General features: G+C 72.4%; 103 protein-coding genes, 1 tRNA gene and 1 pseudogene (1 of these 105 cut by a window edge). 47 read left to right on the top strand and 58 right to left on the bottom strand.

All coding sequences use genetic code 11. The features are described 5' to 3' along the window. Nucleotides 1-211, bottom strand: partial view of an AlpA family transcriptional regulator gene (locus HUN58_RS14455; RefSeq protein ID WP_217488535.1) — the 5' portion only. 17 nt of this gene lie to the left of the window's left edge; the window shows 211 of its 228 coding nt (coding positions 1-211); it begins with the start codon at nucleotides 209-211; its stop codon lies beyond the left edge, outside the window. Next, the gene (locus tag HUN58_RS14450) at nucleotides 208-468 is read right to left on the bottom strand and encodes a helix-turn-helix transcriptional regulator (RefSeq protein WP_180225032.1); all 261 of its coding nucleotides are present in this window, start codon (nucleotides 466-468) and stop codon (nucleotides 208-210) included. The genes HUN58_RS14455 and HUN58_RS14450 overlap by 4 nt, the downstream gene beginning before the upstream one ends. A gap of 78 nt (nucleotides 469-546) precedes the next feature. Here HUN58_RS14450 and HUN58_RS14445 point away from each other — a divergent pair, with 78 nt between their 5' ends. From HUN58_RS14445 to HUN58_RS14435, 3 genes are read left to right on the top strand one after another with little or no spacing between them, the layout of a single operon-like run. Next, nucleotides 547-1,011 (top strand): helix-turn-helix transcriptional regulator, encoded by a 465-nt coding sequence (locus HUN58_RS14445; RefSeq protein WP_208745543.1) that lies wholly within the window; start codon nucleotides 547-549, stop codon nucleotides 1,009-1,011. 32 nt (nucleotides 1,012-1,043) lie between these two features. Further along, nucleotides 1,044-1,445, top strand: a complete 402-nt coding sequence (locus tag HUN58_RS14440) for an ImmA/IrrE family metallo-endopeptidase (RefSeq protein WP_180225030.1) — start codon at nucleotides 1,044-1,046, stop codon at nucleotides 1,443-1,445. Further along, nucleotides 1,445-2,593, top strand: coding sequence for a site-specific integrase (locus HUN58_RS14435; protein ID WP_180225029.1), 1,149 nt, complete (start codon nucleotides 1,445-1,447; stop codon nucleotides 2,591-2,593). The genes HUN58_RS14440 and HUN58_RS14435 overlap by 1 nt, the downstream gene beginning before the upstream one ends. Before the next feature lie 80 nt (nucleotides 2,594-2,673). Here the strand turns inward: HUN58_RS14435 and HUN58_RS14430 are convergent. Then, nucleotides 2,674-2,749: transfer RNA gene (locus HUN58_RS14430), tRNA-Lys, on the bottom strand. Nucleotides 2,750-2,862: 113 nt separating this feature from the next. Between HUN58_RS14430 and bcp the strand changes: the two genes are divergently transcribed. Beyond that, on the top strand, nucleotides 2,863-3,333 hold the full coding sequence (gene bcp, locus HUN58_RS14425; protein WP_114849571.1) for a thioredoxin-dependent thiol peroxidase: 471 nt from the start codon (nucleotides 2,863-2,865) through the stop codon (nucleotides 3,331-3,333). A 146-nt stretch (nucleotides 3,334-3,479) separates the two neighbouring features. Here the strand turns inward: bcp and HUN58_RS14420 are convergent, their stop codons facing one another. Continuing rightward, nucleotides 3,480-3,911 (bottom strand): hypothetical protein, encoded by a 432-nt coding sequence (locus HUN58_RS14420; RefSeq protein WP_180225028.1) that lies wholly within the window; start codon nucleotides 3,909-3,911, stop codon nucleotides 3,480-3,482. Nucleotides 3,912-4,169: 258 nt separating this feature from the next. Between HUN58_RS14420 and HUN58_RS14415 the strand changes: the two genes are divergently transcribed. Next, nucleotides 4,170-4,418, top strand: a complete 249-nt coding sequence (locus HUN58_RS14415; protein WP_022904217.1) for a WhiB family transcriptional regulator — start codon at nucleotides 4,170-4,172, stop codon at nucleotides 4,416-4,418. A 97-nt stretch (nucleotides 4,419-4,515) separates the two neighbouring features. On the opposite strand, the gene HUN58_RS14410 is transcribed toward HUN58_RS14415, so the two are convergent. Continuing rightward, nucleotides 4,516-6,021, bottom strand: coding sequence for a sensor histidine kinase (locus tag HUN58_RS14410; protein ID WP_114849855.1), 1,506 nt, complete (start codon nucleotides 6,019-6,021; stop codon nucleotides 4,516-4,518). 99 nt (nucleotides 6,022-6,120) lie between these two features. On the opposite strand from HUN58_RS14410, the gene HUN58_RS20965 reads away from it, so the two are divergent. Continuing rightward, nucleotides 6,121-6,621: an Rv3235 family protein gene (locus HUN58_RS20965; protein ID WP_258554782.1), complete on the top strand. Its 501-nt coding sequence runs from the start codon at nucleotides 6,121-6,123 to the stop codon at nucleotides 6,619-6,621. Nucleotides 6,622-6,711: 90 nt separating this feature from the next. Here the strand turns inward: HUN58_RS20965 and secA are convergent, their stop codons facing one another. The 6 genes from secA to mtrA form a co-directional block, all read right to left on the bottom strand. After that, on the bottom strand, nucleotides 6,712-9,492 hold the full coding sequence (secA, locus tag HUN58_RS14400) for a preprotein translocase subunit SecA (RefSeq protein ID WP_058742171.1): 2,781 nt from the start codon (nucleotides 9,490-9,492) through the stop codon (nucleotides 6,712-6,714). Between the two features lie 147 nt (nucleotides 9,493-9,639). Continuing rightward, a complete protein-coding gene (gene raiA, locus HUN58_RS14395; RefSeq protein WP_180225027.1) occupies nucleotides 9,640-10,335 on the bottom strand; it encodes a ribosome-associated translation inhibitor RaiA in 696 nt (231 codons plus the stop codon). Between the two features lie 140 nt (nucleotides 10,336-10,475). Next, complete coding sequence (locus HUN58_RS14390) at nucleotides 10,476-11,165, bottom strand: ComF family protein (protein ID WP_180225026.1); 690 nt, start codon at nucleotides 11,163-11,165, stop codon at nucleotides 10,476-10,478. 109 nt (nucleotides 11,166-11,274) lie between these two features. After that, nucleotides 11,275-12,954, bottom strand: coding sequence for an LpqB family beta-propeller domain-containing protein (locus HUN58_RS14385; protein WP_180225025.1), 1,680 nt, complete (start codon nucleotides 12,952-12,954; stop codon nucleotides 11,275-11,277). Continuing rightward, the gene (gene mtrB / locus HUN58_RS14380) at nucleotides 12,951-14,630 is read right to left on the bottom strand and encodes an MtrAB system histidine kinase MtrB (protein ID WP_254631506.1); all 1,680 of its coding nucleotides are present in this window, start codon (nucleotides 14,628-14,630) and stop codon (nucleotides 12,951-12,953) included. The genes HUN58_RS14385 and mtrB overlap by 4 nt, the downstream gene beginning before the upstream one ends. A gap of 5 nt (nucleotides 14,631-14,635) precedes the next feature. Further along, nucleotides 14,636-15,310 (bottom strand): MtrAB system response regulator MtrA, encoded by a 675-nt coding sequence (mtrA, locus tag HUN58_RS14375; protein ID WP_058742167.1) that lies wholly within the window; start codon nucleotides 15,308-15,310, stop codon nucleotides 14,636-14,638. Nucleotides 15,311-15,458: 148 nt separating this feature from the next. On the opposite strand from mtrA, the gene HUN58_RS14370 reads away from it, so the two are divergent. The 5 genes from HUN58_RS14370 to HUN58_RS14350 all read left to right on the top strand — a co-directional run bounded on the left by HUN58_RS14370 (nucleotide 15,459) and on the right by HUN58_RS14350 (nucleotide 21,265). Further along, nucleotides 15,459-16,841, top strand: a complete 1,383-nt coding sequence (locus HUN58_RS14370) for a glycerophosphoryl diester phosphodiesterase membrane domain-containing protein (RefSeq protein ID WP_180225024.1) — start codon at nucleotides 15,459-15,461, stop codon at nucleotides 16,839-16,841. Then, entirely contained in the window at nucleotides 16,838-17,476 is a 639-nt protein-coding gene (locus tag HUN58_RS14365; protein ID WP_180225023.1) for a DUF4129 domain-containing protein, read from the top strand. The genes HUN58_RS14370 and HUN58_RS14365 overlap by 4 nt, the downstream gene beginning before the upstream one ends. Beyond that, complete coding sequence (locus HUN58_RS14360) at nucleotides 17,473-18,867, top strand: DUF4350 domain-containing protein (protein ID WP_180225022.1); 1,395 nt, start codon at nucleotides 17,473-17,475, stop codon at nucleotides 18,865-18,867. Before HUN58_RS14365 ends, HUN58_RS14360 begins: the two co-directional genes overlap by 4 nt. A gap of 65 nt (nucleotides 18,868-18,932) precedes the next feature. Then, nucleotides 18,933-19,889, top strand: a complete 957-nt coding sequence (locus tag HUN58_RS14355; protein ID WP_174779421.1) for a MoxR family ATPase — start codon at nucleotides 18,933-18,935, stop codon at nucleotides 19,887-19,889. Continuing rightward, nucleotides 19,889-21,265, top strand: a complete 1,377-nt coding sequence (locus HUN58_RS14350; RefSeq protein ID WP_180225021.1) for a DUF58 domain-containing protein — start codon at nucleotides 19,889-19,891, stop codon at nucleotides 21,263-21,265. Before HUN58_RS14355 ends, HUN58_RS14350 begins: the two co-directional genes overlap by 1 nt. Before the next feature lie 31 nt (nucleotides 21,266-21,296). Here HUN58_RS14350 and HUN58_RS14345 read toward each other — a convergent pair whose 3' ends face one another. Continuing rightward, nucleotides 21,297-22,292 (bottom strand): stage II sporulation protein M, encoded by a 996-nt coding sequence (locus HUN58_RS14345; protein ID WP_180225020.1) that lies wholly within the window; start codon nucleotides 22,290-22,292, stop codon nucleotides 21,297-21,299. Nucleotides 22,293-22,360: 68 nt separating this feature from the next. Here HUN58_RS14345 and HUN58_RS14340 point away from each other — a divergent pair, with 68 nt between their 5' ends. Next, a complete protein-coding gene (locus HUN58_RS14340) occupies nucleotides 22,361-23,230 on the top strand; it encodes an RDD family protein (protein WP_180225019.1) in 870 nt (289 codons plus the stop codon). Between the two features lie 178 nt (nucleotides 23,231-23,408). Here HUN58_RS14340 and ahcY read toward each other — a convergent pair whose 3' ends face one another. Then, nucleotides 23,409-24,887: an adenosylhomocysteinase gene (ahcY, locus tag HUN58_RS14335; protein WP_180225018.1), complete on the bottom strand. Its 1,479-nt coding sequence runs from the start codon at nucleotides 24,885-24,887 to the stop codon at nucleotides 23,409-23,411. Nucleotides 24,888-24,956: 69 nt separating this feature from the next. Then, nucleotides 24,957-25,172, bottom strand: coding sequence for a DUF3499 family protein (locus tag HUN58_RS14330; RefSeq protein WP_058742158.1), 216 nt, complete (start codon nucleotides 25,170-25,172; stop codon nucleotides 24,957-24,959). Between the two features lie 82 nt (nucleotides 25,173-25,254). Between HUN58_RS14330 and HUN58_RS14325 the strand changes: the two genes are divergently transcribed. Further along, nucleotides 25,255-25,695 carry a metallopeptidase family protein gene (locus tag HUN58_RS14325; RefSeq protein WP_058742157.1) on the top strand — a complete coding sequence of 147 codons (441 nt, stop codon included), beginning with the start codon at nucleotides 25,255-25,257 and terminating at the stop codon, nucleotides 25,693-25,695. A gap of 73 nt (nucleotides 25,696-25,768) precedes the next feature. Here the strand turns inward: HUN58_RS14325 and HUN58_RS14320 are convergent, their stop codons facing one another. From HUN58_RS14320 to manA, 5 genes are all read right to left on the bottom strand, one after another. After that, entirely contained in the window at nucleotides 25,769-27,172 is a 1,404-nt protein-coding gene (locus HUN58_RS14320) for a DUF5719 family protein (RefSeq protein WP_180225017.1), read from the bottom strand. Further along, nucleotides 27,169-30,120 (bottom strand): glycosyltransferase family 2 protein, encoded by a 2,952-nt coding sequence (locus tag HUN58_RS14315; RefSeq protein WP_180225016.1) that lies wholly within the window; start codon nucleotides 30,118-30,120, stop codon nucleotides 27,169-27,171. The genes HUN58_RS14320 and HUN58_RS14315 overlap by 4 nt, the downstream gene beginning before the upstream one ends. A gap of 143 nt (nucleotides 30,121-30,263) precedes the next feature. After that, the gene (locus tag HUN58_RS14310; protein ID WP_114849587.1) at nucleotides 30,264-30,584 is read right to left on the bottom strand and encodes a WhiB family transcriptional regulator; all 321 of its coding nucleotides are present in this window, start codon (nucleotides 30,582-30,584) and stop codon (nucleotides 30,264-30,266) included. A 196-nt stretch (nucleotides 30,585-30,780) separates the two neighbouring features. Continuing rightward, on the bottom strand, nucleotides 30,781-31,743 hold the full coding sequence (gene galE, locus HUN58_RS14305) for a UDP-glucose 4-epimerase GalE (RefSeq protein ID WP_141862094.1): 963 nt from the start codon (nucleotides 31,741-31,743) through the stop codon (nucleotides 30,781-30,783). Nucleotides 31,744-31,874: 131 nt separating this feature from the next. Beyond that, on the bottom strand, nucleotides 31,875-33,083 hold the full coding sequence (gene manA / locus HUN58_RS14300; RefSeq protein WP_180225015.1) for a mannose-6-phosphate isomerase, class I: 1,209 nt from the start codon (nucleotides 33,081-33,083) through the stop codon (nucleotides 31,875-31,877). A gap of 34 nt (nucleotides 33,084-33,117) precedes the next feature. Here manA and HUN58_RS14295 point away from each other — a divergent pair, with 34 nt between their 5' ends. Next, nucleotides 33,118-34,512, top strand: a complete 1,395-nt coding sequence (locus tag HUN58_RS14295; protein WP_180225014.1) for an O-antigen ligase — start codon at nucleotides 33,118-33,120, stop codon at nucleotides 34,510-34,512. Here HUN58_RS14295 and HUN58_RS14290 read toward each other — a convergent pair. After that, the gene (locus HUN58_RS14290) at nucleotides 34,509-35,948 is read right to left on the bottom strand and encodes a hypothetical protein (RefSeq protein WP_180225013.1); all 1,440 of its coding nucleotides are present in this window, start codon (nucleotides 35,946-35,948) and stop codon (nucleotides 34,509-34,511) included. The two genes, HUN58_RS14295 and HUN58_RS14290, sit on opposite strands and share 4 nt — an antisense overlap. Before the next feature lie 96 nt (nucleotides 35,949-36,044). On the opposite strand from HUN58_RS14290, the gene HUN58_RS14285 reads away from it, so the two are divergent. From HUN58_RS14285 to HUN58_RS14275, 3 genes are all read left to right on the top strand, one after another. Continuing rightward, a complete protein-coding gene (locus HUN58_RS14285) occupies nucleotides 36,045-37,352 on the top strand; it encodes an exopolysaccharide production protein (RefSeq protein WP_114849591.1) in 1,308 nt (435 codons plus the stop codon). A 149-nt stretch (nucleotides 37,353-37,501) separates the two neighbouring features. Next, entirely contained in the window at nucleotides 37,502-39,391 is a 1,890-nt protein-coding gene (locus HUN58_RS14280; RefSeq protein ID WP_180225010.1) for a hypothetical protein, read from the top strand. 38 nt (nucleotides 39,392-39,429) lie between these two features. Further along, nucleotides 39,430-40,836, top strand: coding sequence for a hypothetical protein (locus HUN58_RS14275; protein WP_180225009.1), 1,407 nt, complete (start codon nucleotides 39,430-39,432; stop codon nucleotides 40,834-40,836). A gap of 20 nt (nucleotides 40,837-40,856) precedes the next feature. Here HUN58_RS14275 and HUN58_RS14270 read toward each other — a convergent pair whose 3' ends face one another. Then, complete coding sequence (locus HUN58_RS14270; RefSeq protein WP_180225008.1) at nucleotides 40,857-41,876, bottom strand: glycosyltransferase; 1,020 nt, start codon at nucleotides 41,874-41,876, stop codon at nucleotides 40,857-40,859. 123 nt (nucleotides 41,877-41,999) lie between these two features. Between HUN58_RS14270 and HUN58_RS14265 the strand changes: the two genes are divergently transcribed. After that, nucleotides 42,000-42,476 (top strand): GtrA family protein, encoded by a 477-nt coding sequence (locus tag HUN58_RS14265; RefSeq protein WP_254631505.1) that lies wholly within the window; start codon nucleotides 42,000-42,002, stop codon nucleotides 42,474-42,476. 84 nt (nucleotides 42,477-42,560) lie between these two features. On the opposite strand, the gene HUN58_RS14260 is transcribed toward HUN58_RS14265, so the two are convergent. The 3 genes from HUN58_RS14260 to HUN58_RS14250 all read right to left on the bottom strand — a co-directional run bounded on the left by HUN58_RS14260 (nucleotide 42,561) and on the right by HUN58_RS14250 (nucleotide 48,096). Further along, complete coding sequence (locus tag HUN58_RS14260; RefSeq protein ID WP_180225007.1) at nucleotides 42,561-44,663, bottom strand: hypothetical protein; 2,103 nt, start codon at nucleotides 44,661-44,663, stop codon at nucleotides 42,561-42,563. A gap of 92 nt (nucleotides 44,664-44,755) precedes the next feature. After that, nucleotides 44,756-46,852, bottom strand: a complete 2,097-nt coding sequence (locus HUN58_RS14255) for a hypothetical protein (protein ID WP_180225006.1) — start codon at nucleotides 46,850-46,852, stop codon at nucleotides 44,756-44,758. A 212-nt stretch (nucleotides 46,853-47,064) separates the two neighbouring features. Beyond that, nucleotides 47,065-48,096, bottom strand: a complete 1,032-nt coding sequence (locus HUN58_RS14250; protein ID WP_180225005.1) for a glycosyltransferase family 2 protein — start codon at nucleotides 48,094-48,096, stop codon at nucleotides 47,065-47,067. A gap of 134 nt (nucleotides 48,097-48,230) precedes the next feature. Here HUN58_RS14250 and HUN58_RS14245 point away from each other — a divergent pair, with 134 nt between their 5' ends. The 6 genes from HUN58_RS14245 to HUN58_RS14220 all read left to right on the top strand — a co-directional run bounded on the left by HUN58_RS14245 (nucleotide 48,231) and on the right by HUN58_RS14220 (nucleotide 56,270). Then, a complete protein-coding gene (locus HUN58_RS14245) occupies nucleotides 48,231-50,798 on the top strand; it encodes a glycosyltransferase (protein ID WP_114849599.1) in 2,568 nt (855 codons plus the stop codon). A 69-nt stretch (nucleotides 50,799-50,867) separates the two neighbouring features. Further along, the gene (locus HUN58_RS14240) at nucleotides 50,868-51,764 is read left to right on the top strand and encodes an ABC transporter permease (RefSeq protein ID WP_254631504.1); all 897 of its coding nucleotides are present in this window, start codon (nucleotides 50,868-50,870) and stop codon (nucleotides 51,762-51,764) included. Nucleotides 51,765-51,768: 4 nt separating this feature from the next. After that, nucleotides 51,769-53,010 (top strand): ABC transporter ATP-binding protein, encoded by a 1,242-nt coding sequence (locus HUN58_RS14235; RefSeq protein WP_180225004.1) that lies wholly within the window; start codon nucleotides 51,769-51,771, stop codon nucleotides 53,008-53,010. Nucleotides 53,011-53,012: 2 nt separating this feature from the next. Continuing rightward, entirely contained in the window at nucleotides 53,013-54,152 is a 1,140-nt protein-coding gene (locus tag HUN58_RS14230; RefSeq protein ID WP_217488534.1) for a glycosyltransferase family 1 protein, read from the top strand. Next, a complete protein-coding gene (locus HUN58_RS14225; protein ID WP_180225003.1) occupies nucleotides 54,149-55,051 on the top strand; it encodes a glycosyltransferase family 2 protein in 903 nt (300 codons plus the stop codon). The genes HUN58_RS14230 and HUN58_RS14225 overlap by 4 nt, the downstream gene beginning before the upstream one ends. A gap of 49 nt (nucleotides 55,052-55,100) precedes the next feature. Continuing rightward, nucleotides 55,101-56,270, top strand: a complete 1,170-nt coding sequence (locus tag HUN58_RS14220) for a glycosyltransferase family 2 protein (RefSeq protein ID WP_180225002.1) — start codon at nucleotides 55,101-55,103, stop codon at nucleotides 56,268-56,270. A 42-nt stretch (nucleotides 56,271-56,312) separates the two neighbouring features. On the opposite strand, the gene HUN58_RS14215 is transcribed toward HUN58_RS14220, so the two are convergent. Genes HUN58_RS14215 through HUN58_RS14205 form a run of 3 tightly spaced genes read right to left on the bottom strand, consistent with a single transcriptional unit; the run spans nucleotide 56,313 to nucleotide 59,726 of the window. Beyond that, nucleotides 56,313-58,241 carry a glycosyltransferase gene (locus HUN58_RS14215; RefSeq protein ID WP_180225001.1) on the bottom strand — a complete coding sequence of 643 codons (1,929 nt, stop codon included), beginning with the start codon at nucleotides 58,239-58,241 and terminating at the stop codon, nucleotides 56,313-56,315. After that, complete coding sequence (gene rfbA, locus HUN58_RS14210; protein WP_114849602.1) at nucleotides 58,241-59,104, bottom strand: glucose-1-phosphate thymidylyltransferase RfbA; 864 nt, start codon at nucleotides 59,102-59,104, stop codon at nucleotides 58,241-58,243. The genes HUN58_RS14215 and rfbA overlap by 1 nt, the downstream gene beginning before the upstream one ends. 13 nt (nucleotides 59,105-59,117) lie before the next feature. Continuing rightward, nucleotides 59,118-59,726 (bottom strand): dTDP-4-dehydrorhamnose 3,5-epimerase family protein, encoded by a 609-nt coding sequence (locus HUN58_RS14205; protein WP_114849603.1) that lies wholly within the window; start codon nucleotides 59,724-59,726, stop codon nucleotides 59,118-59,120. Between the two features lie 122 nt (nucleotides 59,727-59,848). Between HUN58_RS14205 and HUN58_RS14200 the strand changes: the two genes are divergently transcribed. Both HUN58_RS14200 and HUN58_RS14195 read left to right on the top strand, forming a co-directional pair. Further along, entirely contained in the window at nucleotides 59,849-61,309 is a 1,461-nt protein-coding gene (locus HUN58_RS14200) for a DUF2142 domain-containing protein (RefSeq protein ID WP_180225000.1), read from the top strand. Further along, entirely contained in the window at nucleotides 61,306-62,805 is a 1,500-nt protein-coding gene (locus HUN58_RS14195) for a DUF2142 domain-containing protein (RefSeq protein WP_180224999.1), read from the top strand. The genes HUN58_RS14200 and HUN58_RS14195 overlap by 4 nt, the downstream gene beginning before the upstream one ends. A gap of 3 nt (nucleotides 62,806-62,808) precedes the next feature. Here HUN58_RS14195 and HUN58_RS14190 read toward each other — a convergent pair whose 3' ends face one another. Continuing rightward, nucleotides 62,809-63,456 carry a glycosyltransferase gene (locus tag HUN58_RS14190; protein WP_180224998.1) on the bottom strand — a complete coding sequence of 216 codons (648 nt, stop codon included), beginning with the start codon at nucleotides 63,454-63,456 and terminating at the stop codon, nucleotides 62,809-62,811. Between the two features lie 670 nt (nucleotides 63,457-64,126). On the opposite strand from HUN58_RS14190, the gene HUN58_RS14185 reads away from it, so the two are divergent. The 7 genes from HUN58_RS14185 (at nucleotide 64,127) to HUN58_RS14160 (ending at nucleotide 69,944) form a co-directional block, all read left to right on the top strand. Then, nucleotides 64,127-64,957 (top strand): glycosyltransferase family 2 protein, encoded by an 831-nt coding sequence (locus HUN58_RS14185; protein WP_254631503.1) that lies wholly within the window; start codon nucleotides 64,127-64,129, stop codon nucleotides 64,955-64,957. Next, nucleotides 64,948-65,070 (top strand): hypothetical protein, encoded by a 123-nt coding sequence (locus HUN58_RS20960; RefSeq protein ID WP_257222079.1) that lies wholly within the window; start codon nucleotides 64,948-64,950, stop codon nucleotides 65,068-65,070. Before HUN58_RS14185 ends, HUN58_RS20960 begins: the two co-directional genes overlap by 10 nt. A gap of 81 nt (nucleotides 65,071-65,151) precedes the next feature. Next, nucleotides 65,152-66,138, top strand: coding sequence for a dTDP-glucose 4,6-dehydratase (rfbB, locus tag HUN58_RS14180; RefSeq protein ID WP_114849608.1), 987 nt, complete (start codon nucleotides 65,152-65,154; stop codon nucleotides 66,136-66,138). Nucleotides 66,139-66,152: 14 nt separating this feature from the next. Then, entirely contained in the window at nucleotides 66,153-67,004 is an 852-nt protein-coding gene (rfbD, locus tag HUN58_RS14175) for a dTDP-4-dehydrorhamnose reductase (RefSeq protein WP_114849609.1), read from the top strand. Nucleotides 67,005-67,053: 49 nt separating this feature from the next. Further along, nucleotides 67,054-67,950, top strand: a complete 897-nt coding sequence (locus tag HUN58_RS14170; RefSeq protein WP_180224997.1) for a lysylphosphatidylglycerol synthase domain-containing protein — start codon at nucleotides 67,054-67,056, stop codon at nucleotides 67,948-67,950. A gap of 76 nt (nucleotides 67,951-68,026) precedes the next feature. After that, nucleotides 68,027-69,169: a glycosyltransferase family 1 protein gene (locus tag HUN58_RS14165; protein WP_114849861.1), complete on the top strand. Its 1,143-nt coding sequence runs from the start codon at nucleotides 68,027-68,029 to the stop codon at nucleotides 69,167-69,169. 91 nt (nucleotides 69,170-69,260) lie between these two features. Then, on the top strand, nucleotides 69,261-69,944 hold the full coding sequence (locus HUN58_RS14160) for a hypothetical protein (protein ID WP_180224996.1): 684 nt from the start codon (nucleotides 69,261-69,263) through the stop codon (nucleotides 69,942-69,944). Nucleotides 69,945-69,985: 41 nt separating this feature from the next. Here the strand turns inward: HUN58_RS14160 and purE are convergent, their stop codons facing one another. Further along, the gene (gene purE, locus HUN58_RS14155; protein WP_254631502.1) at nucleotides 69,986-70,495 is read right to left on the bottom strand and encodes a 5-(carboxyamino)imidazole ribonucleotide mutase; all 510 of its coding nucleotides are present in this window, start codon (nucleotides 70,493-70,495) and stop codon (nucleotides 69,986-69,988) included. Nucleotides 70,496-70,520: 25 nt separating this feature from the next. Then, on the bottom strand, nucleotides 70,521-71,657 hold the full coding sequence (locus HUN58_RS14150; protein ID WP_114849612.1) for a 5-(carboxyamino)imidazole ribonucleotide synthase: 1,137 nt from the start codon (nucleotides 71,655-71,657) through the stop codon (nucleotides 70,521-70,523). Nucleotides 71,658-71,790: 133 nt separating this feature from the next. Here HUN58_RS14150 and HUN58_RS14145 point away from each other — a divergent pair, with 133 nt between their 5' ends. From HUN58_RS14145 to HUN58_RS20605, 4 genes and pseudogenes are all read left to right on the top strand, one after another. Beyond that, on the top strand, nucleotides 71,791-72,276 hold the full coding sequence (locus HUN58_RS14145; RefSeq protein ID WP_114849613.1) for a GtrA family protein: 486 nt from the start codon (nucleotides 71,791-71,793) through the stop codon (nucleotides 72,274-72,276). Nucleotides 72,277-72,414: 138 nt separating this feature from the next. Next, complete coding sequence (locus tag HUN58_RS14140) at nucleotides 72,415-73,818, top strand: glycosyltransferase family 39 protein (RefSeq protein ID WP_180224994.1); 1,404 nt, start codon at nucleotides 72,415-72,417, stop codon at nucleotides 73,816-73,818. 3 nt (nucleotides 73,819-73,821) lie between these two features. Next, nucleotides 73,822-73,947, top strand: a complete 126-nt coding sequence (locus HUN58_RS20955) for a hypothetical protein (protein ID WP_257222078.1) — start codon at nucleotides 73,822-73,824, stop codon at nucleotides 73,945-73,947. Continuing rightward, a pseudogene (locus HUN58_RS20605) lies at nucleotides 73,944-74,948 on the top strand (glycosyltransferase); the annotation flags it as partial. The gene HUN58_RS20955 and the pseudogene HUN58_RS20605, both read left to right, overlap by 4 nt. A gap of 258 nt (nucleotides 74,949-75,206) precedes the next feature. Here the strand turns inward: HUN58_RS20605 and HUN58_RS20600 are convergent. The 3 genes from HUN58_RS20600 to HUN58_RS14125 all read right to left on the bottom strand — a co-directional run bounded on the left by HUN58_RS20600 (nucleotide 75,207) and on the right by HUN58_RS14125 (nucleotide 77,965). Further along, nucleotides 75,207-76,514 carry a UDP-glucose/GDP-mannose dehydrogenase family protein gene (locus HUN58_RS20600; protein WP_114849616.1) on the bottom strand — a complete coding sequence of 436 codons (1,308 nt, stop codon included), beginning with the start codon at nucleotides 76,512-76,514 and terminating at the stop codon, nucleotides 75,207-75,209. Nucleotides 76,515-76,587: 73 nt separating this feature from the next. Beyond that, nucleotides 76,588-77,106: a PH domain-containing protein gene (locus HUN58_RS14130; RefSeq protein ID WP_180224992.1), complete on the bottom strand. Its 519-nt coding sequence runs from the start codon at nucleotides 77,104-77,106 to the stop codon at nucleotides 76,588-76,590. 4 nt (nucleotides 77,107-77,110) lie between these two features. After that, on the bottom strand, nucleotides 77,111-77,965 hold the full coding sequence (locus HUN58_RS14125; RefSeq protein WP_180224991.1) for a biotin--[acetyl-CoA-carboxylase] ligase: 855 nt from the start codon (nucleotides 77,963-77,965) through the stop codon (nucleotides 77,111-77,113). A 74-nt stretch (nucleotides 77,966-78,039) separates the two neighbouring features. Between HUN58_RS14125 and HUN58_RS14120 the strand changes: the two genes are divergently transcribed. Next, nucleotides 78,040-79,635, top strand: coding sequence for an acyl-CoA carboxylase subunit beta (locus HUN58_RS14120; protein WP_058742365.1), 1,596 nt, complete (start codon nucleotides 78,040-78,042; stop codon nucleotides 79,633-79,635). Beyond that, complete coding sequence (locus HUN58_RS14115) at nucleotides 79,632-79,889, top strand: acyl-CoA carboxylase subunit epsilon (protein WP_058742366.1); 258 nt, start codon at nucleotides 79,632-79,634, stop codon at nucleotides 79,887-79,889. Before HUN58_RS14120 ends, HUN58_RS14115 begins: the two co-directional genes overlap by 4 nt. Before the next feature lie 455 nt (nucleotides 79,890-80,344). Here the strand turns inward: HUN58_RS14115 and HUN58_RS14110 are convergent, their stop codons facing one another. The 4 genes from HUN58_RS14110 to HUN58_RS14095 all read right to left on the bottom strand — a co-directional run bounded on the left by HUN58_RS14110 (nucleotide 80,345) and on the right by HUN58_RS14095 (nucleotide 84,758). Further along, entirely contained in the window at nucleotides 80,345-81,409 is a 1,065-nt protein-coding gene (locus HUN58_RS14110) for a hypothetical protein (RefSeq protein WP_058742381.1), read from the bottom strand. Beyond that, entirely contained in the window at nucleotides 81,406-82,650 is a 1,245-nt protein-coding gene (locus HUN58_RS14105; RefSeq protein ID WP_180224990.1) for a sensor histidine kinase, read from the bottom strand. Before HUN58_RS14105 ends, HUN58_RS14110 begins: the two co-directional genes overlap by 4 nt. Before the next feature lie 3 nt (nucleotides 82,651-82,653). Continuing rightward, on the bottom strand, nucleotides 82,654-83,370 hold the full coding sequence (locus HUN58_RS14100; protein ID WP_058742367.1) for a response regulator transcription factor: 717 nt from the start codon (nucleotides 83,368-83,370) through the stop codon (nucleotides 82,654-82,656). 128 nt (nucleotides 83,371-83,498) lie between these two features. Next, entirely contained in the window at nucleotides 83,499-84,758 is a 1,260-nt protein-coding gene (locus tag HUN58_RS14095; protein ID WP_180224989.1) for a class I SAM-dependent RNA methyltransferase, read from the bottom strand. Between the two features lie 14 nt (nucleotides 84,759-84,772). Between HUN58_RS14095 and HUN58_RS14090 the strand changes: the two genes are divergently transcribed. Together HUN58_RS14090 and HUN58_RS14085 are read left to right on the top strand one after the other, a co-directional pair. Further along, on the top strand, nucleotides 84,773-85,570 hold the full coding sequence (locus tag HUN58_RS14090; protein WP_180224988.1) for a nucleoside triphosphate pyrophosphatase: 798 nt from the start codon (nucleotides 84,773-84,775) through the stop codon (nucleotides 85,568-85,570). A gap of 79 nt (nucleotides 85,571-85,649) precedes the next feature. Next, nucleotides 85,650-87,428 (top strand): biotin carboxylase N-terminal domain-containing protein, encoded by a 1,779-nt coding sequence (locus HUN58_RS14085; protein ID WP_180224987.1) that lies wholly within the window; start codon nucleotides 85,650-85,652, stop codon nucleotides 87,426-87,428. Nucleotides 87,429-87,526: 98 nt separating this feature from the next. Here HUN58_RS14085 and HUN58_RS14080 read toward each other — a convergent pair whose 3' ends face one another. From HUN58_RS14080 to HUN58_RS14005, 16 genes are all read right to left on the bottom strand, one after another. Further along, nucleotides 87,527-88,477: a hypothetical protein gene (locus HUN58_RS14080; protein ID WP_180224986.1), complete on the bottom strand. Its 951-nt coding sequence runs from the start codon at nucleotides 88,475-88,477 to the stop codon at nucleotides 87,527-87,529. A 255-nt stretch (nucleotides 88,478-88,732) separates the two neighbouring features. Then, a complete protein-coding gene (locus tag HUN58_RS14075; protein ID WP_180224985.1) occupies nucleotides 88,733-90,364 on the bottom strand; it encodes a phospho-sugar mutase in 1,632 nt (543 codons plus the stop codon). Further along, nucleotides 90,361-91,188, bottom strand: a complete 828-nt coding sequence (locus tag HUN58_RS14070; RefSeq protein ID WP_180224984.1) for a purine-nucleoside phosphorylase — start codon at nucleotides 91,186-91,188, stop codon at nucleotides 90,361-90,363. The genes HUN58_RS14075 and HUN58_RS14070 overlap by 4 nt, the downstream gene beginning before the upstream one ends. 32 nt (nucleotides 91,189-91,220) lie before the next feature. Next, nucleotides 91,221-91,499 (bottom strand): PTS sugar transporter subunit IIB, encoded by a 279-nt coding sequence (locus HUN58_RS14065; RefSeq protein ID WP_058742375.1) that lies wholly within the window; start codon nucleotides 91,497-91,499, stop codon nucleotides 91,221-91,223. Beyond that, nucleotides 91,496-91,942 (bottom strand): PTS sugar transporter subunit IIA, encoded by a 447-nt coding sequence (locus HUN58_RS14060; RefSeq protein ID WP_058742376.1) that lies wholly within the window; start codon nucleotides 91,940-91,942, stop codon nucleotides 91,496-91,498. The genes HUN58_RS14065 and HUN58_RS14060 overlap by 4 nt, the downstream gene beginning before the upstream one ends. A 3-nt stretch (nucleotides 91,943-91,945) precedes the next feature. Continuing rightward, nucleotides 91,946-93,058, bottom strand: a complete 1,113-nt coding sequence (locus tag HUN58_RS14055; protein ID WP_174777992.1) for an adenosine deaminase — start codon at nucleotides 93,056-93,058, stop codon at nucleotides 91,946-91,948. Between the two features lie 38 nt (nucleotides 93,059-93,096). Next, nucleotides 93,097-94,386 (bottom strand): thymidine phosphorylase, encoded by a 1,290-nt coding sequence (locus tag HUN58_RS14050; protein WP_180224983.1) that lies wholly within the window; start codon nucleotides 94,384-94,386, stop codon nucleotides 93,097-93,099. Nucleotide 94,387: 1 nt separating this feature from the next. Further along, nucleotides 94,388-94,900: a cytidine deaminase gene (locus HUN58_RS14045; protein ID WP_114849630.1), complete on the bottom strand. Its 513-nt coding sequence runs from the start codon at nucleotides 94,898-94,900 to the stop codon at nucleotides 94,388-94,390. A 19-nt stretch (nucleotides 94,901-94,919) separates the two neighbouring features. Continuing rightward, nucleotides 94,920-96,197, bottom strand: a complete 1,278-nt coding sequence (locus tag HUN58_RS14040) for an ABC transporter permease (RefSeq protein WP_231050787.1) — start codon at nucleotides 96,195-96,197, stop codon at nucleotides 94,920-94,922. A 5-nt stretch (nucleotides 96,198-96,202) separates the two neighbouring features. Next, entirely contained in the window at nucleotides 96,203-97,582 is a 1,380-nt protein-coding gene (locus HUN58_RS14035) for an ABC transporter permease (RefSeq protein ID WP_217488533.1), read from the bottom strand. A gap of 49 nt (nucleotides 97,583-97,631) precedes the next feature. Continuing rightward, the gene (locus HUN58_RS14030; protein ID WP_144804266.1) at nucleotides 97,632-99,152 is read right to left on the bottom strand and encodes an ABC transporter ATP-binding protein; all 1,521 of its coding nucleotides are present in this window, start codon (nucleotides 99,150-99,152) and stop codon (nucleotides 97,632-97,634) included. Between the two features lie 82 nt (nucleotides 99,153-99,234). Then, nucleotides 99,235-100,308 (bottom strand): BMP family protein, encoded by a 1,074-nt coding sequence (locus tag HUN58_RS14025; RefSeq protein ID WP_180224981.1) that lies wholly within the window; start codon nucleotides 100,306-100,308, stop codon nucleotides 99,235-99,237. 265 nt (nucleotides 100,309-100,573) lie between these two features. Continuing rightward, on the bottom strand, nucleotides 100,574-100,972 hold the full coding sequence (locus HUN58_RS14020) for a hypothetical protein (protein ID WP_180224980.1): 399 nt from the start codon (nucleotides 100,970-100,972) through the stop codon (nucleotides 100,574-100,576). 131 nt (nucleotides 100,973-101,103) lie between these two features. Beyond that, the gene (locus HUN58_RS14015; RefSeq protein ID WP_180224979.1) at nucleotides 101,104-101,976 is read right to left on the bottom strand and encodes an alpha/beta hydrolase; all 873 of its coding nucleotides are present in this window, start codon (nucleotides 101,974-101,976) and stop codon (nucleotides 101,104-101,106) included. After that, a complete protein-coding gene (locus tag HUN58_RS14010; RefSeq protein WP_180224978.1) occupies nucleotides 101,973-103,109 on the bottom strand; it encodes a hypothetical protein in 1,137 nt (378 codons plus the stop codon). The genes HUN58_RS14015 and HUN58_RS14010 overlap by 4 nt, the downstream gene beginning before the upstream one ends. A 31-nt stretch (nucleotides 103,110-103,140) precedes the next feature. Next, on the bottom strand, nucleotides 103,141-104,256 hold the full coding sequence (locus tag HUN58_RS14005; RefSeq protein ID WP_174777985.1) for a mannose-1-phosphate guanylyltransferase: 1,116 nt from the start codon (nucleotides 104,254-104,256) through the stop codon (nucleotides 103,141-103,143). 187 nt (nucleotides 104,257-104,443) lie between these two features. On the opposite strand from HUN58_RS14005, the gene HUN58_RS14000 reads away from it, so the two are divergent. The 6 genes from HUN58_RS14000 (at nucleotide 104,444) to HUN58_RS13975 (ending at nucleotide 110,015) form a co-directional block, all read left to right on the top strand. Next, nucleotides 104,444-105,682, top strand: a complete 1,239-nt coding sequence (locus HUN58_RS14000; RefSeq protein ID WP_241490218.1) for a glycosyltransferase family 1 protein — start codon at nucleotides 104,444-104,446, stop codon at nucleotides 105,680-105,682. A gap of 77 nt (nucleotides 105,683-105,759) precedes the next feature. Further along, nucleotides 105,760-106,209: a succinate dehydrogenase, cytochrome b556 subunit gene (gene sdhC, locus HUN58_RS13995; protein ID WP_114849864.1), complete on the top strand. Its 450-nt coding sequence runs from the start codon at nucleotides 105,760-105,762 to the stop codon at nucleotides 106,207-106,209. A 21-nt stretch (nucleotides 106,210-106,230) separates the two neighbouring features. Further along, entirely contained in the window at nucleotides 106,231-106,677 is a 447-nt protein-coding gene (gene sdhD, locus HUN58_RS13990) for a succinate dehydrogenase, hydrophobic membrane anchor protein (protein ID WP_058742732.1), read from the top strand. A 41-nt stretch (nucleotides 106,678-106,718) separates the two neighbouring features. After that, nucleotides 106,719-108,527, top strand: a complete 1,809-nt coding sequence (gene sdhA, locus HUN58_RS13985) for a succinate dehydrogenase flavoprotein subunit (RefSeq protein ID WP_058742733.1) — start codon at nucleotides 106,719-106,721, stop codon at nucleotides 108,525-108,527. Then, the gene (locus HUN58_RS13980) at nucleotides 108,527-109,300 is read left to right on the top strand and encodes a succinate dehydrogenase iron-sulfur subunit (RefSeq protein WP_058742734.1); all 774 of its coding nucleotides are present in this window, start codon (nucleotides 108,527-108,529) and stop codon (nucleotides 109,298-109,300) included. Before sdhA ends, HUN58_RS13980 begins: the two co-directional genes overlap by 1 nt. A 70-nt stretch (nucleotides 109,301-109,370) precedes the next feature. Further along, on the top strand, nucleotides 109,371-110,015 hold the full coding sequence (locus tag HUN58_RS13975) for a TNT domain-containing protein (RefSeq protein WP_180224977.1): 645 nt from the start codon (nucleotides 109,371-109,373) through the stop codon (nucleotides 110,013-110,015). A 92-nt stretch (nucleotides 110,016-110,107) separates the two neighbouring features. Here the strand turns inward: HUN58_RS13975 and HUN58_RS13970 are convergent, their stop codons facing one another. From HUN58_RS13970 to HUN58_RS13950, 5 genes are all read right to left on the bottom strand, one after another. Beyond that, nucleotides 110,108-110,386 (bottom strand): DUF4190 domain-containing protein, encoded by a 279-nt coding sequence (locus tag HUN58_RS13970; protein ID WP_180224976.1) that lies wholly within the window; start codon nucleotides 110,384-110,386, stop codon nucleotides 110,108-110,110. A gap of 94 nt (nucleotides 110,387-110,480) precedes the next feature. Further along, the gene (locus HUN58_RS13965) at nucleotides 110,481-111,218 is read right to left on the bottom strand and encodes a DUF805 domain-containing protein (RefSeq protein WP_180224975.1); all 738 of its coding nucleotides are present in this window, start codon (nucleotides 111,216-111,218) and stop codon (nucleotides 110,481-110,483) included. Continuing rightward, entirely contained in the window at nucleotides 111,215-111,745 is a 531-nt protein-coding gene (locus HUN58_RS13960; RefSeq protein WP_180224974.1) for a DUF805 domain-containing protein, read from the bottom strand. Before HUN58_RS13960 ends, HUN58_RS13965 begins: the two co-directional genes overlap by 4 nt. 63 nt (nucleotides 111,746-111,808) lie before the next feature. Next, nucleotides 111,809-112,471, bottom strand: coding sequence for a DUF805 domain-containing protein (locus tag HUN58_RS13955; RefSeq protein ID WP_180224973.1), 663 nt, complete (start codon nucleotides 112,469-112,471; stop codon nucleotides 111,809-111,811). Between the two features lie 94 nt (nucleotides 112,472-112,565). Continuing rightward, nucleotides 112,566-113,498 carry an NADP-dependent oxidoreductase gene (locus HUN58_RS13950; protein WP_180224972.1) on the bottom strand — a complete coding sequence of 311 codons (933 nt, stop codon included), beginning with the start codon at nucleotides 113,496-113,498 and terminating at the stop codon, nucleotides 112,566-112,568. Nucleotides 113,499-113,724 lie beyond the last annotated feature (226 nt).

Here is a 113,724-nt window from a genome sequence, read left to right as displayed (position 1 = left end):
GGGCGGGCGCCGTGTCGCGCTGGGAGGCGACGTACGCGCGAAGGTCGCCGAGGCGGTACTTCACGAGCCGGCCGACCTTCGTGGCGACGGGCCCCTTGCGAAGGCGCCGCCACTCGTAGAGGGTCTTCACCTTCAGACCGAGGTACTCGGCCGCTGCGGTGATGTCGACGAGCTGCTCGTCGTCGGGGCGGGTCTGCTCGATGCCGGTCACGATGCGACCGCCTCGAGGTGGGTCTGCTGCGCAGCCGGTCGAGTCCGAGGCATCAGCTCGAAGACGACGAGTCCGAGCGCGTCAGCGATGAGGCTGAGCTCGTCGACGTCGAACGCGACCTTGCCGGAGAGCTTGCGGGACATCGTGGCCCCCTTGATCCCCGTCGTTGCGCAGACCGCGCTCTGGGTGAGATTGGCGCGGGCGATGGCCGCTCGGACCTCTCCCGCCACTTGCTCGCTGTAGCTCTGCGTTTCCATGTGGACCAGTATGCGCCCATGTAGGTCCTCCGCAAGGGGGACTTGTGCCTGTTTCCAGAAATGGCTAAGTTTTTCAACATGGGAACGAACAGCCGCGAATTGGGTCCGATGAGCCAGGCAGTGAGCGCCGAGCTTCGCGCCGAGGCGGGACGCCGAAACATCGGCGTCCGCGAGCTCGCCGCGCGCAGCCGGCTGCCGTACTCGACTGTCTCGAAGACCCTCCGAGCGCAGCGCGTGGTCGACGTCGAGGAACTCGCCCGGCTCGCACACGGCATGGACATCGAACCCGCAGAGATCGTGCGCAACGCCGAGATCGCGATCCGCCGCCACGGCGCCGCCTACTTCGAGGCGCTCGCAGCAGCAGACGCCGCCGACCTCGCACGCTGGGGGCTCAAGCCGCGACGCCTCAGTGTCGTACCCGCCACGCAAGATGAGGACACCTCCGAGGACTTCGACGTCATCCCCGATGCGTCGCACCTGCAGGACCTCCCAAAGGCAGCCCGCCGCGGCCGCCGCAAGGCAGACGAACCAGCTGCCGACTGACCGATCAGACAAGGGGCAACGTGCGAGACCTGATGGACATCGCCAGGGACTACGGAGTCCGCGTCGTGCTAGGCCACCTCCCCGAGGACCTGCTCGGCGCGTACTCCCCGCTCGAGGAGCGGATCTACCTCGACATCCGGCTCACCCCAAGCGAGCGCCGATCCGTCCTCGCCCACGAACTCGGCCACGTGCACCACGGACACACCTGCGACAGCGGCCTCGACAGCGCGCTCGAGCGCCAGGCCGACATGTACGCAGCCACACTGCTCGTCCACCCCGAGGACTACGCCGCGCTCGAACGCGTCAGCCCAGACGCCCACTACATCGCCGAGGAGCTCAACGTGACCACCGCCGTCGTCGACGACTTCCGTCGATACGTCCTGAAGAAGTTCGGGCCCCGCACCTACGCCGGCCACCGGCTCGTGAGCGCCTGATGCCCCGACCACCACTCGTTCTAGGCACCTGGGGCAAGATCACCCGCACGAAGCGAGCGGGCTCGTGGGTGGCCTTCGCGCGCTTCCGAGACTTCGACGGGATTACCCGTCAGGTCGAACGCACGGGCGCCACGGGCCGCCAGGCCGAGGACGCGCTCGTAGAGCACCTCCGAGACCGCACCCGTCTCCACGGCGGCGACATGACCGCTGAGAGCCACGTGCGGGTGCTTGCCGACCGCTGGTACGACACCCTGCTCAAGCAGAACAAGGCAGCCGGCACCCTCGAGGCGTACCGGCGCAACCTCCGCGTCCACGTCGAGCCGGCGCTCGGCGGCCTCCGGATCCGCGAGGTCACCGTCCCGATCATCGACCGCTACCTGGGCGCTCTCGAGAAGAAGTCCCCCGCGGCCGCGAAGACCTCCCGCGTGATCCTCAAGGGCATGTTCTCCCTCGCCGTCCGCCACGGGGCCGCACCGAGCAACCCCGTACCCGACGCCAGGACCGTCACCCTGACGCGCGCCGAGGTCCGCACGATCGCTTTGGACGACGTCGTGGTACTACGCCGACGCCTCACCGAGTGGGATGGCGGAACGGACGGTGCTGGGCGTCAGCGCGTCGCCGAGCTCGGGGATCTCGTTGACATGCTCATGGCGACCGCCATCCGCACCGGAGAGCTCCTCGCGATCCGATGGGAGGACGTGGACCTCGGCGCCGACGATCCGACCGTCCTGATCTGCGGGACTGTCGTGCAGGTCCGAGGCGAGGGGCTGCAGCGCCAGCCTCACCCGAAGAACGCCTCGCACTTCCGTCGACTGAAGCTCGCGCCGTTCGCCGTCGCGATGCTGCTCCGACGCAGGTCCGAGGCCCGCACTGAGTGGGTGTTCCCGTCCTCGACCGGCACGCTCCGATCGCCGAACAACATGCGACGGCAGTGGCGCGACTTCCGGGACCACTACGGCTACGAGGACTGGGTCACACCGAAGACGTTCCGGAAGACCGTCGGCAAGCTGATCCGTGACGAGGTCGACCTCGAGACCGCTTCAGCAGCGCTCGGACACTCGAACACGAAAATCACCGAAGATCACTACACCGGGCGTGTCGTGGACGGACCCGACATCCGAGCCCACGTCGAGGCTCTCGGACGCTGACGAAACCGCTGGGTTTCCGCTGGGCCAACAGAAAAAGGGCCTGGGACCGCTGATGCGATCCCAGGCCCTGTCTCGTCTGGTGGTGCGCCCCCTCGGACTTGAACCGAGAACCCACTGATTAAGAGTCAGTTGCTCTGCCAATTGAGCTAGAGGCGCATGGTATTGAGTTGTCTGCTGCTCTCGCACTTGCGTGCTGCAACGGGAAACAACAATAGCATGGGTTCTGGGTGCTCACGACCACTCGGGCACCGGACACGAACAGGAGCACCATGACGGACCGTCTCGCGGTCGGCGACACCGCCCCCGACTTCACCCTCCCGGACCAAGACGGCACGGAGCACGCGCTCGCCGACCTGCGCGGTCGGAAGGTCATCGTGTACTTCTACCCGGCGGCCTCGACCCCCGGGTGCACCACCGAGGCGTGCGACTTCCGCGACAACATGACGTCGCTCCAGGCGGCCGGCTACGAGGTCCTCGGCGTCTCGAAGGACGAGCAGGCGAAGCTCAAGGAGTTCCAGCACGAGCAGGCCCTGACCTTCCCGCTGCTGAGCGACCCCGACCTCGCCGTGCACCGCGCCTACGGCGCCTGGGGCGAGAAGAACAACTACGGCAAGATCGTCACCGGCACGATCCGCTCGACGATCGTCGTCGACGAGGACGGCCGCGTGCAGCTGCCCCTCTACAACGTGAAGGCGACCGGTCACGTGGCCAGCCTCCGGAAGAAGCTCGGCCTGGTCTGAACCCAGCCACGGACGGACGGGAGGCGCGGAGCCAGCTGGCACACCTCCCTCGCAGGCTCGGTCGGCGCGCCCCGCGTGACGCTGGCGCGTCACCGCTGAGCGGGGCGCGCTCCCGTCCGTTCGCGCTCACGTCCCGAGACGCGACGTCAGTCGTCCCGCTGGCCGCGCGGGACGAGCGCGGTTGTGATCGGCCGCGAGAGCACGAGGGTGAGGCCGACCAGTGCCGGGATGAGGAGCACCCAGCCCACCCAGGCGACGCGGAAGACGCCCTGGAACGCGCCGATCGCGAGCGCGCCCTGGAGCACCTGCCAGACGATGATCCCGGAGCGGACCCACGAGCGGTGGTTCCGAAGCCCGAGGAACATCGCGACGAGCCAGGTCGCGGCGATCGCGGCGAGGACCACGAGCGCGATCGCGGAAGCGATGCTCGACGCCGGCGCGACGAGGAGTTCCACGAGGAGCGCGACCGTCACGACGACGAGCGCGAGCGCCTCGAGGCCGACGACCACGAGCAGCGTCGTGAACGCCGGGGATCGACCGGCGACGGGGCCGGGGCCGTTCGGGGTGGTCTCGGACACAGCGATCCTCCAGATGGAACCCTTGATTTGGTACCACCAGTATGGAACGATATTCGAGGTCGTTTGGACGGCACGATGTGGTGTGCGTCTCCCGCGGTTCGACGCTCCTCCCCCGAGCGTTCAGCGGGCGTCAGACTCGCTCCCAGCGGATTCCTCCCCCACAGGTCTCCCCTCGTGCCCTGTGCATGCCCAGCGTTCCGATCCCCGAGCCGCGGCCCCGGCCTGCCGTTCGAGCATCGACATCAAGGAGCACCACACATGGACTGGCGTGACCAGGCAGCTTGCCTCACCGCGGACCCCGAGCTCTTCTTCCCGGTGGGCAACACCGGACCCGCCGTCGACCAGATCGAGAAGGCCAAGTCGGTCTGCGCTCGGTGCACGGTGACGGAGATGTGCCTGCAGTACGCCCTCGAGAACAACCAGGACTCGGGCGTCTGGGGCGGCCTCAGCGAGGACGAGCGTCGTGCGCTGAAGCGCCGCGCGGCCCGCGCCCGCCGCGCCTCCTGACGCAGCAGCACCAACGACACGACGACGCCCGTCGCTCCCCTGGGAGCGACGGGCGTCGTCGTGTGTCCAGCCTGGGGCGGGCCCACGGCGCCGAGCGCTACGCGGCGCCGGCGGCGGTGAGCCAGCGGAACGGGATCGTGATGGTGACCTCGGTGCCGCTGCCGGTGAGCGTGTGCCAGTCGATCGTCCCGCCGAGCTCGCCCTGGATGAGCGTGCGGACGATCTGCGTGCCGAGCCCCGAGCCGACCTTGCCCTCCGGCAGGCCTCGGCCGTTGTCGCGGACCTCGATGTCGAGGTGGTCGTCGGAGCGGTTCGCCACGATCTCGACCTCGCCGTCGCGGCCGTCCAGCCCGTGCTCGACGGCGTTCGTGACGAGCTCGGTGAGGCCGAGCGCGAGCGGGGTCGCCGCCTCCGAGGGCAGCACGCCGAACTCGCCGGTCTTCTTCGGGCGGACCGTCGTGTTGTGGGACGCCGCGACCTCGGTCACGAGCTTCAGCACGGAGTCGAACACCTCGTCGAAGTCGACGTTCTGGCTGAGGCCGGTCGACAGGGTGTCGTGCACGACGGCGATCGCCGCCACGCGACGCATGGCGTTCTGCAGTGACGTCCGGGCCTCGTCCGAGTGGGTCCGGCGTGCCTGGATGCGGAGCAGGGACGCGACCGTCTGCAGGTTGTTCTTGACGCGGTGGTGGATCTCGCGGATCGTCGCGTCCTTGGTGATGAGCTCGCGCTCCTGGTGCCGGAGCTCGGTGACGTCGCGGCAGAGCACGATCGCGCCGATGCGGTCGCCCTGGTCGCGGAGCGGGATGGAGCGCAACGAGACCGTCACGCCCTTCGCCTCGACGTCGGCGCGCCACGGAGCCCGCCCGGTCACGACGAGCGGCAGGGACTCGTCCACGTCGAGCTGCGAGCCGATCAGCTCGGTCGTGACCTCGGCGAGGGACTTCCGCTCGAGCTCACCCTCGAAGCCCATGCGGTTGAAGGCGCTCAGGCCGTTCGGGCTCGCGAAGGTGACGACGCCGTTCGTGTCGAGGCGGAGCAGCCCGTCACTCGCGCGGGGCGCACCGCGGCGGGGGCCGGCCGGGGCACCGAGGTCCGGGAAGTCACCCGTGGCGATCATCCCGAACAGGTCGTTCGCGCTCGCGGTGAAGTTGAGCTCCTGGCGGCTCGGGGTCCGCATCTCGTCCTGGTTCGAGTGCCGCGTGACGACGGCGATCGGACGCTCGGTCGTCTCGGCGCTGTTCGGGTTCAGTCGGCGGAGCACCGGGATCGCCCGGACGCGCGTCGGGGTGTCCTCGTACCAGTCCGGCTCGGCGGAGTCGACGACCCGGGCGGCGGCGAAGCACTCGGTGACCTGCTCGCGCCATTCCTCGCGGATCTCCTGCCCGACGATGTCGCGGTAGAAGAGCGTCGCGGCGGAGCTCGGCCGGGCGTGCGCGACGGCCACGAACGAGCCGTCCTCGGCGGTCGGTACCCAGAGCACCATGTCGGCGAAGGACAGGTCGGCGAGGAGCTGCCAGTCCCCCACGAGCAGGTGGAGCCACTCCACGTCCGCTTCGGAGGATCGGCCTTGCGCGAGGACGAGGTCACTGAGGGTCGACACCACGTCAGTCTAGGTGCGGCCCGTTGTGGACAACGGCACGCCTCCACAGCCACGCTGCTTTCGTATTTCTCATGTCGTACACATTCGTACGTTCGCCACATGGGAGGGACCGGGGTGTCAGGACACGCGCATCGACTCGACGACGAGGACGACGACGACCGATCGGAGACGAGAGTCCGAGCGGTCGCCGCGGTCCCGGCTCCGCGGCCCGCCGGGACACCGGCTCCGCCACCGGAACCCGGGACGCCGGACGCCGACGCCCCGCCGGACCCGGCCGAGGTCGCCGCTGCCCTCGCCCGTTGTGTCGTGGAGGTCCTCGCCGGTGCCCGCGACGTCGACAGCATCGCGCGGTGGGTCACCGAGGACGTGCACCGGCACCTGCTGCACCGCGCGGCCGTCGCCGCGCGCGCCCGGGCGCTCCGGCGTCGCGCCCGATCACGGCCGCTCGTCCAGGTCGGCACGGTCCGGCTCTGCCCGGTCGCGCCCGGAGTGGTCGAGGCGGCCGTCGTCGTGCACACCCGCGCTCATGCGCGCGCCGTCGCGCTCCGCCTCGAGCTCCGGCAGGGCCGCTGGCGGGCCGTCGTCGTCGGCGTCCTCTGAACGACGCGCCCAGCAGGAGGACGGGAGGCGCGGTGCCCGCCGGCACCGCGCCTCCCGTCCGTCGCGTACGCGCTCGTGGGCCGCTGCGGATCAGCCCTTCTTGGCTGCCTGCCGGCGCTCGGCACGGTTGTTGGCCGAGGCCTGACCGGAGGCCGTGGCTGCGTTCCCGAAGGCGGAGCCCTGCTCGGGACCCGCGGCGGCCTCGGCCTCGGCCTGCGCCTTCTGGGCGCGGGCCGTCGCCGCCTGCTCGAGGCGACCCTGCTCGTCGCGGACCTCGACCTCGCCGTCGATCGACGGCGCCGAGTACTCGAGCCCGGTGGCCTCGCCCTCGCCGAGGCCCTTCGCCTCGATCACGGCGTTGTCGCCGTCGGACTGGACCTGCACCTCGAGGTTGAAGAGGTAGCCGACCGACTCTTCGCGGATCTGGCCCATCATGCTCTGGAAGAGCGCGTAGCCCTCGCGCTGGTACTCGACCAGCGGGTCGCGCTGGGCCATGGCGCGGAGGCCGATGCCGTCCTTGAGGTAGTCCATCTCGTACAGGTGGTCACGCCAGCGGCGGTCGATCACCGAGAGGACGACGCGGCGCTCGAGCTCGCGCATGGCCTCTTCGCCGAGGAGTTCCTCGCGCTTCTGGTAGGCGAGCTTGGCGTCGGACAGGATCTCCCGCCCGAGGAAGTCGCGCGTCGCCTTGCCCTTCGAGCCGGCCTCCGTGATGACCTCGTCGATGGAGATCGAGATCGGGTACAGCGTCCCGAGCTCGGTCCACATCGCGTCGAGGTCCCAGTCGTCCGCGTTGCCCTCGGCGGTGTGGGTGTCGATCACGTCGTCGACGACGCTCTTCAGGAACGTCTGCGCACGCTCGTGGATGTCGTCGCCCTCGAGGATGTGACGACGGTCGCTGTAGATCGCCTCGCGCTGGCGGTTCAGGACGTCGTCGTACTTCAGGACGTTCTTGCGGATCTCGGCGTTGCGACCCTCGACCTGCGCCTGGGCGGAGCGGATCGCGCGGCTGACGAGCTTGTTCTCGATCGCCATGTCGTCCGGCACGTTCGAGCGGCCCATGAGGCTCTCGGCGGCACCGGAGTTGAACAGGCGCATCAGGTCGTCGGTGAGCGACAGGTAGAAGCGGCTCTCGCCCGGGTCACCCTGGCGGCCGGAACGACCGCGGAGCTGGTTGTCGATGCGGCGCGACTCGTGGCGCTCGGTGCCGAGCACGTAGAGCCCGCCGGCGTCGCGGACCTTGTCGCCCTCGGACTCGACGGTCTTCTTGACCTCGGCGAAGACCTCGTCCCAGGCGGCCTCGTACTCCTCCGGCGTCTCCGTCGGGGACAGCCCCTTGGCGTGCATCTCCTGCACGGCGAGGAACTCGGAGTTGCCGCCGAGCATGATGTCCGTACCGCGGCCGGCCATGTTCGTGGCGACGGTCACGGCGCCGAGTCGACCGGCCTGGGCCACGATCGCGGCTTCACGTGCGTGGTTCTTGGCGTTGAGGACCTCGTGCTTCACGCCCTTCTTGGCGAGGAGCTTCGACAGGTACTCGGACTTCTCGACGCTCGTCGTGCCCACCAGGACCGGCTGGCCCTTCTCGTGGCGCTCGGCGATGTCCTCGGCGACCTGCTCGAACTTCGCCTTCTCGTTCTTGTAGACGAGGTCGGTCTGGTCGATGCGCTGCATCGGCTTGTTCGTCGGGATCGGGACGACGCCGAGCTTGTAGGTCGACATGAACTCGGCCGCCTCGGTCTCGGCGGTACCCGTCATGCCGGAGAGCTTCTGGTACAGGCGGAAGTAGTTCTGCAGCGTGACGGTCGCGAGGGTCTGGTTCTCGGCCTTGACCTCGACGCCCTCCTTCGCCTCGATCGCCTGGTGGATGCCCTCGTTGTAGCGGCGGCCCATCAGGATGCGACCGGTGTGCTCGTCGACGATCAGGACCTCGCCGTTCATCACGACGTAGTCCTTGTCGCGCTTGAACAGGGCGACGGCCTTGATCGAGTTGTTCAGGAACGAGATGAGCGGGGTGTTCGCCGACTCGTACAGGTTGTCGATGCCGAGGTAGTCCTCGACCTTCTCGATGCCGGGCTCGAGCACGCCGACGGTGCGCTTCTTCTCGTCGACCTCGTAGTCCTCGCCCGGGATGAGCCGCGTGGCGATGGAGGCGAACTCGGTGAACCACCGGTTGGCCTCGCCCGAGGACGGACCGGAGATGATGAGCGGCGTGCGGGCCTCGTCGATGAGGATCGAGTCGACCTCGTCCACGATCGCGAAGAAGTGCCCGCGCTGCACCATGTCCGAGGCCTGCCACGCCATGTTGTCGCGCAGGTAGTCGAAGCCGAACTCGTTGTTCGTGCCGTACGTGATGTCCGCGGCGTACTGCTCGCGGCGCTCGGCGGGGGTCTGGTTCGCGATGATGCAGCCCGTGGTCATGCCGAGCGCGCGGAAGACGCGGCCCATGATCTCGGACTGGTACGACGCGAGGAAGTCGTTGACCGTGATGACGTGCACGCCGCGCGACGGGATCGCGTTGAGGTAGGCGGCGGTCGTCGCGACGAGGGTCTTGCCCTCACCGGTCTTCATCTCGGCGATGTTGCCGAGGTGCAGGGCCGCGCCGCCCATGAGCTGCACGTCGAAGTGCCGCATGCCGAGCGTGCGCTTCGCTGCCTCGCGCACCGCGGCGAAGGCCTCGGGGAGCAGGTCGTCGAGGGTCTCGCCGTTGGCGTAGCGCTCGCGGAGCTCCTTCGTCTCGTCCTGGAGCTCCTCGTCCGTGAGGCTCGCGAAGTCGTCCTCGAGGTCGTTGATGGCCGAGGCGTACGCCTTCAGCCGACGGAGGGTGCGCCCTTCGCCGATGCGGAGGACCTTCTCCAGCACGTTTGCCACGTGAGCTCCTTACGGGGTCGTCGCGCGCGACCTGCGCGATCCGAACAGCCAGTCATGCTAGCAACCCGCCAGGTCCCTGCGCTGGGAGGGACGCGGGTGTGCGCGGCCCGGTCGCGGGCCGCGCACACCGTCGGTCGTCGGTGCGACTCAGACCGTGGCGGCCGTGCGGTCCGGTTCGGCGACCTGGTCGGCGGGTTCGCTGCCGTCGATGCCGATCACGCCGTAGTCCCAGCCCTTCCGGCGGTAGACGACGCTCGGTCGGTGGGTCTCGGCGTCGACGAACAGGTAGAAGTCGTGCCCGACGAGCTCCATCCGGTAGAGCGCGTCGTCGACGGTCATCGGCGACTCCTGGAAGACCTTGTGCCGGATCACCACGGGCGAGTAGACCTCGGCGTCGTCCTCGTGTGCCTCCTCGACCACGGGGACGGCCCCGGTCGCGACGGTCTCGATGAGCTTGCCGTCGGCGGGCGTCACGCCCATGTGCTCGAACGCGGTGCCGGACGCCTCGGCCACGGAGGTCGGGCGGTGGCGTCCGCGGTGCACCTTCTTGCGGTCACGCGCCCGGCGGAGCCGCTCGGTGATACGCGCGAACGCCAGGTCGAACGCGGCGTACTTGTCCGACGCCGCGGACTCCGCGCGGACCAGCGGGCCGGGGCCGATTAGGGTCAGTTCGACGCGGTCCTCGCCTCCGCTGCCGCCGGACTTCTCGTTGTGGCGGCTGAGGCGCACCTCGAAGGCGAGGGCGCGGTCGGCGAGCACGTCGATCTTCTCGGACTTCTGTTCGACGTAGGTGCGGAATCGATCGGTGACCCCGACGTTCCGTCCTGTGATCGTCACGTCCATGTGGCGGCTCCCATCCGTACTTCGGCGCGTCGCCTCCATCCGGCGATCCCGGACGCCTTGCCGCGAGGCTAGACCCCCGACCGAGCCGCCGTCACCACCCCTCGGCGGGTCGGTGCGGACACCCACCGGACACCCAGGCGTCACCGGGCGTCCACCTCGGCGAGCGCCACGCACCGCGCGACCCGGCCGCCGGCGACGCGGACCGCCCGGATCGCCTCGGCCATCGTGACCCCGGTCGTCACGACGTCGTCGACGAGCACGACGTCCCGACCGGTCACGCCGGTGGCGCGCAGGGTGCCGACCGTCGCGACGACCCGTTCGACGGCCGTCCGCTCCTTCTGCCCGTGCCCCGCGGCGACCCGCTGCCCCGGGCCACCGACGCGGACGCGCACGAGCGCCCGCGGTCGTCGCAGCCGCGCGCGCCCCAGCAGGAGGACCACCGGGTCGAACCCGCGACGTCGAGCTCCGCGGCGTGACGGCGGGACGCGCAGGAGCACCGCCTCGGGGTGGTCGGCGAGCGCGCGCCGGACGAGCACGCCGAACCGTCCGGCGAGCGGCCCGGCGAGGTCGACGCGGCTCCGGAGCTTGCACTCGAGCACCAGGGTCCGGACGAGGCCCTCGTAGGACCACGCGGCGTCGAGCCGGACGCCGGCCACCAGGCGGCGGCACGTGGGGAGCGCGTCGAGTTCGGCGCGACAGGACCGGCAGAGCGCCCGGTCCGGGGCGCCGCACCCGACGCATGCGACCGGCAGGACCAGACCGAGCACCGCGAGGGCGGCGTCCGCCCAGCGGTCGCGAGGCGGGGGTGGGTCGGGCTGCGCTCGGGTCACGTCCCCATGCTCGGGGTGACCGTCCTGCGGACGCGCGCCGACGGGACGGACGGTGGACGGGCCTCCTGTCCGGCCGGCCTGGGGAGGAGGAACGGGGTGGGCCGCCCGATCAGCGCTGGACGCCGAGGACGTCCGCGGTGACCCCGGTGGTGTCCCAGACACCGCCGGTGGACCGGAGCACGGACCCGTCCGACATCCGCAGGAGCATCGATCCGCCGTCGCCCCCGACGACCGCGGTCGCCACGCCCTCGGCCTTCGGCAGGGTGCTCGACTGCCCACCGACCGTGGAGCGGACGACCTCGGGACCGGCGTCGGTCTGGGCGACGGACACGACGTCGCTGTCGTTCACCCAGGCCGCGCCGACGGCGTCGCCGCTCGCGGCCTGCACGCGCACCGGCGAGCCGAGGCTCGTCGGCGTCCGGTCGGCGCCGCGCACGACGGCCATCACGTACAGGGCCGGACCGTCCGCGGTCTCGATGAGTGCGAGTGCGCGCGTGGAGTCGCGGGACAGCTGGAACGACACGAGCTTGCCCTGCGGCAGCGTCGTCTTCACGGCGTGCGGGTCGCCGCCGAGGCCGTACGCCGTGACCTGGCCGGTGTCGTCGGACCGGCCGACCCACACGAAGTCGAGATCGTCGATCGACGGCGGGACGAGTCCCGGCGTCGCGTCGACGCGGAGGGCGTCCTTGCCGCGGGCGACCACGACGCCGCTGGCGTTGCCGACCGCGGCGACCGTGCCGGACGCGGACAGGGCGAGGGACCGCGGGTCGAGCCCGGCGACGGTGTCGGCGAGCCCGCCGCCGAGCGGTGCGACCTTGCCCCCGGCCGTCGCGAAGCCGACCTGGTCGTCCCGGACGACCAGGGGCCGCGGGTCGACGTCGGGGTTGACCTGCGCCGGGGTGCCGTCCTGCTCCGCGCCGGAGAAGGTGGCGCCCTCGAAGGTGATCGAGACCGAGGACACCGACGCGACCGAGGCGAGGGAGCGCGTGAGCTGCTCGCGCATCCGGGCCTTGTCGTCGTTGCTCGAGCTGAGGGCGTCGCTCGACAGGTCGACCAGCGCGGTGCCGTTGTCGATCGTGACCGCGTTCAAGGAGAGCTGCGTGCCCTCCGGGAACGCCGAGACGACGGCGCCCTTCAGCCAGTCAGCGGGTCCGGCGAGCAGGGCGCTCGCGATCCGGGTGCTGGTCGACGAGCGCGCGAGGAACCACCGCTCGTCCGGCACGAGGAACTGGTAGGTGGGGTCGAAGAAGTACAGCGCGTGCTCCTGGAACACGGACTCGAAGCTGACCGGCGTCAGGATGATGCCGTCGGGCGCGTAGGCGATGCGCCACTGGCCGTCCTGCCGGACGAACTGGAACGTCAGGGTGGACGTGGTCGGGCGCACGGCCTGGGTGTACTCGCCGTCCTGGTCGACGGTCGCACTCGCGGTGAGCGTGTAGGTCAGCTCGCGGTCGGCGACCCGCTCGACGGTGCCGCTGCCCTGCAGGATCGTCACGCCGCGGCGCGGGTTCCACTTCTTCGCGAAGCCGTCCGCGAGGAACTCCCGAGCGATCGCGTAGTCGTCCTGGGCGCCCGTGCCCGCGGCGACGAAGCCGCGCAGGATCGCGGTCTGGTCGGATCCGTCGACGGGCTTGTCCGGGCGGAAGTCCACCCCGGAGATCGACTCGTCCTTGACCGACTGGCCGGCGCGCACGGGGCCGTCGGTGGGGATGGCCGCGCAGGCGGTGACCGCGACGACGGTCAGGGCCGCGAGCGCGGTCGCCACCGCGGCACGGAGGGTGTTCCTCATCGTTCCTCCCGGACGGCCCGGGGGCCGTCGTACGCTTCGTCGAGTTCGGGCAGCGGGATCGCGGACGTCGCCGTGCCGACCTGCTCGCCGCGCGGCAGCACGAGCACGAAGGTCGACCCCTCGCCCGGGCGGGACCACACGTCGATGCGTCCGCCGTGCAGCCGCGCGTCGCCGAGGGAGATCGCGAGGCCGAGCCCGGTCCCCCCGATCGTGCGTTTCCGGCTCGGATCGGCCCGCCAGAACCGGTCGAACACGCGGGCGGTGTCCTCCGGCGGCATGCCGACGCCCTGGTCGCGGACGGCGATCGCGACGCTGCGCGAGTCGCTGTCGACCACGACCTGCACGGGCTTCGCATCACCGTGCTCGATCGCGTTGCCGACGAGGTTCCGCAGGATCCGCCGGACCCGCTTCGCGTCGAGCTGCATCGTGGTGTGGCCGCCGGGGGTGGCCAGCTGCAGGTCGACGCCGGCGCGCTCGGCGAGGGGTCGGAACTCCTCGACGATGTCGGCCGCGAGGGACGCGGGCACGACGGGTTCGGTGTCGAGCTGCACGGCCTGCGCGTCGTAGCGGGAGATCTCGAGGAGGTCGGCGAGCAGGAGCTCGAAGCGCTCGACCTGGGCGTGCAGGAGCTCCGCCGACCGACCGACCGACGGCTCGAAGGCGTGCCGGGAGTCGAAGAGCATGTCGCCGGCGAGCCGGATCGTCGTGAGCGGGGTCCGGAGCTCGTGCGAGACGTCCGACACGAACCGCTGCTGCACGCGGGAGAGCTCGGCGAGCTGGGTGATCTGCCGGCTCACGGCGTCCGCCATGTCGTTGAAGCTCCGTGCGAGGATCGCGATGTCGTCGTGCCCGCGGACGGGGATGCGTTCGTCGAGGCGCCCCGCCGCGATCTTCCGACTGGTCTCCGCCGCACCACGGATCGGCACCACCACGAGCCGCACGACGAGGGACGTCACGAGGGCGATGAGCACGATGAGCGCGACGCCGCCGATCGACAGGGTCTGCGAGACGAAGTCCAGGGTCTGCTGCGCGTCGGAGAGGTCGTAGACGATGTAGAGCTCGTACTGGCCCGCGCTCGGGATCTGCAGCATCGACCCGACGGCCAGCCCGGGTTCACGACGGCCGCCGTCGTCGAGCCGCACGGCTTGCAGGCTCAGTCGACCGGTGTCCTTGGCGACCTCGCGCCGGAGTGCGTCGGTGATGACCTCGTCCGGGAAGTCCGAGCTCGCCAGGTTCTGCAGGGTCTGCGGGGTGGACTGGTCCGGGCTCCGCTCGATCGCGATGCTCGTGCCGCCGGGGCTCGTCGTGTTCGACAGGATCGCCTGCTGCGCCTCGCTCTGCAGCGTCTCGAGCTCGGTCTGGTTGTTGTCCTCGGCCGCCGTCGCCGCGTCGAAGATGCCCTGTGCCACGACCGTCGCCCGGGCCGACTCCGCCTCGATCTGGTCGCGGCGCTGGGCGTACACGTTGTTCGAGATGCTGATCATCACCGCGGTGCCGATCACCACGACGGCGAGCCCGGTGGTCAGGACGGTGATGGCGACCGACCGGACCAGCAGGGAGCGTCGCCAGAGCCAGGCGACGGCGTACCAGCCGCGCCGGACCCACCGGCGGACCCGGCGACGCGTGCGCGCCGCCCACCCGCGGCCGAAGAGGTCGCGCGACGGTCCCGACGACACGGTGCTCAGGCTCCTCCGGCCCGGTACCCCACGCCGCGCACCGTGGTCACGATCCGGGGGTTGTCGGGGTCGTGCTCGATCTTCGCGCGGAGTCGCTGCACGTGGACGTTCACGAGCCGGGTGTCCGCCTTGTAGTGGTAGCCCCACACCTGGTCGAGGAGCATCTCGCGCGTGAACACCTGGTTCGGCTTCTCGGCGAGCGCCCGGAGCAGGTCGAACTCGAGCGGGGTGAGCGCGATGACGGTGTCGCCGCGACGGACCTCGTGCGCGGCGACGTCGACGGTCAGGTCGCCCGCGTGCAGCACGGTCGCGTCCGAGGCGGTCGGTCGGAGCCGCGTCTTGATGCGCGCGACGAGCTCCTTCGGGTTGAACGGCTTCACGACGTAGTCGTCGGCGCCGTTCTCGAGACCCGCGACGACGTCGGCGGTGTCGCCCTTCGCGGTGAGCATGATGATCGGCGTGCCGCTCTCGGCGCGGATGCGCTTGCAGACCTCGATGCCGTCGATGCCCGGGAGCATGACGTCGAGCAGGACGAGGTCGGGCTTGGTGCTGTGGAACGCGTCAACGGCGTCGTTGCCGTCGCCGCTGAACTCGGGCTCGTAGCCCTCGGAGCGGAGGACGATGCCGATCATCTCGGCGAGGGCCTGGTCGTCGTCGACGACGAGGATGCGCGGTGTCATGTGCGTGGACTCCGGGTGGCGGGCGGTGGTGCCGGACCGGCACCCAGGCTCACGATAGCGCCGTCCCCCGCACGGCCGGGTTTTCCGACAGGATGGGAGTGTCCGCGCGCGACCGCAGCGCGGCCGACGGATGACGACGGGGGCGGGGATGTCCGACTGGCAGGTACCGGGAGCGTCCGGGTCGCGTGACGGGGCGGATCGGCCGGGAGGCACGCCACCGGCACCGGGGTCGCAGTCGTCCGGCGGGTGGTCGGGGCAACAGCCGCCGTCCGGCGGGTGGTCCGGCGCGCAGCCGCCGTCCGGCGCGTGGTCCGGCGCGCAGCCGCCGTCCGGCGGGTGGTCCGGGAAGCCCGGGCCGCAGCAGGCCGGCTCGCGTCCCGTGCTGCCGCTGCGACCGCTCGGGCTGGGGGACGTCCTGTCCGGCGCGTTCACCGTCCTCCGGCGGAACGCCCGGGTCCTGCTGCTCTGGAGCCTGCTGCTGAGCGGCGTGCTCGGGTTGGTGTCGACCCTCGCCGGGACCCTCGGGCAGCAAGCACTCCAGTCGCGGATGTTCGCCGCGGTCGACGCCGGTCGGGGTGCCGATGCGGTGACCGCGGGGTCCATCACGCTCTGGCTGCTCCTGTCCGTCGCTCTGCCCTTCATCGCCTCGCTCGGCCGGGGCTTCCTCGTCGCGCCGGTCGCCGTCGACACCGGGCAGCGGATCCTCGGCCGCCGTGCCTCGTTCGGCGGCCTGTGGCGGCTGCTCGCCGGTCGCCGGAGGTCGGTCCTCGCCTGGATCCTGCTGCAGGCCGGCGCCGGTGTGGTCGCCGCCCTGGTGTTCGGCCTGGTGGCGTTCGCCGGGGTCGCCGCGATCGGTTCGGGCAGTCGCGCGGGCCTCGGCGGCGTCGTCCTGCTCTTCGTCGTGCTCGCGCTCGGGTTCGGCGTGCTCGCCGCCTGGCTCGGCACGCGGTTCGCCTTCACGGTCCCGACGATCGCGCTCGAGGGCCGGTCGGTGTTCGCCGCGGCCGCGCAGTCGTGGCGGCTCACCCGGCGTGCGTTCTGGCGGACCTTCGGCATCCTGCTGCTCGTGCAGGTCGTGTTCGGGTTCGCCGCGTCGATCGCCGCGACGCCGCTGTCCATCGGGGCGCTGCTGCTCGGCGGGACCTTCGACCCCCTCGGGCAGACGGGCGCGCGGGCCGGCGTGGGGGTCGGCGCGGTCGTCGCCCTGGTCGTGGGGAGCCTGCTCGTGATCGCGGTCCAGTGCGTCGTCGACGTGCTGTCCGCCTCGATCACGACCTTCCTGGCGGTCGACCGCCGCATCCGGACCGAGGGGCTCGACCAGCGGATCGCGGCGCACCTCGAGACCGGGCAGCCGAGCGACCCGTTCGCGCCCGCCGACCCGCTCCTGCCCGCGCAGGGGCGGCCGTGGCCGCCGCAGCAGCAGTGGACCCCGCAGCAGCAGTGGTCGCAGCAGCCGCCGCAGTGGCCGGTCCCTCCCACGCAGCAGCCGGAGCCGCCGACCTGGGGCGGGAAGCCGGACGGTCGCCCGTGACCCCCGGTCCGGACGAGGCCCGGGACCTGCTCGAGCGCGAACTGCAGCGCAGCGAGTACGCGGCCGTCGAGCCGACCTGGTGGGACCGGGCGTCGCGCGCGGTCCTCGACTGGCTGCAGTCGCTGCGTGCCGACGGGCTCGGGTCCCCCGCCGTCGCGCAGACGCTGCTCTGGACGGCCGTGGTCGTCCTCGTCGCGGTCGTCGTCCTCGTGGTCGTCGCCCGCGGACTCCCCCGCCGACGCGCCCGCACCGCCGCGGACTCGATCGGCGGGGTGTTCGACGCGGACGACCTGCGTCCGACGCGCGACGTCGCCGAGGCCGCACGGGCAGCACTCCGCGCCGGGGACTGGGACGGCGCGGTCCTCGACGGCTACCGGGCGATCGCCAGGGGCCTCGGCGAACGGGACCTCGTCCCGGACGTGCCAGGCGCCACGGCCCGCGCGATCGCCGACCGTGCGGCGCCGTCCTTCCCGGACGCCGCCGTCGCCCTCGCCCGGGCCGCCGCGGCGTTCGACGCCGTGCGTTACCTCGGTCGTCCCGCGGACGAACCGACCGCCCGCGCGGTCCTGGACACCGAGGCGACCGTGCGGACCACCCGCCCCGTCCGACCCGACCAGCCGGCGGCGCCCGCGTGAGCGCGGCCGGTGCCACCCGCGAGCGCACCGCGACCCCCGAGCCGTCCACGACCCCGGTGTCCGCGGGCCCGGCTCCCGCGGGGACCGGTCGCGGCGGTCTCGCCCGCCGGGTCGCCCTGTGGTCGGTCGTCGTCGCCGTCGCGCTGGTCCTCGCGGTGGCCACCGCCGTCGTGCAGGGATCGGCGCCGACGGACCGGACCCCGCTCGACCCGACCTCGACGACCGCGAGCGGCTCCCGCGCGCTCGTCCGGGTCCTGGAGCAGCAGGGGGTCGCCGTCGACGTGGTGCGGGACGCGGGCCGTGTCGGCGACGGCACGGTCCTCGTCGACGACTCCGCCGGGGTCCTCGACCTCGCGGTCGCACGGCGCATCGTCGCCCGCGCCGCCCACGTCGTCCTGGTCACCGAGGACGCCCGCGTGCTCGACGCCGTCGGGCTGCGGCTGGAGCCCGCGTCCCGCGTGACCGAGCGCCGGACCGTGACCACCACGACGTGCCCCGTCCCGGCGGTCGCCGCCGCCCGGTCGGTCACCACCGAGGGCACCGCCTACGTCGCGGTGCCGGACGCCGACACCGCGGGCGTCGAGCTCTGCGCGTCGACCGACCTCGGCGACGGACGAGGATGGGGCATCGCGCGGACCACCACGGCGGGTGGGGACGTCGTCCTCCTCGGCACCACCGGCGCCCTGCGGAACGACACGATCACGACCGCGGGCGACGCGGCCCTCGCCCTCGGGCTGCTCGGCCAGGGCGGCGGGAGCAGCGCGACCCCGACGCTGAGCTGGTACGTGCCGACCCCGGCCGGCGGGGACGCCGCGCCGACGCTCGGCTCACTCGCCCCGCCGTGGGTGCCGAGCGTCCTCGCCCTCCTCGGGCTCGTCGCGGTCGCGGCCGCCGTCTGGCGTGGTCGGCGCCTCGGACCGCTCGTCGTCGAGCGGCTGCCGGTCGTCGTCCGCGCGGCCGAGACCACCGAGGGACGGGCCCGCCTGTACGCCAGGACCCGCGACCGCACGCACGCGCTCGACACCCTGCGCGTCGCCGCCCTCCGACGGAGTGCCGGTCGGCTCGGCTTGGCCCGCAGCACGCACGTCGACGACGTCGTCCGGGCCGTCGCCCGTGCGACCGGACGCTTCGACTCCGAGGTCGGCGCGGTCCTGGTCGGCGGTCCCGTCCGCGACGACCGGACGCTGGTCACGGCGGTGGCCGAGCTCGACGCGCTCGAACGGGCGCTGCGCGCCGCGACGGGCGGCCCGGTGGACGACCGGCACCAGACCACCAGCGAGCGGCGCACAGAACACCGGCAGCCGCCGTCCGACCAGTACCCGCCGTCCGACCAGCACCCGCCGTCGAACCAGCACCCGCCGTCGAACAAGCACCGAGGAGCACGCCCGTGACCGACCACACCAGCAGCGCGGCCACCGACGCAGGGCCCGACGCCCGGAACGGTGCTCGGCCCGACATTCGACGCGACGACCTGCGCGAGGCCTTCGGGCGGCTCCGCTCCGAGGTCGCGAAGGCCGTCGTCGGCCAGGAGGGCGCCGTCTCCGGCATGATCGTCGGCGTCCTGGCGCAGGGGCACGTCCTGCTCGAGGGCGTCCCGGGTGTCGCGAAGACCCTGCTCGTCCGGAGCCTGGCGGCGGCGATGTCGCTCGACACGAAGCGGATCCAGTTCACGCCGGACCTGATGCCCGGCGACGTGACCGGGTCGCTCGTGTACGACGCGTCGACGGGCACGTTCCCGTTCCGCGAAGGCCCCGTGTTCACGAACGTGCTGCTCGCCGACGAGGTGAACCGCACACCCCCGAAGACCCAGTCCGCCCTGCTCGAGGCGATGGAGGAGCGCCAGGTGAGCGTCGACGGCGCGGCCCACCCGCTGCCCGACCCGTTCTTCGTCGCGGCGACCATGAACCCGATCGAGTTCGAGGGCACCTACACGCTGCCGGAGGCCCAGCTCGACCGGTTCCTCCTGAAGCTCGTCCTCGACGTGCCGCCGCGCGACGTCGAGTGGCAGGTGCTCCGCCGGCACGCGGACGGCTTCGTGCCGCGGGACGTGCGCTCCGCCGGGATCACTCCCGTGCTCGGCGTCGACGAGGTCCGCGCCGCCCAGCGCGCCGTGCAGGCCGTCGCCGCGCGTGACGACGTGCTCGCCTACGTCGTCGACCTGGCCCGCGCGACCCGCCAGGCCCCGTCCGTCCGCGTCGGGGTGAGCCCGCGCGGCGCGACCGCACTGCTCGCCGCGGCGAAGGCCTGGGCGTGGCTGACCGGCTACGACGCGATCACGCCGGACCACGTGCAGGCGATGGCCGTGCCGGTCTGGCGCCACCGCCTACGGGTGGCCGCGGACGCCGAGCTCGAGGGCGTCGGTGCCGACAGCGTCCTGCAGCAGGTGCTCGAGCAGGTCCGGGTGCCGATCTAGTGGCGGTCACCGGCCGGTTCGTCGTCCTGCTCGCCGTCGCCGTCGTCCCGACGGTGCTGCTCGGCAGCGGCTGGGCGGGGCTCGCCTGGGTGGCGGTCGTCGTGGTCGGCGCGGCACTCGACGTCGTCCTCGCCGCCGACCCGGGGCGACTCCGCGTCGAGCGGCGGATGCCCCGCGCCGCCCGGCGGGACGCCACCGCGGACGGCACGCTCGTCGTCGCGAACGACGGCACCCGTCGGCTCCGCGCCGAGCTCCGCGACATGTGGGAGCCGTCGGCCGGACAGCAGCCGCGCCGCTTCCGCCTCGACGTGCCGCCGGGGGAACGCCGGACCGCGCGGATGCGGTTCGCGCCGTTCCGTCGCGGCCGTCGCATCACGACCGGGGTCGCGGTGCGGGCGGTCGGGCCCCTCGGCCTCGCCGCCCGGCAGCGGGTCCTGGCGGCACCGGGGACGCTCGTCGTCACCCCGCCGTTCCGGTCCCGCCGACACCTGCCGTCCCGGCTCGCCCGACTGCGCGAGCTCGACGGTGAGACGACCCTGCAGCTCCGCGGTCACGGCACCGAGTTCGACTCGCTCCGCGACTACGTCCGGGGTGACGACGTCCGGTCGATCGACTGGCGGGCGACCGCGCGTCGGCAGGACCTGGTCGTCCGGACCTGGCGACCGGAGCGCGACCGCCGGGTCGTGGTGGTCGTCGACGCCGGGCGCTCCGGAGCCGGTCGGATCGAGGACGAACCGCGCCTCGACACGTTCATCGAGGCGGCGCTGCTGCTCGGCGCCCTCGCGGCCGCGGCCGGTGACCGCGTCGACCTCGTGGTCCTCGACGACGCCGTCCGCGACCGCGTCCGCGGCGCCACCCGGTCGGACGTCGTGCAGCGGTTCGGCGAGGTCCTCGCGACCGTCGAACCGGGCCTCCGTGCGACGGACTGGTCCGCCGTCCCCGGCCTGGTCGACGGTGTGACGACCGCCAGGGCCCTCGTCGTGCTGCTCACCGGACTGGACTCGGTCGGCTCGTCGGGCGACCTGCTCGCGGTCCTCCCCCGCCTCGCCCGTGACCACGCGGTCGTCGTCACCGGCGTCGAGGACCCCACCGTGCACCGCACCGCCGCCGGCGACCCGGACCCCGTCACCGGGGTCGTACCGGGCCGGACCCGGGGCGGACGCACGCGGTCCGCGCGACGGGCCGCGGGCCTCCCGTCCGGCGCGGAGCGCGACGTGTACCGGCGGGCCGCCGCGGAACGCTCCCTGCTCGACGCGGCCGGGGTCGCGGACGTGGCCCGACGCGCCGGGGCCGAGGTCGTCAGCGGACGACCCTCGGACGTGCCGCCGCTGGTCGCCGACGCGTACGTCCGTGCGAAGGCGGGCGGCCGGCTCTGACGGCTGGGAGGCGCGTGGCGGCTCCCCGGTATCAGCCCGCCACCAGCGCGGTCGCACCGCGCTCGAACTCCTCGACGTCGCCGCGCTGGCCGGCGCGGTACGCGCGGCCGCCGAGCACCCACTGGTACCAGAGCACCGCGGCGAGGGCGACGGTGCCAATCCCGATCTTGACCGGCCAGGGCCAGTCCTGGCGGGTCACGACGCCCTCGACGAGTCCGGAGAGCAGCAGCGTGCCGACCAGACCGAGGGCGACGGTGACGAGCGCGCGGCCGTCCTCGGCGAGAGCCTGCGCGCGCGTCCGCTCCCCCGGTGCGATCCACGACCAGGCGATCCGGAGTCCCGCGGCCCCGGCGAGGAAGATCGAGTAGAGCTCGAGCTGGCCGTGCGGCGCGATCCAGAGGAAGAAGTCGCCGAGGCGGCCCTCGGAGTGCATGATCGCCGCCGACACCCCGAGGTTGATCGCGTTCTGCCCGATCGAGTACGGCACGAAGAGCCCGGTGATGCCGAACGCCACCATGCTCGCGGCGATGTACGCGTTGTTCGTCCACACCTGGGCGGTGAAGGCCCCGAGGCCGTGGTCGGAGTAGTACGCCTGGAAGTCCTGCGTGGCGTACCGGCGGAGGGACTCCGGAGTCCCGAAGGTCTCGAGCGCGCCGGGCGTCGTGCTGATCCACACCGCGACGACGGCCGCGACGACCGCGGTGGCGGCGGCGACCCAGAGCGTCAGCCACCGGATGCGGTACAGCGCGGCGGGGAGCTGGAGCACGAGGAAGCCGGTCAGCGCCGTGAGCGGGTCGACCGGGGTGCCGGTGAGCCGGAGCCGGGCGCGGAAGAGCGTCAGCGACAGCCGGTCCCCGGTCGCCGTGCGAGGGGAGGCGGCGCGGATGCGCGCGAGGTCGGTGGCGGCCGCCTGGTACCCGGCGACGAGCCGGTCGGCGTCGGCCCCGGTGCGGGGACGCGCGCGGGCGAGCTGGTCGAGTTCCTGCCAGCGGTCGCGGTGCACGGCCTCGTAGGCGTCCAGGTCCACGTCGTCTCCCCCGTCGTCTCGCCGTCCGGTGCTGTCCCACCGTTCGGTCCGTGCGACAGAATGATGCCATGCCGACGACGCGAGCGCCCCGCGACCTGGCCGACGCGCGGTACGTCTACGCGCTCGACGGCACCGCGGACGAGCTCGTCGTCGGCGAGGCGGTCGCCCTCGACGTCCAGCCCGCCGGCATCGCGCTCCGCATCGCCGCTGGGCTGCTCGACGGGGTGTGCCTGGTCGTCCTGTACCTGATGCTGCTGCTCGGGATGTCCCGGCTGTGGCCGAGCGGCCTCGACCCGGCGTGGGGAGCCGCCCTGTCGATCGGCGTCCTCGTCGTGGTGCTCGTGCTCGTCCCGGCTGCGCTGGAGACCGTCACCCGCGGTCGGAGCGTCGGCCGCTTCGCCACCGGCACCCGGGTCGTGCGGCTCGACGGCGGTGCGGTCGGCTTCCGGCACGCGATCACCCGCGCGCTCGTCGGCCTGCTGGAGCTGTGGGGCTCGTTCGGGTCGATCGCCCTCGTCGTCGCCCTGTTCGGCAGTCGGCCGCGGCGCCTCGGGGACCTGCTCGCGGGGACCGTCGTGCAGCACGAGCGGGCCGTCCGGCACCGTCCGGCTCAGGTGCTCCTGCCCGTCGAGCTCACCGCGTGGGCCGGCACCGCCGACGTCTCGGCGCTGCCGCAGCGGCTCGAGAATCGCCTGGGTGCGTTCTTCCGCGGGGCCGCCGACCTGGCGCCGGCGGCTCGGGTGGCGACGGCCGAGCGGCTCGCCGCCGAGGTCGTCCCGCACGTGCACCCGCTGCCGCCCGTACCCGCCGAGGTGTTCCTGGCCGGGGTCGTCGTGCTGCGGCGGGACCGGGACACCCGGGCGCTGCGTGCCCGGGCGGCCGTGCTCGACCGGGCCGCCGCGGCCGCAACGGGCCGGCCGCCGGGCTTCCCGCGCTGACGCGCCGACGTGCCCGCGGTGCGGTGCGGGGCGCCCGCCGCGGCACGCGCCGCGGGGGCGAGACTCGGCATGGCGGACACGACTCGGGCTCCTGCGCGCGCGTCTCGTCCGCCAGCGCGAGACTCGGCGCCGACGTCGCCGGCCGGCCGACGTGCCCGCGCCGGCCGGCGCGCCCGGCTCAGTACCGGTAGTGGTCGGGCTTGTACGGCCCCTCGACCGGGACGCCGATGTAGTCGGCCTGCTCCGGCCGGAGCTCGGTGAGCCGGACGCCGAGGGCGTCGAGGTGCAGCCGCGCGACCTTCTCGTCAAGGTGCTTCGGCAGCACGTGCACGCCCGTCGGGTACGCGTCGCGCCGGGTGTGCAGCTCGATCTGGGCGAGCACCTGGTTCGTGAACGAGGTGCTCATCACGAACGACGGGTGACCCGTCGCGTTGCCGAGGTTCATCAGTCGCCCCTCGCTGAGGACCAGGACCGAGCGACCGTTCGGCAGCCGCCACTCGTGCACCTGCGGCTTGATCTCGACGCGCTCGGCGCCGGCGAGCCCCTCGAGCCCGGCCATGTCGATCTCGTTGTCGAAGTGCCCGACGTTCGCCACGACCGCGAGGTGCTTGAGCGCGAGCAGGTCCTCGACCCCGACGACCCCGAGGTTGCCGGTGCACGTCACGACGATGTCGACCTCGCCCGCGACGTCCGCGAGCCGGGCGACCTGGTAGCCGTCCATCGCCGCCTGCAGCGCGCAGATCGGGTCGACCTCGGAGACGACGACCCGCGCGCCCTGCCCACGCAACGCCTCGGCGGCGCCCTTGCCGACGTCGCCGTACCCGACGACGAAGGCGACCTTGCCGCCGATCAGGACGTCGGTCGCGCGGTTCAGGCCGTCCGGGAGTGAGTGTCGGATGCCGTACTTGTTGTCGAACTTCGACTTCGTCACCGAGTCGTTCACGTTGATCGCCGGGAAGCGGAGCTGTCCACGGCGCGCGAGGTCGTACAGGCGGTGCACGCCGGTCGTGGTCTCCTCGGTGACGCCCTGCACGTCCGCCGCGATCCGGGTCCAGCGGTCGCTCGACGCGCGCAGCGACTCCGCGACGGTGTCGAGCACGATCCGCCACTCGGCGCTCGCGTCCGCGGCGGGCTCCGGCGCGGACCCGGCTGCCTCGGCGTCGGCGCCGGTGTGCAGCAGCATGGTCGCGTCGCCGCCGTCGTCCAGGATCAGGTTCGGTCCGGCCCAGTCGGAACCGGCCTCGGCAGCCTCGGCGCTCCAGTCGAAGATCCGGCTCGTGCACCACCAGTACTCCTCGAGCGTCTCACCCTTCCACGCGAACACCGGGACACCGTCGGGGGCGTCGACCGTGCCGTGCGGGCCGACCGCGACCGCTGCGGCCGCCTCGTCCTGCGTGGAGAAGATGTTGCAGCTCGCCCAGCGCACCTGCGCGCCGAGCGCCACGAGCGTCTCGATGAGCACCGCGGTCTGCACCGTCATGTGCAGCGACCCGGCGATGCGCGCGCCGGCGAGCGGCTGCGCGCCGCCGAACTCCTCGCGGAGCGACATCAGTCCCGGCATCTCGTTCTCGGCGAGGCGGATCTGGTGGCGTCCGGCCGCGGCGAGCGACAGGTCGGCGACGCGGAACGGTGCTGCGGTGGAGGTCTCGGTGGCCATACGGTCGAGTCTTCCACGCCGCGTCCCGTCGGTCACGGGTCGGCCAGGACACGGACAGGAGGCGCGGTGTCAGTCCGTCGGCTGACGGAGCGGTCCGCGACGCACCACGTCCCACCCGCGCGGGACCCGGAGCCGGGCGGCGTGCCGCGCGCACAGGTCGTAGCCGTGCGGCTCGACGCGCGTGGAGAGGGGTCCGACGACGACCATGGAGTCGGCGTAGTCGTACGTCAGGGTCGCCGAGGCGCTCGCGCCACAGGCGACCTTGCTGCAGATCCGTACGTCCATACCGGACTCGACCCTAGCGGAGCACGGCCGTACCGTCCCTCCGGTCGCGGCCCGCTCGCGTCCCGCCGCGTACGATGACGGGATGCGTCGCAAGCCCCCGATCGTCACCCCCGTCGACCGCGGCCGAGGTCGCTCCCGACACGGGCGCGGCGGTCGGTCGAGCGTCACCGGACCGGAGCTCGCGCCCGTGATCACCCGCGCCGAGGCCTTCGACCGGATCGTCGGCGACACTGCGCACTACCTGCTCGGGCTCTGGCCGGAGGACCTGGCGGGCGTGGTGTTCCTCGTCGCGGACATGCCCACCGACGCCTCGCTGCCCGACCACATGCCGCGGTGGCGGGTCGACCGCGACGCCCGCCGTGTGACGCTCTTCCGGATCCCGGTGGAGCGTGTGACCCACAGCCCGGAGAAGGACGACACCGACCGGCGGGTCATCGTCGAGACGGCCGTCTTCCGGGCCGTGGGCGAGCTCCTCGACAAGGACCCGTGGGACCTCGCCCCGGACCGTTACCGCCACTGGTGACCCTCGGTGCCCGTGTCGTGATCAGGGCCCGTCTCGTGATCAGGGCCCGTGCATGATCACGGCCTGTGCTCGATCACGGGAACACGCGCAGCGGCGTGGACTCCTCGGTCGCAGGTCGGATCGGGAAGCCCGAGATGCCGTCCGAGCCGGCGTAGGTGACCCCGGCGACCAGACCCTCGGTCCCCGTCATCACGAGCTGCTTCGAGACCGGCACCGTCACGGTCGCCATGCCGTCCGAGGCGACGGTCACGCGCTGACGGTCGTCGCCGGACCGGATGGTCACGGTGGCGTCGCTCCGCGTGGGGTTGACGAACGTGAGTCGCTGCGACGCCCCGGGGGCGAGGGCCGTGATGGTCCGGTCGGTGAGCGGCTCCGCGGAGGCGAACCACCCCAGGTCGGTCTGGCCGTCCTCGGTCGGGCTCGTGCTCCGGACGCCGGCGACGACGGGCTCGGTCGACGAGATCGTGAACGCGTAGCGACCGTCCGGGAAGTCGTCGAGCGCGACGTCGGTCACCACTCCGGGCTCGGCCGTCGCGTTGACCGTGGAGCCGCCACCGTCCGCGGTGCTGATCCCGAGCGTGACGCGCGCGGCACGCGCCCCCGGGACGAACAGCCGGACGACGGGCGCGGCGTCCGCGGTGTCGTCGCCGCGCTGCGCCTCCTGCGTCTTCTCGAGCACGACCGCGGGGACGACCTGCTTCGTCGACGGGGCCGCTCCCCCGGACAGGACGTCGTAGCCGCCGGGGGTGAGCGTCCGGACGATGCTCTCCTGCATGTGCGCGACGATCTGCCCGCCGGTCGAGGTGACGTGCACGACGGTCGACGCCTGGTCGGCGACGAAGCCCGACAGCGGCACGACCTTCTGCGTGTTCGGCGCCACGACGATGCCGTTCGTGCCCGGGGCGCTGACCGTGCCGTTCGCGTCGTAGACCGCCAGGTCGACCGTGGCGTTCACGTCGGTCGGGTTGGACAGCGTGACGAGTGTCGTTCGCCCGGTCTCCGTCGAGCCGCCCACGAGCCAGGTCGACTGGCTCGGGTCGTCACAGGACGCGGAGGCCGTGCCGACGAGGTCGCCGGAGGACACGGTCTGGCTGCTGCTGCCGGCGACCTGCGGGGTCGTGTCTCCGGCCGGGGCGGTGAGGAGCTCCGGCTCGCTGCCGCCCGTGGTCGAGGAGCCGAGCGTCGAGCGGTCGACGGTCGAGCCGGTCGTCGCGGACGCGACCGTGGCGCTGCCGACGGTGCTCGCGCGGGTGGCGTCGTTCCCGGCGTCGTCGGACAGCCGGAGCGCGCTGCCGGCGCACACGCGCTCGGCCGCGGCGGGCACCGGGGTCACGGTCCGGCCGGCGGGGCGGACGGGCTCGGCGGACGTGCCGATCGCGTGCGCCGCGGTCACTGCTCCGGCGGCGACCACGACGGCCACCGCGGTCGCGGTGCCGCGGAGGACCCACCGGCGGACGGCGGCGTGGTCGGTGCTCATTCGTCTCGCTCCTCGTCGAAGGTGGTGGCGGGCTCCTCGGCCTCGATGACGTTGCTGGTCGCCCGACGGCGGCGCGGGGCGGTCGGCACGGCGAGCAGCGCGGCCGCGCCGAACACGATGCCGAGCACGACGAGGTACAGCACGTGCGTGGCCCGGGTCGCCGCCGAGCCGCCGGTCACCCGGTCGACCTGGCCGTCGTAGTGGAACAGCCGGCCGGTGGCCGTCTCGCCGATGCTCGTGAAGCGGGCGTCCTGGCCGATGGCGCCGGCGGCCCGGTCGTACACGGCCTGTGCGGCGTCGTCGGACGGCGCGTCCTGCAGCAGCACGAACGAGATGCCGAGCTCGCGGAGCGCGGGCTCCGGGTCGTAGCCGCTGCGGCTCGCGAGGTTGCCCGCGAGCGTGGTCAGTCGAGTACCAGCCGGGCTGAGGCGGAGCGCGGTCGCGTCGAGCGTCGACTGGTCGTCCAGCGTGGAGCCCTGCCCGCGTTCGAGGGCGACCGCGAGGGACCCGTCTGGCTGCGGGTCGACGACGAGCGTGCCCACGTCCGGGTTCGCCTGCGCCTCGGCGTTGACGTAGGCGCTCAGCACGCGGCCGGTCGTCGGGGCGACGACGGCGTTCCCGAGCGTGAACGCGGCGAACGCCGGAGCGACGGCGATCCCGACGAACACGGTCGCGACGAGCCCCGTGGCCGGAGCGGTCCGCGGCAGGACGTCGATCCCGACGCACGCGGCGAGGACGAGCGCGATCCAGTACACCGACAGCGCGCTGCCGGGCCAGACGATGGTGGTCGTCGAGCCGACCCCGGTCACGGTCAGGTGGGTGGCCCCGAAGGCGGTGGCGTACCCGACGAGAGCCAGGACGAGCGCGGCGCTCGCAACGTGCCAGCGGTGGCCGAGGAGCGAGCCGATCGCCAGGAGCCCCACGGGCAGCGCGAGCACGGCCATCACGATCGGCAGCGCGACGAGCACCGCACCGGCGTCGATCGACCCGACGACCGGCAGCCAGCCGTTCCAGTCCGGCAGCGGCTGGCCGATCGCCAGCTGGAGCGCGGACGGCGCACGGGTGGCCGAGGGCACGCCCGGGTCGGCGAAGACCGCGAGCGGGTTGCCCCGCGCGATCTGCTCGAGCACGAGCGGCAGGAACAGCACCGCCGTCGGCACCGGGATGAACACCCGCCGGTGCGCGCGGCGCCAGCCGACGACCACCGAGACGAGCCAGCCGAGCAGGAGCACGGGCAGGAGCGACGGGGCAGACGCGGCGACGACCGCGAACAGCAGCGACGCACCGGACGCCCAGGCCCACGAGCGGTGTGCCTCGAGGACCGCGAGCACGAGCCACGGGAGCGTCAGGTGGGCGATCACGGCACCGAGGTGCCCCGTCGTGACGGCACCGATCAAGGACGGCGCGATGGCGTACAGCGCCGCGCCGACGACGGGCACCCAGGATCGGGTGGTGACCTTGCGCACCGCGAACCACGCGCCGAGGGCGGAGACCGGCATCGCGAGCAGCACCACGAGCACGACTGAGGTCGAGGGCGACCAGGCGGTGATGCTCCCGAGGAGCGCGACGACGGCCACGAACGGGTCGCTCGGGCCGGTGGAGCCGGTCCCGATGGAGTGCCAGCCGTAGCCGACGTTCTGCCAGAGCCGTCCGACGTCGGTGCTCAGCGGCAGGAGTCCCCCGCCGGTCAGCGCCGGGGTGCCGAGGAGCGGCCAGAGCGCCACGACGCTGAGCACGGCCGCGGCGAGCACCACCCAGACGCCCCCGTCGCCGAGGAACGACGCCCGCGCGATCGGGGCGTCCTCGACCCGGGCGAGCTCGACGTCACGCGTGGTGGTGCGGTGCTCGTGGAGGCGTCGCCAGCTCACCCGGAGGGGTTCGACGGCCGCCCAGCCGACGCGGCGCGTGCGCTGCACGTTGCGACGGGCGCGGCGCACCCCGCTGCCGAAGGCGACCGAGAACGCCGCGGCGAGCTCGCCCGACACGGCGGCGGGGTGCTTCGCCACGAGGTGCCCGATCGCACGACCGATCGCGAACGGCACGAGCGTGAGCCAGTGCAGCCAGAGCAGTCCGGCGGGCGCGTAGGTGAGGCGGCGGTGCAGCTGCGCCTGCCGGTGGGCCCGCACCCGACGGGCCTCGGAGACGCGCTTGCGACCGAACTCCTCGATCGGGCCGGCGCTCGTGACGCGGGCCTCCGGGACGACGGCCACACGGTGCCCCGCGAGCCGTGCGCGGATGCAGAAGTCGAGGGCGGCGTCGACGTCGGGCAGCGCCGGGTCGAAGCCGCCGAGGTCGCGCCAGACCGAGCGACGCACGAGCATGCCGGCCGCGGCGACGCCGAGCACGTCGGTGTGCCGGTCGTGCTGCCCCTGGTCGAGTTCGTCCTGCACGAGCGTGAGCGAGCGACCGGTGCGCGTCGTGCTCTCGCCGAACGCGCGGATCAGCGACGGGTCGTCGACCGCGACGAGCTTCGGGCCGGCGACGACGACGGACGGTGCGATCTCGACGGCGGACAGCATCTCCGCGAGGGCGGTCGGCGCCGGCGCGTTGTCGTGCCCCAGGATCCAGAGCCACTCCTCGGCGGGCTCGTCATCGGGCGCGACCGGCGCCTCGTGTTCGCCGCGTGCGACCGCCTCGCCGAAGGGGCGTCCGGCCGGGAGCCGGACCAGCCCGGCGGATCCGCCGAGGGCGATGTCGGCCGTCGAGCCGTCGGTCGACCCGAGGTCGACGACGACGAGGTTCTCGGGGTGCCGGGTCTGCCCGACGAGACCGTCGATGGTCCGGTCGAGGTGCTCCCCACCGTTCGCGGTGACGAGCACCGCCGTGACGCGGGGTCGGCCGGTCCGGGCCTGGTCCGGCCGGGACTCGTCGACCCGCGGCCGACCCTCGTCGGACCGGGACCGGTCGGACTCGGGGCGGGGCAGGGACTGCGCGGGACTGGTCTGCATGACGCGCGTCACTCTACGGTCTGGAGGCGCGGTGCCGGTACGCCGGGACGGCGTGCCGTGAACCTGTGGGTCCGGTCACGGTGCCGTGTACGTCGGGCGCGCGCCGTGCCTCCTGGCCGGGTCGCCGGGACGGACGGGAGCCGCTAGGCGCGACGGCGCAGCTTGCGGCGTTCGCGCTCGGACAGGCCGCCCCAGATCCCGAAGCGCTCGTCGTTCTCGAGTGCGTACTCGAGGCACTGCGACCGGACCTCGCACGAGGTGCAGATCTTCTTGGCCTCGCGCGTCGAGCCGCCCTTCTCGGGGAAGAACGCCTCGGGGTCGGTCTGCGCGCACAGCGAGTCGACCTGCCACGACAGCGGGTTCTCCTCGTCGGCGACGGGACGGCGGACGCCGGGGACCCCGAGGGACACGGGGTCGACGTGCCAGTCCTCCGGCACTCCGGCGTTGAAGTCGGCACCGTTCACCCTGATCACCCCTGACGTCTCGACTGCGGTCACCACGACCGAGGTCGCTTGCCTGTAATTACAGCGGTGTGATTCCCGAGAGTCAAGTCGCGGATCATAGAAGGCACTGAGCGCGGCGGCGTGTCATGTCCCCCGTACGGGCGTGTCGCGGGCGTTCTGTCCGGCCGTCGGGGGACAAGAACGCCCGCCGAGCGCGTCAGCCGATGCGGCGGCGGGCTTCCCAGGCGCTGGTCACCATCTCGTCGAGCGAGTGCCGCATCGCCCACTCGAGGTCGCGCGCTGCGGCCTCGCCCGTCGCGACGATCCGCGCGGGGTCGCCCGGCCGGCGGGGTGCGACCTCCGGCTCGAACGCGATCCCGGTACCGGAGGCCATCGCGTCCATGATCTGTCGCACGCTCACGCCGTCGCCGCTGCCGAGGTTGTAGGCGCGTTGCAGGGGCTCCCCCGCCTCGAGCTTCCGGGCCGCGACCGCATGCGAGTGCGCGAGGTCGGCGACGTGGATGTAGTCGCGGACGCAGGTGCCGTCCGGGGTGGCGTAGTCGTCGCCGTTGATCCGGGGCGTCCGGCCGGCGAGGAGGGCGTCGAAGACCAGCGGGAACAGGTTGTGCGGGCTCGCGTCGTACAGGTCCGGCTCCCCCGACCCGACGACGTTGAAGTAGCGGAGGGACGTCGTCGTGAAGCCGGCGGCGACCTCCATGTCCCGCAGCAGCCACTCGCCGATGAGCTTCGACTCGCCGTACGGGGACTCCGGCGCCTTCGGGGTGTCCTCGACCACGGTCTCGACGTCCGGTGTGCCGTACACGGCCGCGCTCGACGAGAAGACCGCCTTCGTGACGCCGTTCTCGGCCATGGCGCGCAGGAGCGTCGCGGTGCCGGTGACGTTCTGCTCGTAGGTGTGCAGCGGGCGCTCGACCGAGACGCCGGCGTACTTGAAGCCGGCCACGTGCACGACACCGGTCACCGCGTGGTCCCGGAGCGTCCGGGCGACGAGCTCGCCGTCCAGGATGGTGCCCTCGACGAACGGGACGTCCTCGGGGACGAACGCCCGGAAGCCGCTCGACAGGTCGTCGAGTGCGACCGTCTCGATGCCGGCGGCGCGCAGGGCGCGGACGACGTGGGACCCGATGTACCCGGCACCGCCGGTGACCAGCCAACTCATGCTCGTCACGCTAGCGGACCGGGCGACCCCGGCCCGTCGACCCGGGCTGCGTGTCCGGGTCCGGGCCCTGCCGGGTCCGGGGCCGGCCGCGTCCTGGCGCCCGTCGGTCCGGCTCCCGGTGCGGCTCGGGGTCAGGCGCCCGTCGCGATGAAGACCGTGGAGGTCAGGCCGGAGGCGACGTCTGCCTCGACCGTGACGTCGCCCTCGTCCGGGGTGACGAAGCAGGACTCGCCCTGGCGGAGCAGGGTCGCCGAGGTGGCACCGACGAGCGTCACCACGCCCTCGGTGCAGATCGCGATCGACGGTCCGGAGAGCGGTGCGACCCCACCCGTCGCGAGACCGACCGGGCGCCCCTCGCCGGTGACGCGGAGGAGCGCGAAGCCGACGCCCTCCGGTGCGAAGCGGTCCACGCCCGGTGCGAGCTGCTCCGGTTCGAGCACGGGTGCGGGGTGGGCCGTGAAGTCGAGGACGCGCAGGAGCTCCGGGACGTCGACGTGCTTCGGCGTCAGCCCGCCGCGCAGGACGTTGTCCGAGGGGGCCATGAGCTCGACCCCGAGCCCGTCCAGGTACGCGTGGACGTTCCCGGCGGGCAGGTACATCGCCTGGCCGGCGGTGAGCGTCACGCGGTGCATGAGCAGCGACACGACGATGCCGGGGTCGCCCGGGTACGCGGTGGTGAGGTCGCGCACGGTCCGGGTGTTCGGGGTGGCGGCGTCGTCCGGCAGTGCGGCGGCCAGGTCGCTCGCCGCCTGGACCACGGCGAGCGCCGACGGGTCCGCGGTCTCGAGCCAGCTGACCGTGTCCTCGAGCCCGTGGGCCAGGTGCACGCGGAGCGCGCCGAGCCGACCGGAACCGGCATCGAGCAGGTCGACGTCCGCCAGGGTCTCCTCGACGGCGCGGAACCCGCTGAGCGCCTCGAAGCGCTCGCTGAGTGCGACCACGAGCTCGGGCTTCGGGAACGGGTCCTTGTAGTTCCGGGCCGGGTCGTCGATCGGGACGCCGGCTGCTTCCTCGCGCGCGAAGCCCTCCTGCGCCTGCTCCGGCGTGGGGTGCGCCTGCAGGGACAGCGGTGCGGCGGCGGCGAGGATCTTGAGCAGGAACGGCAGTCCGGTGCGGTCCGGTCCGAGTGCTGCCTCGGGCTCTGCGGCGATCCACTCGAGGAGCGTGTCCGCGCCACCGACGGTCGCGGGGTTCACCACGACGCTCGGGCTGCCGGGGTGCGCACCGAGCCAGAGCTCGGCCTGCGGGGCGCCGGTGACGGTGCGGCCGAGGAGTTCGGGGATCGCGGTGACGGAACCCCACGCGTAGTCGCGCGGGGTGTTCGTGATGCCGAGGAACATGTGCCGAGCGTAGCGGGCGGTTAGCCTGTCCCCCGTGACGAACACCTGGCCGATCGCCCGTGGGACCGTGCCCGAGCGCGAGGCCTTCGCCCTCGGCGCCGCGGTCGTCGGCGTCCTGTTCGCGGGCGACGCCGTCCCGAACACGCTCACCTGGTACGGCGCCGCGGTCGTCTGGGCCGCGCTCGGCGGGTGGGGCGTCTCGGTCGTCGTGCGCGCCCGACCCTCCCTCGCCCGGACACCGCGCGCGCTCTGGGTGTTCCTGGGCTGGTGCCTGCTGACCGTCGCGTGGTCGCACTGGCGCGCAGCGACCCTGGCGAGCATGGTCGCGCAGGTCCTGTGCGTCCTGGTGGCGTTCGCGATCGCGTCGACGCTGTCGTGGCGGCGGATCCTCGACGCCGTGTCGCTCGCGATGCGGTGGGTGCTCGGCCTGTCGCTGCTGTTCGAGGCCGTCGTCGCCGTGGTCGTGCGGCACCCGATCGCGCCGATCTGGACGGACTACGGCGACCGGAAGATCCCGGACGCCTTCTACTTCTCACGCGCGGAGCTCTTCACGGGCGGGCGGATCCAGGGCCTCCCCGGCAACGCCAACCTGCTCGCGATGGTCGCGCTCCTGGCCCTGGTGGCCGTCGCCGTGCAGCTCGCCGAGGGGCGCATCCGCCGCGACCGGGCCGTCGTGTGGCTCGTGCTCGGGGTCCTCGTGCTCGCCCTGACACGCTCGTCGACGGTGCTCGTCGCCGCCGCGGTCGTCGCGGTCGCGGCCGTCGTCGCGGTGTGGGTGCGGCGGGTGCCGAGCGGCCGTCGGGCGCCCCGGTACGCCGTGGTGGCGGTCGGCGCGGTGGTCCTCGCCGTGCTGGCGCTCGTCGGACGCGGCGCGCTCACCGCGGTCCTCGGCAAGTCGTCGGACCTGACCGGCCGCGGCGAGATCTGGACGGCGGTCCTCGGCCTGGTCGACCGACACCCGGTCGTCGGTTCGGGCTGGATCGGCTACTGGTGGCCGAACATCCCGGAGCTCGCCGACATCGCGCACCGGAACGGCGTGGTGTACCTGCAGGCGCACGACGCGTACCTGGACGTCTGGATGCAGACCGGGATCGTCGGCCTGGTGCTCTTCGGGCTGTACGTGCTGTCGACCCTCGTCCGGTCCTGGTGGTGCGCGACCCGGACCGGCTACGGCACGGACCTGCGGCCCCGGGCGTTCGACCCCGTCACGCTCTTCCCGCTGCTCGTCGTCGTCGCCCTGCTCGTGCAGTCCGTCGCCGAGTCGCGCCTGCTGTACCAGGGGAACTGGGTGCTCTTCGCGCTCATCGCGATCAAGACCAGGAACGTGCTCGTCGGCGAGGAGCCGCCCTCGGTGGGCGACGGTCCCCGCATCCCGGTCGCCGTCCGTGCCTTCCGCGGGTCGGACGTCACGGACACCGACCGCCGCTAGCGGTCCCGCACCACCAGCGCGCACGGCACCTGCGCCGACCACGGTGCCGTCCGCACCTCGAGCACCGCGGCGGGGTCGGCACGGCAGACGCCGACGGAGGACGCGACCTGCGGCGCCCACTCTGGTCCGTCGCTGCGGTTCGTCCGAGCGGGGGCGGCGTTCGCGACGGCCGTCGTCACCACCAGCGCGACCAGGCACCAGCCGAGGCCGACGCGGAGGACGTGCACCGCGCCTCCTGTCCGGGTCGTCCGTCGGCGACGTCGGCCCGTCGGGTCGCCGCCGTGCCGCGGGGCCCACCGGTCGCCCGCGAGTGCCGCAGCCGCGACGACCACGGCGGACAGCAGCAGCATGCCCGCGGCGGCGGCGTAGCGGTTCGGCCCGATCGCGGCCAGGGCCGCGCCGGTGACCGAGCCCCACCGCCCGTTCGCGGAGCGGTTCGCGACGAGCGCCGCGGTCCAGACGCCGGCCGCACCGAGCACCAGCGCGACGATGGTCCACCGAGTGCGCCAGCCGGCCACGAGCACCGCGGCGAGGACCGCCACGCCGATCCCGGCCGCCGGCAGCAGCACGACCCACCAGCCGTGGCGGGCCACGGCCGCACCGACGGCGGCGACGTCGCGGTCCCACAGCCCACCGAACGGCAGCAGCAGGTACCCGCGAACGACGTCGCCGACGGAGGGGTCCCCAGGGCGGGAGAGTCGTTCCGTCGTCAGGGCGGCGACCACCTGCAGGGTGCCCCCGAGCACCGCCGCGACGGTCACGGGCAGCGCGCGGAGACGGTCCCGCTCACCGGCAGCGGCCCGCCGACCGGTGAGGTCGCGGGCGGGCCACCACGCCAGCGCGAGGAGCGGCAGGAACAGGACCGTCTGGAGCTCCGTCAGCGTCGCCGCGAGGGTCAGCAGGGCGACGACGCCGGATCCCCACCAGGTGCGGGCCCGGTACGAGAACAGCCACGGGACGAGCGCCATCGCGTACCAGTGCAGGTTGGCGACGTTGCCGCTGATCTCGACCGGGGCGAGCGGCAGGACGACCGGGACCGCCGCCAGGACGAGCCGGAACGGCCAGGGGCGCACGACGTCGCGGGACAGCAGGAAGAGCGACGCGGCGACGACGCCGACGACGGCGCACGCCGACGCGGACAGTGTCAGGGCGTACTGCTCGACGGGGCGGTGCACCGCGAGGTCCACGAGCAGGCGCGGGACGAGGTGGAGGTAGCCGGCGTAGGGCCGCAGGAGCGTGTCGCCGGCGCCGTACGCGAGCTGCTCGCGGAGGAAGATCCCGCCGTCCTCGGCCCAGGTCGTCGCGCGGGTCACCGGGCCGAGGCGCCACCAGGCGAGTGCCGCGGCGGCCAGCGCGACGAGGACGGCTGCGAGCGCCTGGACGACCGCGCGGCGACGGCGGGACGCGGTGCGCGCGGGGCCGTCGTGCTCGTCCATCGGGGCGAGAACCTATCCGAGATATCGACGACCAGCCATATCGACGCTCCGCGATGCCCGCGGCGGACTCTCCACGAGGTGCGAGAGGATGGACGGGTGACGGACCGGACGGTGAGCAGGCGTGCGCTCGCGCGCCGGTACCTCTCCGCCTGGATCGGGTTCTCGGCGGGCGGGCGGTTCAGCCAGGCCCTGGCGACCGCGGTCCTGCTCTTCGCGTTCGGGCAGCCGGCCGTGCACGCGATGGTCGGCACCGCCGGGTCGTGGGCCGCCCTCGCGACCCTCGTGGTGCTCGCCGGCCTGAGCCTGCTCGGACAGCGCTACCGCATCGAGTGGCACGGCGTCCTGCCGCTGTCCCTGCTGGCCTTCGTCGGGTTCTGCGCCCTCAGCGTGCTCTGGAGTCAGTACTCGTGGGTCGCCCTGCGCGGGTTCGCGTCCACGGTCTGCTTCGTCGGACTCGGGCTCTACCTGGCGCTCGGCCGGGACCTCGTGCAGGTCATCCGCGCGGCCGGCGACGCCTTCCGCATCCTGCTCGTCGTCGCCCTCGGGCTCGAGGTGCTGTCCGGACTCGTGCTCGACGTGCCGTTCCCCGCGTTCGGCATCCGTGGGGACATCGCGTACGGCGGCCCGATCCAGGGCGTCGGCGGCACCCGCAACTTCATGGGCTTCGTCGCCGCGGTGGCCCTGGTCACGTTCGTCGTCGAGTTCCTCACCCGGTCGGTCACCACGTGGCGGGCCGTCGCGTCGACCGCCCTCGCCGTGATCGCCCTGATGCTCGTGCAGTCACCGATCACCGGGATCGCGATGATCGCACTCGCCGTGACCGCGCTCGCACTGTGGTCGCTGCGGCACGCCAGACCGGCCACCAGACCGGTGGTGAACGCGGTGCTCGGCGCGGTCGTGCTCGGCATGGCGACCCTCGGCCTGGCGCTCCGGCACCGGGTGCTCGCGGAGATCGGTGCGGCGGGCGGCACGGCGACGCGCCTGGGTCTGTGGGAGCAGATCCGGGTGCTCGGTGCGCAGTTCCCGATGCAGGGCTGGGGCTGGGTCGGTACGTGGCCGAGCGAGGCCGTGTTCCCGTTCACGACCCTGGTCGACCCCGCCGGCGCGCGCTTCACGTCCGGTCTCAACGCGTTCGTCGACGCCTACCTGCAGATCGGGCTCGCCGGCACGCTCCTGCTCGCGGTCGCCGCGGGGCTCGCGTTCGCCCGCGCCTGGGTGACGGCGACGACCTTCCCCGGTGTCGCGTACGTCTGGCCGGCGGCCGTCCTCGTCCTGCTCGGCGTCACCAGCACGGCCGAGAGCTACCTGCTGCACGGCGCCGGGCTGATGCTCTTCACGACCGTGATCGTCGTGGCGGCGCGGCGGCGGTCGTGGCGTCGGCACCTGCCGCGCGTCCCCTCCTGAGGGAGGACGACGACCGAGCACCGCGCCTGCCTGCACGCCTGCCGTGTGCCCTCCCGTGCCTGCGAGCATCCACACTCGCGTCCGCGGTGACCGCGCCACTAGCATGGCCGCGGGCCGCAGGGGGCGGTCCACCACCGACAGGAGCCGGCATGTCCCTCGCCTCCCGCGCCGTCACCGCGCTGCTCGCGGTCTCGGCCCTCACAACGGCCGCGGTCGTCGGTGTCGCGCCGGCCGAACGTGCCGCCGCCGCCCCGACCGCGACCGGGACCGGGACCGGGACCGGGACCGGGACCGCGACCGTCCAGGGGTCGCGCTACACACCACTCGACACCACCCGCGTGTTCGACGGCGCCGTCGGGACGACCCCCGTCGTGGTGCCCGTCGCCGGGAGTGCAGGGGTGCCGTCGAACGCCACGGCCGTCGTCGTCAACGTCGAGGTCGAGGCGCCCACCGCCGCCGGCTACGTCCGCATCACGCCCGCGGGCACCGACGCACAGGTCGCACTGCAGGAGTTCCCGGCCGGGCGCACCATCTCGAACCTGGCCACGGTCAAGCTCGCGAAGGGGGGTGTCCAGGTCAAGGTCTCCGCCGGGTCGGCCCGGGTGCTGCTCGACGTCTCCGGGTACTACGCGTCGGGCGGCGGCTCGACCTTCACCCCGCTGCCCACCGCCCGCGTCGCGTCGCCGACCGTCGGCACCACGCCGGTCCCGGTGCAGCTGGCCGGGCAGGGCGGGGTCCCGGACGACGCGACGGCCGTCGTGGTGAACGTCGAGACGAACGGTCCGACCGCGGACGGCTACGTCCGGCTCACGCCCCTCGGCCGCGACGCCTCCGTCGCGGCCCAGGAGTTCACCGCCGGTCGCACCGTGTCGAACCTGGCGATCGTCCGGCTGGTCGACGGGGCGGCGCAGGTCCGGTTGTCGCGCGGCTCGGCGACCGTGTTCCTGGACGTCGCGGGCTACTACTCCGCGTCGACGTCCGGTTCGGTGTTCGTCCCCGTCGACACCGCCCGCATCGAGTCCTCGACGCTCGGCACGGCCCCCCGTGCGGTCCGGGCGACCGGTGTCGGCGGCGTCCCCGGCACCGCGACCGCGGTCGTCGCGAACGTCGAGGTGCAGGCACCGTCCTCCGACGGGTACCTCCGCGTCACCCCGGCGGGACAGGACGCGACCGTCGCCGCGCAGGTGTTCCGCGCCGGGGAAGAGGTCTCGGCGGCCGTGATCACGAAGGTGACCGGCTCGACCGCCGCCCGCGCCCTGCAGGCGAAGGTGTCGCGCGGCACCGCGAACGACTACGTCGACGTCTCCGGGTACTTCCTCGACGGGACCTCGGCGTCCGGCACCGGTGTCGACGTCTCGTGGCCGCAGTGCGGCTCGTCCCTCCCGACCGACGCGGCATTCGCCGTCGTCGGGGTGAACGGCGGTCTCGCGAACAACACGAACCCGTGCCTCTCCAGCCAGCTGTCCTGGGCGGCCGGCTCGTCCGGTGGGACCTCGCAGGCCCCCGTGCAGCTGTACGTGAACACCGCGAACCCCGGGAAGCAGGCCTCGGTGTGGCCGGCGAGCAACACCCTGCCGAACGGCGGACCGACGGTCGCGAACCCGTACGGCACCTGCGCCGGCGGCTACGACCGGGCGTGCTCCTACGTGTACGGCTACACCCGGGCGTACGACGACGCCCGATCCCGAGGGGTCGACTCCCCCGCGTCCTACCGGTGGTGGCTCGACGTCGAGACCGAGGGCACCTGGCAGGCCGACTCGACGCAGAACCGAGCCGACCTCGAGGGGATGGTCGCGGCGTTCCGTGCAGTCGGCGCGCAGGTCGGGTTGTACTCGACGACCTTCCAGTGGAACAGCATCGTCGGCACCGTCCCGTCGTCGAGCTCGCTCGCGGGCCTGCCGAGCTGGATCGCGACCGGGACCACGACGCTCGCGGCGGCGCAGCAGGCGTGCTCCGGTCCGGCCCTCACCACCGGGGGCCAGGTCGTCATGACGCAGTACGTCGCCGGCGGGTTCGACCGGAACGCGACCTGCGTCTGACCCCGGGCGTCGGACCCGCCGGTTGCTAGGGTCGTCGCGTGCGTCTCCCCCTGCTCGAACGCATCGCGATGTGCGTCGTCGTCGTGGTGTCCTGCGCCCTGAACCTCGGGCAGAAGCTCCTCTGCACGGTCCCCCAGCCGGCGGACGTGTCCCGCGCCGAGTACGTCAACCGGTACGGGTGCTGGTCGGACGTCGCCGCGCTCTGGAACAGCCGCGGACTCGCGCAGCACGTCTTCCCCTACGTGCACGGCACCTGGCGCGGGGACCCGCCCGTCCTCGGCGGTGGCACCGTCGAGTACCCGACCGCGACGGGCGTGTGGGTGTGGCTGACGGCGCTGCCGGTCGACTCGGTCCGCGGGTTCCTCGTCGTGACCGCGGTGGCGGCCGCGGTCACGGCCGTGCTCGTCATCCTCGCGCTGCAGCGCATCGCCGGTCGACGCGCGTGGGTGTTCGCCGCGACCCCGCCGCTCGCCCTCTACGCGGTCTACAACTGGGACCTGCTCCCGGTGGCGTGCACGGTCGCGGCGCTCCTCGTGGCGACCGCAGCACCGCGTTCCTGGTCGCCCCTGCTGCGGTGGGGGCTCGCCGGGGCGCTCCTCGGGCTGGGCGGCGCGTTCAAGCTCTACCCACTGATGTTCCTCGGTGCCCTGACCCTCGCCGCACTGCTCGACCGGGACGCCCCGTGGTCCGAGCGGGTGCGGCGCACCGCCGTCACGCTCGGGGCCGGCGTCGCCGTGGTGCTGGTCGCCAACGTGCCGTTCGCCCTGGTCAACTACGAGGGGTGGTCGTCGGTCTTCCGGTTCCAGGCCGAGCGCCCGATCGGTCCCTCGACCCTGACGATCTGGTACTACGGGCTGCTCCCCTGGTCGGCCGACCTGGACGGTCCGGTGCAGGGCACCATGGCGCTGCTGTCCACCGCGACGACGGCGATCGGGATCCTGGCGGTGCTCGCCGTGGCGGTCCTGCGTGCGCTCCGGACGGGCCGCACGCCGTGGATCCAGGCCTCCGCCGCGATGCTCTGCGTCTACATGGTGGCGAACAAGGTCGACTCACCGCAGTACGTGCTCTGGCTGCTGCCCTTCTTCGTGGTGCTGCGGCTCGGCGGCTGGTGGGTCACCGCTTACCTGGTCACCGACGTGTGCCTGACGGTCGGGTTCTTCCGCAACGGCTACTACGACGCGATCGGGCAGACCGCCGACACCTGGGACGGGCAGATGGTCACGGCGGCCCTGTGGATCCGCGCGGTGCTGCTCGTGGTGTTCGCGGTGCGGTTCCTCCGCACCCGACCGGCGGGCCGAGCCGCCACGGGCCCGCAGGACCGCGACGGCGACGGCCCCGCGCAGGACCACGACGACCGCCCCGCACCGGACCGTGACCACGCCGCGACGCGCCCGTTGCCGGGACGACGACGACGCGGCACCCCCGTGGGTACCGCGTCGCCGTAGGAGGGCGGACGGGCGCCGCGTCAGCGCGTGCCGGCGTCCCCGTGCTGCTGCTGCGGAGCCGGCTGCTGCTCGGGGTGGTCGACGGGCAGCCGCCGCGTCGAGGTCCCAGGCGCCGAGTACGTCAGGTAGTTCAGCCGGCTCGTCTCCCGGCGCAGCCGCGTGACGCCCTCGAGGATGAAGCCGAGTATCCAGGTCAGGAACGCGATCACCATGAGCGACGCGGCCAGGAACGCCGTCGGGAAGCGCGGCACCAGCCCGGTGCGTCCGAACTCGATGAAGAGGGGGACGGCCAGCACGACCGCGACGATCGCGAAGATCGCGCCCATGATCCCGTGGAACAGCACGGGACGCTCGAACCGGATGAGGTGCGCGATGAGCGACAGGATCTTGAAGCCGTCGCTGTAGGTGTTGAGCTTCGACTCGGTGCCCTCGGCCCGGTCCTTGAAGCCGACCGGCACCTCGGTGTGCGGCACGCGCAGGTTCATCACGTGCACCGTGAGCTCGGTCTCGGTCTCGAACTCGCGGGACAGCGCGGGGAAGGACTTCACGAAGCGCCGGGACATGACGCGGTACCCGCTGAGCATGTCCGACACGGGCGTACCGAAGAGCTTGCCCACGACCCGGTTGAACATCCGGTTGCCGGCCTCGTGCCCGGGCCGGTACGCGGTCGCATCGGGGTCGTCCTGCCGGACACCGAGGACGTGGTCGTAGGGCCCCTCGAGCAGGGTGCGGATCATCTCCGGCGCCGCTGCGGTGTCGTACGTGTCGTCGCCGTCGCCGTCGATCATCAGGTAGACGTCTGCGTCGATGTCGCCGAACGCACGGCGGATGACGTTGCCCTTGCCCTTGGTGTGCTCGTACCGGACCTCGGCCCCCGCGCGGCGCGCGACCTCGTCGGTGCCGTCCGTGCTGTTGTTGTCGTAGACGTAGACGTGGATGCCGGGCACGGCTGCCTTGAGGTCGGTGACGACCTTGTGGATGGCCGGTGCCTCGTTGTGGCAGGGCACGATGGCGGCGATGACGAGGTCGTCGTGAGTCACGAGGTAGGGTCCTTCAGTGGTCTTGGATCCGTCGAGCGGCGGGGACGTGAGCACGAATCCCCTGCGAAAGGCTAACAGGTGCGCGGACTCGGCCGAGGCCGTCCACGACCGGGAAGAGGACACGTGACGAACGCCACCGGCTGGTTCCTGGGACACCTCCGACGAGGCGGGTCGTTCCTCGTCGTCGGGGGTGTCGGGTTCCTCGTCGACGCCGCCGTGTACAACGCGCTGGTGTTCTGGGGCGGGTCCGGTCCCCTCTTCGCGGTCCCCCTGCTCGGCAAGGTGATCGCGATCGCGGTGGCGAGCGTCGTCACCTACTTCGGCAGCCGACTGTGGACGTTCCGCGACCGCGCTGGCTCGCAGACGCTGCGGAGCTTCCTGGTGTTCGCCGCCATCAACGTCGTCGCGATCCTGCTGCAGCTGGGCTGCCTGGCCTTCTCGCGCTACGTCCTGCACCTCGACTCCCCGCTGGCCGACAACGTCTCCGGCACGCTGGTCGGGCAGGCGGTCGCGACGGTCTTCCGCTACTTCGCGTACGGGAAGTTCGTCTTCAAGGACGACCGCGAGGGTGGCGCGGAGGCGATCGCGGAGATCAGCTGACCCACCCCCTGACGGACCACCCGACGGACGGGAGGCACGGTGCGGACCCGTGCCGTGCCTCCCGTCCGTCACGTGGGGACGCGGTCAGCGCCGCTCCACCTGGTAGATCCACAGCGACTCCGCCCCCTGCGTGACCTTCCGCACCTGGGTGAGGCACTGGTCGGTCACCTGCTGGTCGGCGAGCACGTACTGCACGTTCCGCTGCGCGAAGCTGCTGCAGCCGTCGAACCCGACCTGGATCTGGTCGCGGACCGGCAGGAAGAGCTTCGGGTCCCCGTCGCCGTCGAGCCAGTTGACGTTCGCGAGACGGTTCCAGATTTGCTCCTGGGAGCCGCTCGGGTCGATCTCCCGCCACATCTCCTCCGGCGGGTAGGTCTGCACGCCGTTGTAGGAGTGCGCGCCGGTCTCGAGCAGCATCGCGGTCGGGACGTACCCGCCGATCCCCACCCACCGTGCGTCGGGGTGCTCGTCGACGATGTCGGACACTGCGCGACCGGCCGTCGTCTGCGTGGCGAGGTCGAAGACCCCGCGGTAGAGCGGGTTCACACCGCCGCCGACGACGACCGCAACGGCGAGCACCAGGACGGCACCGGCGGCCAGCCACCGTCGGGCCAGGGCGACGACCGCGACCGCGAGGAGCACCGCGACGTACCTCCAGGCGTGCGAGGCGCCGAGCACCGGCGAGGACTGCGCGTGCAGACTGCTGTAGACGACCGCGACCGAGCCGAGGACCAGGACCGCGCCGTACCCGGCGACCACCCACGGCACCCGGGTCGGCGCCGGGACCTCGTCGGCAGACGCCTCTCCCACGGGGCTGCGCCGACCGACCCCGGCGTCGAGGCGGGCGGCCAGGAGCGCGACCGCGACCACCCCGAGCAGGTCGAACGCCAGCCGCAGCCGTGCGTCGGTGCTCCGGTCGAGCAGCAGCAGGTGCGCGAGGGCGTCCCAGTGCGGCACGAGCAGGAACGCGAAGAGCACGACGAGCACCGCACCGGTCGCGAGCACGGGCCAGTCCGTCCTGCGGGAGCGCCGCAGCTGCACCACGAAGACCCAGACCAGCGCCGGCACAAGGAACAGGGCGATCATCAGCGGCGCCGCCGCCTCGGACTGGTTGACGGAGAGCCCCTGGACGACCCCAAACTGGGATGCCCGCTGGAACGGCGCGCTGAACAGCGAGACGACGGCCCCGAAGTCGGACGCCCCGGTGGCCTCGAGCCGCTGGCCGGGGTAGACGGTGCCGAGGACCGCCCGGATGGTGTCGATCCGGGTGAGCGCCCACACCCCGATCACCGCGCCCGCGCCGACGGCGGCGACCGCGAGGGGCACCAGTCGGAGCAGCGTGCGTCGCCACGGGACCCCGGGGTTGCGCAGGCGCTCGACCAGGAACCCGATCGCGATCGCGACGAGCACGACGGCGGCCGGCACCATGTACGGCACGTAGATGCTCATCACCATCGTCACGGTGAGGTAGCCGGTCGCCGCCGCTGCGACGATGCCGGGCCAGCGCCGCGACGACCGGAACGCCCACAGCACGGCGGTGAGCCCGGTGAAGGCCCAGGCGACCGGCCAGATCGTGGTCGGCAGGAACCACCACTGGATCATCGGCGACAGGCAGAGCGCGATCGCGAGCGCGCCGGCCGTGACCGGGCGACGAGGCATCACGGTGACCGCGAAGACGTAGGCGGCGACGAGTGCGGCGAGGACGGGCAGCCACCAGCGGACGGCCATGCCCTGGTCGAGCGGCAGGAAGAGGAAGCCGACCACGTGCGGGCGGAAGACGCTCGACCAGTCCCAGGTCGGCAGGTCGTTCTGGATCGTCGCGTCCATGCCGCCGGGGAAGGACTGGTTGACGACGGGGAAGCCTTCGCGGACCTGCGAGATGATCCAGCTCGACTGGACGAGCCACTCGTCGCTCCGGATGCCCTGCGGTCGCCCGGCGAGCAGGTCCGGATCCGCCCCGGTGCCGAACGACTGCCAGTAGACGCCGCTCGAGTTCCCGGAGATCCCGAGTGCGACGAGCACCACCACGACGAGCAGCGCGACCACCGGGAAGCCGACCAGCACGAGCAGGTTCGGCAGCCCGGACGGCCGGGGGGCGACGACCCGCTGCCACGCGGCGCCGGCGCGGATCCACGCTGCCGTGGCTCGGGATTCGGGTCGCGGTCGGACGGCGGTGGGACTGGTCACGCGGCGGTTCTCTCGGATCGGGTGGGACGGCCGGTCCGGCCGCCGGGGTCACCGGACGGTGACGGCCTGGCGGACCGGTCGGGCCGCCGGCGTCACCGGACGGTGACGGCCTGGCAGCCGAGGAGGACGTTCGTCCCGGCCCCGACATTTATCCCATAGGAGCAGACCGTGTGCGAACCGGCTCGCGCTGCGAACGACTGGTTGATGCCGTGCAGCGCGCCGGCCGCAGGATAGGCACGACCGACGTCCGGCCGCGACTGGTTCGCCGGGCCGGAGGCGACGCCGACGCCGTCGAGGTAGGTGTCGACCCGGATCGCGGTCTGCTGCTGGTCGGGGTCGATCGTCCACCCGTTCGCCTGCACGCGACCCGCGGTGGGCGACGACGCGTCCATCCCGCCGAAGGGCGACGGGTTCGCCGCGATCGTGAACGACTGGCAGCCGAGCTCGGTGTCCGTGCCGCCGCCGACGTTCACCGCGGTGACGCAGATCCGGTGCGAACCGGCGGTCAGGTCGTACTTCGTGGCGATGCCGTGGTTCGGGCCGAAGGCCGGGTAGGCACGGCCGACGTCGGCGCGCGGGGCGTTCGCGGTCGCGGTGCCCACCTGGACGCCGTCGATCGACATCCGCAGCTGCACGACGTTCTTCGTGTCCGGGTCGATCGTCCAGCCGTTCACCGTCGCGGTCGAGCCGTTCGTCGTGACGTCCATCCCGCCGAAGGGCGAGGTGTCAGCGACGGTGATCGTGCGGCAGCCGAGGGTCGTGCTGCCGCCGGGCGCCACGGCGTCGAGTCCGTAGACGCAGATCTCGTGGGAGCCGCCGGGGACCGCGACGGTGGTGGCGATGCCGTGCGCGGAGCCGTACCCGGGGTAGGTGCGGCCGACGTCGGGGCGCGAGCCGTTCGCGGGCGAGCGACCGCGGTTGCGCCCGTCGACGTAGACATCGACCGAGATCGACGACGCCGTGTCCGGGTCGATCGTCCACCCCCCGACGGACACGACACCGGGTGCGCTCGACGACACGTCCATCCCACCGAACGGCGAGCCGGTCGAGACCGCGACCGTCTGGCAGGCCCCGATCTGCGCGTTCGAGCCGGCGCCGATGTTCACGCCGACGGCGCAGATGGTGTGCGTGCCGCCGCCGACCGTCAGGGTGTTCAGGATGCCGTGGTCGCCGCCCGCTCCCGGGTACACCGCACCCACGTCCGGCCGCGAGGCGTTCGCCGGCAGGGTCCCGAGCAGCTTGCCGTCCGAGTACCACTGCACCTGCACGGGCTGGGTCTTCGCGTTCGGGTCGAGTGCCCATCCGTTCACCTGCACGTAGCCGGGCCCGATCTGCTTCGCATCGATGCCGCCGAACGGGTTGTCCGCCGTCGAGACGCCGAACCAGTCGTTGTAGAGACGCCAGAAGTTCCGGTTGCCGTACGCCGAGCAGCCGTCGCCGGTGCCGTAGAGGTTGTTCAGCGCCGCCTGGTTCGGCGTGTACGGCGTGTAGTAGTACAGCGCGGCGGTCGCCTTGTTCTGGATGTAGACGCTCTTCGTGCCGCACGCCGCGTTGGGGTTGTACTGCACGTTGCGGTTGCCGCCCGGCGCGAACCACGTGAAGTAGTTGCTCGTGCCCGCCGGGTTGCCGTACCGCTTCCACTGCCACGAGGCCCAGAAGACCTGGTTGCCCACGCCCGCGTAGGCCGGGTCGCAGCCGCCGTTGGCGCTGTCCGGGCAGGCGTAGCCCATCGCGCGCTCGAGCACGGCGGCGGAGGGGTTCCGCGCCGTCGCGCCGTTGACGAGCGCCTGCTCCTTCTGCAGCGTGACGATGATCACCTTCGGGTTGATCCCGCACGCGGCCCCGACCCGCGTGATGATCTGCGCCGCCGACAGCGAGGAACCGCCGGTCAGCGCGCCGCACATGGCGTCCGCACCGTGACTGTTCAGCGAGTACCGCCCGACGTTGAGGCACGAGCTCGACCGGCAGGTGCCGATCTGTGCGTCCAGGAACGTCTGGACTTGCGCCTCGTTCATCCCGCCGCCGTTGTAGAACTCGGCGTCCGGGATGATGTTGCCCGGGTCGAACTGCGACCCGCTGAGCGCGGACGCACGGTCCGCGTCCGGCGCCCCCACGCCGGACAGCTGGACGCCGACGAGCACACTCGCGACCGCGAGCACGCTCGCGAACGCGGCGATGACCTTCTTCACGACGGGGGCCTCCCTGTGGCGGCGACTCGGTGTCTGCCGCACGGCCGTCCCGACCGCGCGTGGCCGGGCCCTGATCCGGCGAGTCACGTCTGTCACATCAGGCTACAGGGATCACAGCGATCACACAGCCCCCGACGTGCACCCCGTCCGGGAGGCACGGGGCGCGTCCGCCCCGACGGCCGCGGGCGACGCGTGGTCACCTGTGCCGTCGCTCAGCCTGTCGCGTCGAGCAGGCGTTCGACGCGGCGACGCGCCGTGTCGTCGATCCGGTCCCCACGGCGGAGCCGGCGGGCGCGGCGGAGGGCGGCACGGGCCTCCCGGATGAGCCGCCACCACGCCGCGGGGCGCAGCTGGGCGGTGGACGGGCGCAGCAGGTCGCGCACCAGGCGCAGCACCGTCCGCACGACGACGCGCGCGAGGAAGCCGCCGGATCCGTTGCGCGCCACGACGAGCAGCCGGTTCCGCATGCTCTGCGTGCGCACGAGCGGGCCGTCGCTGCCGGAGCTCGCGGCGTGCCGGTGGACGACCACGGCCTCGGGGGCGTGTCGCACGTCGAAGCCCGCAAGCCGCATCCGCCACGCGACGTCGAGGTCCTCGTAGTACATGAAGAGGGACTCGTCGAAGCCGCCGACCGCCTCGAGGGCCGCGCGGCGCAGGAACGCCGCGCCGCCCGAGAACCCGAAGAGCGGAGCGTGCTCCGGGGCGTCGTCGACCGGCCGCAACCAGTCGCGGTCACGGCCGTTGCCGGACCGGTCGAGCACGACCCCGGTGCCGTTGACGAGGGTCTCCCCCGTCTCCGCCCGGCGCCAGCGACGCCCGTCCCCCGCGACCAGGTCGTCCTGCGACGTCGGCGCACCGTCCACCACCGGGCGGAACCGACCCTCGAGCACGACGGTCGCGGACACCGCGCCGACCGTCGGACCACCGGCGGCGAGGGCGACCAGCCCGCGGTCGAGGAACCCGTTGTCGGCCACCGCGTCGTTGTTGACGAGGACGACGATGTCGCCCGTCGACGCGGCGATCCCCCGCGACACGCCACCGGCGAACCCGGCGTTCGTCGGCTCTGGCACGACCACCACGCCCGGGTGGTCGGCTCGGTAGGCGGCCACCGTTGCGTCGTCGGCCTCGTTGACCACGAGCACGACCTCGACCGAGGCATCGACGCGCTGCGAGAGCACGGACCGGAGTGCGCGTCGGGTGAGTTCGGGCTGGTGCCAGTCGACGATGACCACGGAGACGTCCATGCCCCCAGTGTCCCAGGTCGCCGAGCGTCCCAGGTCGCGCAGCGTCCCGGGTCGCGGAGGGCACCCGGAGCACGTCCGGTACAGTGGTCCCGCTCTCCGGGGCACCACCGCCAGCCGACGTATGGAGTCCGTCCGTGTCCACCTTCGCGCCTCGCGTGTCCGTCGTCGTCATCAACTTCCGGGGGACCGACGACACCCTCGAGTGCATCGCACGCCTGACCGAGGTCGACTGGCCCGCCGACCGCCTCGAGATCGTCGTGGTCGAGAACGGGTCGGGCGACGACAGCGAGCAGCGCCTGCGTGCCGAGCTCGGCGACCGGAAGAACGTCAAGATCGTCGTCTCCGCCGAGAACCTCGGCTTCACCGGCGGCAGCAACCTCGGTGCGCGCGAGGCGTCCGGCGAGGTCGTCGCGTTCCTCAACAACGACGCGAAGCCCGACGTCAACTGGATCAAGGAGGGCATCGCCGGCTTCGCCCCGAGCCCCCGGGTCGCCGCCGTGGCGAGCAAGGTCCTCGACTGGGACGGCAAGGCGATCGACTTCGTCGAGTCCGGTCTGAGCTGGTTCGGCATGGGCTACAAGGCGCACGTCACCGAGATCGACGACGGTCGCTTCGACACCCCGCAGGACCTGCTCTTCGGCACCGGCTCCGCGCTGTTCGTCCGCCGCGAGGTCTTCCTCGAGGTCGGTGGCTTCGACGAGGGCCTGTTCATGTTCTACGACGACGTGGACCTGGGGTGGCGCCTCAACCTGCTCGGGTACCGCGTGCGGTTCGCCCCGCGGTCGGTCGTGTTCCACAAGCACCACGGCTCGATGAAGTCGTTCGGCGACCACCGCGAGATGTACCTGCTCGAGCGGAACGCCCTGCACCTGCTCTACAAGAACCTGTCGGACGAGAACCTCGGCACCTTCCTGCCTGCCGCGCTCGCGCTGCTGGCCCGCCGCGCCGTCGCGAAGAGCGGGCGCGATTCGGAGGAGTTCGACATCCGTCGCTTCACCGGCGCCCCGGACGAGTTCGACCCGACGACGCCGATGTCGAAGGAGGCCGTCGCAGGGCTCTACGCCCTCGACCAGTTCGTCGCCGACCTCCCCCGCCTGGGCGAGGAGCGTCGTCGGATCCAGTCGCAGCGCGTGCGCTCCGACAAGGAGGTCTTCCGCCTGTTCGGCGACGCCTTCAAGCCACTGTTCGAGGACGGGTACTTCCTCGAGGGCTACCAGGCGATCATCGAGGCGTTCGACGTCGAGCAGCCCATGCACCGCACGAAGGTCCTCATCATCACGGGCGACGCGCTCGGCGAGAAGATGGCCGGCCCGGGCATGCGCGCGTGGAAGATCGCCGAGGCGCTCGCACCGCACAACGACGTCCGCTTGGTGACCTGGAACGTGGCGAACCGCAAGTCCGACGCCTTCGAGGTGTCCCGCGTGCCGCTCCAGCACGAGCGCACGATGCGGGAGCACGAGGAGTGGGCGGACGTCATCTTCTTCCAGGGCTACGCGCTGCACCACTTCCAGACCCTGCAGAACTCGAACAAGATCATGGTCGTCGACCTCTACGACCCGATGCACCTCGAGCAGCTCGAGCAGGCCCGCGACAACGGCGACGTGGGCTGGCGCAACCAGGTCACCTCGACCACCGAGGTGATCAACCGCCAGCTGGAGCGCGGCGACTTCTTCCTGTGTGCCTCGGAGCGCCAGCGGCTGTTCTGGCTCGGGCAGCTGGCCGGGGTCGGCCGCGTGAACCCGGACAACTACCTCGCGGACGACAACCTCGAGAAGCTCATCGCGATCGCACCGTTCGGGATGGACTCGACGCCGCCGAAGCACGAGCGCAAGGCCATCCGCGGCGTCACGCCGGGGATCGGCGAGGACGACAAGGTCGTCATCTGGGGCGGCGGCATCTACAACTGGTTCGACACCCCCTCGCTCGTCCGCGCGGTCGCGAAGGTCGCCGAGACACACGACGACATCCGTCTGTTCTTCCTCGGCGTCGCGCACCCGAACCCCGACGTGCCGGAGATGGCGATCGTCGCCGAGACCCGCCGCATCAGCGACCACCTGGGGCTGACGAACAAGCACGTCTTCTTCAACGAGCAGTGGGTGGCGCTGGACGACCGGCAGAACTACCTGCTCGAGGCCGACGCCGGCGTCAGCACGCACTTCGCACACATCGAGACGACGTTCTCGTTCCGCACCCGGATCCTCGACTACATGTGGGCGAACCTGCCGATCGTCACGACCGACGGCGACAGCTTCGGCGACCTCGTCGCGGCCGAGGGCCTGGGCGTCGCCGTGAAGGAGCGCGACGTCGACGGACTCGCCGCGGCGCTCGAGTCGATGCTGTACGACCCCGAAGCCGCAGCGGCGGCCCGCGCCGCCGTGAGCCGGGTCCGCGAGGACTTCACGTGGGAGCGTGCCCTCGCTCCCCTCGTCGAGTTCTGCAAGGACCCGCACGTCGCCGCGGACCGCGCGCACGAGGCCGCCGTCCCGGCCGGCTCCGTCGCGGCAGCGGGCCGCCCGCGCGTGCAGCTCAGCCCCGCACGGGCCCGTGAACTGCAGTTCCACCAGATCGCGAACAGCCGCCACGGTCTCGTCCGCGACGCCCGGCTCGCGGCCTGGTACCTGCGGGAGAACGGTGTCTCCGGGCTGCGCGACAAGGTGCAGAACCGCACCCGCCTGATGCGCGAGAGCAAGAACGGGCGCTGACGCCCGGCGGCCGCCCCTGGTCGCCGATGTACAGTTGTCCGTCGCCCGATCGAACGTGAGGAACCCCCTTTGAGCAACATCGTCACCGAGCGGTTCGAGCGCCTCCGGCAGGAGCAGATGGTCCCGGCCGGTCGCCCGGCCACCGCCGTCATCGGGTCGCTGCGCGAGATTTTCGCGCACCGGCAGCTCCTCGATCTGCTGATCCGTCGCGACCTCAAGTCGCGGTACAAGGACAGCGCGCTCGGCTTCGCGTGGACGCTGATCCGTCCGCTCGTGCAGCTGGCGATCTACTTCTTCGTCCTCGGTGAGATCCTCGGCGCGTCCCGGAACATCCCGGAGTTCGCGATCTACGTGTTCTCAGGCCTGACGCTCTACGGCCTGTTCAGCGAGATCGTCGCCACGGGGACGGCGTCGATCGTGGGCAACGCTGGCTTGATCAAGAAGATCTACCTGCCGCGTGAGATCTACCCCCTCGCGAGTGTCGGTGCCGCGCTGTTCAACTTCGGCGTGCAGCTCGTCGTCCTGATCGCCGCCGCGATCCTGCAGAGCGGCTTCGCCTGGGTCCGCCTCGACCTGCTCTACTTCCTGCCGTCGGTCGCGGTCATCCTGATCTGGGCGACCGCCCTCGCCCTGCTGCTCGCGGCGCTGAACGTCTACCTGCGTGACATGCAGTACCTCGTCGAGGTCCTCGTGCTCCTGCTCATGTGGGCGTCGCCGATCGTCTACAGCTGGCAGATGGTGGCCACCCGCGCGCCGGAGTGGCTGCTCTCGATCTACACGTCCAACCCGATCACCCTGGCCGTCCTCGGCATCCACCGCGCGTTCTGGACCGCCGGTGCCGACTCCGAGTACCCGTCGCACCTGCTCGTCCGGATGGCGGTCGCCGCCGTCGTCGGCCTGGTCGCGCTCCTCGTGTGCCAGCGCGTGTTCGCCAAGCTGCAGGGCAACTTCGCCCAGGAGATCTGATCCGATGAGCATCGACAACGAGATCGACCAGGAGACCCGCTCCCCCTTCGCCGACGCCCCCGACGTGGTGACCGTGCGGAACGTGTCGAAGCGGTTCACGATCCGCAAGGACAACTCGCTCAAGGAGCGCGTCGTCACGCTGGGCCGCGCCGGTCGTCGCCACAGCGAGGACTTCTGGGCGCTCAAGGACATCAGCCTCGACATCCCCGCCGGCACCACGATCGGGCTGCTCGGTCCGAACGGCTCCGGCAAGTCGACGCTGCTCAAGACGATCGGTGGCATCCTCGAACCCACGACCGGGTCCGTCGAACGTCGCGGGCGGCTCGCCGCTCTGATCGAGCTCGGCGCCGGGTTCCACCCCGACCTGACCGGTCGCGAGAACGTGTACCTCAACGCCGCGATCCTCGGCCAGACGCAGGAGGAGACCGAGGCCCGGTTCGCCGACATCCTGCAGTTCTCCGGGATCGGCGACTTCATCGACACCCAGGTGAAGTTCTACTCGTCGGGCATGTACGTCCGACTCGCCTTCGCGGTCGCGATCAACACCGATCCCGACGTGCTGCTCGTGGACGAGGTGCTGGCCGTCGGTGACGAGCAGTTCCAGAAGAAGTGCCTCGACAAGATCCGCGAGTTCCAGGAGCAGGGCCGCACCATCATCCTGGTGTCGCACTCGCTCGGCCAGGTCCAGGAGCTGTGCGACTCCGCGGTCGTGCTGCACCACGGCGAGGTGAAGTTCCAGGGCTCCGCACGCCTCGCGGTGAAGAACTTCCGCGAGATCCTCGAGGGCCGGCGCATCGCCGAGGCCGAGGCGTCGCACCCGGAGGAGGACGCCAACCCGGCGAAGGTCGAGCGCGTCGAGCTCGAGATCCCCGGCCGGGCCCCCGGCGAGGAGCACCACCACGGGGACGACCTCGTGGTGCGGGCCACGTTCTCGCACAGCGACGTTCTGCCCGAGTGGCGTGCCGGCATCAAGATCGAGAACCACCTCGGCCACCCGGCGTTCGGCGTCGACAGCCGTCAGCTGCAGACGACGCACGCCCCGCTCCGTGGCAGTGCGACCGTCGAGTGGCGCCTCGAGGACCTGCGCCTGGGCGGCGGCCAGTACTTCGTGCACGTCTTCCTCGCGAAGCCGAACGGCGAGCACATCGTGATCCAGCGCGAGGCGGCACGCTTCGTCGTCCAGGACGAGGACACGCAGTCCGGCATCGCCTGGACCAGGTCGACCGAACGCCAGATCGGGGCCTGAGGGTGCGACCGCTGCCGGTGCTGGTCGACGCGACGACGATCCCACCGAACCGCGGCGGTGTCGCGCGGTACATCTCCGGACTGCTCGCCGGCCTCGGCGAGGTCGAAGTGTCCGTCGACGTCGTGGCGAAGCCCGGTGACCTGGACTGGCTGCGGACCCTCGCTCCCGCGCACCGCTACCACGCGGCCCCCGCGTGGACGGCCCGTCGTCCGGCCCGGCTGCTCTGGGAGCAGCTCGGCCTGCCGGGGCTGCTCCGACGGGTCGGGGCGACCAGGCTGCACAGCCCGCACTACACGTTCCCGGTGAGCCGTGCCTCCCGGACCGTCGTCACGCTGCACGACGCGACGTTCTTCAGCGACCCCGCCGCGCACTCCCGACTGAAGGTCGCGTTCTTCCGCGCCTGGACGCGCCTCGCACGTGGTCGCGCAGCGGCCACGGTCGCGCCGAGCGCCGCGACCGTGGCCGAGCTCGACCGCCTCGCCGGACGCGCCGCACGGCCGACGGTCGTGGCGCACCTCGGCGTCGACCAGGCGGTCTTCCACGTGCCGGACGCCGACGAGGTCGCCGCGTTCCGTACGGCCCACCGCATCGCGCCGGACGAGGAGTGGATCGCGTTCCTCGGGACGGTCGAGCCGCGCAAGCGCGTGCCCGCGCTCATCGACGCGCACCGTGCGCTGCGGGCAGTCGACCCGACCGCGACGCCGACCTTGCTCGTCGCCGGGGGGCTCGGCTGGGACACGGCCGCCGCGCAGGAGCTCGAGGCCGCCGGGGACCGTCCCGGCGAACCGCTGCGCCACCTCGGGTACCTACCGATCGAGGAGCTCCGCGCGTTCCTCGGCGGTGCCCGGGTCGTCGTCTACCCGAGCACCGCCGAGGGCTTCGGGCTCCCCGTGCTCGAGGCGATGGCGTCCGGCGGCGACGTGCTGACCACCCGTCGGCTCGCGATCCCCGAGGTCGGCGGCGACGCCGTCACCTACACCGAGCCGGAGGCCGACGCGATCCGGGCGTCGCTCGCGACGCTGCTCGCATCGGATCCCGATGCCGCGGCAGCCCGCGCCGAGCGTCGTGACCGCGCGACGGCCCGCGCCGCGCGCTTCACCTGGGCGGCCTGCGCCCGCGCCCACCTCGGGGTGTACGCGTGACCGGGGGGACGGACGGCCCGCGCGACGACACCGCGGACGCCACGGCCACCGACGATGCCCGACGCGCGGCGATCGTCACCGTCTCCTACAACTCGCACGACGTCCTGCCCCCCTTCCTGGCGTCGACACCGGCCGCCAGTGCGTCGCCGGTCGAGGTCGTCGTCGCGGACAACGACTCCGCCGACGCCGACGCGCTGCGCAGCGTGACCGAGCGGTCCGGTGCCCGGTTTCTCGAGCTCGGCGAGAACCGCGGGTACGGTGCCGCCGTGAACCGCGCGGTCGCGACCCTCGACCCCGGCGTGCGGTGGGTGCTCGTGTCGAACCCGGACGTCGTCCTCGGGCCGCTGGCACTCGACCGGATGATCGACACGGCGTCCGCCGACCCGACCATCGGCGCGGTCGGCCCGAAGGTGCTCGAACCGACCGGCGAGGTCTACCCGTCGGCGCGACTTGTGCCGTCCCTGCGGACCGGCCTCGGGCACGCGCTGTTCGCGAACGTCTGGCCCGGCAACCCGTGGACCCGGCGCTACCGCCAGGAGGGCGTGCAGGACACGCGCCGTGACGCCGGGTGGCTGTCGGGAGCCTGCGTCCTCGTCCGACGCGACGTGTTCGACCGGCTCGGCGGCTTCGACGAGGGGTACTTCATGTACTTCGAGGACGTCGACCTCGGCTGGCGGCTCGGACGGCTCGGACTCCGGAACGTGTACGAACCGGCCGCCACCGCGACGCACGTCGGCGGCACCGCGACACAGGGGTCGTCGGAGCGGATGCGGCGCGCTCACCACGAGAGCGCGTACCGGTTCCTCGCGGGCAAGTACCGCGCCTGGTGGCTGTGGCCGCTGCGCGCCGCACTCCGGGTGGCCCTCGCCGTGCGCGCCCACCTCACGCACACGCGCTGACGCGGTACAGTCACGCTCGCCCCTCCCCTCCCCGATCCGGAAGAGCACCATGATCCTCGCCGTCACCCTGATGGTCCGCGACGAAGCGGACGTCATCCCTGCCTGGCTCGACCACCACGTCGCCCAGGGATTCGAGGTGTTCGTCATCACCGACAACGGCTCCGTTGACGGCACCACGGAGCTCCTCACCGCGTTCGCCGAGCGGGACGACGTCGTGGTCGACCTGCGGCACGACCCGGTGCACCGCAAGCAGCAGGGCACCGTCGTGACCGGCATGGCCCGTGACGCCGCCGCGGTCCACCACGCCGACTGGGTCGTGAACGCCGACGCGGACGAGTTCGTCCTGCCCGTCGACCGGACGCTCACCGTCCGCCGGGTCTTCGAGCAGCTCGACCCCGTGGTCGGCGCCTTCACCGTCCCCGTGGTGAACCTGACCGGGGCGATGGCCGAGTCGGGTTCCGGTGTCGAGCGACTGCACTGGCGCGACGAGCGCTCGATCGAGGAGCTGCAGGCCGTCGGGCTGCTCGCGCCCCCGACGGCGAACGCGGTGCACGTCGGCGACCCGGAGGTCGTCGTCGTGCAGGGCAACCACCAGGTAAGCGTGGCCAGCGGCGCACCCGTGCCCGCGGGACTGGAGCTCGAGGTGCTGCACCTGCCGTGGCGGTCGTGGCGCCAGTACGCGCACCGGGTGGAGGTGTCGGGCCGTGCCTACGACGCGAACCCCGACCTGACGCCGAGCCCGCGCCACCACGGCATGCGGGACTACCGGCGGCTGCAGGAGGGCGTGCTCGAGTCGACGTTCTCGCTCCGCTTCGTCACCGACGCCGACGCCGCGGACGGGCCCTTCACACGCGACGACGGCGTCGCCGAGAGCCTCCGGCAGGCCGGCTCGGCCGCGCTGTCCGGTGTGACCGGGGACCCGCTCGTCCCCGAGGACCGCTTCCGCCGACTCCGCGCGACCGGCCGCGCCCTCGTCGGTCGTGACCGGCGCATCGAGGAGCTCGAGGACGCCGTGCAGGCCGGTGAGACCACTGCGAACACGCTGCGCGCGACCGTGCAGTTCGAACGGGACCGAGCCGAGGCGGCGATCCGGACGTCCTCCGAACGCCAGGCGGTCATCGACGCCCGCGAGGCCGAGCTCGCCGCGATGCACGCCCGGCGGGTCGTGCGCATCGCCGACCGCGCAGGGGACGTCGCCCGCCGGCTGCGGCGGTCCTAGCCGCCGCCGGTCCCGGCCGTCACGGGGACGGCTGCGGGGTCGTCAGCCCCGAACGCCCCGCTGGCGCCGCACCGCATCGAGCAGGACCTCGGCCCTGGCCGTGAACGAGTGTTCCGCACCGATCCGCGCACCGCGCGCCGCGCGGTCGTCGTCGGACAGCTGCTCCCCCGCCGAGACGAGCGCCCGCAGGTCGTCCACCGACACGTAGGTCCGGACCGCACCGTGGAACAGCGCCTCGACGCCCGGCACCGGATCCGTCACCACGAGTGCTCCGGACGCCGCCGCGTCGAACAGCCGGTTCGACACGAAGCCGTCCCTGGCCATGTCGTCCCAGTGGTCGTTGAGCACCACGCGCGCACGGCGGTACAGCGCCGGCAGCGCATCGTTCGCCACGAACACGCCGCGGTGCACGCGGTCGGGCAGCAGCCCCTCCCGGCCCTCGCCCCACACGGCGAGGTCGACGCCCGCCGCGACGGCATCGCGGACCACCGGCCGGAACACCGCCCGGGTCTTCCCGACGAACAGCGTGTCGACGTCGCCGGGCGTACCCGCCGCAACAGCGCCCGGGTGGAACCGCTCCGGGTCGGTCGCCTGCAAGAGTGGTGCGATCGCGAAGCCCGTCTCCGCGCCCACCCGCTCGGCCCACACCGGCCCGGCGGCGAAGCGCAGGTCGTACCGGGCGAGCTCCGCAGGGGTGACGAGGTCGGGGTGGGAGATCACCCAGAGCACGTTGGTCGCCGAGGGGTGGACCGGGGTGTCGTCGAGACCACGGAGCGTCAACGCCACGTCGTCGAGGTGCTCGGATGCCGGACGCACGTGCGACTCCCGGTGGTCGACGACGACCTCCTGGCCGAGCGACCGCAGCGCCCGTGCGAGGTCGCGTGCGAAGAAGGTGTCGCCCCAGTCGTCGCCCCGGGGGCCGGGGTGCGCCGCGATGCGCACCGACCAGCGCAGGCGCTCGCCCCGGTCCCGGAGCGCGAGGCGCTCGGCGCCACGCTCCGCCCGCACCACGGGCTCCCGCAGGGCGACCGGCGCCCCCGCGACGTCCGCGGTGGGCGCACCCGGGACGAACCCGAGCCGCTCGAGGGCACGCGGAGCGGTGTCGTCGCGGACGTCGCGCCACGCTGCCAGCGCGGTCGCGGCGTCGGTGTCGTACCGTCGCTCCCGCAGTGCCGACCGCCGGTACGCCCGTCCGACCGGGACGGCCACGCAGTCCCCCGCGCCGGCGTCGGCCGTGTCCCGGGTCAACCGGGCGACCGCGGTCCGCGTGTCCACCGTCGGCACCGGCACCGCGAGGTCGGCCGTCCGGACGGCGAAGCACGGCTCGTCCGCGGCGAAGACGACGGCGCCGTCGAGCCGGTCAGCGTCCTCCGCGGGGTGACCGCGGAGGAGCGCGGCGACGGGAGCCGATCCCTGCGGCAGGACCGCGCCGGCGCTCGCCACCACGTCGTCCGGCGTGCGGACGACGGCCAAGGCGACCCGCGCCTCCCGTCCGTCCGCGGTCGGCGTGCCGAGCGCGGCGACCAGTCGGTGGTACGCGGTGTCCGGGAGCTCGATCGACGCGTCCTGCACGACCGTGACGGCGCTCCGGAGCAGCGGTCGCGCTGCGGCGACGGCGCCGCCCCACGTCGCGGCGACCGTCGCGCGCGCGACGACGACGTCCGGCCCCGCGGCGACCGGCGGGTACGTGCTGGTGGGCCCGGCGTGCACGTCGTGTGCGCTCACGACCACCGTGGCGGCGCCCGCCTCGCGCGCTGCGCGGACCACGTCGAGGTGACCACCGACGCGCAGGGTCGGCTCGGATACCGTGACGACGACGTCGAACGTGCCCTCCGCATCAGGGTCGAGCTGCGGTCGCGCCGACGGGAACGACGTGTCGACCGGGAGGCGCGGCTCAGCGACGTCGGCCAGGTCCGGCCCGTCAGCGGGTCCGGACCGACCGAGCAGCCGGCCGAGCCGGTTCCGCGGCATCAGTCCTGCAGGAGGTTCTGCAGGTAGACGCCGTAGCCGCCCTTGACGAGCGGCGCGGCGAGGTCGGCGAGCTGCGCGCCGTCGATCCAGCCGTTGCGCCAAGCGATCTCCTCGATGCAGCCGATCTTGAAGCCCTGCCGGTCCTCGATCACCTTGACGTACTCGGACGCCTGCATCATCGACTCGAACGTGCCGGTGTCGAGCCAGGCGGTGCCGCGGTCGAGGACCTGCACACCGAGCTTGCCGGCGTCGAGGTAGCGCTCGTTGACCGTCGAGATCTCGAGCTCCCCGCGGGCGCTCGGCTCGATGGTCTTCGCGATCTCGATGACCGAGTTGTCGTAGAAGTACAGGCCGGGGACGGCGTAGTTCGACTTCGGCTCGGTCGGCTTCTCCTCGATGGACACCGCCGTGAACGATTCGTCGAACTCGACGACGCCGTACGCCTTCGGGTCAGCGACGTGGTACGCGAAGATCGTCGCGCCGTCGACCTCGGTGTTCTTCCGCAGGTTCGTGCCGAGGCCCGTGCCGTGGAAGATGTTGTCGCCGAGGACGAGCGCGACGCTGTCGTCGCCGATGAAGTCCTCGCCGATCACGAACGCCTGCGCCAGGCCGTCCGGCGACGGCTGCACCGCGTACTGGATGTCCATGCCGAGCGACGAGCCGTCGCCGAGCAGCGACTTGAACTGCTCGTTGTACTCCGGGGTCGTGATGACGAGGACCTCGCGGATGCCGGCCATCATGAGCGTCGACAGCGGGTAGTACACCATCGGCTTGTCGTAGATCGGCATGAGCTGCTTGCTGATGCCCTTGGTGATCGGCCAGAGGCGGGTGCCGGAACCCCCGGCGAGGATGATGCCCTTCACGGTGCGGGCCCCCTTACTTCTTCGTCCGGAGGGACTCGGTGTAGGCCACCGCTTCCTCGTAGGTCGGCAGCAGACCCTGCTCGGCGGCCTGTTCGAGCGTCGGTGCCGTGGTGTCCTTCTCCGACAGCACCGGGTTGCCGATGCCCTCGGGCAACTCCAGCCCCACGGTCGGGTCGAGGATCGTGATCCCCTTCTCACGCTGCGGGTCGTAGTGGGCGCTGACGAGGTAGTTGACCGTGCTGTGGTCCTCGAGCGCGACGATGGCGTGGCCGAGCCCCTCGGACAGGTACACCGCCTTGCGGTCGACGTCGTCGATTCGGACAGAGTCCCACTGACCGAAGGTCGGCGAGCCGACGCGAATGTCGACGATGTAGTCGATGAACGCCCCGCGGACGGCGGTCACGTACTTGGCCTGGCTCGGCGCGACGAGGGCGTAGTGGATGCCTCGGGCGACACCGGCCGACGAGATCGACATGTTCACCTGGCGCAGGTCGAGCGGGTGCCCGACCGTCTCCTCGAGCACGTCGGCCCGGTACGCCTCGAGGAACGCCCCTCGTGCGTCGCCGTGCTGGACGGGCGTGAACTCCCACGCGCCGGGGATCTTCAGTTCGCGGATCTGCACCGGGCAACCCTAGCAAAGGGGCGGATGGGGCGCAGGGCCGCCGAGAGCCCACCAGCCCGGGTCGATCGAGCCCGTACGGTAACGTCGTGCCTCGTCCCGCCCGCACCCGAACCGAGGCACCCGTGACCGCAGCACCCTCGTTCGAGCCGACCGCTCGGCGGTCGTTCCGCTCGGTCGTCCGCATGCTCTGGACCTACCCCGTCGTCGCGTCCGTCCTGCTCGCCGCGGCAGTCGGCGCCTTCGTGGCGTCCGTGCCCGCCGGCTTCGGCCTCGACGAGGCGCACCACATCGACCGCGCCTGGCAGGTCTCCCGCGGGGTGCTCGAACCGGAGACCCTGACACCGAACCTGCAGTACGGCGGCAAGGTCCCGACCGCCCTGGTCGACTACGTGGAGGAGCTCGGCGGAGCATCGAACGCCGGTCGGGAATCCGGACGGCCGCTGTGGGAGCGCGACGACCTCGCACTCGCGCCGGACGCCGCGGAACTCGGGCGCGCGAGGCTCTCAGCAGCGTCCCCGACGACGACGCTCGACTTCACGAACGCCGGCGCAGCGAGCTTCGTCGCCTACGCCGCGCCGGCACTCGGCATGCGGCTCGCGACGACGGCGGACCTCGACGTGCACGGCGTGCTCACCGCCGCGAAGATCGCGAACGGTGCGCTCTTCGTCGCGATGGTGGCGTGTGCCTTCGTCGTTGCGCGGCGGTCCCCGTACCGGTGGCTGCTCCTCGTCGTCGCGCTCCTGCCGGAGACGGTCTTCCAGGCCTCGATCGTGACGGCGGACACGTTCACGAACGCCTCCGCGCTGCTGTTCGTCGCCGGCGTGCTCGCGCTCCGTGGTGCGCAGCGTCCTGCGTGGCTGACGGTCGCAGCGACCGTCGCTGCCGGGCTCGGCATGGTCGCGGCGAAACCGACCTCACTGCTGCTCGCCGGGTTGCTGCTCACCGTCCCGCTCGCGGCCACCGGCGGCCGGCGGGCGGTCGGGTGGGCCGTCCGGCTCGGCGGTCCGGCACTCATCGCGCTCGGCGCGGCGTTCTTCACCGCCCGGACGTCCGGAATAGCCGACGGCATCCGCGGGCAGGTCGTGGGCTGGCCGAGCATCGACCGCCACCTCCAGCTCGACGGCCTGCTCGAGCACCCGCTCCGGGTGGTCGGTGTCCTGGCACGCACCGTCGTCACCTTCGGGTCGTCGTGGGTCGAGGGCGCGATCGGCCTGCTCGGGTCGAACTCCGTCTTCCTGCCGGAACCCTTCGTGACCGCGGTCCTCGTGCTGCTCGTGCTCGCGGCACTGCGCGGTCCCCGAGCCCGTGGCGCAGGGGTCGTCTTCGTGCTGTCGGCACTGGCCGGCGTCGCCGCAGTGATCGTGGCCCTGTACCTGACGTTCAACCCGGTTAGTGCGCCGATCGCCTCCGGTGTGCAGGGTCGCTACTGGATCCCGCTGCTGGTCCCGCTCCTCGCGGGTGTCGGCATGCTCCTGCCCGTCCGCGTCCGGATGTCGGACCGTGTGGCAGCCGTGACGTTCACCGCGGTGCCCGCCCTGGTGCTCGTCGTCGCACTCGTCGTCTGGAGGCTGACGCTCTCGTGACCCACGCCGTCCCCCGACCCCGCTCCTGGTCCGGTGCAGCCCGACGCGTCGGCAGCGTGCTCCGAGCCGCGCACACGCTGTACGCCCTGATCGCCGTGCTCGCGGTCGGGTACTTCGTCCTCGCCGTGCCCGCGGGCTTCGGTCTCGACGAGCAGTCCCACGTGAACCGCGCGTACGTGCTGTCGCAGGGCCACCTCACGCCGGAGCTCCGCGCGGACGGACGCACGTACGGCGGAGAGATCCCCGTGGCCCTGCAGGAGTACGACATGCTCGGTTGGGAGCGGGGCAACGGCGTCCCGCACGGCGCCCCGTACTTCGAACGTCGGGACGTCCGGGACACGGAGACCTTCGAACGCCTCGGGTCCCGCGTCGTCCGGCCCGGGGACCCCACCGAGTCGGTCGACTTCACCAACGCCGGGGCCTCGAGCCCCGTCCCGTACCTGCCGAGCGCCATCGGCATGAAGATCGCGCTCGTCGCGAACCAGGACGTCGCCACCGTCCTGACGCTCGGACGCGCCGTCAACGCGCTCGTCGCCATCGGCCTGACGACGCTCGCGATCTGGGTCCTGCGCCGCTCCGCCACGCGGTGGCTGTTCATGACCGTCGGGTTGCTCCCGAGCGTGCTGTTCCTCGACTCGTACACGACCGCCGACTCGTACACGACGGCGATCGTCATGCTGTTCGTCGCGGCGGTCGTCCGACTCTGCGGCGAGGACCGGAGCAGTGTCCCCTTCCTCGTCGGCACGGCGGCTGCCGGCCTCGGAGTCGTGGCGGCGAAGCCCACGTACGTCCTGCTGCTCGCGATCGTGCTCCTGGTCCCGCTGTCCCGGTGGCTCCGGCGCCGTCACGGTCCGCCGCCGGAGCACGACACGCCTCGCCGGACGCTGTGGGAGTTCGGGATCGCCGCCGGCTACGTGCTGATGAGCCTGGTCCCGACGGCCGTGCTGCTCAAGGTCACCGGACCGATCGCGGACGCGATCCGCCAGCAGCGGCCGGACTGGCAGCAGATCGACCCACAGGCGCAGCTCCGGGGGCTCCTGGTCGACCCGGTCGGCGCCCTCGGACTCATCGTCCGGACCACCGCGGTGTCCGGTCGCGACTGGACGTACAGCCTCGTCGGCAGCTTCGGCTACAACACGATCGACCTCGTCCAGCCGTTCCTGACCGTCGCGATCGTCGGCGTCGTCCTCGCGGCAGTGGTCGTCGAGCGGGTCCCACGGATCGTGGCCCTCGCGATGGTGCTGGTCGGAGCGGGCACGGCCCTCGCCGTGGTGGTCGCGCTCTACCTGACGTTCACGCCGGTCGGGGCGGTCGTGGTCGACGGTGTACAGGGCCGGTACTTCGCGCCGCTGGTGGCACTGACGGGCCTCGGGCTCGGGAGCCTGCTGCCGCTGCGCGCGACGATCAGCGACCGGGGCGCAGCGGTCCTCTTCCCGGTGGTGTCGGGACTCCCGGTCCTCGTCGCCGTGCTCCAGTGGCAGGCTACGGTGTACTGACCCTCAGAGCCCGAGCGCCGCGAGCCAGGCCGGCTCCGCGCCGACGAGCCGCTCGGCCCGCACGTACGCCTGCGCCCGGGCGACGCGGGGCGCGGGCTCGCGGAACACCTCGAGCAGCGCTGCGCGCCACGCCGACGGGTCGTCGGTCGTGAGCAACCCACCGTGCGCGTCGACACCGGCGTAGGACGGGCGGTCGGAGCCGACGAACGGCAGCCCGAGCATCGAGTACTCCAGGAACTTCAGGTCGCTCTTCGCGTCGTTGAAGCGGTCGCCGGTCAGCGGCGCGACGCCGGCCGACCACCGCTCGGCCCGTGACCGCAGGAACGCGACGAAGTCCGGATAGTGGGCGGCGGTGCCGACGTCGAGCCGGTCGTACCACTCCTGATCGGCTCCGTCGGCGGTGACGCCGACGACCTCGAGCCGGACCGGCCGACCGTCGGCGTCGGTGAAGCCGTCGAACACGGGTCGGAGCAGCGCCAGGTCGTCGCCGTGGGTCGCCGACCCCATGTAGAGTACCCGCCGCGGGCCGGCCGGGTCGGGCCGGACCGCTGTGTCGCCCCACATGCCGGGCTGCACGGCGTTCGGGACGACGACGGCGTCGACGCCCTGCGCGGCGAGCACCGCTCGCAGCGGCTCGGTGGAGGTGACCACCGCGTCCGCTTCCCGGACGAGCCGGTCGACCGAGGCGAGTCGCTGCGGGTCGTACTCGGCGCGCGCGAGCCGGGTACGGGCCTCCTCGCTGAAGAAGTCGTCGTCGACTCCGCGAAGACGCGCGTCCCCTCGGCCGCGGCGCGCGCGAGGGCGGCGTCGAGCCGGTCGGCCGGGAACGCGTCGCGCTGCACCAGGAGCACGTCGAGGTGCGCGGTGTCGGTGCCGTCCGCCCACCGGACCGGCTCCACCTGCGCGACGCGTGCCGCCCCGGACACCGCGAGCGCCGACATCCGACCGGTCACGCGGACGTGGGCCGACGCGGGGTGCACCCCACCGGCACCGTGCACCACGAAGCCGACGAGCGGGGTCGGTGCCGCGGCAGGTGCGCCGCCCGGCGCCGGTGCGCCGCCCGGGGCGGGTGCGTCCGCCTCGGCGGGGTCGGAGCCGGCCGGCCCGGCGATGCGCGCTCCGGGCGCGCGGCGGAGCAGTCGGGCGGCGACGGAGCGGAGGCCAGGCACGCCCCCATCCTGACACCGCCGGCACCGGGCCCGTCCCGCCCGGAACGTAGGATGAACTGCCCGCCGACGTGTGCCGTCGACGTCACCGCCCCGCAGCGGCGACCGCTCCCCGCGCTGCGCCCGTACCCCCGACCCGACCCGGACCGTCCCGCGTGAAACTGTTCATCCAGATCCCCTGCCTGAACGAGGAGCAGACGCTTCCCGCCGTGCTCGAGTCCATCCCGACGTCGATCGACGGCATCGACGAGATCGAGGTGCTCGTCATCGACGACGGGTCGACGGACCGCACGGTCGAGGTCGCGCGGGCGCACGGCGTCCGACACGTCGTCCGGCACACCGCGAACATGGGTCTGGCGCGGTCGTTCCGCGACGGGGTGGGCTACGCGCTGCTGCACGGCGCGGACATCGTCGTCAACACCGACGGCGACAACCAGTACCCGCAGGCGCAGATCGCGGAACTCGTGCTCCCGATCGTCGAAGGACGCGCCGAGATCGTCATCGGGGACCGCCAGACACGGACAATCGAGCACTTCTCCGGGTTCAAGAAGGCGATGCAGCGCCTCGGGTCGTGGGTGGTCGGGCGGGCGGCCGGCCTCGACCTATCGGACGCCGCGAGCGGGTTCCGGGCCTACTCGAAGTACTCGCTGATCCGGCTCAACATCGTCACGCGCTTCAGCTACTGTATGGAGACGATCGTGCAGGCCGGCTACAAGCGGCTCGCGATCGAGAGCGTCCCGATCACCACGAACCCGAAGACGCGCGAGTCACGACTGTTCTACAACATCTGGCAGCACATGTTCCAGTCGGGGTCGGCGATCGCCCGCGTGTACCTCTTATGTACCGGCCGATGGCGCTGTTCGCCTGGGTCAGCTCGGTCTTCGGCGTCGCCGGTCTCGTGCCCTTCGTACGGTACCTGCTGCTCATGCTCGCGGACTCCGGCGGGAACCACCTGCAGTCCCTCATCCTCGGCGTGGTGCTCGTGATCAGCGCCCTGCTCTCGATCACCATCGGCGTGGTCGCCGACCTGACCCGGCTGAACCGGACGCTGGCGGAGGAACAGCTCGACCTGCAGAAGCTGGCGCGGTACGGGGACTGACGGGCACGGGACGCCGCTAGACTGCCTGCCGACCGTCGTCGGCCAGGGCCGACGTCCATCGGCCACGAAAAGGAAACCAGCGTGAAGATCCTCGTCACCGGAGGGGCCGGCTTCATCGGCTCGAACTTCGTCCGCAGAACCCTCGAGGACGCCTACCCCGGCCTCGAAGGGGCCGAGGTTGTCGTCTACGACGCCCTGACCTACTCGGGCAACCTCGAGAACCTCGCCCCGGTGGCGGAGTCGCCGCGCTACTCCTTCGTGCAAGGCGACATCCGTGACGCTGCGAAGCTCGACGAGGTGATCCCGGGCGTCGACGCCATCGTGCACTTCGCGGCAGAGTCGCACGTCGACCGGTCGGTCCGCGACTCCGGCATCTTCGTCGAGACGAACGTCGTCGGTACCCAGCGCCTGCTCGACGCAGCGCTGCGCCACGGCACCGAGCGCTTCGTGCACGTCTCGACCGACGAGGTCTACGGCTCCATCAGCGAGGGCTCGTGGGACGAGGAGCGCCCGCTCGAGCCGAACTCGCCGTACTCGGCGTCGAAGGCGGGCAGCGACCTCCTGGCGCGCAGTTACCACCGCACGCACGGCCTGAACCTGTCGATCACGCGCTGCTCGAACAACTACGGTCCGTACCACTTCCCCGAGAAGGTCATCCCGCTCTTCGTCACCAACCTCATCGACGACCGGCACGTGCCGCTCTACGGCGAGGGCAACAACGTCCGCGACTGGCTGCACGTCGACGACCACACGCGCGGCATCGCGATGGTGCTCGTCAAGGGCCGTGCGGGCGAGATCTACAACATCGGCGGCGGCACCGAGCTGACCAACAAGGAGCTCACGCAGCTGCTCCTCGACGCCACGGGCAAGGACTGGTCGTACGTCGACCGGGTCCAGGACCGCCTGGGCCACGACCTGCGCTACTCGGTCGACATCTCGAAGATCCGGGCCGAGCTCGGCTACGAGCCGCAGGTCCCGTTCGAGCAGGGCCTCGCAGACGTCGTGCAGTGGTACCGCGACAACCGCTCGTGGTGGGAGCCGCTGAAGGAGCGTGCGGCGCTCAGCTGAGCCCGTCGACCACGATGACCCGCTACCTCATCACCGGCGCGGCCGGCATGCTCGGCCGTGACCTGCAGGACGCCCTCGCCGGCCGCGACGTCACGGCCCTCGGCCGGGCCAACCTCGACGTGACGGACGCCACCGCGGTCGCCGCCGCGGTCGCCGGTCACGACGTCGTGATCAACAGCGCCGCCTACACGAAGGTCGACGACGCCGAGTCCCACGAGGACGACGCGTACGCCGTGAACGCGCGCGGTCCGGCGGTCCTCGCGACCGCGACGTCCGCTGCGGGCGCGAAGCTCGTGCACGTCTCCACGGACTACGTGTTCGACGGCACCGGCACCGCGCCGTACGCCGAGGACGCCCCGCTCGCCCCCCTCGGCGCGTACGGGCGGACCAAGGCCGCGGGGGAAGAGGCGATCCGCGCCACTGCCCCCGACTCGTCCTGGATCGTCCGCGCGGCGTGGCTCTACGGCGCACACGGGCCAAACTTCGCGAAGACGATGGTCCGGCTCGCCGGCTCGCACGAGACCGTCAGCGTCGTCACCGACCAGATGGGGCAGCCGACGTGGACCGGTGACCTCGCGCGGCACATCGTCGCCATGCTCGACGCCGACGCGCCCGCCGGCACCTACCACGGCACCAACGGCGGTCAGGGATCGTGGTTCGACTTTACGAAGGCGATCTTCGCGGAGGTCGGCCTCGACCCGGATCGGGTGCTGCCCACCGACAGTGCGGCGTTCGTCCGCCCGGCGCCCCGCCCGGCGTACAGCGTGCTCGGGCACGACGCGTGGAGCCGCGCGGGTCTCGCCCCGATGCGTGACTGGCGCGAGGCGCTGCACGCGGCGGTGGAGGCCGGTGTCCTCGACGCCTGAGCCGGCCCCCGGCCGGTCCCCCGGGCGTCGCGCCCGGATCGTCACCGCGGTGAAGTGGAGCGCGGCCGCACTGGCGGTCGCGCTCCTCGTCGTGGGGGTCGTGCAGCAGTGGGACGCCATCGTCCGTGACTTCGCCCGGCTCTCGGTCGGCACGGTCGTGGTCGGGGTGCTCGCGACCCTCGTCGCCCTCGTCGCGAACATGGCGTCGTGGCGTGCCATGACCGCTGCCACCGGGACCCGTCTGCCGGTCGCGGCAGCGTCGTCGGTGTTCTTCGTCGGACAGCTCGGCAAGTACGTCCCCGGCGGAGTGTGGTCGGTCGCGGCCCAGGCGGAGCTCGGTCGCGCCCACGGCCTCGCCCGGACGACGAGTGCCGCCGCATCGCTCGCCTCGATGCTCGTCAGCATGGTCACGGCGGCCCTGGTCGGGATTGTCGGACTGCTCGTCGGAGCGCCCGACGGCCTGGCGACCTTCTGGTGGCTCGCCCTCGTCGCGGTGCTCGGCCTCGTCGCCCTGGTGCCGCCGGTGCTCGCGCGGCTCATCGCCCTCGCGATGCGGCTCCTGCGCCGACCGCGACAGGCCGTCACGCTCTCCTGGGGCGCGACGACCGCATCGATCGCCTGGTCCGCCGCGATGTGGCTTGCGTACGGCGTCCAGGCCACCACGGTGCTGCGGGCCTTCGGCGCCGACGGCCCGGCCGTCCCCGCGCTCGCCACGGGCGCCTACGCGGTCGCCTGGCTCGTCGGCTTCCTCGTCGTCGTCGCGCCCGCCGGCCTCGGCGCGCGCGAGGGTGTCCTCGTGCTGCTCCTCGGACCGGCCGCAGGGGTGTCCGGCGCACTGGCCCTCGCCGTCGTCAGTCGTGCGCTGATGACCCTCGGGGACGTCCTGCTGGCCGCGGTCGGAGCCGGGCTGGCGGTGCGCCACCGCCGTCGCACGGGCGCGGCCTGACCTCCCGAGCGCGCCTGGTAGTGTCGCGCCGGTACTGCGCGCAGTGCCGACCGACCGACACGAGGAGCCGTTCCGCATGACCACTCTCCGCGTCGTCGTCGACCAGGTGATCGCACCGGTCCCGGGTGGCATCGGCCGCTACGCGGAAGAGCTCACCCGGCAGCTCGTCGAGACCGCTCCGGCAGGGTGCGACGTCGAGGGGATCGTCTCCGCCGCCCCGCGCGCGGACGTCGAGCGACTGCGGACGCTGCTGCCCGGCCTGACCGGCGTGGAGCAACTCGCACTCCCCCGCCGAGAGCTGTCCCTCGCCTGGCAGGGCGGGCTCGCGCACGGCGCCTCGCACGGCATGGTGCACGCGCCCAGCGTGCTCGCTCCCCTGGTGAAGCACGACCGCTTCCAGGAGCCCGGCCGCCAGACCGTGGTGACCGTGCACGACACCGTGCCGTGGACCCACCCCGAGACCCTCACACCCCGGGGCGTGCACTTTCACAAGGCGATGGTCAAGCGGGCGTGGAAGCACGCGGACGCCGTGGTCGTCCCCACGCACGCGGTCGCCGGTCGGCTCGACGAGATCCACCGCTTCGGCGACCGACTGCGGGTGATCGGCGGCGCACCGACCGGACGGCTCCGTGTCCCCGTCGACGCCGACGTGCGTGCCGAACGGCTCGGTCTTCCCGACCGGTACGTCCTCGCGGTGGGCACGCTCGAGCCGCGGAAGGGCCTGCGGCACCTCATCGAGGCGATGGCCCACCCCGACGCCCCGCAGGACGTCCCGCTGGTCGTCTCCGGGCCGGACGGCTGGGGTGACGTCGACGTCCTCGGCACGGCCGAGCGCGCCGGCCTCGCCGCCGACCGGGTCAAGGTGCTCGGGCGGGTGGACGACGCCGACCTGGCGGTCGTGTATGACCGTGCGACGGTGTTCGTGTTCCCGAGCCTCGCCGAGGGCTTCGGACTGCCCGTGATCGAGGCGATGAGCTTCGGCACGCCGGTCGTCCACTCGGACGACCCAGCCGTCAGCGAGGTCGCGTCCGACGCCGGCGTCACCGTCGCCCGGGACCCCCGGGAGTCCTACGCCGAGCGGCTCGCGCAGGCCGTCTACCAGGTGGTCGCGGACCCGCTGCTCGCGGAGCAGCTCGCGATCGCCGGGCCCGACCGGGCGCGCATGTTCGACTGGCGCGACTCCGCGCTCGAGACCTGGCAGCTGCACGCCGACCTCTGAGCCGCGACGGCTCGGTCACGGCTGGGCATCGATGCGCCGACGCACCGCGCCGTGCGCGCCCCACGGACGCAGCGGCTGCCATCATCGACGCATGTCGCGCCGCTCCGCTCCGGTCCTCACCGCATCGATCGTCCTCGCCGTCGGCCTCTCGACGACCCTGGCGGCGTGCTCGGGCGGGGACGACGCCCCCACTCCCTCGGCCACGTCGTCGCGATCCGCGACCGCGACCGGCCCGGCGTCGAGCACCGCCCCCTCGGCCGGCAGCCCGTCCGACACCGCGACGCCCGAGGACGACCAGACCGGCCCCGCCGACGACGGCACCGCGCTCGGTACCGGGAACGGCAGCGGCGTCGAGCAGCCGGACTCCGTGGACTTCGGCAAGATCGCCGCGCAGGGCACCGCGGCGGCCGGGGGCGGCACGGTCGTGTCCATCGTCGGTGCCGGCGACTCGTGGACCGTCGTCGTGGCGGGCCCGGACGGTTCCCAGACCCAGTCGGTGGTGTCCGCGACCCTCGACCGCGTGACCTCGGGCCCGTTCCCGAAGCAGGTCGACGCGGCTGCACAGGCCGCCACCACCGCGCAGGCCGCTGCCGTGCGCACGTCGGCGGCGGCCGCCGCAGCTGCGGCGACGAAGGCGGTCGGGGGCGGGACCCTCGCCTCGATCGTGCTCGGCGGCTCCGGCTCGGCGCCGACGTGGACGGCGACCGTGTCGACCGCGCAGGGCGACCGGACCGTCACGGTCGACGGCATCACCGGCGCCGCGACCGCGAACTGACCCGGGCGCCCACGACCACCAGGTCGCGGAGGCGGCAACCGTCAGAGCTGCTCCCGCAGCGCGGCCGCCTTCCGCTCCACGACCTGTTCGAGCCCGGCGGCGTACTCCGCCAGCCGGACGGCGACCTGCGGGTCGGCCGACCCGATGATGCGTGCCGCCAGGAGGCCGGCGTTCGCAGCGCCGTTGATCGCCATCGTCGCGACCGGGATGCCGGCGGGCATCTGCACGATCGACAGCAGCGAGTCGAGCCCGTCGAGCCGCGCGAGCTGCACGGGCACACCGATCACCGGCAGCGTCGTCAGCGACGCGACCATGCCCGGCAGGTGCGCCGCTCCCCCGGCGCCGGCGACGACGACCCGCACGCCACGATCGGCGGCCGCCCGCGCGTAGCGCACCATCTTGTCCGGCGTGCGGTGCGCCGAGACCACGTCCGCCTCGAACGGGATGTCGAGCTCGGTCAGGATCTCCGCAGCGGCGCGCATGGTCGGCCAGTCGGAGTCCGACCCCATGATGATCGAGACGAGCGGGGTGGGCGCGGTGGTGTCGGTCACGTCACGAGGCTAGTCGAGCGCGGGATCAGTCGTCGAAGTGCGCTGCCGCCGCCCGCGCCCGGTACACGACGTCGTCCACGTCGTCGCCGGTGACCGTGACGTGGCCGACCTTGCGACCGGGACGCGGTGCCTTGCCGTAGAAGTGCAGCTTGGCCTCCGGGAAGGCCGCGAGCGCCGCCGGGTAGCGAGCAGCCAGGTCGCCGTCCGCCGGGCCGCCGAGCACGTTCACCATGACGGCGACCGGGTCGTGAGAGCCGGTCGCACCGAGGGGCAGGTCGAGCACCGCGCGGAGGTGCTGCTCGAACTGGCTCGTCGTGGCGCCGTCGATCGTCCAGTGGCCCGTGTTGTGCGGTCGCAGGGCGAGCTCGTTCACCAGGATGCGCTCGTCGGCCGTCTGGAAGAGCTCGACGGCGAGCACGCCGGTGACCCCGAGCGCCTCGGCGATCCCGACCGCGAGCGACTCGGCGGCGTCGGCGAGGCGACCGGCACTGGCCGGTGCCGGAGCGATGACCTCGGCGCAGACGCCGTCGCGCTGGACCGTCTCGACGAGGGGCCAGGCCACGACCTCGCCGGAGGGCCGGCGCGCCACGGACTGTGCGAGCTCCCGCGTGAAGGGCACGAGCTCCTCGACGAGCAGCGCCTGGTCTGCGCCCGTCTCGGCGATCGCGGCGAACCAGTCCTCGACCTCGGTCGCGTCCGAGACGACCCGGACGCCCTTGCCGTCGTAGCCGCCACGAGCGGTCTTCACGACCGCGCGCCCACCGTGCTCGGCGAGGAAGGCACGCAGTTCGTCGGCGTCGTGCACGGCGGCCCAGTCCGGGACCGGAAATCCGAGCTCGCCGAGCCGCTGCCGCATGGTGATCTTGTCCTGCGCCACGGCGAGGGCATCGGGTCCGGGGTGCACGGCGACCCCCGCGTCGACGAGGCCCCGGAGGACGTCCTGCGGAACATGCTCGTGGTCGAACGTCACGGCGTCGACCTCACGGGCGAACGCGAGCACCGTGTCGAGGTCGTGGTAGTCACCCTCGGCCGTCGCTGCGATCGCCGCCGACATGCCTGGGCCCTCGGCGAGGACCCGGATGTCGAGACCGAGCTCGACGGCAGCGGGGACCATCATCCGGGCGAGCTGTCCGCCGCCGACGACTCCGACACGCAAGGCCATGCTGTGTGTTCCTTCCGCCGTTCTCACCGGGACGGGAGAGCGTGCTGTCTACAATCGTGGTCCTGCCGGTCGTCGACCGGCCCGTTCCGGGACCCGCCCGGACAGGGACAACTCTACGGATCCTGGAGACGACGTGCGGCGACTCATCGCGCAGCTGGCCCGCTTCGGAGTCGTCGGAGCCGTGGGCTTCGTCGTGGACTTCAGCGTGTTCAACCTGCTGCGCGCCACGGTGCTCTCCCCCGACGAGGTGCACTCCGGCCCGTTCTGGGCGAAGGTCGTCTCGACGGTCATCGCGATCGTCGTGAACTGGCTGGGCAACCGGTACTGGACCTTCCGGAACCAGCGACGGTCCGTCGCCGCGCGCGAGGGCGTCGAGTTCCTCGTCGTGTCCCTGGGCGGCATGGTGATCTCGCTGGGCTGCCTCGGGATCTCGCACTACGTGCTCGGCTTCACCTCGGCGTTCGCGGACAACGTCTCCGGCAACGTGATCGGCCTGGTGCTCGGCACCGCGTTCCGGTTCTGGCTGTACAAGGTCTGGGTCTACCACCCCGACCGCGTCCAGCGGGAGGCCGCACGCTCGGCGGCCCCGGAGGACACGCGCCTGCCGGACCGCGTCTGAACCGGACAGCCCCGGGAGCGACCCGCGCGGAGCCTCCCGTCCGTCCGGAGCGTCCGTAGAATCGTCGGATGCGCAGAACCGACGCCCCGCCCGCCGGCGGCACGAGACCGCGTCCCGGCGGACGAGCCGCACCCCGCTGTGGGTCGACACGAGCGGATCGCCGTCGCGATCGTCACCGAGACGTTCGGACTCTGGCTCGCCGTGTGGGCACTCGTCGTGCCGACCTTCCAGGCGCCCGACGAGACCGCGCACGTCGACGCCGCCGTGCACGTCGCCCTCGGTGACCCGTGGTCCGCCCCGAGTGACATGCGCGTGCTCGAGGCCGTGCTCGCCGGCGCCCGCAAGCAGGCGTCGATGCCGGAGGACCGGTGGTCGACGGTCAGCGAACTCCTCGCCGCCGCGCCCGGCGAATCGACCACCGTGAACCAGATGACGCAGCACCCGCCGACCGCGTACCTCGCCGACGCCCTCGTCCTCCGGGTCGTGCACTTCGGCGACCTGCGACTCGACCAGGCCGTGCTCGCGCTGCGGCTGGCCGACGCCCTGGCGGTCACGCCGCTCGCCCTCCTGACGTGGGCCACGGTGCGCCGGGTCACCCGCTCGCCGCGTGCCGCCCTCGTCGGTGTGCTCGCGCTGTTCGCGACAACGCAGCTCGCCTCGATCGGGGCCTCCGTGACGAACGACACGCCGACGATGCTGCTGACCGGCGTCGTCGTGTGGCTCGCGGTCCGCCTGCTCACCGGCGACCACCGCTGGCGCACCGTCGTCTGGCTCGGTCTCGCGCTCGGCGCCGCCTGCTGGGTGAAGGGCACCGCCCTGCCCGCCGTCCCCTTCGTCGGACTCGCCGTGCTCGTCGCCGGGGCCGGCGTCCTGCCGGTGTCCCGCCGGCTCCTCCGGACGGTGGTCGCACTCGGGGTCGCCGGCGCCGTCGGCGCGGGGTGGTGGGTGCATAACCTCGTCGCGTACCACCGCCTCCAGCCGGACGGGTACGCCGCGATCTGCCCGCCGAAGGCCTTCCCGCCGGGTGAGCACCCGTCGGTCGCGCCTTTCGTCGACGTCAGCTGGGGGACGCTCGCCCGGACGTTCTGGGGCAGCCCGGGCGCCCGCGCGCAGGTGAGCATCGGTGACGGCCTGACCGCAGCGCTCACGGCGGTCGCCCTCGCGGCGATCGTGCTGTTCGCCTTCCGGAGGACGGGCCTGGGCACCTCGGTCGTGCTCGCCTCGTTCCCGGCCGCGGTCCTGCTCCAGACCGCCACCAGCGCCCGCGCCTACCTCACCACCACCGAGGTCGCCGGCACGCAGGGACGGTACGCCTTCCCCGCGGTGCTCTGCCTCGTCGCCCTCTCCGCCGTCGCCTGGCGACGGATCCCCCGGACGCCGCGCGGTCGGCACCGGACCGCCACGGTGCTCGCGGTCGTCCGTCCCGCCGTCGGCATGTACGGTGCGGTGGTGGTCACGAGCTGGTTCTGGAACGGCGCGGTGCCGTGGCCCGGGCACGGCGGTCTCGCACGGTACGCCGAACTGGGGCCGGTCCCGCCCTGAACCGTGGTGGTGCCGGCGGTGCTCGTGCTCGTCGGGATCATCGCGACGGTCACCCGGGTCGCGGCGATGCGGTCCGCGGTGCCCGCGGCACCGGTCCGCGACCTCCGAGCGGACGGGGCGAGCCGGTGAGGCGCCCGCGGCTCCTCGTCCTCGCGTCGACGTTCCCGGCCCGACCCGACGACGGCGTGCCCGCGTTCGTGCTCGACCTCGCGCGGCACGAGGCCGAGGAGTTCGACACCGTCGTGCTCACGCCCCGGGTACCGGGAGCCGCGGCGGACGAGGTCGTCGACGGTGTCCGTGTCGTGCGCTACCCGTACTTCCCGCGACGCTTCGAGGACCTCGCCGACGGTGCGATCCTCGACAACCTCCGGGCCCGTCGCAGCCGCGTCCTGCAGGTCCCGGCGCTGCTCGCGGCGCAGTACCTTGCGGTCCGACGCGCCGTCCGGACGGGGCGACCGGACGTCGTGCACGCCCGCTGGGCCGTCCCGCAGGCGCTGGTCGCGACCCTGGCCGCACCGCACGTGCCGATGGTCGTCACCACACACGGCGGCGACGTCTACGCCCTGCGCGCCGCACCCCTGGTCCGGCTCAAGCGCTGGGTGCTGCGCCGGGCGGCTCACGTGACGACGGTGAACGGCGAGATGCGCGAGCGGCTCACCGCGTGGGGCGTCCCCGAGTCCGGTACGAGCGTGGTCCCGATGGGTGTCGAACCCGGGCCGGCCGCAGCCAGCAGGGCGCGCACGGCACGCGTCCCGGGTCGCGTCGTGGCGGTGGGGCGGCTCGTCGAGAAGAAGGGCTTCGCGGTCCTCCTGGACGCCCTGCGACGCATCGACGACGTCCCGTGGCAGCTGGTCGTCGTCGGCGACGGTCCGCTCCGCGCCGGGCTGGAACGCCGAGCAGCGGGGCTGCCGGTGACCTTCGCCGGCCAGCTCGGGAAGGACGAGGTGCTCGACGCGCTGGCGTCCGCCACGGTGGCCGCGATGCCGTCCGTCCCCGCGTCGAACGGGGACCAGGAGGGGCTCCCCGTGACGCTCCTCGAGGCGGCGGCCGTCGGGGCCGCGGTCGTCGCGAGCGACCTGCCCGGCATCCGCGACGTCGTCCGCGACGACGTCTCCGGCCTGCTCGTGCCCCCGGTGACGTGGACGTGCTGGCCGCGGCGCTGCGGCGCGCCCTCACCGACCGGGACGGGCGGGAGCGGTGGCAGGCCGGAGCCGGACGGGCCGCCGAGCCGTACACGGGCGACCGCATCGGTGCGCGGTACCGCGCGGTGCTGCGGGCCGCAGCGGGGCAGCACACCGACTGACCACCAGCACGACAGTCCGGGCACTGACCGTCCGCGTGGTCGTCAGCGCGGACCCGGCGCGACCGTCAGCGTGCCGTCGCGCCGGTCACCGCCCCATGCCGCGCACCGTGAAGCCGGCGGCGGTCCACGCATCGCGGTCGAGGCAGTTCCGGCCGTCGAGCACCACGGGCGCGGCCACGAGCTCGGCGACGACCCGCGGGTCGAGCTCGCGGAACTCGGCCCACTCGGTCAGCACGAGCACGAGGTCGGCGTCGCGCAGCGCCTCGGCGACCGAGTCGACGGTGCCGACCTCCGGACGTACCCGGGCAGCGGTGTGGTTCGCCGCGGGGTCGTACGCCCGCACCGTCGCGCCGAGCTCGACGAGCCGCGCGGCGATGTCGAGCGCCGGTGAGTCGCGGACGTCGTCGGAGTTCGGCTTGAACGCGAGGCCGAGCACGGCCACGCGCCGTCCCTCGACGGAACCGCCGAGCAGCTCGCCGGCGAGGGTGACGACGTGTGCGCGACGCCGGAGGTTGATCGCGTCCACCTCGGCGAGGAACCCGAGGGACCGCCCCACGCCGAGTTCGTCCGCCCGCGCCTGGAACGCGCGGATGTCCTTCGGCAGGCACCCGCCGCCGAACCCGAGTCCGGCGTTGAGGAACTTGCGGCCGATCCGGTCGTCGTGCCCGATCGCGTCGGCGAGCGCCGTGACGTCCGCACCGGCGACCTCGGCGATCTCCGCCATCGCGTTGATGAACGAGATCTTCGTCGCGAGGAAGGCGTTCGCGCTGATCTTGACGAGCTCGCTCGTCGGCAGGTCGACGACGAGCCGCGGGGTGCCGGCAGCGAGCGCCTGCGCGTAGACCTCGTCGAGGACGGCCACGGCACGCTCCCCTGCCTCACCCGCGGGCACGCCGTACACGAACCGGTCCGGCGAGACGGTGTCCTGCACCGCGAAGCCCTCGCGGAGGAACTCGGGGTTCCACACGAGGGTCGCCTCGGGCTGGACCTCGTGCACGCGCTCGGCGAGCCGTGCCGCGGTCCCGACCGGGACGGTGGACTTGCCGACGACCAGGTCGCCGGCGGCGAGGTGCGGCAGGAGGTCCGTCACCGCCGCGTCGACGTAGGTCATGTCCGCCGCACCCGTCGGCCCCTGGGGCGTGCCCACGGCGAGGAAGTGCACGCGCGCACCGGCGACCAGAGCGGTGTCGGTCGTGAACTCGATGCGACCGGAGGCGATCGCCTCGTCGAGGGTCTCGGGCAGTCCGGGCTCGAAGAACGGCGCCTGCCCCGCGGCGAGCTGTCCGATCTTCACCGGGTCGACGTCGACCGCGACGACCTCGTGTCCGAGCTTGGCCATGGAGGCGGCGTGCACGGCACCGAGGTACCCGCAGCCGATGACGGAGATACGCACGGGACGACGCTACCGGACGCCGTGGTCCGATCACTGCCGGGACGCGGAGATCGTGAGGCGCACTCGGCTCCCGTCAGTACCCACCGACGATCTTGTCCCAGTCCGGCTCGCGGTGCCGACGCCGGGTCTCGTGCGCCTCGACCAGGTCGTGCAGCACGGCCACGACGAGGTCCGCGTGCGGGACGTCCCCGAGCACCACGGGGGGCTCGTCGCCCGGGAAGACGAGCACGTCGCCGGACCGCCACACCCCCTGGAGCCCACGGCGGCGCACCGTCACGTCGTACCCCCGCGAGTGCAGGAGCTCGCGACGCGTGCGCGTGCCGAGGCCGTGCACCACGACGAGCCGCCGGGTGGTCACCACGTACCGCTCGGACATCCAGCGCAGCAGCGGGACGAGCCCGCCGAGGACGACGAGCAGCACCGTCAGCCCGGCGACCACCGCGTTCAACCAGGCGAGCTGCGCACGGAAGACGCCGAAGCCGAAGCCTCCGGCGAGCGCGACGAGCACGACGAAGACCGCCGGGCGCACGAGCCGGCGTGCGTGCGGTCGGAGCCGCGCGACGACGCGTTCGGGCGGCGGCTCGGCGGTCATGCCGTCATGCATACCGCAGGTGGGTGAGGTCCCCCACCGCGACGCCCCTGGAGCGGCCGTCCCGATCCCGGATCGTGATCCGGCCGTCGTCGTCGATGCCGGTCGCCTCCGCCTCGACGACGGTGCCGTCGGGCAGTTCCAACCGGACGTGGCGACCGACCGTGCCGCACGCGGCCCGGACGCCGGACCGGACCGCCTGCGCGTCCGCAGCGCCGGCGACCAGGGCGGCCACCGCCTCCAGGACGGTCGTGTGGAAGACGGACAGGACGGCATCGGCCAGCGCGGCCGCCCCGTCGGTCGCGCCCGCCACGGCGAGCGACGTCGCGGTCGGCGTCGGCATCGCGTCGGCGGGGATCGTCAGGTTGACGCCGGCGCCGATGACGACGCTGCCGTCGGACGCGACCTGGCAGAGGATGCCGCAGACCTTGCGGCCGTCGACGAGCACGTCGTTCGGCCACTTCACCGCGACCGTCGGGGCACCGGACGTGGGGACCCGGTCGGTCGGACGGGAGGCGCGCCCCGCGTCGTCCGCGCCCGGCAGCACCGCGGACACGGCGGTCCGCATCGCGGCCCCGGCGACGAGGGGCAACCAGCCGCGGTCGCGGTCCGACAGGTCGGCGCGGACGAGCAGGCTCGCGGCGAGCGTCTGCCCGGCCGGCGCGGACCAGCTGCGGTCGAGCCGCCCCCGGCCGGCGGTCTGGTCGAGCGTCGCGACGACGCTGCCGTGCGGCCGGTCGGCGGCGACGGCGAGCAGGTCCGTGTTGGTGGAGCCGGTCCGGTCCGGCGCCGCGAACGTGCCACCCGAGCCCTCGACGGCGGCGCGGGAGCGCGGGAAGGCGGACGTCGCGGGTGTGGACATGCACGCAAATGTACGGGCAGGAACCGTGGGGGTCCTCCAACCGGGGCCGTACGGCCCGCCGGTAGGGTGAGCGGGTGACCACAGGAGACACCCCCGACCTCTCGACGACGGCCGGTCGCCTCGCGGACCTGCGCGACCGCTACCACGAGGCCGTGACCGCCGCGGGCGAGGCCGCCATCGCGAAGCAGCACGCGAAGGGCAAGGGCACCGCCCGCGAGCGCATCGAGCAGCTCCTCGACGACAACTCGTTCGTCGAGTTCGACGAGTTCGTCCGCCACCGCACCACCGCGTTCGGCATGGACGCCAAGCGCCCCTACGGCGACGCCGTCGTGACCGGTGTCGGCACGATCCACGGCCGCAACGTCGCGGTGTACGCGCAGGACTTCACGGTCTTCGGCGGCTCCCTCGGCGAGGTCGCCGGCGAGAAGATCATCAAGGTGATGCAGCACGCGCTGAAGACGGGCGTGCCGATCATCGGCATCCTCGACTCGGGCGGCGCGCGCATCCAGGAGGGCGTCGTCGCGCTCGGCAAGTACGGCGAGATCTTCCGCCTGAACACCCAGGCGTCCGGGGTCATCCCGCAGATCTCGATCGTCATGGGTCCGGCGGCCGGCGGTGCGGTCTACTCCCCCGCCCTCACCGACTTCGTGATCATGGTCGACAAGACGAGCCACATGTTCGTCACCGGCCCGGACGTCATCAAGACCGTCACGGGCGAGGACGTCGGCTTCGAGGAGCTCGGCGGCGCGCAGACCCACAACGCCGTGTCCGGCGTCGCGCACTACCTGGCCGAGGACGAGACCGACGCGCTCGACTACGCCCGCTCGCTCATCGGGTTCCTGCCGGACAACAACCTGTCCGACGCTCCCGCGTACGACGTCCTGCCCGAGCTCGAGACCACCGACGCGGACCACGAGCTCGACACCGTCATCCCGGACTCCACGAACCAGCCGTACGACGTCACGACGATCATCGAGCACGTCGTCGACGACGGCGAGTTCCTCGAGGTGCAGCCGCTCTTCGCGCCGAACATCCTCGTCGGCTTCGGTCGGGTCGAGGGCCGCACGGTCGGCATCATCGCGAACCAGCCGCAGGCCATGGCCGGCACGCTGAACATCGACGCCGGCGAGAAGGCCGCCCGCTTCGTGCGGTTCTGCGACGCGTTCGGCATCCCGATCCTGACCCTCGTCGACGTCCCCGGGTACCTGCCCGGCACCGACCAGGAGTGGACCGGCGTCATCCGCCGCGGCGCGAAGCTGCTCTACGCCTACGCCGAGGCCACCGTCCCGCTCGTCACCGTCATCACCCGCAAGGCCTACGGCGGCGCGTACATCGTGATGGGCTCGAAGCAGCTCGGCGCCGACATCAACCTGGCGTGGCCGACCGCCGAGATCGCCGTGATGGGCGGTCAGGGCGCCGTGAACATCCTCTACCGCGCGGAGATCAAGCGCGCCGAGGAGTCCGGCGAGGACGTCGCCGCGGTGCGCGCGAAGCTCGCGAACGAGTACACCTACAACGTCGCGTCGCCGTACCTGGCGGCGGAGCGCGGTGAGCTCGACGGCATCATCCAGCCGCACGCCACCCGCGTGTCCGTCGTCAAGGCGCTGCGGGCGCTCCGGGGCAAGCGCGCGTCGCTGCCGCCGAAGAAGCACGGGAACATCCCGCTGTGAGCGGCAAGCACGCGGCAGCGGTCCCGACGGACACCCCGGCGACCGTCGCGGACGTCCGTGTCGTGTCCGGCGACCCCTCGCCCGAGGAACTCGCCGCGGTCGTCGCGGTGCTGCAGCGTCAGGCCGACGAGGCCGCGGCCCTCGGGCGCGCCGAGGTCACCGTCTCCCCGCGCGCCGGGTGGGACGCCTCGGCCGCCGGTCTGCGGCAGCCGCTGTCGCACGGCCACGGGGCGTGGACGCGCTCCCTGCGCTGAGCATCACCGTCCGGACCACCCACAGACCCCCGCCGTTCACCGGCGGGGGTCTTGTGCCGACGGGGGTATCCGAGCGACGATGTACCCCTGTCCGTCCCCGGACACGCGGACACGCACCCCGCGGTGCGCTGGGCGGGTCGGGACGGTGCCGCGGCCGGTCTGCCCGCAGACGGGGGGCACGCAGCCCCGACAGGGTCCGTCGTGGGCGAATTTGTCCCCCATAATGACGACTGACACGACGCTCGGCGACGGGCACACTAGTGCGTGTTCGGTGTCCTTCTACGAAGAACATCGCAGGTCGGTGGCCGACTAGGGTACGACGTCGCCGACCAGCTACGAGCCAGGGCGATATTCGGGTTGTCGCTCAGGCTCGGGTCGCGAACGGGCCGGTCCTCGGACCGGCCCGTTCCCCGTTTCCGGGATGCGGTCCTCACCGGCGATGCCGGCCTCCGGCTTCAGCGCTGGTCGAGGGTCTCGTGCCGCGGGATCTCGAGCCAGACCACGACCGAGTCGTCCTCGTCCTCGTCGTCCTCGTCGTCGAGCCCGGTGCCGAGCGCGGCGGACTCGCTCGCGGCGGTGTCGAGCCGGAGCCCCACCACCGAGACCGCGGCGTCCGACCCCTCGGCGACCGTGCGCACGATCACGTTGTCGGCCTCACGTGCCTGCCGCAGGGCCTCGGCGATCCGGGCGTGCACGCGCCGCAGGTCGTCGATCTCCAGGTCGTCCAGACCGCCGTCGTCGTGCAGCTGCACCGTGGCGCCGCGGCGACGGAGGCGCATCACCTCGTCGCGGACGTCGTCGGAGAGGAGCGACCGGCCGCGGATCTCGTCCCGGATCGCCTGCTCGAGGTGCAGGCACTCGTCGCGTTCGTCCGGGGTGAGGTCACCGCCGGTCTCGATCACGCGCTCGAGCATCGGCAGGGCCATCCGCGTCGTCTGGCTGAGCCGGAACTGCCGCTCGAACACGTGGGCGTCCTGCGCCGCCTGCCAGTCGGCGGTCTCCTGCTCCGCCCGGACGAAGTCGCGCGTCACGCGCGTCGCCCGGTCCATGGCGACCGCGAAGCCCGTGGCGATCGCCACCCACGACAGGCTCCCGACGACCCCGAGGCTGCTGAGCGCCGGTCCGGGACCCGCCCACGCGACGACGAACACGGCCAGGAACCCGACGCCGACCCACGCGAAGGCGCGGCGCCCACGGACGGACAGGACCGTCATGAGCGTGCCGACCGCCGCGACCCACCACGTGGTGGAGGTCGACGCGGACCCGAGGTCGATGACGGGCGCCTCGATCACGGGCATGACGAGCGCCGTCGCGAGCGAGAAGCACGCTGCCCACACCGGGAGCGTCCGCCCCGGCAGGAAGATCGCGACGGCACTCGCGGCGGCGTAGAGCGCCATGCACGCGAGCACCGGGCCGATGTCGCTCACCCGTGGCAGCGACGCCAGTGCGAGGACGAGGTGGAACAGCGAGAAGAGCGCGGCGAGACCGATCGCGATCCCGGCGGGCAGCGAGACCCTCACGAGCGGCCTCCGGAGCTCCACGCGAGGCGGATGCGAGTGCCGGCGCCGGGGTTGCTCAGCACGAGCGCCGTGCCGTCGACGGCCTGCACGCGCTCGATGATCGAGCGGCGGACCCCGAGTCGGGCGGCCGGGACGGCGGCGAGGTCGAACCCGGCGCCGTCGTCACCGACCTCGACGTGCACCGACGCGCCCCGCTGCTCGATGCAGACCCAGCGCCGGACGGCCGGTCCGCCGGCGTGCTGCACGCTGTTCACCGCGGCCTGCAGTGCGGCCGAGGCGATCGCGTCCGCGGCCACGGCGGGCATCCGCAGCCCGCCGACGGGGGCGTCCCGCACGGTCACCGGCGCGCTGAGGGTGCCGAGGGCGTCGACGATCCGGTCCCGGAGCTCGACGACGGACACGGGCGGTGCCTCGCCGGGCAGGTCCGCGGCCGCGGCGCCGAGGTGGTCGATCGCGTTCCGGGCCATCCGTGCCGCCAGGGCCTTGGCCTCGGGCGTCTCGGCACGCGCGGCGGACAGCAGGGTCGTGAGCACGCTGTCGTGCACGATCGCGTCGACCTGCACGCGCTCGACCTCGGTCGCGTGCTCCCGGATCGCGGACGAGTACCGCCGCACCGCGGTGGCCTGGGCGACGTCCACCGCCGCCGCCGCGCGCCGCAGCAGGACGGCGATCACGAGCACCGCGCCACTGAGGATGGCGGTGAAGGCCCCGTCGAGCAGCGCCTGCGGGCCACCCGACCCGCCGAGGGGCGAGAAGGCGACCCAGGCGTACACGGCGGGGACGAGCGCGGTGTAGACGATCGCCCGCCACGGCGCGAAGCCCATCGCGGCCGCGGTCGAGCCGACGGTGCAGAACCACCACGGCCACGGCTTCTCGGCCCCCTCGAGCGGGTGCACGACCGTGAGCGGCCAGGTCACCAGCACGACGAGGAAGAGCAGGGCACACACGATCTGGGCGATCTGCGCCAGCCGCTGCGCGAACGCCGACACCCCGACGAACAGGAAGGACGCGCCGAGCAGCCCCGCCGCGAGCGGACCCCAGAACGGGTCGAGCGACGGGAGCTGCTGCAGCACGTTCGGGACGTTGATCGCCCCGAAGCCGATCGCGGCGACCGCGATGAGGATCGCGAACGCCCGCTCGACCGACGCCTGCGTGATCGACGGCCGGACGCCACGCGCCGGGTCGACCCCGAACGGCGCGGGTTCGGCGAGCGCCGGCGCGGGCTCGGCCGCGGTGGCCACGGGTCAGCGACCGTCCGCGTCGGGGTCGATGCCCGAGTCGAGGCCCGGCAGGATGCCGTCCTCGACCGCACGACGGAGCAGGTCGACCTTGGTCGGCGCGGGACGGCCGACCTCGACGTACTTCACGCGGATGCGGTCGAGGTACTCCCGCGCGGTCGAGTACCCGATGCCGAGCTGCTGGGCGGCGAGCTTGAGCGGCAGGCCGGACGCGTACAGGTGCAGGATCTCCCGCTCCCGGCGGCCGAGCTGGGCCTTCGCGAAGTCACGGTCGGCGTCGATGGCGCTCGCCCACTCGAGGTTGTTGAGGACGTCGCCGCGTGCCACGGTCGCGACGGCGGCCATCACGGTCTTCGTCGCCGAGGACTTCGGGATGACGCCGGCGGCCCCTGCCGCCAGTGCCTCGCGGACGCTCGCCACGCGGTCGGCGATGGAGTGCACGAGGACCGCGGAACCGGTGCCCTGCACACCCTTCACGTTCGCCGTGACGGTCGAGCCGTCGCCGAGCGACAGGTCGAGGACGACGACGTCGACCTCACGCCCGTCGAGGTGGTCGATGTACTCGCGGACGCTCGCGGCGGTGAGCACCACCTCGAAGCCCTCGTTCTGGCACGCCGCCTGGATCCCGAGTCGCACGGACTCGTGGTCGTCGACGATCGCGACGCGGACCGGTCTGGTCGCGAGTCCGGTCGCTCCGGTGCTGGTGTTCGTGTCTGCTGCCACGGTGGCCTCTCGTTCCGATGCGCGCCCAGCCCCTGATACTGGGAGCGATCACCGACCAAGGATACCCAGGATGCACCCAGCCACCGGGTTCCTGTGCACCGCGTCACGCAACCCGGCGTCACCCGACCTCAGGCGAGCGGCACCAGGCGCGCCACGGCCTCCAGGTGGTGCGTGTGCGGGAACAGGTCGAACGCCCGCAGCGCCTCGAGCCGGTACCCCAGGTCCGCGAACGTCGCGACGTCCCGCGCCAACGCGACCGGGTCGCACGCGACGTAGACGACCTGCGCCGGCTGGAGCGCGGCGATCTGCACGACGACCTCGCGCCCGGCGCCCGAGCGCGGCGGGTCGAGCACGACCGTGCCGGCGCGGAAGCGCTCCAGCTCGGGCCGGGACGCACCGGCGGCGGTCCGCGCGAGCCACCGGTCGACCCGGCCGGTCTCGGCACGGGCGCCGATCCACTCGGCGAGGTTCTCCTGCGCGTGCTCCGTCGCGCGGGGCGCGCTCTCGACGCTCGTGATGCGCGCCTTGGGCCCGACGACGTCGCCGAGCGCGGCGGCGAGCAGGCCGACACCGCCGTACAGGTCCAGGTGCTGCCCCTCCGGGTCGACGCGGTCGCGGTCGACCAGATCCTGCACGGCCGCGGTCAGCACCGCCGGGGCCTGACGGTGGACCTGCCAGAAGCCGGTGTCGTCGACCGCGAACGCACGCTCCCCGACGAGCTCGCGCACCACGGTCGGCGCCTGCGCGTCGATCACGAGCCGAGCGCCCTCGGCACCGCTCGGGGCGAGGACGTCCACGACGGACGCACCGGGCAGCGCCCCGCGGCCGAGTGGCGCACTCCCCCGCACGACGTCGGTGACGAGCGGCAGCGAGGCCACCGGCACGACCGTGTGCGAGCGGGACGCGTACGGGCCGGCGGTGCCGTCCTCGTCGACGTGCAGCCGGACGCGTGTGCGCCAGCCGAGACCGTCCGCCGCGTCGTCGCCGGGGGCCGCCTCGACCACGACGTCGTGCCCGAGCGCCTCGACGAGGTCCGTCCGGGCGAAGCGCGCGAAGGCGTCGACGAGCACGTCGTGCTTCAGTGTGCGCTGGTGGGCGAGTGCGATGTGCCCGAACTCGGCACCGCCCGCACGCACCGCCGGGTCGCGGTCCAGCGCGGCCTCGGGCCAGACGTGCTCCACGCGGTGCTCGCTCGGCGTGACGACCGACACCGTGTCGGCGCGCCAGAACGACTTCTTTCGGTCCTCGGTCACACGGGCGACCACGCGCTCGCCCGGGACGGCGTCCGAGACGAACACCACGCGCCCCTCGTGCCGTGCCACCGAGATGCCGCCGTGGGCGATCCCGGTGACGTCGAGTTCGAGCAGCGTGCCGACGGATTCACCCATGGTTCGATGTTCCCATGCGTCTGTACCTCGCGAGTACGTCCCCCGCCCGCCGCGCACTCCTGGCGCAGACCGGCATCGAGCCGGTCCTCGTCGCCCCGGGCGTCGACGAGGACGCCGCGGTCGCCGCCGCTGCGGCTGCGCTGGGCCGGAACCTCACCGGTCCCGAGCTCGTCGCGATGCTCGCCGTCGCCAAGGCCGGCGTGGTCGCCGACGCACGGGTCGCCGGCTCCCCCGTCGACGGGTTCGTGTTCGGCGGCGACTCCGCCTTCGAGGTCGACGGCATCCTGTACGGCAAGCCGCACGAGCCGGCGGTCGCCCGCGAGCGCTGGCGGCAGATGCTCGCCGCCGGCGGCGGCACCCTGTGGAGCGGCCACTGCGTCGTGGACCGTCGCGCCGACCGGCCGGCGGACCCGGCCGCGTCCCGGACGGGAGGCACGGGGCGGGCCGGCACCGTGCCTCCCGTCCGGCAGGTGGACGCGTCGGACGGCGGCCCGCTCGGACCGGCCGGCCACCTGGGCGCGGTCGCGCCCGGTGGGTCGACGCTGGTCGCCGCCGGTGACCGCGTGGTGGCGGTCGACAGCGCGGTGCTCACGTTCGCCGACGACGTGTCGGTGGACGAGATCGACGCGTACGTCGCGACGGGCGAGCCGCTCGAGGTGGCGGGGGCGTTCACGATCGACGGGCGGGCCGCGGCGTACATCACCCGGATCGACGGTGCGCCGTCGGCCGTCGTGGGCCTGTCGCTGCCGGTGCTCCGGTCGATGCTGCTCCGCGGATTCGGCATCGCCTGGCACGACCTGTGGTCGATGTAGACATCCACACTTGTTCGCCGCGGTTCTTTGTGGATGCCGGTCAATTCGGGCCGCCGTCGCACGAATACGCTGACTTACCATGCCCCGTATCAGCAAGGTCCTCATCGCGAACCGCGGCGAGATCGCCGTCCGCATCATCCGCGCGGCCCGCGACGCAGGCAAGGCATCGGTCGCGGTCTACGCCGACCAGGACCGTGACGCCCTCCACGCCCGCCTCGCCGACGAGGCGTACGCGCTGAACGGCACCACGAGCGCCGACACCTACCTCGTCATCGACAAGATCATCTCGGTCGCCCGACGGTCCGGCGCCGACGCCGTGCACCCGGGCTACGGGTTCCTCGCCGAGAACGCCGACTTCGCGCGTGCCGTGATCGACGCCGGGCTGACCTGGATCGGCCCGTCGCCCGAGTCCATCGAGCGCCTCGGCGACAAGGTCTCCGCCCGCCACGTGGCCGAGAAGGTCGGTGCGCCGCTCGCCCCCGGGACGATCGAGCCCGTGCAGGACGTGTCCGAGGTGTTCGACTTCGTCGACCAGGTCGGGCTGCCCGTCGCGATCAAGGCGGCGTTCGGCGGCGGCGGCCGCGGCCTGAAGGTCGTCCGCTCCCGCGAGTCGGTGGAGGAACTGTTCGAGTCCGCCACGCGCGAGGCCATCGCGGCGTTCGGCCGTGGCGAGTGCTTCGTCGAGAAGTACCTCGACAAGCCGCGCCACGTCGAGACCCAGTGCCTGGCCGACGAGCACGGCAACGTCGTGATCGTCTCCACGCGCGACTGCTCGCTGCAGCGTCGCCACCAGAAGCTCGTCGAAGAGGCCCCGGCACCCTACCTGACGCCCGACCAGGAGACGCGGCTGTACGAGTCGTCGAAGGCGATCCTGCGCGAGGTCGGCTACGTCGGTGCCGGCACGTGCGAGTTCCTCATCGGCGCCGACGGCACGGTGTCCTTCCTCGAGGTGAACACCCGCCTGCAGGTCGAACACTGCGTCTCGGAAGAGGTGACGGGCATCGACCTCGTGCGCGAGCAGTTCCGCATCGCCGAGGGCGGCACGCTCGACTACGCCGACCCGGCGCCCCGCGGGCACTCGTTCGAGTTCCGCATCAACGGCGAGGACCCCGGGCGCAACTTCTTCCCGGCGCCCGGCCCGGTGCACGCCTTCACCGCCCCCTCGGGCCCCGGCGTCCGCGTCGACTCCGGTGTCGTGTCCGGCGACGTCGTGTCCGGCTCGTTCGACTCGATGCTCGCGAAGCTCGTCGTCACGGGTGCCACCCGTGAGGAGGCGCTGGAGCGCTCGCGCCGTGCCCTCGCCGAGTTCGAGGTCACCGGGCTGCCGACCGTGCTGCCCTTCCACCGCGCGGTCGTGTCCGACCCGGCCTTCGCCACCGACGACGCAACGCCGTTCAGCGTCTACACGCAGTGGATCGAGACCGACTTCCAGAACGACATCCCGGCCTGGACCGGCGCGACCGAGGAGCTCCCCGCTCCCGCCGAGCGCGACACGGTCGTCGTCGAGGTCCAGGGGAAGCGCATCGAGGTCACCATGCCGTCGATCGTCGGCGGTGGCGCCGCGGGTGCCGCCGGACGTCGCCCCGCCGGCCCGTCCGCCCCGCCGAAGCGTCGCTCGTCCGGCGTCCGCGGCGGCCTGGCGTCCTCGGGCTCCGTCACGTCGCCGATGCAGGCCACCGTCGTCAAGCTCGCGGTCGCCGAGGGTGACACCGTGGTGAAGGGCGACCTGCTCGTCGTCCTCGAGGCCATGAAGATGGAACAGCCCGTCCAGGCGCCGCGCGACGGCGTCGTGAAGGGGCTCAACGCCCCGGTCGGCCAGACGGTCTCGTCCGGCCACGTGCTGCTCGAGCTGGCGTAGCCGGCGGGCGCTCGTTTCGCACAACCGAAAGCACACCGCACCGCCGAAAGGCCTGGTGCGGTGTGCTTTCCGTTGTGCACCACGCGACACCACGGTCGTCATCGGACCGTCGTGAACCGGGGGCGCGTCGTCGGGACACCCAACGAGCGGAGCAGCTCGCGCAGCAGTTCGGTGTCCTGGGTCTCCGCGTGCCCGATCCGACCGAAACCGTGGACACCCGGGCAGCGACGGATCCGGTCCTCGCGGCGTTTCTCGGCCACGACGACGTCCGCCGCCGTCTGACCCGGCCGCCGGAGGGCCGGGTCGGTGTACTTGACCCGTCCGTCGTACTCGAGCACCACGCCCTGCTCAGGGAACCAGAAGTCGACGAAGCCGACCAGCCCCGCGTCGTCGAACCGGTGCTGGAGCTCGGGTTGCGGGGCACCGACCTCGTCGAGCGCGACCCGCGCCACCGACTCGCCCGGAGACCCGGATCGTCCGTCTGCGATCGCGACTGCCCGCTCCGCCCGCGCACGGTGGCGCACCGGCCGCGCGGCGACGAGTGCCGCGATGAGTCGCTCGCGATCCGTCCCCCTCGCGAGCACCGCGTCCAGGGCAGGCACGCTCGTCCGGAGCGGGTACGCGATGGCCAGGTCGACCGCGGTGGTCGCCAGGTCCGTCAGGCGACGCCCCGTGGCCGTCATCTCGGCCAGGCGGAACTGTCGCCCGGCTCCGGGCCGCTTGTAGACGGAACGCAGCGTCTGTCCCGTCGACCGCAACGGATCGATCACCTCGACCAAGTCGGGGAACTCTCCAGGCCACGGCAGCCCGTGCAGCGCGGCGGCCGAGGCGTGTGACACGATCAGCCGAGGGGCGAGCCGGTCGTGCACGGCCTTGACCCGGGCGATGTGGCGCTCACCTGGTGTCGCTCGCCGCCACTCGTCGCCGAGGACGAACCGACCCGGGCCGACGCGGACGAGCTCCCCGCGCAGAGCTCGCTCGCGGTGTCCACGACCGCGACGCCCGCTCGGGTCCGCTTCCCCACCGACGACGATCTCGAGTCTGGCCATGCAGACGACGGTGGCACCGCGCCGATGTCCGCGGCGACGCACAGCACTCCCTTGTGGACTCCGGAACCGCAGACCTCGGCTGTGGAGGAGTCGCGACGGAGCATTCGTGCCGCCGCGGTGCGCGCGGGCAATGGTGCGGATTGCTCCTGCACAAGGGGAAGCACACCACGCCATGCGATCGCGTGGCGCGGCGTGCTTTGCGTTGTGCGGACGACCCCGGCCGGCGACCGACCGACCGCGCGCCGCCGCCGCCGCCTACGAGACCAGCGGGCGCACGTCGTCGGCGAGGGCCTCGACGAGCGCACGGGCCTCGGCGGGCGAGTCCGCGACCGTGTCGATGTAGACCTTGACCTTGGGCTCGGTGCCGCTCGGGCGGACGATCACCCGCGCGCCCCCGTCCAGGTCGTAGCGCAGGATGTCCGACGGCGGGAAGCCCTCGACCCCCGCGTCGTAGTCGGTCACGGTCTCGACGGCCCGTCCGCCGAGCGTCGTCGGGGGCGTGGACCGGAGCGCGGCCATGATCGTCCCGATGCGCGACAGGTCGTCGACGCGCGTGGCGACCTGTCCGGACGCGAAGGCCCCGAACTCGGCCGCGAAGGCGCCGAGCTGGTCGGCCACCGTCTGCCCGTCCGCAGCGAGCGACACGGCGAGGTCGAGCAGCGACAGCGCCGCCGAGATCCCGTCCTTGTCCCGCACGACGTCGGGGTCGACGAGGTAGCCGAGGGCTTCTTCGTAGCCGAACACCAGCGACGGCACCCGCGAGACCCACTTGAAGCCCGTCAGGGTGTCCCGGTAGCCGAGCCCGTACCGCTCGGCGACGCGGGCCAGTGCCGGCGACGACACGATCGACGCGGCGAGCGTGCCCGTCCGCCCCTCGGCCGCCGCGCGGGACGCGGCACGCCACCCGAGGAGCCACCCGACCTCGTTGCCGGACAGGCGTCGGAACGAGCCCGCGCCGTCCGGGATCGCGAGGGCGAGTCGGTCGGCGTCCGGGTCGTTCGCGATCACCAGGTCCGCGCCGACGGCGACGCCCTGCGCGATCGCCAGGTCCATCGCGCCCGGCTCCTCCGGGTTCGGGAACGCGACCGTCGGGAACGCCCCGTCCGGATCGATCTGCTCCGGCACGACGACCGGTTCCGCGAAGCCCGACGCGGCGAAGACCGCCCGCGCGGTCTCCCACCCGACCCCGTGCATGGCCGTGTAGACCACCGTCGGCTGGGCATCGGACGGGAGGATCGTGGCCGGCACCGTCGCGGCCGTCGCGGTCACGTACGCCGCGGCCAGCTCCGGACCCGCGACGGTGTAGTCGGTGGCACGGACGAGGTCGCGGACGTCGCCCGCCGCGACGGCGTCGATCGCCGCGGCGATCTCCCCGTCGACCGGCGGCACGATCTGCGAGCCGTCGTCGTCGCCGCCGAGGTACACCTTGTAGCCGTTGTCCCGCGGCGGGTTGTGGCTCGCGGTGACCATCACGCCGGCGCCGACACCGAGGTGCCGGACCGCGAAGGCGAGCACCGGGGTGGGCAGCGCGGAGGGCAGCAGCGTGACCTCGAGCCCGAGGCCGCGCATCACCTCGGCGGAGTCCCGCGCGAAGACGTCCGAGTTCACCCGACCGTCGTAGCCGATCACGACGCTGCGGTCCCGGCCGGTGTCGACGAGGAACCGTGCCAGACCGGCCGCGGCCTGGGTGACGACCACGCGGTTCATCCGGAGCGGACCGGCACCGAGCTCGGCGCGGAGCCCGGCCGTGCCGAACGCCAGCCGTCCGGCGAAGCGCGCGGTCAGCTCGTCGGTGTCCCCGGCGTCCACGAGCCGCTGGAGCTCGGCGCGCGTCTCGTCGTCCGGGTCCTGCTCGATCCAGGCGCGGGCAGTGTCGACGACGCTCACAGGGCCGCCACCACGCGCGCGAGCAGGTCGGCGATGACCGGCTCGGCCTGCTTGCCGGCCTCGAGGACCTCGGTGTGCGACAGCGGGGTCTTCTGGATGCCGGCGGCGAGGTTCGTGATGAGCGAGAAGCCGAGCACCTCCATGCCCGCCTGGCGCGCGGCGATGGCCTCGAGCGCGGTCGACATGCCGACGATGTGCCCGCCGATCGTCTTCGCCATCTGCACCTCGGCCGGGGTCTCGTAGTGCGGGCCGCGGAACTGCGTGTAGACGCCCTCGTCGAGCGAGGGGTCGATCGTCTTCGCGACGGCGCGGAGCCGTGCCGAGTACAGGTCGGTCAGGTCGACGAACGTCGCGCCCTCGAGCGGGCTGTCGGCGGTCAGGTTGATGTGGTCGCTGATGAGGACCGGGGTACCGGGCGTCCAGTGCTCCTTGATGCCGCCGGCCCCGTTCGTCAGCACCATGATCGACGCACCCGTGGCCGCGGCCGTCCGGACGCTGTGCACGACCCGGCGGACGCCGTGGTTCTCGTAGTAGTGCGTCCGGGCGCCGATGACCAGCGCGTGCCGGCCGTCCTGCAGACGGATCGAGCGGACCGTGCCGGAGTGACCGGGCACCGCCGAGGCGCTGAAGCCGGGCACGTCGGCCGCGTCGATCGTGGACACCGTCTCGCCGAGGATGTCGGCGGCCTTGCCCCACCCGGAGCCGAGGGTCAGGGCGATGTCGTGCCGCTCGATGCCGGACCGGTCGGCGATGACGGCGGCGGCGTCGCGGGCGACCTCGAACGGGTCGGCGGCGGGGTCGTTCAGCGGGTTCTCCGTGCTCATGCCCCAACTCTAGAGGGCGGGCACGGACCGGTTCAGTGCTCCCCGAGCGCCCGGTCCACGGCGGCGGTGATCTCGCCCTGGTCGAAGTGGTTGCGGATGACGATGACCTCCGCGTAGGTGTCGCCGATCGCCTCGACGAACTCCGCGCTCGTCAGGATCACGTTCGCGTCCTCGGCGACGTCCCGCACCGAGGCGACGTCGGCCGCCTCGACCGTGGCGGCGAGTCCGAGCGCGTCGAGGGCCTTCTCGGCGTTCACCTTGAGGATGCCGCTCGAGCCGATCCCGGCGCCGCAGATGGTCACGATCTTCACGCGGGTGCTCCCATGATCGCCCGGACCTCGGCCGCGGACGTCGCCGCCGCGATGCGCCCGGTGACGGTCGGGTCGTTGAACAGGTTCGCGATCTCGCCGATCGACTCGAGGTGCGTGCCGACCTCGGCCACCGCGAGCCCGAGCACGACCGAGACGGGGTCGTTGTGCGGGTGGCCGAACGCCACCGGCTCCCGCAGGGTCACGACGGCGAGCCCGTCACGGAGCACCGCCGGCCCCGGCCGGGCGTGCGCGAAGGCGAGTCCGGGCGAGATCACGATGTACGGACCGTGCTCGTCGACCAGGTCGGTCATCGCCTCGGTGTAGGCGTCGGTGGCGGCACCGGAGGCGACGAGGGCGTCGCCGGCGAGCCGGAGCGCCGCGCGCCACGACGACGCGGACGCCCCGAGCACGACGGCGGGGTCCGGCAGCGGCGGCAACGGCATGTCCTAGGCCTCCTGGTGACCGGCCGTGATGGTCGCGATGATCTCCTCGCGGTCCTCCAGCGGCAGGAACGAGCCGAGCGCGGCGTTGATCTGGAACGCGGCGAGGTCGTCGAGGTCGTACCCGAACGTCGCCGCCAGCAGGGCCAGCTCGCGCGTGAGCGTGGTGCCGCTCATCAGGCGGTTGTCGGTGTTCACCGTGACCCGGAAGCCGAGCTGGTACAGCACGTCGAAGGGGTGGTCGGCGAGGTCGTCGCCCCACGCCGCGATCGCGCCGGTCTGCAGGTTCGACGACGGCGAGACCTCGAGCGGGATCTCCCGGTCGCGCACCCACGACGCGACCTCGCCGAGCGCGGCGAGGGTCGAGCCGTCCCCGGCGTCGGAGAGCGTGACGTCCTCGAAGATCCGGACGCCGTGGCCCAGGCGGAGCGCCCGGCCGTCGACGAGCGCCGAGCGGATCGAGGCGAGCCCGTCGGCCTCGCCGGCGTGCACCGTCACGGGGAAGAGCTCGGATGCCAGGTACTCGAACGCGGGACGGTGGTTCGACGCCGGGAACCCGGCCTCGGCCCCCGCGATGTCGAAGCCCACGACGCCGCGGTCGCGGTGCCGCACGGCGAGCTCCGCGATCTCGAGGGACCGGTCGGCGTGCCGCATCGCGGTGACGAGCTGTCCGACGCGGATCGACCCGCCGGCGGCGTCGACCGCCTCGGCGATGCCGGCCTGGACCGCCTCGACGGTCTCGTCGAGCGTCAGGCCGCCGCGCAGGTGCTGCTCCGGGGCCCACCGGACCTCGCCGTAGACCACGCCGTCGGCGACGAGGTCCTCGACGAACTCCTTCGCGACGCGGTGCAGCTGCGGCGCGGTCTGCATGACCGAGGTGGTCACGTCGAAGGTCTTCAGGTACTCGACGAGCGAGCCGGAGTTCGACTGCTCGGCGAACCAGGCCCCGAGCGCCGCGGGGTCGGTGGTCGGGAGCGTGACGCCCGCCGACTCCGCGAGCTCGACGATCGTGGCGGGCCGCAGCCCACCGTCGAGGTGGTCGTGCAGCGAGACCTTGGGCAGGTCGTCGATGACCGCCCCGGCGTCGGGCAGGCGGTAGGTCGGGGCGTCGGCGCTCATGCCCTCAGGCTATCGGTGCGCCCCGACCTTCCGCGCGCTCAACCGGTGATGCGCTCCCGCACGATCGGGCCCCGCTCGGGAGCGGTCTCCCCGATCGACCACGCGCCCTCCAGCGACTCCAGCGCCCGCTCGAACCGCGCCGGCTCGTCGGTGTGCAGCGTCCACAGCGGCTGCCCGGCCGTGACCGCGTCGCCCGGCTTGACGTGCAGCTCGATGCCCGCACCGGCCTGCACGGGGTCCTGCGCCCGGGCACGACCCGCGCCGAGGCGCCACGCGGCGACCCCGAACGGCAGCGCCTGCTGCTCGGTCAGGACCCCGGACGAGGACGCTGTGACGACGTGCTGCTCGCGGGCCACGGGCAGCCTCGCGGACGCGTCGCCGCCCTGGGCCTCGATCATCCGGCGCCAGGTGTCCATCGCTCGGCCGTCGGCCAGCGCGGCCGCCGGGTCGGCGTCCGGCAGGCCGGCGAGCCGCAGCATCTCCGACGCCAGTTCGACCGTCAGCGACACCACGTCGGCCGGGCCGCCGCCTGCAAGGACCTCGACGGACTCGCGGACCTCGAGCGCGTTGCCGATCGTCAGGCCGAGCGGCACCTCCATGTCGGTCAGGAGCGCCGAGGTCGCGACCCCGGCGTCGTTCCCGAGGTCGACCATCGTCTGCGCGAGCTCCTTCGACGCCTCGTAGGTCGGCATGAAGGCGCCGGAGCCGAACTTCACGTCGAGCACGAGCGCGCCCGTGCCCTCGGCGATCTTCTTCGACATGATGCTCGACGCGATGAGCGGGATGCACTCGACGGTGCCGGTGATGTCCCGCAGCGCGTAGAGCTTCTTGTCCGCCGGGGCGAGCCCGGAACCGGCGGCGCAGATGACCGCACCGACGTCCGACAGCACCTGCATCATCCGGTCGTTCGAGACAGACGCCTGCCAGCCGGGGATCGACTCGAGCTTGTCGAGCGTCCCGCCGGTGTGGCCGAGCCCCCGACCGGAGAGCTGCGGCACCGCGACGCCGAACGACGCCACGAGCGGTGCGAGCGGCAGGGTGATCTTGTCCCCGACGCCACCGGTGGAGTGCTTGTCCACGGTGGTCTTGCCGAGCGAGCCGAACGACATCCGCTCCCCCGACGCGATCATCGCGAGCGTCAGGTCCTTGATCTCGCGACGCTCCATCCCGTTCAGGAAGATCGCCATCGCGAGCGCCGCCATCTGCGGGTCCTCGACGTATCCGCGCGTGTACGCGTCGACCAGCCAGTCGATCTCGGGCGTGCTCAGGGCGTCACCCGAACGCTTGGTGCGGATCAGGTCGACGGTGTCGAACGGCTCGACGGCCATGTCAGTGCTCTTCCTGGTAGGTGGCGAGGGTCCGGGGCCCGAAGGCGTCCGGCAGGACCTCGTCGATGGTGCGGATGCCGGAGACGGTCTCGAGGAGCATGCCCTCGGCGGAGTGCTCGAAGAGCAGCTGCCGGCAGCGACCGCACGGCATCAGGGTGGCGCCGTCGCCGTCCACGCACGTGAACGCGACGAGCTTGCCGCCGCCCGTCATGTGCAGCTGCGACACGAGCGAGCACTCGGCGCACAGGGTGACCCCGTACGACGCGTTCTCGACGTTGCAGCCGGACACGACCCGCCCGTCGTCGGTCAGGGCAGCGGCCCCCACCGGGAAGGACGAGTAGGGCGCGTAGGCGCGCCGCATCGCGGCCGTGGCCGCGTCGCGGAGCACGCTCCAGTCGACCGCTCGGCCCGCGTCGTTCCCGGGGTCGGCGGCACCGGCCGGGAGGATCGGGGCGGCGTCCGCCCCGTCGGTCGCGGCGACCGCCTGGTCACCCGCAGCGTTCGTGTCGGTCATGACCCGTGCCTCCCGTCCGTCAGCTCTTGATGTACGGCTTGCCGGCGGCCGCCGGCCCGCGCGACTGTCCGACCAGGCCGGCGACCGCGAAGATCGTGACCACGTAGGGCAGCATGAGCAGGAACTCGCTCGGGACCGGCGAACCGACCGCCGCGAGCGTGTTCTGCAGGTTCGAGGCGAAGCCGAACAGCAGCGCCGCGAACGTCGCACGGATCGGGTCCCAACGACCGAAGATGACCGCCGCGAGCGCGATGTAGCCCGCGCCGGCCGTCATGTCCTTCGTGAAGCCGCCCGCGGCGTCGAGCGTGAAGTACGCACCGCCGAGACCGGCGACGGCGCCCGCGATCGAGACGTTCCAGAAGCGCGTCCTGGCGACGTTGATGCCGACCGTGTCGGCTGCCTGCGGGTGCTCGCCGACCGCACGGAGGCGCAGGCCCCAGCGGGTCTTGAACAGGCCGAAGGTGACGACCGCGACGGCGACGTACGCCAGGTAGACCACGACGGTCTGCTCGAAGAAGATCGGGCCGATGATCGGGATCTGGTGGAGGAGCGGGATCTCGATCTTGGGGAAGCGGATGCCGACGTTCAGCGTGCCCTGGTTCGGCGACAGGACCTGCGAGTACAGGAAGCCGGTCAGACCCGAGATGAACGCGTTGATGACGACACCGACGATGACCTGGTCGACGAGGTACTTGATGCTGAACGCCGCGAGGACGAAGGACACCAGGACACCGGCGACGAGCGCGCCGACGAGACCGACCCATGCCGAGCCGGTGAGCGAGGCGATCATCGCCGAGGTGAACGCGCCGGCGAGGAACTGGCCCTCGATGGCGATGTTCACGACGCCGACGCGCTCCGAGATGACACCGCCGAGGGCACCGAACACCAGCGGGACGCTGAGGCTCAGGGCGCCGACGAGCATGCCCGGGATGGTGATCGAGTCACCGGCGACGGCCCAGCTGAGGAAGCCGACGACGAAGACCAGCGCGAAGAGCGCGGTCACCCAGAGGGGCACCCGGCGGGCACCGCGCGTCTCGATGACCGCGTACACGGTGGCGAGCGCGAGCAGGACGATGACGACCACGCCGGTGGCGGCGGCCGGCAGCGGGACGTTCGGCAGCGCGAAGAAGTCGCCGGCCGAGGCCAGGCGGAACGTCGCGGTGCCGGGGCGTCGGGCGAAGCCGAAGAGGACGAGGGCGAGGAGCGTGAAGACGCCGAACGCGATCGGGGTCTTCCAGCTGCGCGTCGTCTCGACGGGACGGTCGGCGGGCAGGGCCGGGACCGCGGTGGGGGTCATGGTGCTCATGCGGCGACCGCCTTCTTGCTGTTCTTGCGGACACGGCGGCGGGCTCCCGGCTGCGGGATCCGGAAGATCGCGCGGACGAGCGGCGGCGCGGCGATGAAGAGGACGATGAGCGCCTGGATCACGCCGACGATGTCGATCGGGATGCCGTTCGCGGCCTGCATGGCGTAGCCGCCGTTCTTCAGGACACCGAACAGGATCGCCGCCCAGAACACGCCCCACGGCTTCGAGCGGCCGAGGAGTGCGACCGTGATCGCGTCGAAGCCGATGCCGGCGTCGATCCCGGACGTGAAGCCCGAGGTCACCGCACCCTGCACCTGGTATGCGCCGGCGATGCCGACGAGCGCGCCGGAGATCACGAGCACCCAGATCGTGAGCGCGGGGACGCTCATGCCAGCCACACGGGCCGCGCGGGGGTTCTCGCCGATGGTACGGAAGCGGAAGCCGAGCGACGACTTGTTCACGAGCCACCACACGACGACGACCGCGATGATCGCCACGACGAACCCGAGGTTGATCCCGTACCGCGGACCGAAGAGCGCCGGGAAGACCGCGCTGTCCTTCGTCGCGGGCGAGATCGGGTTCGCGCTCCCCGGGGCCTGCAGGAGACCCGGGGTGCGGAGCAGGAAGCTGACCAGGTAGAGCGCGACGTAGTTGAGCATGATCGTGACGACCACCTCGTTCGCACCCGTCCGGGCCTTGAGCACGCCGACGATGCCGCCCCAGACCGCACCGCCGACGATGCCGGCGAGGACGGTGAGCGGGATGTGCAGCGCGGCGGGGCCGTCGAACGAGAAGCCGACCCAGCCGGCCGCCGCGGCGCCCATCAGGATCTGCCCCTGGCCGCCGATGTTGAACAGGCCGGCGCGGAACGACAGCGCGATGCCGAGACCGGCGGCGATCAGCGGCACGGCGTAGTCGACCGAGCGCGTGATCGGCACGATGGCCTGGGCGAAGGACGGTGCACCGAAGTTGATCACCGAGCCCTGGAAGAGCGACGCGTAGGCGCCGCCGACCGAGGTGCCGATCGCCTGCAGGGTGTCCGTCGGTCGGGCGAAGAAGTACCCGGCGGCGGTGCGGACGTTCTCGTCGGTGACCGCGATCAGGATGCCGCAGGCCACCAGGGCGAGGACGACGGCCAGGACCGTCACGAGCACGGAGCCGTTCACGATCTGCTGCGCCGCGGCCCGCCACCGGTCGCCGCCCGCGCGCCGCTCGGAGTCGGCGGCGGAGTCGGTCATCAGGTGCGGGGTGGCCTCGGTGTCCTGCAGACGGTCGTCGGTGGGCGCGGGGGTCGGGGTCGCCGGTCGCGTCGTGTCGTCCGACGCGGGGGCCGGGGTCGCCGGTCGCGTCGTGTCGTCCGGCGTGGGGGTGCTCACGCTGCCAGCTCCGTTCCTTCTGCTGTGGTTGCTGCGAGTTCGGCGGCCATCATGCGACCTGTTCCGTTCCTTCGGGGAGTTCCCCGGCCATCATGAGGCCGAGGACGTCGCGCGGGGTGTCCGCGGGGACGATGCCGACGATGCCGCCGCGGTACATGACCGCGATCCGGTCGGCGAGCGCCACGACCTCGTCGAGCTCCGTGGAGACGACGATGACCGGGACGCCGGTGTCGCGCGTGGCGACGATGCGCTTGTGGACGAACTCGATGGACCCGACGTCGATGCCGCGCGTGGGCTGCGCGGCGACGAAGAGCCGGAGCTCGCGGCTGAGCTCGCGGGCGAGGACGATCTTCTGCTGGTTGCCGCCGGACAGCCGGCCGGCCGCCGTCGTCCGGGACGGCGTGCGGATGTCGAACTCGGCGATCTTCTCGTCCGCGAACGCGTCGCGCTCGGCGGAGCGGATCGTGCCGGCGCGGACGAACTCGTCGTGGTCGGCGCGGTCGAGCATGAGGTTCTCCGCGATGGTGAACTCGCCGACCAGGCCGTCCTCCTTGCGGTCCTCGGGCACGAAGCCGACACCCGCGTCGAGCACCTGCTTGACGGTGCGCCCGGTGAGCTCCTTGCCGTCGAGGGTGACCCGACCGGCGTGCACGGGCTCGAGGCCGATGATCGCCTCGGTGAGCTCGGTCTGCCCGTTGCCCTGGACGCCCGCGATCGCGAGCACCTCGCCGCGGCGGACCGTGAACGAGACGTCGTCGACGAGGACCACGCCCGAGGGGTCGGTGACCGTCAGGTGCTCGACGACGAGCGCGTCGTCCCCGCCGGTCGCCGGTGCCTTGTCGACCACGAGCGACACGGCACGGCCGACCATCAGGGCTGCCAGCTCGTTGTTCGTCGCCGTCGGCGAGGCCTCGCCCACGACGGCGCCGAGGCGGATGACCGTGATGCGGTCGGCGACCTCGCGGACCTCGCGCAGCTTGTGGGTGATGAAGACGATCGCCGTACCGGCCTCGCGGAGCTGGCGCATGATGCCCATCAGCTCGTCGGTCTCCTGCGGCGTGAGGACGGCCGTCGGCTCGTCGAACACCAGGACCTTCGCGTCGCGGGACAGCGCCTTGATGATCTCGACACGCTGCTGCACGCCGACGGGCAGGTCCTCGACCCGGGCGTCGGGGTCGACATCGAAGCCGAAGCGGTCGCTGATCTCCCGCACGCGGGCGCGGGCCCCGGCGAGGTCGAGCCGGCCGCCGAAGGAGGTCTGCTCCTGGCCGAGCATGACGTTCTCGGCGACGGTGAAGACGGGCACGAGCATGAAGTGCTGGTGCACCATGCCGATGCCGGCGCGCATCGCGTCGCCGGGGCCGTCGAAGTCCTGGACGACGTCGTCCAGGAGGATCTCGCCCTCGTCGGCCTGGTAGAGGCCGTAGAGGACGTTCATGAGCGTGGACTTGCCCGCACCGTTCTCGCCGAGGAGGCAGTGGACCTCACCCGGCTCCACGGTGAGCGAGATGTGGTCGTTGGCGACGAGTGGTCCGAACCGCTTCGTGATGCCACGGAGTTCGAGCTTCATGTTCCGGGGTCTGTTCCTGTCGGTGGTGCTGTGGACACGTCGATGCGGGCGGAGGACTCGTCCCCCGCCCGCATCGGTCGTGCTACTTGACGGTCGCCTTGGTCTCGACCGTGATCGAGCCGTCGATGATGCCCGACTTGATCTTGTCCAGCTCGCCCTGCAGGCCGGAGTCGACCTTCGACGAGTAGTCGTGGAATGGCGCGATGCCGACACCGTCGTTCTTCAGGGTGCCGACGTACGGGGTGTTCGAGTACTTGCCGTCCGCTGCCTGCTCGACGACGTCCTTGACGGCCGGGCGCATGCCCTTCTCGACGGACGTGAACGCGATGTCCTTGTAGCGCGGGTCGGCCTCGTACAGGTCGCTGTCCGCACCGATCAGGACCGAACCGTTGTTCGCGTCCTTGATCGCCTCGGCAGCCGACTGGTAGATCGGGCCACCGACGGGCAGGATCACGTCGGCGTTCTGGTCGAGGAGCGTCTGCGCCACGGCCTTCGCCTGCGTGCCGGCGTCGAAGCCACCGGTGAAGGAGCCCTTCTGGCTGTCGACGTCCCAGCCGACGACCTTGACGTCCTTCTTCTTCTGCTCGTTGTAGTACTTCACGCCGTCCGCGAAGCCGTCCATGAAGATGGTGACGGTCGGGATCTGCATGCCGCCGAAGGTGCCGACGACGCCGGACTTCGAGTACGACGCGGCCGCGTAGCCGGCGAGGAACGCCGCCTGCGAGGTGTCGAACGTGATCGGCTTGACGTTCTTGGCGTCGATCGAGTTGTCGTCGATGATCGCGAAGTCGGTGTCGGGGTTCGCCGCGGCCTGCTTCTTCGTGGCGTCGGCGAGGTTGAAGCCGACGGTGACGATGAGGTTGCAGTTCTGGCCGATGAGCTGCTGGATGTTCGAGTCGTAGACCGTGGCGTCCTTCGACTCGGCCGACTTGTACGTCGCACCGAGGTCGGCCGCGGCGTCCTTCATGCCCTCGAAGCCGAGCTGGTTGAACGACTTGTCGTCGAAGCCACCGGCGTCGGAGACCATGCAGGGGCGGAAGTCGCTCTTCTTCGACGTCGCGGTTTCGGACGGGGCGGCCGAGCAGCCGGCGAGGACTGCCACGGTGCCGGCGAGGGCGAGGCCGCTGAGCAGGACCTGGCGGGTACGAGATGTCACGGGTTGGTTCCTCCGGGGGGCGGTGCCCGGACCACGTGCGTTCCGGGCGATCGTGGCGACAGTACACGACCGTCGGGCCGGTACAGAACGCCCCTGAGGGACCGCTGGGATCAGTTACGGGATCGCGACCCCGTGGAAACAGGCCCGTAACCGGAGGCCACGCCGTCGACCCCACTTCGGGGGTCGCGGCGAGATTTCGTGGTGGAGCGCTACAGCCGACGCTGAGGATCGGGGGCCGTGCACGGAATCGTCATCCGCGGAGCGATCACTCGTCGGACAGCTGCTCCATGATCCGGTCGGCGTCGCCCGGGAAGCACCGTGAGAGGGCCTGAACTGTGTAGTTCCCAGAGTACGCGTACAGGCTGATGCCGGCGATGTCGTCGCCGCCGCTCCCGAACACCGCGGGGCCGTCCTCCGAGTCGCGGACGACGACCTCCATCCCCTGAGCCCGCCAGTGGTCCGCCATCCGGGCCCCGTCGGCCGTCGGGTCCCCCGCGAGCTCGCTGCCCGTCAGGTACCGCCAGCGCGCGCCCTGCTCGCCGTCGGGCAACACACAGTCCTCGGCGTAGTCGGGGCCAGTCCGGGGCTTCCACACCCCACCGAGACGGGCTGTGGCGTCGTCCACCGCCTCGATCATGTGCTGCTTGGCGCTGTCGGCGTCCACGGTGGGCTCCGTTCGTCGTGTCGTGCTCGTGTCCGGCGCTCCGAAGGCGCACCCAGCGAGCAGACCGCTGAGCGTCGTCAGTAGGAGAGCACTCGCGATGCTGTGCCGCACGCAAGATGTGCTGATCGTGATCATCGGTCCCCGAGCATGGATTGGAAAGGCCCGAACAGCGCCTGATCCCGGTCGGTGGGAGGCTTCGGGACGAAGGGTGTCGCCGCTCCTTCGTGGCCTGTCGTGACTCGCCCGACGTTGTAGAGCGACTCGGTCTGCGCGTCCAGGTACCCGGAATGGTCACCGGTGAGCGGATCGTGGTTGAGCACTGGGCGTTGCTCTTCGACGGTTGCTGGATTCGTGTCCGTACCGAAAGTGGTGGCACCGAACACGCGTGTCGCCGGGTCGACGTGGTGGCCGGGAGCCATCCGCCCTAGGCCGGCGAGCTGATCACCGTGACCGGCCTCATCGAACACGACGTTCCGCGCTTGACCGACGTAGACGTGTTCTGCGTGCAACTTGCCGGCCGAGTCGACGTCGTTCGGTAGGCCAGCGGATCCCAGAGCAACGAAGCGGTCGACGTGCGCGCCGGTGGCCGACAGCGCGACGGCTGCAGTCGTGGTGCCGTACGAGTGCGCGACGACGTTCGTCGTCGGCATGTCGTCACCGCGGATCGCGCCCAGTCCGTCGATCGAAGCAGCGAGCTTCCGGCCGCCGACTTCCGCCTTCTGCATACCCAACACGGTCGTCACATCCGGTGTCTCGTAACCGATCCAGGCGATGACCGCTTGGCTGGGCTCGTCGACATCTCTTCCCTGTTCGTCGTAGATGTTCTGCGCAGCCCGCGCCCAGGAGCCCATGTCAGCGGTAGTGGTGTCCATCCCAGGCACCGCCCACGTGACGGAATTCGCGCTGTCGAGGTCACCTATCGACACGGCGGCGAGTGGAGGATGGTCCTCGGACAACGAGATGAGGTATCGCTGACCGTGGGCAGCCTGGTCAGGGACCTTCATCGCTGCGTTGATGTTCCGCAGTGCCTTCCGGTCCGCGTACAGCGCGTTGAGTTCCCGGGCGAGGGCGCTCGCTCCGCCCCCCGCCGATGCGACGGCGCCCTCGAGCTGCGCGATCTCGAGTTCCACGTCGCCCAGCCGCTGGTTGAGCACGAGGACGTTCGCTGTGCTCCGCGCCCAGTACGCGACCCCCTCGAGGTTCCCCAACCGGACAGCACCTCCGTCGGGAGCGCGTCGAGGACACCGGCGTCGGCCTTGGTCAACCCGAGGGCCCTCCACCCATCCGCGACCTGCGTCGGCGTCAGGCCCTCTGCGAAGAGCCCTCGCAACGCCGGAGCGGCCCGCCCGACGGCTGCGATGTCGAGTGCTGCATCTGAGAGGGACCCGTTCCCACCGGCCTGCTCGAACGCCTCGGCGACCTTGCCGATCCACGATCGGTCCTCATCGTTCTCCCGGACATAACGTTCGAAACCGTCGGGCATGCTCTTCCGGTCGAAGTGCACCCAGCCGCACGACGCCGTGAACGCCGACCAGGCGGTCCGCACGCGGTCAGCCTCGGCCGATGCGGTCGTGTCGAGGGCAGACACGGTCGACGCGAACCCCTGCAGTGCGCTCGGGTCCGCCGAGGACCTGCTCTGGCTCGCACCGTCGCCGTACCGCGCTCGCTCGCGACCGCGGAACTCGGCATCGACGATCGGAGGTCGGAGGGCCTCGCTCGACGGCTCACGGTCGACGAAGGCGTCCCACAGGTCAGTAGCGGTCCCGGCGAACGGGCCGGCGATCGCGCCGACCGTCTGCCGTCGCTCTGCCTCGCGAGCCTTCCACGCATCATGGGCGACCCGACGCGCCCGTTCTCGCTCCGCGGCGGCGACGGCACGATCGACATCCGTCGCCAGGTCGTCGAGCACCCCCGTCAGACGGCCCCGGTCCTCGGCCTCGATGACCACTGCATCGCGGAAGCGGCGCGCGTACGAACCTTCGAAGTCCGCGAGGGCGTCCTCGGCGGCCTGCCGACGGCTCCCGGCCTGACCGCGGAGTGTGTCAGCCGCCGACCGCGCGACCCGCGCCATCGCCTCGGCGCTCCCCGCGTCGAACTCGATGTCCCCCATGCACGATCCCCCGTCGTCGGTGCTCATCCCCCAGCACCTGGAACATTACCGCACGGCCTCAGAGCACGTCGCCCCGGCCGCTGATCTTCAGCGCGTCGACGACGCCCTTGACCCGTTGCGCGTTCGCGCTCGTCGTGACGAGCAGCGCGTCCGGGGTGTCGACGACCACGATGTCCTCGACGCCGATCAGCGAGATGAGCCGCTGGCTGTGCGAGACGACGATGCCGCTCGAGGAGTCCGCGAGGATGCGCGCGCCGTCACCGAGCACCGCGAGGTTGTTCGCCCGACCGCCGGACTGCAGCTTCGCGAGCGACGCGAAGTCGCCGACGTCGTCCCAGTCGAAGTCCCCGGGCACGACCGCCATCCGGCCGGCTGCCGCCGCGGGCTCGGCGACCGTGTAGTCGATCGCGATCTTCTCGAGCTCGGGCCACACCGCGTCGACGACCGCCCCGCGCGACGAGGTGTCCCACGCCGCGGCGAGTTCCTCGATGCCGGCGAGCAGCTCGGGCTTGGTCCGTCCGATCTCGGCGAGCAGGACGTCGGCGCGCGCGATGAACATCCCCGCGTTCCACAGGTAGGTCCCCTGCTCCACGTAGGAGCGGGCGGTGTCGAGGTCGGGCTTCTCGACGAACGAGCGCACCGCGTGCGCGGTCGGCGCACCCTCGATGCCGATCGGCTCGCCGTGCGCGTGGATGTAGCCGAACCCGATGGCGGGCTCGGTCGGGGTGATGCCGATCGTGGTCACGTACCCGGCGCGCGCGGCCACGACGGCCTCGCGGACGGAGCGGCGGAACCCGCGCTCGTCGCCGATGACGTGGTCCGCTGCGAAGGACCCGACGACGACGTCCGGTTCGCGGCGGTGCAGGATCGCCGCGGCGAGGCCGATCGCCGCGGTGCTGTCCTTCGGCTCGCTCTCGAGCACGACGTTGTGGTCCGCGACGCCGGGGAGCTGCGCCTCGACCGCTGCCCGGTGCGCCCGGCCGGTGACGACCATGATCCGTTGGTCGCCGGCGAGGGGCGCGAGGCGGTCCCAGGTCTGCCGCAGTAGCGAGGTGCCGGAACCGGTCAGGTCGTGCAGGAACTTCGGCGCGTCGGCGCGCGACAGCGGCCACAGCCGGGAGCCGATGCCGCCGGCCGGGATGATCGCGTAGAAGTCCTCGAGTGCGTCTGCCACGCGCTCACCGTACCGGTCCCGCCGGACGCGACCTGGACGCCGCCCGCACGGTGCCCGGAAGCACCAGCGAGCGCTGCGCGCCGGACCGGGCCCCGATCCTCCCGTCCGGGTGTTCACCACCTGCCTGCCGGGCGTTCACGCGGACCGCACCACCCGGTCACGCCGCTCCCGGAGCATGGGCCGCACCATGAGCGCACGCAGCGTGGAGCGCGGCACGTCCCAACGGACCGTGGCCGTCGTGACCGAGAGCTTCCTGCCCACCCTCAACGGCGTCACCACCAGCGTCCTGGCGGTCCTCGACCACCTGGAGCGCCGTGGGCACCGCGCGGTCGTGATCGCCCCGGACACCCCCGGACTCGCGCAGTTCCGCTCGAAGACGCAGGTGGAGCGCTACCGCTCCTTCGACGTCCACCGCGTCCCGGCGGTGGCGTACCGCCAGTTCCCCGTCGCCCTCCCCCACCCGGTGCTCGACACGATCCTCGCCGCCTCCGGCGCCGACGTGCTCCACGCCGCCAGTCCGTTCCTGCTGGGTGGACGCGCCATCACGGCGGCCGGGAGGCTCGGCATCCCCTCCGTCGCCGTGTTCCAGACCGACGTGGCCGGGTTCGCACGCCGCAACGGCCTGACCGCGACCGTCCCGTTGGTGCGCAGGATCCTCGGACGCATCCACGCCGGCGCGTCGCTGACGCTCGCGCCGTCGAGCGCGACCGCCGCGATGCTCGCCGAGGACGGCGTCCCGCGGGTGACGCGGTGGGGCCGGGGCGTCGACACGACGCTCTTCCACCCGGACCGTCGGCACAGCGCGTCGGTGCGTGCGGCACGTCGGCGGATCGCACCGGACGGCGAGACGATCGTCGGCTACGTCGGGCGGCTCGCGCCCGAGAAGGAGGTCGAGCGACTCGCCGAGCTCGGCGGCCTCCCCGGGATCCGGGTCGTCGTCGCCGGGGGCGGCCCGTCCCGCGCGTACCTGGAGCGTCGGCTCCGGCACCTCGACGTCACGTTCACCGGTCCGCTGCGGGGCGACGCGCTGGCCGACGCGTACGCGATGCTCGACGTCTTCGTGCACACGGGTCCCGCGGAGACCTTCGGCCAGACCCTGCAGGAGGCGCACGCGACCGGGCTGCCCGTGGTGGCACCGGCCGCCGGCGGTCCGCTCGACCTCGTCGCGCCGGGCCTCGACGGCGAGCTGTACGACCCGGACGTCCCGCAGGCACTGCGCCGGGCGGTGCTCGGGCTCGTCGGCGACCCGGACGCCGCGGCGCGGATGGGCTCGGCCGGGCGGCTCCGCGTCGAGGGCACCACGTGGGAGGCCATCGGCGACCAGCTCCTCGCGCACCACGACACGGCGCGGACGATCGGCGCGCCGCCTGCCCTGACGCGCACCGCGCGGGCCGGTCGGGACGAGAAGGTCAGCGCGGGCGCATAGGATGGGTCGTGTTCCACACGAACACGAACGGCAAGGGCTCGCCGATCGGCGAGCCCGTCCTATGGGAGGACTTGCTCATGGCCGAGCAGACCGCAGGCGGGACGACGGTGGTCGAACCGCGCGTGACGATCGATGCGCCGCGCGCGTCCCGGAAGCTCGAGGGGACGCTGTACCGCGGGTCCACGGGGATGTGGTCGTGGGTGCTGCACCGGATCACCGGCGTCGCGATCTACTTCTTCCTGCTGGTGCACATCCTCGACACGGCCCTCGTGCGGCTCTCGCCCGAGGCCTACAACGCCGTCATCGGGACCTACAAGACGCCGATCATGAACCTCGGTGAGATCGCCCTCGTGATGGCGATCGTCTTCCATGCCCTGAACGGCCTGCGCATCATCCTGGTGGACTTCTGGTCGAAGGGCCCGAAGTACCAGCGCGCCATGTTCTGGATCGTGCTCGTCGTGTGGGCAGTCCTCATCGCGGGCTTCCTCCCGCGCCAGCTCATGAACCTCGTCGCGGACTTCCAGTAGGCGAAGGGACGGGAGACGACCATGACCACACAGACCGTCGAGCCGCCTCGCTCGGCCAGCGCCGCACGCCGCACCACCAACTGGGAGAAGTGGGGGTGGATCTACATGCGCGCCTCGGGCGTCCTGCTCGTCGTGCTCATCTTCGGCCACCTCTTCGTCAACATGGTCGCGGGTGAAGGCGTCAAGCAGATCGACTTCGCCTTCGTCGCCGGCAAGTGGGCCAACCCGTTCTGGCAGGTGTGGGACTCGCTCATGCTGGTCCTCGCCCTGGTGCACGGCTCCAACGGCATGCGCACGATCATCAACGACTACGTCGCGAAGCCCGGGATCCGGAAGACCCTGCTGCTCGCCGTGCTCATCGCCTGCGTCGCACTCGTCGTGCTCGGGCTGCTCGTCTGCTGGACGTTCGATCCGTGCCCCGCCGGCGCCGCCGCTGCGGACCTGCCGTCGTTCTGCCCGGCGCGCTGACGATCCCCGACGACCGCTCCTCCTCCGAACGAAAGACCCCTGTGCCTGCGAACACCCCGACCGAGACCACGGTCCACCACCACCAGCACGACATCGTCATCATCGGCGCGGGCGGCGCCGGGATGCGCGCCGCGATCGAGGCCGGTCCGAAGGCCAAGACCGCCGTCATCTCGAAGCTCTACCCGACGCGCTCCCACACGGGCGCGGCGCAGGGCGGCATGGCCGCCGCACTCGCGAACGTCGAAGAGGACTCGTGGGAGTGGCACACCTTCGACACGATCAAGGGCGGCGACTACCTGGTCGACCAGGACGCCGCCGAGATCCTGGCGAAGGAGGCCATCGACGCGGTCATCGACCTCGAGAACATGGGCCTGCCCTTCAACCGCACCCCGGAGGGCAAGATCGACCAGCGTCGCTTCGGCGGCCACACCCGCGACCACGGCAAGGCCCCGGTCCGCCGGGCCTGCTACGCCGCGGACCGCACGGGCCACATGATCCTGCAGACGCTGTTCCAGAACTGCGTGAAGCTCGGCGTCGAGTTCCACAACGAGTTCTACGCGCTCGACCTCGTCATGGTGGACGTCACGGGCGACGACGGCGTCACGCGCAAGCAGCCGGCGGGCGTCGTCGCGTACGAGCTCGCCACGGGTGACCTGCACGTCTTCCACGCCAAGGCCGTGATCTTCGCGACCGGTGGCTTCGGCAAGATGTTCAAGACCACCTCGAACGCCCACACCCTGACCGGCGACGGCGTCGGCATCGTCTGGCGCACCGGCCTACCGCTCGAGGACATGGAGTTCTTCCAGTTCCACCCGACCGGCCTCGCCGGCCTCGGCATCCTGCTCACCGAGGGCGCCCGCGGCGAGGGGGCGATCCTCCGCAACGCCTCCGGCGAACGCTTCATGGAGCGCTACGCCCCGACGATCAAGGACCTCGCTCCCCGCGACATCGTCGCCCGGTGCATGGTGCAGGAGGTCGCCGAGGGCCGCGGTGCCGGCCCGAACAAGGACTACGTCCTGCTCGACTGCACGCACCTCGGTGCCGAGGTCCTCGAGACGAAGCTGCCGGACATCACCGAGTTCGCGCGCACCTACCTCGGGGTCGACCCGGTCGTCGAGCCGGTGCCGGTCATGCCGACCGCGCACTACGCGATGGGCGGCATCCCGACGAACGTCAAGGCCGAGGTCCTGTACGACAACACAACCGTCGTCCCCGGTCTGTACGCCGCCGGCGAGTGCGCGTGCGTGTCCGTGCACGGCTCGAACCGCCTCGGCACGAACTCGCTGCTCGACATCAACGTGTTCGGCAAGCGCTCCGGCAACAACGCGGCCGAGTACGTCCAGACCGCGGAGTTCCTCCCCCTGCCGGAGGACCCGGCCGCCGGGATCCGCGACATGCTCGCGCAGCTGCGCTCCTCGACCGGCACCGAACGCATCGCCGTGCTGCGCAAGGAGCTGCAGGACGAGATGGACAAGAACGCGCAGGTGTTCCGCACCGACGAGTCGCTCGGCAAGATGACCGAGACCATCCACGAGCTGCGCGACCGGTTCCGCAACGTCGCCGTGCAGGACAAGGGCAAGCGGTTCAACACCGACCTGCTCGAGGCGGTCGAGCTCGGCTTCCTGCTCGACCTGGCCGAGGTCGTCGTCTACTCCGCGCGCAACCGCAAGGAGAGCCGCGGCGGACACATGCGCGACGACTACCCGAAGCGCGACGACGAGAACTACATGCAGCACACCATGGCGTACCTGACGGGCGACCCGCACTCGTCACTCGCCGACGACCACATCACGCTCGACTGGAAGCCCGTCGTGGTGACGCGCTACGAGCCGATGGAGAGGAAGTACTGATGACCGACACCCTGGTCTCCGACGCCCCCCGCACCGACACCGTGCAGGACGCCCCTCCCGGATCGTTCCCCGTGACGGTGATCGTCCGGCGCTTCGACCCCGAGGTCGACGACGAGCCGCGCTGGCAGGACTTCGACGTCATGATGCTGCCGACCGACCGCATCCTCGACGCCCTGCACAAGATCAAGTGGGAGCAGGACGGGTCGCTGACGTTCCGCCGTTCCTGCGCGCACGGCGTGTGCGGGTCCGACGCGATGCGGATCAACGGGCGCAACCGTCTGGCGTGCAAGACGCTCATCAAGGACCTCGACGTGTCGAAGCCGATCTACGTCGAGGCGATCAAGGGCCTGCCGCTCGAGAAGGACCTCGTCGTCGACATGGAGCCCTTCTTCCAGTCCTTCCGCGAGGTCCAGCCGTTCCTGCAGGCGTCGAGCAAGCCGGAGAAGGGCAAGGAGCGCGTGCAGTCCGTCGCGGACCGCGCCCGCTTCGACGACACCACGAAGTGCATCCTCTGCGCCGCGTGCACGTCGTCCTGCCCCGTGTTCTGGACCGACGGCCAGTACTTCGGTCCTGCGGCCATCGTGAACGCTCACCGCTTCATCTTCGACTCCCGCGACGACGCCGCGAACGTGCGGCTCGACATCCTCAACGACAAGGAGGGCGTCTGGCGCTGCCGCACCACCTTCAACTGCTCCGAGGCCTGCCCGCGCGGGATCCAGGTGACGAAGGCCATCTCCGAGGTCAAGCAGGCGATCATGCGCGGCGGCGCGTGACGCCGGTGTGCACCGAGCGCCCAGCGGGATCTCGGCGAACGGCATGTCGGCGCCCGGTAGGCTCGCGGCCATGACGTTCGCGGAGACCCGCCCCATCCTCGACCAGCTCGGCTACACCGTCCGGTACGTGCAGCTCCCCGGGGAGCAACTGCACGAGCCGCCGGTGGAGGGCGCGCTCCGCATCGTGCCGGCAGAGCAGCCGGACGACTTCGCGCTCGAGGTCGTCGACTACGGCACTGCGCGTCGGCTCGCGACCGCCCGTGGCGAGGCCGATGCGGTCGAGATGCTGAGGCGTTTCCTGAACCGCGCGTTCCCGGCGTCACGGGACATCCCCCGCCACGAGCTCGACGGGCTCCGCGACCGTGCCGCCTCGACGTACCCGCAGCTCGCGCAGCAGGTCGCCCAGGCCGGCGACCAGGGCCTGCGCATCCAGATCCCCGCTGGCGTGCCCGTCGACCGCGTCGGCGGTCCGGACGGCTACCTGCTGCACCCGCTCGACACCCCGCTCCCCCAGCGCGCCCTGCCGCCGCACGTCGCGGCAGCACCCGAGGTGCACCGGTACGTCGTCGACCGGCCGTTCCTGGTCGAGGTCTCGTTCGTGCAACCCTGGTTCGACCAGCCCGGCGGTGCGCTGCGCTTCCGGACCGCGGACCCGTCGGTCACGATCCGCGACCTCGTCGTCGACGGCTCGCTCGTCCGACTCCGCGTGGTCTGACCGGCGGCGCCCGGCTCGAGCACGACGAAGCGGCCCACCCCGTGAGCGATGGGCCGCTTCGTCGTGCTGCGGGTCTCGGCGCGGGTGTCGGCTCAGTACCCGCCGGTGGTGCCCTGCATGTTCGCCGCTGCGGAGAACACGACGATCATCGACACGATGCTGAGCACGATCGACAGGGCGCTGATGATCACGCCCGCCAGGGCCAGACCACGGCCGCGCTCACCGGTGCGCTTGAGCTGCACGAGCGCGATGATGCTCACGACGAGTCCGGCGATGTTCACGACGAAGGCGAGGACGAACCCGACGATCGCGAGGACGTTGAAGCGGTCGGACGCCGGCGCTGCGGGCTTGTACGGCTGGGCGGTGGTCATGGGGTCCCCCTCGGGAAGTGTGCTGCAGGACCAGACCGGGCGGCTGGTCGGCACCAATGTACCGGCGGAAGGGCGTCCCGTCCGCGGCGCGACGTCAGGCCGTCGGCTGGCCGTCCGGGCGGTCGTACTGCGCGCCCGCGGGGTTCGACTCGAGCGCACCGAACACGATCGCCGCGATGCCGGTCACGAGCGAGATGAGCCAGAAGGGTCCGGCGAGGTTCGCGTCGTGCACCCGGCGCCACCCGAGCGCGAAGGTCGGCACGATGGTCGCCGCCCACCACACGAAGTACAGGACGAGGAACAGGATGCCGACGACCGGGATCGAGCCGTTCGAGGTGGACTGCCCGTACTCGTCGACCGTCGTGGACGACGCCGCCCAGGCGATCATGCCGGCGATGTAGCCGCCGAACAGGATCGTCGAGATGATCGCGTTCGCGAGGAACCAGTACCAGAACTCGCTGCGGCTGGCGCGCCCGTCGAACCGCGCGTACTTCTTCCAGAACCGGGTGAAGGCGTCGAGGAACCCGATGCCGTACCAGGGCGCCCAGAGGGGCGGGGCGCCGCTCGCGTCCCGCGGGATCGGGCCGGCGGGGACGTACTGCGGGTAGGGCTGGCCGGCCTGGGGCTGCCCGTACTGGGGCTGCTGCCCGTACGGCTGCTGCGGCTGCCCGTACTGCTGGGGCTGCTGCCCGTACTGCTGGGGCTGCCCGTACGGCTGCTGCGGCTGCGCGTACTGGGGCTGCTGCCCGTACGGCTGCGGCTGCCCGTACTGCGGCTGCTGGTCGCCGGGCTGGTCCGGCTTGCCCCACTGCGGGCTCTGGTCGTTCGTCATCGTCCTGCCTCCGGTCGGTCGTGTCGGGCTCCCTCGGGGTTCGACGGCAGGAGACCGAAGACGATCCCCACGATCCCGACGAACACCGCGATCAGGTACAGCGCACCGGGCAGGTTCGCGTCGTGCAGACGCCGCCATCCGAGGGCGAGGGTCGGCACGATGGTCGCGAGCCACCAGAGCGCGGGCAGGGCCAGGAGGAGCCAGAACACCGGCCCCGGCGGGGTCGTGGCCTGGTAGACCTGGCCGCCGCCGAGGTCGTAGGTCCGGTACTCGACCGTCGCCACCCGGTAGGCGATCGCGACCGTCACCAGGATGAAGGACAGCCCGGCGACCACCAGGTACGCCCACCAGAACTCGCTGCGACTCGCACGACCGCTGAAGGTCGCGTACTTGCGGAAGAAGCGTCCGACCGCCTGCCCGAACGACGCGCCGTACCGGGGCGCCCAGATGGGCGGCTCACCCGCTGGGCCGCCGGACGCCGGCTCGGTCGCGGTACGGTACGGCGCTCCTGGTTGCTGCTGTGTCACGGTGTCCCCCTCGTGGTCGGTGCTGCGTTCCCCACGATCCAACCAGAACGACCGGCCCACATGTCACACCTGATCGGGTCGGTCGAACCGCTGCCCCTGGGGATCGGTCCCGATCAGTCCGACGATCAGCGCGAAGAGCACGCCGATCGGCGGGATGATGAAGAAGAGGGCGAAGTACCCGGACAGGTTCACGTCGTGCAGGCGCCGCATGGTCAGCGCGACGAAGCCGATCGCGCACGCCAGCGACCAGAGCGTCGTGATGCCGTCGTCCGCGTTCGAGACGAAGGGCAGCCCGTCGAGCAGGCCGCCGAGGATGCCTGCCACCACCGATCCGATCGCGTACCAGAGCGCCCAGAACCAGAACTCGCTGCGGCTCGCGCGGCCGTCGAACCGGACGTACTTCTTCCAGAAGCGGGTGAACGCCTCGTGGAACGGGATGCCGTACCACGGCGCCCACAGCGGCGGGACCTGCCCCCGACCGGGCGCGGGCGGCCGCTGGCTGTACTGCGCCTGGCCGTACTGCGCCTGGCCGTACTGCGGCTGGCCGTACTGCTGCTGCGTGTACGGGGGCTGCTGCCCGTACGGGGGCTGCTGGCCGTACGGAAGCTGCTGGCCGTACGGAAGCTGCTGGCCGTACGGGGGCTGCTGGCCGTACGGAAGCTGCTGGCCGTACGGGGGCTGCTGTCCGTACGTGGGCTGCTGGCCGTAGGGGTCCTGGTTGCTCATGGGGTCCTCCCGGATCGCGGTGCCCTCCGAGTCTGGCAGCCCACCGGACCGCCCCACGTCCCCCTGCAGGCGGATCCGCGCCGACCGACCGGTGTCAGGGCACCAGCGCCAGCTTGCCGCCGGGGTGCTGCGATTCGAGCACCTGGGCGGCCTCCCGCGCGTCGGCGAGCGGGAACGTCCGCGCCACGGGCACGACCAACCGACCCTCCGCTGCCAGGTCGACGAGCCGCTGCCGCACGGAGTCCCGGAACGCCTTGCTCTCGGGCTGCGCGCCACCGACGGCCTGGATGCCGTCCGCCTCCGCGCGGCCGAAGGCGGCGATCGTGACGATCCGGCTCCGGTCCGCGACCACCGCGAGCGAGACGTCCACGGCCTCGTCGCTCCCGACGCAGTCCAGTGCCACGTCGACACCGGACGGAGCGAGGGCACGGATGCGTGCCTCCAGGCCGTCGCCGTACGCGACCCACTCGCCACCGAAGCGGCGGACGGTGTCGGCGTTGCGCTCGGAGGCCGTGCCGATGACCCGTGCCCCGAGCAGCCGCAGCTGCTGGAGCAGGCTCACGCCGACGGCACCGGAGGCGCCGTGGACGACCACGGTGTCCGACCCCTCGGCGCGCGTGACGCGGAGCATGTCGGCCGCGGTCGTGCCGGCCAGGAGCAGGTTCGCCGCCTCGGGGAACCCGAGGGACGCGGGCTTGGCGAAGACGTCGGCGGCGGGCACGGTGATCCGCTCCGCCCAGCCGCCGGAGACGCGGAAGGCCAGGACCGCGTCGCCGACGGCTCCCCCACCCGAGGCGATCGTGGTGTCCGGGCCGAGGGCGCTGATGGTCCCGGCGACCTCGTACCCGATCGGGATCGGCAGGTCGGACGGGTCGCCCTGCCGGGTGTGCTTCGTGTCGGCGGGGTTCATGCCGGCGGCGCGGACGTCGATCGTGACCTCGCCCGGGCCGGGGCCACGGACCTCGGTGTCGGCGTACTCGAGGACCTCGCTGCCGCCGAACCGCGGGGCGACCCAGTGCTTCGTCATGGCGCCGACGCTACGCCGGGACACCCGGACGCCACCGAGACACCGCCGGGTCGCCGAGACGGAGCCGGATCCGGCGGCGTCGCGCGGGCGAAGGGGCGTCTCGGGGAGAGCGCAGCGGCTCGTCCCGGGTGACGGGCCGGCTCCCGTACGGACGGGGGGCGCGGCGCCAGCCGGCACCGCGCCCCCCGGCCCTCCTGGGGCCGGGTATCGCGCGGTCTGTGGGCCG

Source organism: Curtobacterium sp. Csp1 (assembly GCF_013347185.1).
The sequence above is the reverse complement of the archived record's forward strand: the minus strand, read 5'-3'. Positions and strand labels throughout refer to the sequence as shown.

Excerpts from the sequence above, each read along its gene's own strand:
- HUN58_RS14450 (WP_180225032.1), bottom strand. The coding sequence starts at position 468 with ATGGAAACGCAGAGCTACAGCGAGCAAGTGGCGGGAGAGGTCCGAGCG.
- HUN58_RS14445 (WP_208745543.1), top strand. The coding sequence starts at position 547 with ATGGGAACGAACAGCCGCGAATTGGGTCCGATGAGCCAGGCAGTGAGC.
- HUN58_RS14440 (WP_180225030.1), top strand. The coding sequence starts at position 1,044 with ATGGACATCGCCAGGGACTACGGAGTCCGCGTCGTGCTAGGCCACCTC.
- HUN58_RS14435 (WP_180225029.1), top strand. The coding sequence starts at position 1,445 with ATGCCCCGACCACCACTCGTTCTAGGCACCTGGGGCAAGATCACCCGC.
- bcp (WP_114849571.1), top strand. The coding sequence starts at position 2,863 with ATGACGGACCGTCTCGCGGTCGGCGACACCGCCCCCGACTTCACCCTC.
- HUN58_RS14415 (WP_022904217.1), top strand. The coding sequence starts at position 4,170 with ATGGACTGGCGTGACCAGGCAGCTTGCCTCACCGCGGACCCCGAGCTC.
- HUN58_RS20965 (WP_258554782.1), top strand. The coding sequence starts at position 6,121 with ATGGGAGGGACCGGGGTGTCAGGACACGCGCATCGACTCGACGACGAG.
- raiA (WP_180225027.1), bottom strand. The coding sequence starts at position 10,335 with ATGGACGTGACGATCACAGGACGGAACGTCGGGGTCACCGATCGATTC.
- HUN58_RS14385 (WP_180225025.1), bottom strand. The coding sequence starts at position 12,954 with ATGAGGAACACCCTCCGTGCCGCGGTGGCGACCGCGCTCGCGGCCCTG.
- mtrA (WP_058742167.1), bottom strand. The coding sequence starts at position 15,310 with ATGACACCGCGCATCCTCGTCGTCGACGACGACCAGGCCCTCGCCGAG.
- HUN58_RS14370 (WP_180225024.1), top strand. The coding sequence starts at position 15,459 with ATGTCCGACTGGCAGGTACCGGGAGCGTCCGGGTCGCGTGACGGGGCG.
- HUN58_RS14340 (WP_180225019.1), top strand. The coding sequence starts at position 22,361 with ATGCCGACGACGCGAGCGCCCCGCGACCTGGCCGACGCGCGGTACGTC.
- ahcY (WP_180225018.1), bottom strand. The coding sequence starts at position 24,887 with ATGGCCACCGAGACCTCCACCGCAGCACCGTTCCGCGTCGCCGACCTG.
- HUN58_RS14330 (WP_058742158.1), bottom strand. The coding sequence starts at position 25,172 with ATGGACGTACGGATCTGCAGCAAGGTCGCCTGTGGCGCGAGCGCCTCG.
- HUN58_RS14325 (WP_058742157.1), top strand. The coding sequence starts at position 25,255 with ATGCGTCGCAAGCCCCCGATCGTCACCCCCGTCGACCGCGGCCGAGGT.
- HUN58_RS14320 (WP_180225017.1), bottom strand. The coding sequence starts at position 27,172 with ATGAGCACCGACCACGCCGCCGTCCGCCGGTGGGTCCTCCGCGGCACC.
- HUN58_RS14315 (WP_180225016.1), bottom strand. The coding sequence starts at position 30,120 with ATGCAGACCAGTCCCGCGCAGTCCCTGCCCCGCCCCGAGTCCGACCGG.
- galE (WP_141862094.1), bottom strand. The coding sequence starts at position 31,743 with ATGAGTTGGCTGGTCACCGGCGGTGCCGGGTACATCGGGTCCCACGTC.
- manA (WP_180225015.1), bottom strand. The coding sequence starts at position 33,083 with ATGTTCCTCGGCATCACGAACACCCCGCGCGACTACGCGTGGGGTTCC.
- HUN58_RS14290 (WP_180225013.1), bottom strand. The coding sequence starts at position 35,948 with ATGGACGAGCACGACGGCCCCGCGCGCACCGCGTCCCGCCGTCGCCGC.
- HUN58_RS14280 (WP_180225010.1), top strand. The coding sequence starts at position 37,502 with ATGTCCCTCGCCTCCCGCGCCGTCACCGCGCTGCTCGCGGTCTCGGCC.
- HUN58_RS14250 (WP_180225005.1), bottom strand. The coding sequence starts at position 48,096 with ATGGACGTCTCCGTGGTCATCGTCGACTGGCACCAGCCCGAACTCACC.
- HUN58_RS14235 (WP_180225004.1), top strand. The coding sequence starts at position 51,769 with ATGAGCATCGACAACGAGATCGACCAGGAGACCCGCTCCCCCTTCGCC.
- HUN58_RS14220 (WP_180225002.1), top strand. The coding sequence starts at position 55,101 with ATGATCCTCGCCGTCACCCTGATGGTCCGCGACGAAGCGGACGTCATC.
- HUN58_RS14215 (WP_180225001.1), bottom strand. The coding sequence starts at position 58,241 with ATGCCGCGGAACCGGCTCGGCCGGCTGCTCGGTCGGTCCGGACCCGCT.
- rfbD (WP_114849609.1), top strand. The coding sequence starts at position 66,153 with ATGACCCGCTACCTCATCACCGGCGCGGCCGGCATGCTCGGCCGTGAC.
- HUN58_RS14165 (WP_114849861.1), top strand. The coding sequence starts at position 68,027 with ATGACCACTCTCCGCGTCGTCGTCGACCAGGTGATCGCACCGGTCCCG.
- HUN58_RS14160 (WP_180224996.1), top strand. The coding sequence starts at position 69,261 with ATGTCGCGCCGCTCCGCTCCGGTCCTCACCGCATCGATCGTCCTCGCC.
- HUN58_RS14150 (WP_114849612.1), bottom strand. The coding sequence starts at position 71,657 with ATGGCCTTGCGTGTCGGAGTCGTCGGCGGCGGACAGCTCGCCCGGATG.
- HUN58_RS14130 (WP_180224992.1), bottom strand. The coding sequence starts at position 77,106 with ATGACCGCCGAGCCGCCGCCCGAACGCGTCGTCGCGCGGCTCCGACCG.
- HUN58_RS14125 (WP_180224991.1), bottom strand. The coding sequence starts at position 77,965 with ATGTCCACACCCGCGACGTCCGCCTTCCCGCGCTCCCGCGCCGCCGTC.
- HUN58_RS14095 (WP_180224989.1), bottom strand. The coding sequence starts at position 84,758 with ATGGGTGAATCCGTCGGCACGCTGCTCGAACTCGACGTCACCGGGATC.
- HUN58_RS14090 (WP_180224988.1), top strand. The coding sequence starts at position 84,773 with ATGCGTCTGTACCTCGCGAGTACGTCCCCCGCCCGCCGCGCACTCCTG.
- HUN58_RS14085 (WP_180224987.1), top strand. The coding sequence starts at position 85,650 with ATGCCCCGTATCAGCAAGGTCCTCATCGCGAACCGCGGCGAGATCGCC.
- HUN58_RS14080 (WP_180224986.1), bottom strand. The coding sequence starts at position 88,477 with ATGGCCAGACTCGAGATCGTCGTCGGTGGGGAAGCGGACCCGAGCGGG.
- HUN58_RS14070 (WP_180224984.1), bottom strand. The coding sequence starts at position 91,188 with ATGAGCACGGAGAACCCGCTGAACGACCCCGCCGCCGACCCGTTCGAG.
- HUN58_RS14060 (WP_058742376.1), bottom strand. The coding sequence starts at position 91,942 with ATGCCGTTGCCGCCGCTGCCGGACCCCGCCGTCGTGCTCGGGGCGTCC.
- HUN58_RS14055 (WP_174777992.1), bottom strand. The coding sequence starts at position 93,058 with ATGAGCGCCGACGCCCCGACCTACCGCCTGCCCGACGCCGGGGCGGTC.
- HUN58_RS14050 (WP_180224983.1), bottom strand. The coding sequence starts at position 94,386 with ATGGCCGTCGAGCCGTTCGACACCGTCGACCTGATCCGCACCAAGCGT.
- HUN58_RS14045 (WP_114849630.1), bottom strand. The coding sequence starts at position 94,900 with ATGACCGACACGAACGCTGCGGGTGACCAGGCGGTCGCCGCGACCGAC.
- HUN58_RS14040 (WP_231050787.1), bottom strand. The coding sequence starts at position 96,197 with ATGACCCCCACCGCGGTCCCGGCCCTGCCCGCCGACCGTCCCGTCGAG.
- HUN58_RS14030 (WP_144804266.1), bottom strand. The coding sequence starts at position 99,152 with ATGAAGCTCGAACTCCGTGGCATCACGAAGCGGTTCGGACCACTCGTC.
- HUN58_RS14015 (WP_180224979.1), bottom strand. The coding sequence starts at position 101,976 with ATGAAGGTCCCTGACCAGGCTGCCCACGGTCAGCGATACCTCATCTCG.
- HUN58_RS14010 (WP_180224978.1), bottom strand. The coding sequence starts at position 103,109 with ATGAGCACCGACGACGGGGGATCGTGCATGGGGGACATCGAGTTCGAC.
- HUN58_RS14000 (WP_241490218.1), top strand. The coding sequence starts at position 104,444 with ATGAGCGCACGCAGCGTGGAGCGCGGCACGTCCCAACGGACCGTGGCC.
- sdhC (WP_114849864.1), top strand. The coding sequence starts at position 105,760 with ATGGCCGAGCAGACCGCAGGCGGGACGACGGTGGTCGAACCGCGCGTG.
- sdhD (WP_058742732.1), top strand. The coding sequence starts at position 106,231 with ATGACCACACAGACCGTCGAGCCGCCTCGCTCGGCCAGCGCCGCACGC.
- HUN58_RS13980 (WP_058742734.1), top strand. The coding sequence starts at position 108,527 with ATGACCGACACCCTGGTCTCCGACGCCCCCCGCACCGACACCGTGCAG.
- HUN58_RS13975 (WP_180224977.1), top strand. The coding sequence starts at position 109,371 with ATGACGTTCGCGGAGACCCGCCCCATCCTCGACCAGCTCGGCTACACC.
- HUN58_RS13970 (WP_180224976.1), bottom strand. The coding sequence starts at position 110,386 with ATGACCACCGCCCAGCCGTACAAGCCCGCAGCGCCGGCGTCCGACCGC.
- HUN58_RS13965 (WP_180224975.1), bottom strand. The coding sequence starts at position 111,218 with ATGACGAACGACCAGAGCCCGCAGTGGGGCAAGCCGGACCAGCCCGGC.
- HUN58_RS13955 (WP_180224973.1), bottom strand. The coding sequence starts at position 112,471 with ATGAGCAACCAGGACCCCTACGGCCAGCAGCCCACGTACGGACAGCAG.
- HUN58_RS13950 (WP_180224972.1), bottom strand. The coding sequence starts at position 113,498 with ATGACGAAGCACTGGGTCGCCCCGCGGTTCGGCGGCAGCGAGGTCCTC.